Source organism: Methylobacterium sp. P3_A11 (assembly GCF_056403155.1).
Genome location: NZ_JBFUGA010000002.1, coordinates 1 through 115,343, shown reverse-complemented (window position 1 = coordinate 115,343; position 115,343 = coordinate 1). Strand labels below are relative to the sequence as shown.

Here is a 115,343-nt window from a genome sequence, read left to right as displayed (position 1 = left end):
CCGCCTCCGAGCCCGAGGTCATCATCGGCGAACTCGACGGACCCGTCGGCACCGCCCTCGCGACGCTGACCGGCGACCAGGTCGTCGGCCACAGCCGCGTCTTCGCGCTGCTCAACACCGACATCATGGTCCGCCCGGTGACGCTGTGCGTCTCCAAGGTCAGCGTGACCGAGAGCAAGTACACCTCGATCCTGATGGGCACCGTGCAGTTCGCCATCGCCAACGGCGTCCTCGACGCCGTGCGGGCGGGCTACATCCCGAAGGAGAAGGCCAACGACCTCGGCATCATCTGCTCGGTCTGGCTGAGCCCCGGGGTGATCGAGGCGCAGAACGTCGACCACAAGGCGCTGTTCGACATCCAGCGCAAGGGCATGACCGAGGCGATCCGCAAGGCCATGACCAACGAGCCGTCGATCGACTGGCTGCTGGAGAACCAGGACAAGATCGTTCACAAGTATTACCAGATGGGCCTCGACGGAAAGATCTGAGGCGCCCGACCGCGCTCAGCCGGCGGCCACGGCGCCTGTCCGGCGGACGTGTCTGCGTGACCCGTCTGGCCGGCTTCCTGCAGGGTCGCGTCCCAGGCCGTGCCGGTGGAGAGACGCCACGCGATGATCAGTGCGTTCGATCTGTTCAAGATCGGGATCGGCCCGTCGAGTTCGCACACGATCGGCCCGATGGTCGCCGCGCGCCGCTTCCGCGACCGCGTCGCCGGCCGTCCCGGCATCGCGCGGGTGAGCGCGGAACTCTTCGGCTCCCTCGCCTGGACCGGGCGTGGCCACGGCACCGACGTGGCGATCTTCCTGGGGCTGCTCGGTCACGCGCCCGCCACCGTCGATCCCGACGCCGTGGCCGGCTACACCCAGGCCCTGGCCGAGACCGGCGCCCTCGGCCTGCCCGGCCTCGCCTTCGACTGCACCCGGGATCTCCTGTTCAACTTCGCCGAGGTGCTGCCGCGCCACACCAACGGCATGCGCTTCCGTGCCTACGACGCGGCGGGCGCCCGTCTGGACGAGATGGTCTGCTACTCGGTCGGGGGCGGCTTCGTGGAAGAGGAGGGCGCGGCGACGCCGGCCGACCTGGGTGCCGCGGCACTCCCCTATCCCTTCGAGAGCGGGGCCGATCTGCTGCGGATCTGCGCCGAGACCGGCCTGACGATCCCGCAGGTGCAGATGGCCAACGAGCGGACCCTGCGCCCCGAGGTCGCGATCGCGGCCGGCCTCGATGCCATCCGCGACGCCATGCTCGCCTGCATCGCCCGGGGCCTTCGGATGGACGGCGAACTGCCGGGCGGCCTCAAGGTCCGGCGCCGTGCCAAGCGGCTGCACGCGACGCTCGAGGCGAACCGGCTCTCCAACAGCCGTCCGGCCCACGAGATCATGGACTGGATCAGCCTGTTCGCCCTGGCGGTGAACGAGGAGAACGCCGCGGGCGGGCGTGTCGTCACGGCACCGACCAACGGCGCGGCCGGCATCGTGCCGGCGGTGCTGCGCTACGGCATCGATTTCTGCCCCGGCTGGAGCGAGGCGCGCGGGCGCGACTACCTCCTCGCCGCCGCCGCGATCGGCGGCCTGATCAAGCGCCGGGCCTCGATCTCAGGGGCCGAGGTCGGATGCCAGGGGGAGGTCGGCTCCGCGGCGGCCATGGCGGCGGCGGGGCTCGCCGCTGTTCTGGGTGGCGACGCCCGGCAGGTCGCCAACGCCGCCGAGATCGCCATGGAGCACCATCTCGGCATGACCTGCGACCCGATCGGCGGCCTCGTCCAGATCCCCTGCATCGAGCGCAACGCCTTCGGCGCCAACAAGGCGGTGGCCGCCGCCTCCCTGGCGCTGCACGGCGACGGGGTGCACTTCGTCAGCCTCGATCAGGTCATCGAGACCATGCGCCAGACCGGCCACGACATGCAGGACAAGTACAAGGAAACCTCCCTCGGCGGCCTCGCGGTCAACGTCGCCGCCTGCTGAGCGCGACGGCCCCGGCGCGTCCCGCGCACGATCCCGCGGGCGGGTCGGTTCCGCCTGTCGCGACCCAGGCGCTTAGGCTAGCATGGCGGCATGATCAGACGCGCTGATTCCCGCCCGTTCCGCCGCCTCGCGGCCGGTCTCGTGCTCGGCGCCGGCTGCCTCCCGCCGGGTCCCGCCGCCGCCCAGGCGCTGTTCTGGCCGTCCGTGGGCTTCGCGCCGCTGCCATCCTTCGCGTGGCCGCAGATGCCCGAGGATGCGTACGGCCGCTGGACCGGGTCCTACGCGCGTCTCTCGACCGGCTACGCGGTCAGTTCATCCCGGCATGGCGGCGGCTTTTCGGGTCCCACCCTCGGCCTCGAGGCCGGCCGGATGTGGCAGGAGGGTCCGATCCTCTACGGCATCAGCGGCGGCTTCGACTATCTGGCCGGCCTCGACGGGACCCTGACCCCGGGCTTCGGGCGCCTCGCCTACACCCGCGATTTCGCCGGCGCCCTGGAGGTGAAGGTGGGGACCCTCGTCGCGCCGGACGTCCTGCTCTACGCCAAGGGGGGTGTCGTGGCCGCGCACGAGACGCTGCGCATCGGGCCGACGCCGTCGACCCTGCCGATCACCCGCCAGGACATCGCGGTGCGGCCGGTGGCGGGCGTCGGCGTCGAGTGGGCGGTCACCGACCGCCTCTCCCTGGCGGTCGAGGCGGGGGTGGTGGGACGCGGTATCCGCTGAGGCGCGGGCGGCCCGTGTCCGCCCTGCCGGTCACCCGTCGTCGCGCGTCCGCGTCTTCGCGCTCCGTCCGCCGCGCCCCCGTCGGCGGCCTCGATCCCCCGCCGCCGCGAGCGGAGCGAGATCGCGCCAGCCATAGGCGACCTCCGCGAGGCGGCCCTGTCCCCGGACCGCGGCCTCGACCCGCGTCCCGCCGAGGACTTCGCAGTACCGTCGCCCCAGGGCGTTACCCTGCAGCACCCACGATCCGGCGGCGGCATACCCGGCCTTCTGCAGCTGCGTCGCAAGGGCTGTCGTCAGGGCGCTCCCGACCCCCTGCCCCTGGGCGGCGCGCAGGACGTAGAGGCCGCTGATCTCGCCGTCGTAGCCGGCGGCTGCCAGCAGGTCTGAGCGCTGGGCGTTGCAGGTGCCGAAGCCGACGGCCTCGCCCCCGCGTTCGGCCAGGAAGGCCGCCCCGCCGGGGGTGGCGGGCGGAGAGCTGAGGATCTGCGCCCACCAGGCGAGCCGGGCCTCGTAGGTGAGGGCCGTGATCATCTCGGGCGGCAGGAGCCCGGTATAGGTCTCGTGCCACGCGGCGACGTGGATCGCGGCCACGGCGGGGGCGTCCTCCGGGCGCGCCCGCCGCACCGTCACGGGGCGCGCCTTCGGGATGCGGGTCGCCGCCATGGCGTGCGGCGGCGCGCGCCGGAGCCTGCGGGCTACTTCGGCACGAACGCCCAGTAGTCCAGGTCGAGGATCACCGCCGGGTCGTAGCCCTCGCCGGCGCGATCCGGAAAGGCGTCGCAGGGCTGGTTCTTGGTGGCGACCGTGCGCAGGCGCAGGAGGCCGACATCGGCGCGGCCGACATCGGCGGTCGCCAGCACCTCGCTCCAGGCATAGACCGTATCGCCGGCAAACAGCGGCGCCACGTGCCGGCCGGCATTGATCCCGGCGATCGCGAACACGTTGGCCAGACCGTTGAAGCTCAGCGCGCGCGCCAGCGAGATCACGTGGCCGCCGTAGATCAGGCGCCGGCCGAAGCGGGTGTCCTTGGCTGCCAGCCCGTCGAAATGGACCTTGGCGGTGTTCTGGAACAGGCGCGTGGCGATCTGGTGCTCGGCCTCCTCGACGGTCATGCCGTCGACGTGGTCGATCTTCTCGCCCACGGCGTAATCCGCGAAGCGGTGGGGGCTGCCGGCCAGCTCCGTGTCGTAGGCGGCGGCCGAGAGCGTCGGCAGGACGCCCGCGAGGTCCTTGGGATCGACCACCTTGGCGAGGTTCGGCACATGCTCCTCGGCCACCGTCGCCTCCGGATCGCGCTTGCGCACGAGGACCCAGCGGCAATAGCTGAGGACGGGCTCGCCCTGCTCGTCGGAGCCCACCGAGCGGACGTAGACCACGCCGGTCTGGCGGTTCGAACTCTCCTTGAGGCCGATCACTTCCGACACGGTGGAGAGCGTCTCGCCCGGATAGACCGGCCGGCGGAATCCGCCCTCGGCGTAGCCGAGATTGGCGAGCGCGTTGAGGGAGACGTCCGGCACGGTCTTGCCGAACACCATGTGGAAGGTGAGCAGGTCGTCCAGCGGGCTCTTCGGATAGCCGAAGGCGCGGGCGAACGCGTCCGAGGATTGCACGGCGAAGCGGGGACCGTAGAGGCCCGTGTAGAGCGCCACGTCGCCCACCGTCACGGTGCGCGGGGTGGCGTGGCGGATGGTCTCGCCGAGGCGGAAATCCTCGAAGAAGCGGCCGGGATTCGTCTTCACGGGCGTTCGACCCTACTGCGTGTAAACATAGGCTGCGGGCACAGCGTATTCATGCAGCAGACGACTGATGAACAGCAGCAGCAGGATGAGGATGATCGGCGAGATGTCGACGCCGCCGAGATTGGGCAGCAGGTTGCGGATCGGCCGCAGCACCGGCTCGGTGAGCCGATAGAGCACCTCGCCGATCTGCGCGACGATGGGATTGCGCACGTTCACCACGTTGAACGCCACGAGCCAGCTGAGAACCGCGCTTGCGATGAGGACGTAGATGAAAAGCTGGACGACCGTGTCGAAGAGCCAGATCAGGGCATTCATGCGGGTTCGCGTGCTATCCTCGGGGCGCCCGCACCCCAGCGCCGGAGCGGCGCGCGGCGGGCGACGTTGAAACAGGGAATTGACAGGCTGAGCCGCCCGCGCCTACAAGGCCGGCGCCTCGACGGGGCTGTAGCTCAGATGGGAGAGCGCCGCAATCGCACTGCGGAGGTCAGGGGTTCGAATCCCCTCAGCTCCACCACTTATCTTTCGCCGAAAATAAGTGAGTGGCATCAGCGGCTTCGATTAGCCGCGAACTTGGATAAATCCCAATAAATCCCGAGCGCCGGGTCTAATTAATCCCGCGCTCTGCCCGCCAATCGGATCTTTCCACGGCAAGGCTCACCGCAAGCCGATAGGCCAATCGCGGAGCCTCGACCCGCCGCCTCAAAGATGTTCTTTGTTTGTTCCGAGGATCGAGGGCATGCTATCGCGCGAAGGCCCGGCGGTCGTCGTAAGCTTCGCCTTAGCGGGCGCGGATGGGTTCGAGTTCGACAAAAAAGGAAGCCACCGCGAATCCGGCGAAGTAGCGCTCGCGAACGGCAACCGAGAAGGCCACCTCCCCCGAGCCGCCGCCCTGTCACCGGGCTTTCTACACGGGTACGGCTTCGGCCGCGGAGATCCCGCGCGCCCGCTTCATCGCGAAACGTTGCTGCCGCTAATTGCGGTCGGAAGCCGCTAATCGGAGGCGTTGTGCCGGGACCTGACCTGGGTCGTGTTCCCGGATTTGGTCGTGCGCGCGTCGCTGAAGCGCGTGAACGGCACGAAGCAGCTCGATGCCGATGTCGAAAGATTCGATGAGGACGGCGAGCCGGCGGGCGTCGTCGCGGCGAGGTGCTATCGACGGATCGAGGCGTGGGATTTCCGCCTGTGGCTGGACGTCTTTGGCCGGCACCCGGACGATCGTTGGGCCGGCTGGCGGATGCGGTACTTCCTCCTCGCCATCACGCACGAGTAGCGACGATGCCATGAACGAGACGGCGCGCCCTGACGAGGGGGCTTGGGCGGCGCGGCATCAAGTTCCGACTTTGGAACGCGGAGGAAATCTCGCGATACCTGAGGCGCGATCCAAGCCTCGTCGACCGGTACTTACATCCCTCATGGCGCGGCGCGGTCTCCGCGATTCCCGCCGCCGGTGCACCGGCAGCCCAGATGCCGGCCGCCCTGGCTCCGCCGGTCGCGAAGGGTAACGCCGGCTTCCTCCAACAGGCCCTCGTCCAGTTCGAGGATCGCGTCAGCAGCGGGTCGGTTCCACCGCGGCGCTCGCACTCGATGCCGTGGTCAGCGAGGTTTCCCGGATCCGTTGCCGCCTCGTCGTCGAGCAGGCGTGCCAGGCGGGCGGCCAACCTGGCATGACCCTGCGGCACGACATGGCCACGCTCCAGCAGGATGGCGCGGATCTGGTCCATCAGGGCCGCCCGCTCGCCGACGAGCTGATCGCGGACCCGGTGCAGGATCTGCATGTCGAGTTGCGCTTCCGACTTGAGGGTCACGAAGCGCATGGTCGGCCACGTCGCCGCATCGGCAATCGCCTCGGCATCACGGTCGTCGTACTGCACACCGAAGTCGATCACGCTCTCACGCCGCATGCGCCGAGGGCCGCCTAAAATGGCTGCTCGGGTGGGAGCGGCGATGGCGGCAGTTGCGGTGACGGCGGAGGTCACTGAGAACAGGACGACTGCAGGCGGGCACCTGAGGCGAGCGAGGTGCTCAGCTCAGCAGCATCGGGGTTAGGTCACTCTGTGGCGGATGCRGGTCATACCGAGCCATCCGTCACGGAGAGCGTCACCGCGTCGCTGCCGACCTCGGACCCGCCGTAGCCGAGCATCCGCACGATCTGCTCCCGAGCGCGCCAGACGCGGCTCTTCACCGTGCCGACTTGGCAGCCCATGATCGCGGCGGCTTCCTCGTAGGTCAGATTCTCGACCGTCACGAGGACCAAAGCCTCCCGCATCGTCGGTGTGAGCCGGTCGAGGGCTACGCGCATATCCCCGAGGTCGAGGCGGCCATCCTGTTCCGGGATGCTGACCAACCGCTCGGCGTGGATACCATCACCGTCGGATATTTCGCGGCTCCTCTTGCGCTGCGTGGTATAGAACACGTTCCGCAGGATCGTGAACAGCCACGCCTCGAAGTTGGTGCCCATTGCGAAGCTCGACTGCTTATCCCAGGCGCGCAGGAGCGTTTCCTGCACGAGGTCGTCGGCTGCCGCTGAGTCACGAGTCAGCGAGATCGCGAACCGACGCAGCCCAGGGGTCATAGCGAGTAACCGGTCGCGAAACTCAGCTGCATCACGGCGGCTTGCCTCATCCAGTGTAGCCCCAAGTCGCGTCAGGAGATCGGCGAAGCGCTCGATCCCGTAAGGCTCGGGTTTCACCTCCACATAAGCCGCGGCCAGCAAGCGGCCGAGGTGTTGACGGATCTCGTCGGAGAGGGTTGGAGCTTCCTCGTCAGCATTCTGAGCATGGTGCTGCGGGTCGTCCGCGCTCATGCTCGGGTCTCCTTTAAAGTCTTCGCCATGAGTCGAGCTGGGTCCTTTCGGTAAACGCTCGCCTACATATCCTCACTGCATGGCTCGCCAAGTCCCACCACCCGTAAGAATTGTCATTCGACCTGATCGGTCCAGATCACACGCTGCCTTCAGCAATCTCGATCCAGCCACACCTCGCCAAGACGTAGCGACCAAATCACGTGCCCGGTGGGGTCGAGCAGGTAGATCGAGTTCGTGCCTGTGCCGATCATATCGACATGGATGCGCTTGGCTGCCTCAATGGCCTCGTCGGCATTCCTGGCCATAATGCTTTCCTCGCGCGCGGGCTCGTCGACTGCTCCGTCAAGGTGCCGGAGCGCCACGCAAAAGCGGTACTTCACCATCGTGCTGGGTCACTGGCGTTGGCAGGATACCAGTACAGAAATACCGGTTTTTGCCTCGCAGCCCAATGCGGCCAAAACCGCATCTTGCCTGTCCGCATCGGTCAAGGCCGCCCGCTGTCCCTCGGCGGCCCTTCAACGATGCGGATGGATGCCGGGTGGTGCTAGACTGCTCGCCAGAGCAGCTGGGCCGGAACGGTCTACGTCAGCCGGGGCGCACGGTTAAGTCAATGTTGAGGATCGCTGCGGCCTGACAGCCATGAGCCGGTCAGCGTATGCTCTCAGAAACACGTCACCTGGATCGGAGCCGGATCGAAGTATGAGCGCTGCCCTTCGCCGAGCTGCAACCTTTTGCTCTCGGTTCGGCCTGCAGGCGCCAATCCTGTTGGCACCTATGGCGGGCGCCTGTCCTCCGGCGCTTTCAGTCGCCGTGGCAAAAGCCGGGGGCCTCGGTGCCTGCGGCGCCCTCCTGATGCGGCCTGATGAGATCCTGGCGTGGGCGGAAGCGGCTCGCGGTGGCTCAAACGGCGCTTTCCAGATCAACACGTGGATCCCTGATCCTGCGCCGGCCCGCGATCCATCGCATGAGGCGCGGGTGCGCGACTTCCTGGGCCGCTGGGGGCCTGAAGTTCCGCCCGAGGCTGCGGATGCCGTACCGTTCGCTTTTGAGGCGCAGTGCAGGGCGATCTTGGAGGCGGGACCTCCCATCGTCTCCTCGATCATGGGTCTATATCCAGCACCGTTCGTCGCCGAGCTGAAGGTGCGCGGGATCGCATGGTTTGCGACCGTGACGACGGTTGCCGAAGCGCGAGCGGCCGAGCGTGCCGGGGCGGATGCAGTCGTCGCTCAGGGTTCGGAGGCAGGTGGGCATCGCGGCAGCTTCGACGCGGCTGAGGCCGAGCGGCAGCAGGTCGGATTGTTCGCGCTGCTGCCCGCAGTCGCGGATGCCGTCTCGATCCCGGTGATCGCCGCGGGCGGCATCGCCGACGCCCGCGGCATCGCGGCAGCCCTGATTTTAGGTGCGAGCGCGGTACAGATCGGCACCGGCTTCCTGCGCTGCCCGGAAGCTGGCATCCACCCAGCCTGGGCCGACGCACTGGCGCTCACTGCTCCCGAAGACACCTCTGTCACCCGCGCTTTCAGCGGCCGGGCGGGTCGAAGCCTCACGAACGGCTATGTGAGAGCCGCTGCCGCGGCGGATGCGCCGGTACCCGCGCCTTATCCAGTCCAGCGTGCCCTTACGGCCGCGATGCGTGCTACGGCTCAGAAGGCGGGCGACGTACAGCGCATGCAAGCTTGGGCAGGCCAGTCAGCTCGTCTGGCCTCTGCTGAGCCGGCCGAGCAGGTCGTGCGGCGCTGCTGGGAGGAGGCGAAGGCGCTGCTCTCGTGAGCGGATCGCGTTATCACGACGGCGCCAAGCGGATACGAATCGCCGGCTCGGCGGCACGGTTAACCCAATGTTGGGCGCGATCGGCGGTGAGATTGTGGGCGCGCCGTTCCGTCTGTGATCAAGATCCACATCGACTCCTTCTGTAGGGCAATTGGCCGCGGAACGACACCGAATGCCGTCCCGTTCTGATGCCAGTCAGAACTGGAGATAATCCTTGCTCAAGAAGCTTGTCGTGGCAGTCTCGTTGCTGGTCCTCGCCGCTGTGCCCGTCTCCGCGGCGACGCCTAAGCACGGCAGTAAAGAGCTTCAGCGGTACTGTTCGGGTGACGCGGCTACGTTCTGCGGCGACGTGGACCCAAGCAGCCCTAAAATGAACGCCTGCTTCAAGAAACACATGAGCCAGCTTTCTGAGAACTGTCGCCGCGCGATCACGGCCTACAAGCGCAGCGGGCGGTGAGTGAGGCTGCGGGCGAGCGACTAACCGAAGGGTGTGCGCATGTTTAACGCCGCCCTGGCGATCTTCACCGTCATCGCGGTCCTGGTGGTCACGGCGCTGGCGAGGCTTCTGCTCTTCCCCTTCCGCCCTGCCCACCGCCTAGTGCGTAGATCGGGCCGGCAGTGAGCAATCCACTCGCAACGTACTGGAATGTGCGAAGAGGGTTCGCAGGAACAGCTAATCCGTCGCAGAGACGGACCTGAGCGCCGAACCTAGGTTGGGCAGGTCGGCGTCGGCTGCCGCCCCGCTGACCTTTCATGCCTGCCCCCGACCTTTCCGACCTGACGGGTTGGGGGCGGGCGTGGATGCTGAGATCCGGCGCGGCAAGACGAAGATCGTTCCGTCAGGCGAAATATTTTGTCTTGTGGCGCTTGTGAGTAAGGATGCCGGTGTTGGCGGCGGGATGGGTCGCTGACCTTCCACGCCCGCCTGGTGTTTCTCCAAAGCTGAGGGCGGGCGTGGATGCTCTACCTAGCGCCGCCCACCATTACTACCCGGCTTAATGGCCCGCTCCACTGCCTTCACGCGTTCGAACAGACGGTAGCAGAAGTCGATGGCGGCTTCCCGAACCGCGGTCCAGTGGGCTGGGGGCAGATACCGGCACGGTGAAGCGTGCGCGGATAGGTCCTTTATGGCGATGCGCCACACGGCGGCGCCGAAAAGCGTGAGAGAGCGAAGTCGGAGGTCATAAGGCCGAGCTACGGCAGTTGTGGCGCGGTAGCCATGCGGCGAGAAGCGAACTTGCTCACGTGGTTTGGTACAGCCTCACTGCTCAACCAAGTCACCGACTGGCGCCAACCACACCGGCAAAGCATACCGCAGGCCTGCTGAAACCCGAGCGCTACATCCTGCGTAATGAACATCCGCGAGGCGCTGCGCGCAGGCCGCTTGCCAATGCGTGCTGCATTACGAGGACCGGAACCGCGTTACAACCTGACCCTGTTGTTGGCAACATCTAACTACTTGATAGTTGTTATCCGAGTGATATCGCTATATTTGGAAAACGCGTCCGAATATTTCCGGTCTAGTCATGTAAAAAATGGAAATCATATGTAAACAGTTTTAAAAACAACATTTGGATACGGCGTATTGCGCGTATCCGAGCATGGGAGCAAGCGCAGTGACGGCAGAAAGCTTAGACCATACACGCGACTCAATAACGCTGGCTGGCGAAATTGTCGCCGCTTACGTCTCGAACAATCCATTGCCGGCGGCCGAGCTGCCGGGTTTGATCGAGCGGGTTCATCGCGCCGTCGCCGGTCTCGCATCTGGTGATGGGGCGATGAAGATCGATGGCGTCCCACACGGCGACGTCGAGAAGCCGAGCGCGGCCCAGATCCGCAAGTCGGTTCAGCATAACGGTATCGTCAGCTTCATCGACGGTAAGACCTACAAGACGCTTAAGCGCCACCTGTACGCCCACGGCCTCGACCCGCGCAGCTACCGCGACCGCTTCGGCCTGTCCCGAGACTACCCGATGGTCGCCCCGGAATATGCCGAGCGTCGCTCTGCCTTGGCCAAATCGATTGGTCTTGGCGTGCCTGGAGCGCGTGCTGACCGGCGCAGGACCGGCACTGGCGATTGATGTGCGGCCGAGCGTGAGCAACGCGCCGTCGTGTTCAGAACGGCAGCAGCGGAACCATGACTCCGGCGAGTTGAAGGAGGCGAGCCGGCGCGCTACGGGATGGTCGACCGAAGGTGTCTGCCCAGCTTAGACGAATGATTTGGGCGGTAGGCGCCGTCGGCTCTCCCACTGCTTTCCGGGCTCGGCGCTTGGCGGCTCCGATCCAGCGCAGGATCCAGGGTCCATGTCCGCGCTGCGAAACCTGCGGCTGTTCGGACTTGCGCCGGCACCGGCTCGTGCGGCTGGCATTACGCTTTGCTGGAGACATCGGTGAAGCGCCCTGTCGGAACTTCGGGGCTTGAATATTAGCGCCGCCGTAAGCTAGGCGACATCACCCGTTCAGAGGACGGCAAAAGGCTTATCTGTGCTCCGGGATGATGACACGCTCGACTGGAGGTGTGCTGATCAACCTGGGAAGCGCCGGACCGCCCCTGCTGCACGGGGCTGGACGCGATGGTTGGCCTGAACTCGCGCAAGAGCATCTGGGCGAAGCTCAGGAGTGAGCGGAACGGTGGTGTGACGCCAAGGCGCTGGCGACGCTCGCTAAAGCATGACAAATCCGAGCTATGCCGACCACTGATCCGCAGACCTGTGAAGTGAAGATCGGGGGCATATGGCGCGCCGTCAGCCTGGATGAGGCCTCGGCTCACCACACCATGGCTGCGAAGCGCTGCTCCGCATGCCACGGGCGCGTGGCGCTCAACGGGACGTACAGTGGACCGAACGTTCGCCGACGCCTCTATCACCGAAGGCCACACGGCGGCTGCCCGCTGAGGCCTGAGACGTACTGCGGCACGCCCTCGCTGCATCCACAGGCGCTCACGTAGTCCTGGATCGCCCCGCCGTCCTATGCGCTTGCGGGCTGGTGAGGCTTGATGCCGCTCTCATGACCGTGGCGGGGTACGCAACGTGACCCGGAAAGCACGATGGTTGGGGCGATTACCCGCGGCTCACCAATTGCCTGTGCCTAGGCCCTGGATCGAGAATGGCAGCCGGTAATGGCTGCGATTGTAGACAAAGAAACGGGCCGCTCTCGGGGGGATGAGAGCAGCCCGTTCGCCTGGGATCACGCGATGACCTTCACGCGCTGACCGGTAAACCCGGCAGCCAGAGCCCTGTTCCAGTACGGAGTCGAAAACTGGTAGGCCGTATGTGCCGCGGCGATACGCGCATTGAGGCGTTAGACCGGCATCAGCCGCCGCAGTGCGAACCCTGCTCCCGACGGCGACTACTGATCTCCGATGCATTTCGAATGCTAACGCTTCGAGCTGTTCAGCAAAGCAGCTCATGTCTTCGGCGGCGTTGCATACAGCGCCCGCAGGGGGACTTACCGAGTGCCGTTCAACTGGCTGTTATTTTTCGGCGGTCGCAGCCGTGCTGCTGTCAGCCTGCTGCTGCTGTGCAGGTTGTGCCACCATGGACTCGGGCTGATCCGTGCGAACGTCGTTCGTGTGATCGGGAAGCGGGAACAACCGCTTCAACCCCGCCGCCACTCCCAACACGATGCCGTCGCGCTCGGAGAGGCGATCACCAAAGAAGTGGGGCGACACTGGCATGGACGCACACAAGATAACGCAGGCGAGAGGGTTCGCAGCGGCTCAACGTCGGCATTGTCACGCTTGGTTCCATGTCGCTCACGGTGGCGTGAGGTCGCAGACCAAAGTACGATTGCTCGGTTTTGGATAGCCGGCTTTTTGCGTGCGGCGCGCCAGTTTGGCGGGCCCAATGTTTGAGACAGCCTTGTGGGCGTGCCACCTCTGCGGAGCACGCCCATTTTTAGATAATCGGCGCGATGAGCAATCTAGATGGGGCGCAGAGGAACGCTCGGATAGCACCCAATTACCGGCTACTCTACATCAGCACGTCCAATGAGGTCATCAGGGTTGAGCGACTGAACGCCAGCGACGATGATGTTGCCATCGCCGTGGCACAGGAGTTGGCGGTGACCCACTTTGTCGAACTCTGGGACGGCATGCGCTTCATCGAGCGGTTTGAGCCCCAGTAGCGGCTGGGGCGGTCCTTACGCGACGTGCGAGCCATCATTGAGGGCAGCTCAGTCGTGCATCAAGCAAGTCGACACGGTGTGCCGAAGGGATCGTGACGGAGCAGATGCTGGCGCGAAAGCCGCGCATGCTGGTGACGGTGGCGGTGGCCAACAAGATGGCCCGCATCGTCCGGGCCTTTCTGGCGAAGGTCGGGAGTTGCCGAGCTTCGGTGGCGGCTGCGGCGTAAAGGTCTTCTCGCAGCGCTACGAGCGTGGCTCGACCGTGGTGACCTCGAAGCTCCCGTTTGAGGACTGGACCTCGGTGCTGGGCTCGGAACGGCTCACGGGCGCGCTGCTGGACCCGCTGACGCACCACGTCAGCATCCTAAGCGTAAATAGCGACAGCTACCGCCTCAGAGCCTCCCGCAGCCGGCGCGGCCGCCCCGGCGCGGCGGAGCAAAACCAGGCCTGCGCCGATCCCTATGATACCGAGATTGGTGAGGTCCTACCGACCTGACCCTGACGATCAATTACGAAGGCTGATGGGGCTCGCCCAGGCGTCTTCAGCGTTCAGCCCACCTACCGCCAGTGGCCTGGTTTTGCTCCGCTACAGCGGCCTGGAATTGAGCCGCCCTTTACAGCCGCGTTCGTTTTGTCGACATATTCGCGGGCAGGCGGAGCGTGAGAGTTGCGGCCAATGCGCCGCTGTGGATTGTGAGGGCGCTTCTGACTGTGGCTAGCTGTATGATCGAACGTAATGAGCCCACAGCCTCGGTGTTGCTGCTCCGTAAAGAGTTGAACTTTTTGCTTCTAGTAATTCCGTGGGTCTGGGGCTTCGAAACAATTACCGCAGCTCTCGATGTCACGAGCAAACCTGAAGCCTCTTTCGAGAACGAGCCGACTCGCAAGCTCGGCGTCACGCAGCTCCAGCGCTTCGATAATGGCCCTGTACGCGGCCCTCAGATATGCGAGGTCGATGCTCTGGCGAAATATCGTCTCGTGAACGCTCCGCAAATGCAGCAGGAGGTGGTTAAGCATAGACAGGATCTCCGCGCATTGCGCGAGCGTGGCGGCATGGCGGCAGAACTGCCAACGAGCCTCGAAATAGCGGTGATATTCACCTGTCGGATCTGCCTCATAGAGGGCGCGGAAGCTCGCACGAAGCGCGCCGAGCTGCGCCTCCGTCGCTTTGGCACATGCCAACCGGACCGCCATGCTCTCCAGTGCAGCACAGGCATAAACCATCTCGATGATCTCACGCCTGGTTTTCTTGACAACGAACACACCGTGTCGCGGCCGCCGACGTACGAATCCCTGGTGTTCCAGGATCGTCAGTGCCTCTCGGATGGGCGTGCGGCTGACCCTAAGATCCCCGGAAAGTTTGCACTCATCGAGCTGCAGCTCGCCGGGATGATCATAGATGCGCAATTCGGCGATCACACCCAGTATAGCTTTATAGGCGAGCGCGCGCAGGCCCGATTCGGAACAGGCCGGGACCGCATCGGCTAAGAAGCTATCCAATGTGGACACCAGCCCAACTCCAAAGCGAGATCATGATCGATCCGTGTTTGGCCAGACGCCGTCTTCTGTCACGATGATGTCCATAGGAACGTCGTGTGCCTGCGGGTAAATCGTCGCGAGCCGCGCAAGGGCAAAGCCGACGCCGATGACCAGCGGCTTCGTCGGCCTGGACGCGATGGTCCTATCATAGAAGCCGCCACCATAGCCGAGGCGGTATCTGGCCGAATCGAATCCGACGAGCGGTGCGATCAGAACGTCAGGATCGACGGCCTCGCCCTCGGCGGGAACGGGGATGTTCCAGACGCCGCGGGTCATGCGGTCACCTGGCGACCAAGCTCGGAACTGGAGGGGGCGCCCCTTCTCCACGACAATGGGAAGCGCCAGTCGTGCTCCCTCTTCACGCATCCCTGTCAGGAGGGGTCTGGCATCGTACTCGCCTTTGAAGGGCCAGTAGAGGCCGATCAACATGCCTGATGCCGAGGGTAGAGCGGCTCGGAGAGCTTGCCCGATGCGCGCGCTCCAAGCAGCGCGATCCTGGGCAGAGATGCTGACCCGCCGCTCGATGAGGGCGGTGCGGGTCTCCTTTCGCCACCGCCGCACGCTCGGCCAGTCGGATGCTGAGACTGCAGAGGCGCACGGTTCAGAAGGTTGCCTCTCCATCTTCGGTCTGACGAAGTCGGGATCGAGCTCATGCATAAAACAGGGTGGAGAGCTGTACTCGCCGAACTCAGGGAGTTCGGGAGCCGCAGAATTCGACGGCATCTCAGGCGGTTTGGTTGAACGCCCAGCCATGATGCGCTCCCTCGCTATGGTGTGCCCGCGTGCCGCTCGGTGAGCTTGGCCAAGCGCTCTCTCAAAACCTTCAGTTCGGTGAAGCGGATCGTGACATCCCGCATCACCGCGACCACGCCGGTCATCGCCCCCTGCTCATCTCTGAGCGGCACGATGGTGAACTCCAGCGAGATCTGCCGCCCATCCTTGCGGACGCCTGGGACGGATAGGAGAGCACCCTCACCATAGCGGCTCTCCCCGGTCGCCATGGTCTTGCGGTACCCCTCCCAGTGGCGCTTGCGCAGCCGCTCGGGCGTGATGATGTCGAGCGATCGGCCGACTGCCTCGTCGGCCGTGTAGCCGAAGATGCGCTCGGCTCCCGGGTTCCAGATGCGGATGATCCCCTCGCTGTCCGAGGCAATCACCGCATCTGCGGCGGAAGACAGGATCGCGTCAGCCACTTTACGCGCGTAGTCCACGCAGGCGCTCCCCCGGTTGTAGCGCCGCTCACCTGAAGGAGCGGCGCCATCGTGCTCAGGCGGCCTGCCGCGGCTCTTCGATCAGCTCATCTGCCGGACCGAAGAACTCGAACCGGATGCGCTCGGCCGGAATGCCTTGACGCTGAAGCCCATTCACAAGCGCGCTGAGGAACGGCTTGGGACCGCAGAGATAGTAGGTCGCCTCCTCGCGGGGGGTCTGAGCCACGAGCCAGTCAGCGCTGATCAGGCCGGCCGCATCGTAGTGCTCGCCCTGCCGATCCTGCGCTTCCGGCTCCGCGTAGAACGTGTGCAACCGGACGTTCTCGTTGCCGGCGGTCAGCGCCTTCGCGTGATCACGCATCGCGTGCACACGACCGTTGAGCGCCCCGTGAACGTACCAGGTTGGTCGCTCAGGTGTCGCCGCTGTGATCGTCTCCAGCATGCTCATCATTGGCGTCAGCCCGACGCCTCCGCTGACGAGCACGACGGGGGCGTTCGAGGTCTGGTCGAGGAAGAAGTCACCGGCAGGCGGTGCCGCGCGCAGCACCGTCCCGTATCGGGCATGATCGTGCAGCCAGTTCGAGACGATCCCGGCGGGCTCGTCTGCCCGGCCCTCGCGCTTGACGGTGATGCGGTAGGCCCGGTCGTTCGGCGCACAGGAGATCGAGTAATTCCGCTTCAACACGCCGTGGCCCGGCAGGTTGAACAGGAAGCCCAGGTACTGCCCCGGCCGGTGGCGCAGGACCGGGCCACCGTCAACCGGAGCTAGGACGAAGGAGCGGATCATCTCGCTGTCCTGCGCGACGCTCTCGACCACGAAGTCGCGCCAGCCGTTCCAGCCCCCCGGCTTGGCCGACAGATCGCGGTAGATCGTGGCCTCGCGGCCGATCAGCAGCTCCGCCAGGAACCAGTACGCCTCACCCCAGGCCGCGCAGATCTCCGGCGTGGCGGCTTCGCCGAGCACGTCGCCGATGGCGCCGAGCAGCGCGTCGGCCACATAGGGATAGTGCTCCGGCAGGATGTTCAGCGCGACATGCTTCTGCGCGATGCGCTCCACCGCTCCGGCCAAGACGCCGAGATTGTCGATGTTGCGGGCATAGGCCAGCACCGCCTGAGCCAGGGCCTTCGGCTGCGAGCCGGTCTCGCCGTGGTGGGACTGGTTGAAGAGGTCGCGGATCTCTGCGTTCTGGAAGAGGCGCTCGTACATGCGCTTCGTGATCGTCAGGCCGTGCGCCTCGAGGGCGGGGACGGTCGCCTTGATGATGGCGACGGTGGCGGGAGAGAGTGGGGTGGGCATCGGCAACTCTCAAAGGTGCATTAATGCTGCATCTTATGGCGCCCTGGCCTAAAAGATGCAAGAATTATATACCTTCAGCTCAGACAAGGCATGCGATGCGTCTGACCCGCTACACAGACTATGCCCTGCGCACGCTGATCTATCTCGGCTTGCATGAACCGCGGCAGAGTTCGATCGCCGAGATCGCGCGCGCTTACGGCATCTCGGAAAACCATCTGACGAAGGTGGTGCATCAACTCGGCCGCGTGGGGCTGATCCGCACCACTCGCGGCCGCGGCGGCGGGCTGCGGCTTGGCAGGCCAGCTACCGAGATCATCATCGGTGCCGTTGTGCGGCAGACCGAGGACGATCTCGCACTGGTGGAGTGCTTTGCAAGTGGAGTATGCGCGATCACAGCATCGTGCCGCCTGAAGCGTGCACTCGCAGAGGCTTTGGCAGCTTTCCTGGCGGTTCTTGACGGTTACACATTGGCGGACCTGCTCGCAGATGAGGCAGGACCGGAGATCTCGCGGCTTCTGGGTCTACAGCTAGAACTCGCCCCATGATACGAGATCGGGATCGCGTTGCTTGTCACGGTGCACCCTCCTGCCCACCGTGCAAGCCGTATTTCAGGAAGTAAGAACGACATTCACAGCGTGACCGAGAAGCTCATCGGTGCTGTTCTCGCGTGGGTGGGGTCTGCGGGGGCCCGTTCTCGCCCTGGCGCTTCCGGCCGGTGCCCTCAACGGTCCCACGCGTTTTCAAGGCCGGCCCTCCGCTGCAAGCTCTGTCCTGGATCTGGATCGTATCCTGGTCTCCAGCCGGGCTTACGGCCCTTGGCTGCGCTCGGCAAGGGAGTGGCATTCGACTTTCCAGCCGGGGAGCCGACAACCCCATCCTGCGCGACCAACATGGCGGCGGCGAAGAGGATCAACCAGGCGGTGGTGGCCGCAAGGACCGGCGTCAGGTCCCGCGCGTGCTCGCGCCACTGGCGGATCGCCGGGCACCCGAAGGTGAAAGACGCCGCCAGCAGGATCTGGAACGCGTGCTCGTTCATGACGTATCCGGCTGTCTCACGGGCCCCGATCCGTTCACGCGAGCGCATGCGTGAACGGGCCATCGCCCGGCCCCACAGGTGTCCGATCCCCCAGAACGCTTCGCCCTGATGCGATGATCTGGATGGTCTGGCGCCGATCACAGACGGTACGTGCCATCGTCTCTAGGTCGCGCAGGTATAAAATCATCAGATTCCTCGAAGCGCCGTCCGTGTTGAGAGCGGTGCCCACCTTGAAGAAGACGTTGCGCTCAAGCTCGGTCCAGAACTCGGTCGAGAATAATTCTTGCTGTGCCACGGGATGAGCCCTCAGTGAGATGCCTAATTCTACAGGTACACTCAATAACGTCATCGCTCGAATGGTAAAGGCGCGCGAACATGTAGCTGTCCGTGAACGTACCGTCTTCGTCAGAGTGCCCGGCTCGACTCCTTCATCGTAGGCCCGCGCACTCACCGGAGGCTTCGGGTTCCAGCAAGCCGATGCCGGCCGGCCTTCAGTGCAGCCGATTGATGGTCATGGCGAAGCCCGCGAGATCACCCCGTCACGCTGCATATACCCTTCGGAGCTATCCGAACATCGGCCGCCTACAGAACGCAAGAACAGTTCGCGTACAGTTTTGTTGAACGCTCCCCTTCGGACCCGGTTACGCGGCCCCGAGAAGCTGGAGATCATGTGGCTCATCGTGCAAGGCATCTGCCGGTACACGCTCCACTGGAGATGCTCGGCATTCCACGTGCCGCCTTCTACCATTGACCACGTCTGGCACGCATGCACCTCGCACACTTCTCGGTTATAACGGCACGAATGTTGGTAGCTACGATGCAATACTCGCAGTCATGGGATCAGCTATCCGAAGTATTCTGCTCCCACCCTTGCACGCTCAAACCTATACCTGGACACAAAGGCGAGCTACCTGACTGAAGTCGGCGGCCACGTGATCTGGACGGTGCACCTGGGCAGTGTCTGGGCCGCACGCAGAAGCCAAGTTCCATGGGCACGCTTGCGGAGCCTATTCTGGGGCACCGGGGTCCGCGAGCCGCTCGCCGGTCCAACCCTGAGCCTCGTCGAGGTCGGCGAAGGTAGGTAGAATGACTTCACTAACTGGGCCAGACCCCGCTTCCAAAAACCACATCCCACCCTGCTCCCGTGCTCATCCGAGAGCTGCACCAGGACGGCGACGAGATAGCCGTCGGCAAAGATAAGCTGGCTGTACTTGCTGCCGGTCCGCACATGCGCGGGCTGCGAGCGAACGCTCATCCAGAAGCTCGCCTCTTCAAGTGCGGGTCGAACTTCGCCGCTTTGCTCAAAGCTCTCCAATCCAGGATGATGAGCGTGCGGCCTCTCAAGTCAGTGAGGTCTAGGCGCCGCAGGGCCTGCAGCACTCGATTGAAATAGATCGGTGACAGACCAAGTGCGTCGCTGAGTGCTTGTGACGGTCAGGGAATCGCAGAGATCATCCTCCCAAAGTGCTCCGAGATGGTGAACTGCGGGGATCAGGAGTGCGGTGAGCAGGCCACCCAGAGTCTCGTCGCTGCGCAGAAGAACGGCGACTTCCGCGTCGAGATCGACAGTGACTGGGGCGAGCAGCAGAGCGTGGAGGCGCTCAGTCTCGCCTCCGGTCGGCTGTCCCGTCGTAGAGCGGATGCGGCTTGGCTGCCGGTGAAGCGGCCGTAGACGCGGCAGAATCTCTCCCTCAACGACACGCGCAAGAGCGTTCGTTACCGCCGCGTCGGGGTCAGACGCGCGCTCGGGATGCGGCGGGCACCCCTTCGAGCCCGTGCGGGTGAGACGTCGGCTCGCGTTTTGGCTTGTCAGATCTTCAGACACGCTTCTTCTCGCGTCTTTCGAACGGCCGGATCACTGGCCTGCCTCATGGCCAAGGTGCCCGAGTTGGAACCATTTCGAGACCGAAGTTCAGGGCCGTGTGTTGGATTACTGGTCCGCTGCCGGACTGTTCCCGGTGGCAATCTGAGCCGCGCTGCCGCGTTGGTCCCTTAGATCAGACCACGTCAGCTGGAACGTGCAATGAGCGGCCGATCAGCCGCACAACGTTCACCTGGTGTCGCATAGTGAGGAGGGGGCGTGTGAGCTTAGGGGCAAGCCGGCAGCAGCCCGATGCCGAGATCAGGCAAGTGGTATGGCCGATCCCGCCTGAGCCCATCCGCCAGCCTTTCGGTCGCCTGCTGACCACGGCCTACGAACACCGTTGCTGTGAACCCTTTTTCTCGCGGTGCGGCTGGCGTTGTCGAGGTCGGGGCTGCCAGTCGAGCGCATCTGCATTCGATAACTGTTCTCGCATCACGCGATGCAGAGCGGCCCGGACACCGGCCGCCTGCCACTCGCCCAGCCTCCGCCAGCACGCCTTGCCGCTGCAGCCCGCTTCGGTCCGCGGCAGGTGCTTCCAGCGCATGCTGGTACGCACCACCAGGATGATGCCCTTCAGCGCGGTTCGATCCAAAGTGCACGGCCGCTCACCTTTTAACTTCTCAGGTTCGGGCGGTAGCAACGACTCGACCAACGCCCAGAGCTCGTCGACGACGAGCGCGTTCATGTACTCTCCGCCCGATCGAGCACGCCATGTCCCTCGCCTAAAGATTTCAAAGCATCGTTATAATTTATATGCAGAGAACTAATCTCGATAAGAAGTCCTGGTCATCCATTTGGCGGCGCCGATATTTGCCGGTTTGTGTCGCAATTTACAAAGAAAGGTGATGATCCATGGTTTACGGAGACACCAAAAACGGGCGGCCGACCGTCGTCATTACGGGCGCCAGCGCGGGAGTCGGACGCGCGATTGCGCACGAGTTCGCCCGGCATCGCTGGAATGTCTCGGTTCTCGCCCGCGGCGAAGCAGGGCTGAAGGGGACCGTGCGGGACATCGAGCAGGCCGGCGGCCGCGCAATGGCGCACCGGGTTGACGTGGCCGACGCCGAGGCAGTGATGCGAGCAGCGGACGAGACCGTAAAGGAGTTCGGAGCCATCGACGTCTGGATCAACGTCGCGATGGTCACTATCTACTCGCCCGTGCAGCAGACAAAACCTGAAGAGTACAGGCGGGCGACCGAGGTGACGTATCTCGGTCAGGTCTACGGCACGCTTGCCGCACTCAAGCACATGACCGCACGCGATGCAGGCAGCATCATCTGCATCGGCTCAGCCCTGGCCTACCGCTCGATCCCGCTGCAGTCGAGCTACTGCGCCGCCAAGGCCGCGGTGCGCGGCTTCCTCGATAGCTTGCGCAGCGAACTCTTGCACGACGGCAGCCGCGTGCGGCTGACGATGGTGCAACTTCCCGCCGTTAACACGCCGCAATTCGACTGGGCGCGCTCGCGCATGCCGCGGCGTCTGGAGCCGGTGCCGCCGATCTATCAGCCGGAGGCGATCGCCCGCCATGTCTATCGCGTCGCGCACGACATGCCGCGCGAGCTGTGGATCGGCGCCCCAACCTGGAAAGCGATACTGGGCAATATAATCGTACCCGGCTGGATCGACGGCTACCTTGCCCGGAACGGCTACCGCGGCGAGATGACGAGCCAAGCTGCGATAGAGAACCGCCCGGACAACCTCTACAACCCGGTCGATACGGATCCCGGCGCCCATGGTCGCTTCGACCGACGCGCCGTTCCTACGGTGCCGGCGGCGGATCCGCGTTGGCTGAAGCTCGGCATCGCGACGATGCTCGGCGCCTTCGCCGTCGGGGCGCTCACCGCGGCATGGATAGCCGACGCCCCCCGGCGCCTGCAGGGTCGCTGAATCGGATCCCGGCCGGCCCGCGGCGCCCATTGCACGCCGCGGGCCGGCTACATCATGCGCATGCGTTCATTGAACAGAACGACGAGGCTGCCGCCCACCATCACGGCGATGATCAGCGTCGAGAACAGGATCAGCTGGAGATCATCGCGCGCCGACCGCGTCAGATCGATGTGCAGAAAACAGCGGAAGTGGACAATCGCTTGGATCAGCGCCAAGCCAAAAATGACGCCCAATGCGGTCGTGCCGGTCGTCCAATGCCAGTGGACGAGGGCAAAAGCCGCACAGGTCAGCAGGAGAGCCAGCGCGTAGCCGACGCCGTACGTGACGAGGTCGCTGCGCTCGGAATGCGATCCGTCGTCGTTAAGCTTGCGGTTGCGGTTGCGGTTGCGGTGCGCGCCGCGCTGGGGCTGCTCTCCCGGCACTCGGGCGCCACCGAACAGGAGCCTAGAGGCGCTGAGCACGGCGGCGGCACCCGCAGCCTTCAGCAGGACTCTCGCCCGCGATTGACCATGCCCAGACATCAGATTTTGCCCTGTAGATAGACCACGGAGAAGATCGCGATCCAGATGATGTCGAGGAAGTGCCAGAATAGACCGAGCTTCAGCAAGTTTAGCTTGACTCGGGCATCTGTGCCGAAGGTCGCGATCTGCACGAGCATCACCACGATCCAGATGCAGCCGGCCGTGACGTGAAGGCCGTGCGTGGGCACTAGCGCGAAGAAGACTGACAAGAAGCCACTCCGGTCCGGACTTGCCTTGTCGGACAGCATGGTGGCGAAATCATTCAACTCGAAGCCCAGGAAGGTCATCCCGAGCGCCAGCGTCAGGAAGAGCAGCACGGCGAGCCTCACGCGGCCGCGGTCGTACTTCAACGCAATCGAGGCCAGCCCGAAGGTCAGGCTGCTCGTGAGCAGGATCAACGTCTCGATGAACGCACTGCCGAGCTTGAACTCGGCCTGCGGCCCCGGCGCGCCCGCGGTGGCCGCGACTTGCGTGCCGTAAACCGCGAAGAGCAGCGCGAACAGCACCGCGTCACTCATCAGGAAGATCCAGAACCCGTAGAGGCCGATCTCGGCCTCGCCCGGTTCGAGTTCGTCGCCGCTCTGGAGGTTGAGGCCGATGTGCCGGAGCTGTGGTCCGGTCATGCCGCGACCTCAGCGGGGTTGATCTTGGCGAGTCCGCGATTGGCCTGGCTCTCTTCGAGTTGACGGGGCACGGGGCGCGCCGCGTGAGCCAGGTCGAGCCAGCGGCGGTCCTCGGCCTCGACTTCGGAGGCTGGGATCCACCGGTGGGTCTCGCGCACGAAGCTGCGCGCGATCACAGGGAGCCAAGTCGCCGCGAGGCCGAAGACCGCCATCCACCAGATGTGCCAGACGAGGGCGAAGGTGCAGACCGCACTCCCTAATCCGACGAGCGGCCCGACCCAGCTGTTCTTCGGCATCTTCATGCCGCGGTAATGGTCGGCCGGCTTGTAGGCGCCGCTATGGGCCTTGCGCAGATAGAACGTGTCGCGGCCGCTGACATGTGGGATCGTCGCGAAGTTGTACTCCGGCGGGGGCGCCGCGACCGACCATTCGAGGCTGCGCGCATCCCAGGGATCGCCGACCGGAACACGGTTGCTCTCACGATCCCGCACGCTGACCCAAAGCTGCACGAACAACGTCACGAGGCCGGCGAGCAAGATGAGGGCCCCGAACTCAGCCACGATGAGCCAGGGCCGGTAGTCGGGCTCGAACAGAGCTTGGCTGCGGCGCGGCATGCCCCCGAGACCGAGCACGTACAGGGGCATGAAGGCGAGGTAGAAGCCGACGACCCAACAGCCGAAGGAAATCTTGCCCCAGCCTTCCGAGAGGCGGAACCCGAACGCCTTCGGGAACCAGTACTGGTAGCCGGCGATCAGGCCGTAGAGCGTCCCCGGGATGAGCACGTTGTGGAAGTGTGCGACCAGGAAAACGGTGTTGTGGACCATGAAGTCCACGGGCGGGATCGCGAGAAGGATGCCGGACAGGCCGCCGAGCACGAAGGTTATGATGAAGGCGACCGAGAACAGCATCGGCGGCGTGAAGCGCAACTTGCCACGGAACATCGTCCAGATCCAGTCATAGACCTTCACGCCGGTGGGCACCCCGATCATCATCGTAGCGATCCCGAAGAAAGAATTGATGTTCGCGTTCTGGCCCATTGTGAAGAAGTGGTGCAGCCATACCGTGAACGATAGCACCCCAATCGCCATAGTCGCGATGACGAGCGACGTGTACCCGTACAGTTCCTTGGACGAAAAAGCTGACACGACCTCCGAGTAGATGCCAAAAGCCGGGAGGATGACGATGTAAACCTCCGGATGGCCGAACAGCCAGAAGAGATTCACATAGTTCATCATGTTGCCGCCGAGATCGTTCGTGAAGAAGTGGTAGCCGAGGTAGCGATCGAGGGCGAGCAGAGTGGTCGCGACGGTCAGCGGCGGCATCGCGAAGATCATCAGGATCGCGGTGCACAGCGCCGTCCAGCAGAAGAGCGGCATGCGCATCAGATGCATGCCGGGGCAACGCTTTTTGTAGATCGTCGTCGCGAAGTTGAGGCCGGAAAGGGTCGTGCCGATCGACGATAGGGTGATGGCCCAGATCCAGTAGTCGGGGCCGACGCCAGGCTGATACGCAACCTCTGTGTAAGGCGGGTAGCCCGACCAGCCACCGGTGGAGAACTTGCCGACCGCGAGCGAGATCATCACGAGTCCTGCCCCACCCCCGGTCAGCATCAAGCTGATCGAGTTCAGCAGTGGGAAAGCCACGTCGCGCGCACCGATCTGGAGCGGCACCACATAGTTGATGAGGCCTGTCAGGAACGGCATTGCCATGAAGAAGATCATGATGCTGCCGTGCGTGCTGAACAGCTGAGCGAAATGCTCGGGCGCCACGATGCCGGGAGCATTCACGGCGAGCGCCTGCTGCGTTCGCATCAGCACCGCCTCGATCAGGGCGCGCGAGAACATCACGCCGGCAAGCACGATGTACATGATGCCGATCTTCTTGTGATCGAGGCTGGTCAGCCAGTCGAAGAACAGAGGCCGCCACCAGCGTTTCCAGGTCAGCAGCGCCACGAGGGCGACCGCGCCGACGACGACCAGCGCGCCCGCGAAGGCACCGATAATCTCGCTCACGTTGGGGTCGTCCCATGCCCGCACGAAGGGGAACGACTTGGCGTCGAGCCGGCCGAAAAGGACGTGCCAGAGGTTGACGCCGCTCATCAATGATCCCCCTCGTGGGCGGAATGGATGCCAGGATGTTTCAGGGCGAGGATCGCCTTGAAGAGTCCGGGCGCGACCGATCCAAACAGCACCGGTGTGGCCTGGGTCGAGGGCGTGGACAGTGTCTGGAAGGCATTCATGTCGAGGGTCTTGCCGCCCGCCCGCGCACGGGCCAGCCAGGCGGCGTAGTCGTCGGGCGATTGCGCCAGGACGGGGAACTTCTGATTCTGGAACCCCGTCCCGTTGAACTGCGTGTTCTCGCCGCGGTAACGGCCCGGATCGCTGGCGGCGAAGTTCAACTGGGTGGTCATGCCGGCCATCGCGTAGATCTGGCCGGCCAAGTTGGGCACGAAGAACGACTGCATGACCGTATCGCTGGTCAGGCTGAGATGGACCGGCCGGTCCACCGGGAACGCGAGTTCGTTCACGCTCGCGACCCCCTGCTCGGGATATATGAACAACCACTTCCAATCGAGCGCCACCACCTGCACCTCGACCGGTGGGTTAGGGGAAGCCAGCGGCTTGTAGGGATCGAGCGCGTGCGTGTCGCGCCACAGGAATACCGCCAGCACGGTCACGATGATGACGGGCGGGATCCAGATCAAACCTTCGAGGGGCCAGTTGAAGCCCCATCGTGGTCGGTAGRCGCTCTCGGTGTTCGAGAGCCGGTAATGCCACGCGACGATCGGCGTCAGCAGCAGCACGGGCCCGACGACGAAGAGCAGGATGAAACAGGCGATCAAGAACAGGCCGCGCGTTCGGTCGGCGACAGGGCCTGCGGCATTCAGAAAGCCGTGATCGAGCACACCGCAGCCGCCGAGCTCGGCCAGTGTCGCGCCAACGCAGAGCCGAGCCAGATTGGCGGCCGCTGTGCAAAGTGTGCAGCCTTGTCCGTCATGTCCGCGCATCCGGATCGGGTCAGCCACATCCATTTCCGGGCTTCCTGGCGGATGCTTCGGTGCGACCGGCTGTGCGCGGCGTAATGTTTCGGATGGCGAATGACCGATCCGCCTCCACATCGGACGATAGAGATTTGTCCTTAACAACGTTTGGATCACACCATTCACTCTGGCTGTAAAACGCATGTCGCCTAATGGCCATATTGAGTAAGAGTGCCGTAATTCAGGCGCTGATCAGTTGCTGATCACAATCCGTCATCTCGCCTCAATCGCGCTGTACATCTGCGTTAAAGAGGTGAGCGTAAAACAAATCGTTGTTACATTCGCGTTATATACTTATCCGCCGCCTTCGCAGGCTCATTTTTTAACGGGTATCGCGGAAACTGGCGGCGATAATGAGCCTTTCAAGTCTAGGCCTTAGGATGCACACGTCGGTTTCGGTACCCTGGCGTACAGGTTGGCTCCCGCCACGCAGTGCCCGTCCTCGGACTCTGTGCGGGGCTTGTGCCTGCCCTGTGGGTCGGCTGGTCGACGGGCCAACCTGGGTCGGCGCAGCCGGTCGACCGGCAAAGCCTCGGCTGAACCTCTCCTCGGACCCGAGTCGACGATCCAGACCCTCGCGTGCTCTGATCGTGCTGTGGCAGCGCGTCCAGGTCCCGACACGGATCTGTGACTTGGCCGACGAAATCGACAGCTGGGGTTTGGTACAGCCGCGGTATATCTCGTCGCCCTTGCCGCAGCGAAGACTAAGCGTAACCGCCAGGCGCAAGATCCGCATCCTGGTCGCACCGGCGCAGCTAACCGATGAGGTCGAGTGCGTAGAGATGCGCGCCTGAGGTGATAAACAAGCGCGTCTCACCGGGAGCGAAGCAGAGGTTGGAGCAAGTTTGAGGCGTCGGGATCAGACCCAGCCGATGCCCGTCGCTCGAGAAGACCTGCACGCCGGCCTCGGAACTCGTCCAGACCCAGCCGCGCCTGTCGACACGCAGGCCGTCTGGGATCCCAGGCTCGATCTCGGCAAACACGCGCTGGTTCTCCAGCCCTGGCGTTGCGGTCACATCGTAGGCGAAGATCGTGTGTCGGTTGCCACCGAAGGACCGTGAGGTGTCGGTGACGTAGAGCGTTCGGCCATCTGGGGTAAAGGCAAGTCCATTCGGCTGTTCGAGATCCGCCATCCGCTCCGCCTCGCCCGTCGCCGGATCGACGCGGTAGACACTCCGGTGGCCGAGTTCGGGTTCGGCGAGCGCACCCTGCTTGGGCAGCGCGAGCCCGTAGCTCGGGTCGGTGAACCAAAGCGCGCCGTCAGCGGCGCAGACGACATCGTCCGGCGAATTGAACCGCCGTCCCCGGTAGGTCCCGACCAGAGGCTCGTAGCGTCCATCCGGGGTCGTACGCGACAGGCGCCGGTTCCCGTGCTCGCAATGCACGAGATTGCCCGCATCGTCGATCGTGTGGCCGTTGATGAAGGGCGTCGCATCGACGACCACCTCGACGCACCCGTCCTCGCGCCAGCCGAGCACGCGCCGGCCCTCGACATCGGACCAGACAAGCATGCGGCGGGCAGGCCACCAGACCGGCCCCTCGCTGAACACCGCATCGTCGTAGAGCGAGACGAGCCGCGTGCCATGCGGCACGACATCGGTAAAGCGCGGGTCCCGCGCCCGAGGTAGATCGACGCTGGAGACAGGTTGCGGTGGTCCCGCGCGACGAACGACGTCCGGCATCATTGACCTCCGAGCACTCGGAGCCGCGCAAGCCTAGGTTTCTGCCGACGGCAGGAAGGGCCGCCCGAGTTCCACGGACAGGCCGGCGTTCTGCGGTCTCGCGCCATCAGGCCGCTCCATCAGGTAGCGCGGCGCCGCTCAACCGCCATCTTACCCGCATCCTGAGGCTGGCGGGGTGGAGAGAAACGGCACTCGCACAGAGCAGAGTCCACAAGTGGGACAAGATGTACGCTGCAGCTATCTCTTGTCGTTCGAGCCTGGCTTCTGATCCAGAGCCTGGTTCGCTTTGCTGACATGATCGAGGCAAGATCTTTCGTTGTTTTTCATGTCTTCTTCCCGCGCGAGACGCAGTTCCGCGGACGCCATCTCGGCGGGGCCCGCGTTGACCTGAGATGGCATTCTCGTTTGCACCTTGTCGATCTCTGGTCCGCAGTGGGAGGTGCCGGCCCAAGCAGACGTCTGGCCGAGGGATACACCCAGAAGAGCAGCCGCCGCACAGGGCAGGAAAAGAGCTTTCAACACGCGATGCATAGTGCCTCCGACATTGTACGTGAGTGCTGAAAGAACGACTTCGCCGCGGCGTAGTTTCTCCGCATAAGGCAGAACACGAGCGGACTAGTACGGGCGCGTACTGGTTCTTGCGCGAAACAGCCGCCGGGGTCAGATCGAGAAGCACGTCGGCGCCGCGCCGATCATAGCCAAGCTCAGCGCCAACAGCGTCACCTCTGCGCCGCTTTCCGCTCTTGCCCGCCCATTTTTGATAGCGCGTTCAGGGGCACTCGTCCGCGGCGCCGAAAGGCTGCCGTACCAGCCTCGCCCCGGCACTGCGCAGGATCTCAATGCAGGTCTCCGCGCCGCCGCGGAACATGCGCAGATCAGCCGTCCGCTGCCCTATGCTGAAATTGACCAGAGCGAGTTCCGGCAGCCAATCCGGCAAGTGCGGATCGGCCAGGATCGTGCGAGATCTGGCGTCACTCCGGATACCGGGCAGGGCATGCAGCAGGCTGAACATCGGGTCCGCGTCCCAAGCCTGCGGGACGTTGGCCCCGAGATACTGCACCGGGAAAGGCGCGGCGGGCCGGCCCGTCCCGGCGAAAACCTCCGGCAGGCGGTGAATCATGAAGCGGTCGGCCGCCGCGATCAGGCCGGCGGCGATGCGGGCACCTCGGCACGGAAGCCATACTGGACCAGCCCGACCGCGACCGGGCCGGTGTCATGCGGCCAGACTGGTGACCGCGGCAATCGCCGCGAGCGCGCCCACAAGCTTTCCGTGAAGGAAGGGGGATTGGTCCGCGTTCCGCTAAACGCCTCATGGCTAGAGTCCTATGCCCCCAAATCGATCGCCAGCAGGTAATTGGTGGCCGCGATGAAAACGCGGCGCATGCCGGGCCCAGCAAAGGCGCAGTTCGAGGGCGTGGCGGGTGTGGGGAAGAAGCCGAGTCGAACGCCATCGGCAGCGTAGATGTGAATACCGTCGCCGGCGGTGGTCCATATCCAGCCCCGTCGGTCGACGGCGAAGCCGTCCGGGTAACCATGGTCGGTCCGGCAGAACAGGCGCCTCTTCGTGAGCGCCCCATCGGAGCCCACATCGAACGCCTGAATCTCGTGGGTGTCCCGCTCGTGCCCCCCGATGATCTCACCCAGCGAGCGGGCCGTGTCGGAGACGTAGAGCGTGCGACCATCAGGCGAGAAGAACAGACCGTTCGGTTGCTCGAAATCCGCCATACGGTCGAGGGCGCCGCTGCGCGGATCGAACCGATAGACGCTGCGATGATCGAGTTCAGGGTCAACGAGGCTGCCCTGGTTGGGCATCAGGGTTCCGAAGGTCGGGTCCGTGAACCAGATTGTCCCATCAGCCGCTACGGTGACGTCGTTGGGTGAGTTTAGGCGCTTGCCTTCGTAATGCGTGACGATCGGCTCAGGATCACCGTCGTCGACGGAGCGGCTGATGCAACGTCGGCCATGCTCGCAATGGACGAGGTAGCCGTCACCGTGCAGAGCGTTGCCGTTCATGAACTGCGTGTTGTCGATGGCCACCTCGACACGACCGTCGGGGTACCAGGCGAGCAATCGGCGGTTGGGCACGTCGGACCAGACCAAGCGGTTGCGCGGCGTATCCCAAACCGTGCCCTCACCATGCAGCGTGAACTGATGCAGGATCAGCAACTCGGCGCCTGCCGACAGCACGCGTTCTAAACGCGCGTCATGCACCTCCACGCCGCTGAAGCCTTGTACGGGCTTCGGAGGTCCCGCCCGCCGCAGTAGGCGCCCTGGAAGCAGGGATGGATCATCCGACATACAGGCCACCTCTCACGGATGGATCTTCGGATCGGCGGTGCAAGTCTGACGCTTGGAACCGCTCCTGATGCAGGAACGCCAGCGCCTTGGCGGGCCGGCGAACGGGCCAACATGTTTGGGTTGGATCGCCCACACGTAGCTCCGCTCGAGGCACAGGCGAGCTGCTCGAAGCACCGCGGAACGGATCGGTCAGTATGCTGGCCGTGCGGCAACTCATGGGTGGTCGCTGTAGGGGTGAGTGGAGCCGAAGGGGTGGTGAATGAGCGCTTCCAGGCCGGTGCCATTCGGGCCCACGACCAGCAGCAGGAAGCCGGCGCCGAGCGAGAGGTTCTTGAGGAAGTCCCAGAATAAGGTCCGCCCCTTTCCACTCGGATCCGACCAGAAGTCGCCGGCCGCCCAGAATCGCTTGAAAAGGATTGCGGTCGCGGCGCAGTAGCCCGCGATCACGAACGCACAGGCTCGATCTGCCTCACCGGTCACGACGCCGAGTGAGCAGAAGATTTCGACAGCCAACCCGGTCAGCAGAACCGCTACTGCGAGCGCCCGGGTCTGGAACACGGTCTCGGCCTGCTTCACCGCGTTGCCGAAACCGACCACCTTGTCGAGCGCGCTGAACGGCAGGAACAGGAGCACCATGCCGTATCGCACCAAGAGGGCGACGATCGCAGCCCCGCTCACAGCCGGTCCTTCAGGATATCGGCGACCCGCAGCGCATTGGCGATGATGGTCAGCGTGGGATTGACTGCACCGATCGACGGAAAGAAGCTGGCATCCGTCACGTAGAGGTTCTCAACTTCGTGGGCGCGGCAGTCGAGGTTGAGCACTGACGTGTTCGGATCGGTTCCGAACCGGCAAGTACCGGCCTGATGAGCCGTTCCGGACAAGGGAATGTCCTTGCCGAAATAAAGAGGCCGCTCAATCAGAACAGCAGGCCAGCTGATCTTGGTGAGCACCTCCTCCAGCTTCGCCTTCAACCGCTTCAGCGCTTCCGGGTTCGTCTCGACAAGATCGAGGTGAACCTTGCCGTCCTTGTAGTAGACGCGATTGTTGGGACTTGGCAGATCCTCACTCTGGAGCCAGAAATCCATCGAATGGCTCGCCAGCTTTTCGAAGGGCATATCGGGCAGCCATTCGAGCGAGGTCGGCAGGGTCTCGCCCTTTATCTGGTCGGCATGGCTCGTCGCGCACATCTGGACCAAGCCGAGCGGGTAATCCCAGTCATCGCTGCCGAAGTAGAAGTCGCTGAAGGCGAGTGTCTTCTGAAAGACGGTCTCGTTCTTTTCCTTCATCACGGCCATCACAACCGACATGTCGTGGCGCATGTAGTTGCGGCCGACCTGATCCGAGCCGTTGGCGAGACCGTTCGGGTGCTTCGCGTTGGCGGAACGCAGCAGGAGCAGCGCCGAGGACAGCGATCCGCACGCCACCACCACCGTTCCAGCCCTGTAGATCTCCTCCTGTCCGTGACGCGTGACGTGAACCGTTTCCACCCGCTGCCCGCTGGCATCGGTGTCGAGGCGAGAGACATACGCCTCAGTCAGCAGCGTGACGTTGTCGTGCACGGCCAGCATCGGATCTATGCACATGACCTGCGCGTCCGCCTTGCCGTTCAGCAGACAGGGGAAGCCGTCGAAGTAGGAGCACCTCATGCACACGCTCGTTGCCGTCGCAAAACCGTCTTCCTTCTGATCGAGGCGGATGCCGAGCGGCAGGTGAAACGGATGGAGGCCGATCCCGGCGAGCCGATCCGACAGCTCCTGGATCTTGGGCTCGTGCTTTACTGGCGCAAACGGATACGGCACGGCCGTCGGCGGTTCGAGGGGATCCTCACCCCGACGGCCGTGGACGTGGAAGAGTGCCTCGGCTTCGTCGTAGTAGGGCGCGAACGCGTCGTATTTCAGCGGCCATGCCTGCGAGATTCCAGCCTTGTGAACGACCTCGTCGAAGTCGCGTTCACGCAGGCGGAACAGCGCGGCTCCGTAAACCTTCGAGTTGCCGCCGACGTAATAGTGGAGCGCTGGGCTGAAGGTTTCACCGCTCCTGTTCGTCCACGTCTCGTGAGCCTGGTAGCGTCCGTCCACGAAGACGGCCTCAGCGCTCCAGTTTGCTTCCTCGCGCGGAAGGTAGCCGCCGCGTTCCAGGATCAGAATCCGCTTGCCGGTCGGGGCCAAGCGGTGCGCCAGCGAGGCTCCGCCGGGTCCGCTCCCGATCACGATCAGATCGTATGTTTCAGCCATCTCACCATCCGGCATCATCACCAGCACAGAAGGCGGATCCCTGCGGGCAAGTTCACGCACTCAAGCCCGGGATCTGTACGCGAACGGACCACCTAAACGACGGCCCCATAATCGCCGAATCTGCGCCCGTCGAACGTCGCGGGCCGATGCCGCCCGGGGGCTCTGGCCCACTTTCAAGCCGGCTCGGCCCGCGTGGGCCCACTCGCCGCGGTGGCAGTCCCCACCGCGCCGGCACGCGCGCCAAAAGCCTGCTCCGGGGGTGTTCAACGCGATCCTCGGAACGCTGCGGGTTCAAACGTTGCGTGAACCGTCACCTTCGATCCCGCCGCGTCTCAACACCGACCCCGAAAGATGCAGTGCGGTCTGAACCAAGGCGAGATGGCTCAGTGCCTGCGGGAAATTACCCGCGAGGTGGCGACCTGGGACGTTGTACTCCTCGGCCAAGAGCCCCAGATCGTTCCGGACCGACAGCACGCGCTCAAACGTGTTGTGCGCCGCTTCACGCCTCCCCTGCATGAGTTGGCAGTCCGCAAGCCAGCAGCTGCAGGCCAGGAAGGCTCCTTCCGGATTTGTCCCGCGAGCCTGCTTGCGCCGCACGAGCCCCTCCTCGACGAGATCCCGCTCGATCGCTTCGATGGTTCGGGCGATCCGCTCGTCGTCAACCGGCAGAAAACCCACGAGCGGTAAAAGGAGAAGGCTCGCGTCGAGTTCCTGGCCGCCGAAATAGTTGACGAAAGTCCTCAGGCCGGCGTCGTAGCCGTCCCGGCAGATCTCCGCGTGCATGCTGTCGCGCAGGTTTGCCATGCGCGCCAGCATCTTCGGATCGGTCTTGGCCATCTTGGCCCGACTATCGACAAACCGGTCGACCGCGACCCAGCACATGACCTTCGAGTACACGTAGTGCCGCGGTTCACCGCGCGCCTCCCACAGACCCTGGTCGGGATCACGCCAGATAGCCGCGACATGGCGCACGATGGCGTCTTCGACTTTCAATCCGTGCTCTGGCCGCTCCATGCCGGCTTTGGCGGCGAGGTGGAGCGTGTCGAGCACCTCCCCGTAGATGTCGAGCTGGCGCTGACCGGCAGCCGCGTTCCCGACGCGAACAGGGGCGGCCCAGCGGTAGCCTGGTAGCCACGGAACGATCCATTCCTCCAGGCGGCGGCTGCCGTCGATGCGGTACATGATCCGCATCTTGTCCGGATCCCCGGCGACAGCGCGGAGAAGCCAGTCGCGCCAGGCCTCCGCCTCCTGCTCAAAGCCGGCATTCAGCAGGGCGGACAACGTGAAGGTGGAGTCCCGGAGCCAACTAAAGCGGTAGTCCCAGTTCAAGGCACCTGCGGGTGCCTCGGGAAGCGAGGTGGTCGGAGCCGCGACGATGCCGCCGGTCGGCTGATAGATCAGCGCCTTCAGCGTCAGGAGCGAGCGGCGCACCGCCTCCGACCATGGCGTCGGCCTCTCGAACCGGCCGATCCAGTCGCGCCAGTAGGTCTGGGTCCTGGTCAGCGCTGCGTGAACGTCGATGTTGGCCGGGGCGGGCTCAGCGGAGGCACCGTACATCAGCGCGAACGGGCGCTCGTCGCCCGCGCTCACCTCGAACTCTGCCTCGATTACCTGATCGCTGCCTCCGAGAGGCACCGGCGCGTGCAGGACGACGAGATCCGGCCCGACCCGGGCCAGTGCCCGCTTGCCCTGCCGTTCGACCCACGGCGAGAGCGAGCCGAAGTCGAACCGCAGATTCAGCGTGGTGCGGAACCGCACCGTGCCACTCAGGCCGATGACGAGCCGGACCAGGACCGATGCACCGTCGCGGATCGGCATGAAATCCGTGACTCGGACGGCGCCATCCTCCGTGTGGAAGTCGGTCTCCAGCACGAGAGTATCGGCCTGATACCGGCGCTGGACCTGTGCCGCTCCGCAGGGATGGAGCTGCCAGCAGCCATGCTCTTCCCTTCCGAGCAGAGCCGCAAAGCAGGCATCCGAGTCGAAGCGTGGCCAGCACAGCCAATCGACCGAGCCGTCCCCGGCGACGAGTGCTGCTGTCTCACCGTCGCCGATCAGGCCGTAATCCTCGATGCGCTTGCTCATGCGACGGCTCGCCTGGGATGGGAGGCCGTCAGGCCGGTCAGTTCCCCACGCGAGGCCATTGCGCTGATGCGGTCGGCCGTGCGCAACGCGATGGCCTGGATGGTGAGCGACGGGTTCACGCCGCCCACCGTGGGAAAAACCGAGCCGTCGCAGATGTACAGGTTCGGGATGTCCCAGGACTGACAATCGGCATTCACCACGGAGGTGCGCGGGTCGGCGCCCATGCGGGCCGTGCCGTTGAGGTGGCAGGTGTCGTCGGTCTGGTCCCAGACCTCGCGGCCACCCGCTGCCACCAAGGCCTCGCGCATGAACTTCAGGGCATGGCGGTTCAGCGCCTTGTCGTTGTCGCACCAGGAATAGGTGATGCGCGCCACCGGCAGCCCGTACTGATCTTTCACGTCCGCGAGCGTCACCCGGTTGCGCTCCTGCGGCATGTACTCGGAGACGACCTTCAGCCCGGCGACGTGGTTGTACCGCTGCATCTCGGCCACCAGCGCCTCGCCCCAGAGGCCGTGCGCCGAGGCCTGGGTGTTGGCCCAGAGTTGCGGCAGCGGCCCCTGGCTCATGTAGGAATAGCCGCCGAAGAAGTCCTTGGCGAAGGGGCCGTAACCCGTGTCGTCGTAGTTCCAGTGCTCGCTGATCGCCAGCGAGGGCGGGCCCTTGTAGCTGCGGATCTCCTCGTCAAAGACGCCCCAGACCGCTTGGTTGCCCTGGACCATCAGGTTCTTGCCGACGAGGCCCGAGGAGTTGGCGAGCCCGTCCGGAAATTCCTGGTTGGCCGAGTTCAGCAGCAGCCGCGGCGTCTCGATGGCGTAGCCCGCCACCACGACGTTCTTCGCTCGCTGGAAGCGCCATTTGCCTTCGCGGTGATAGTGGACGCCGGTGGCTCGCCCGTTCTTGGTCTCGATCCGCCCGACCATGGCGAGGTCGCGGATCTCTGCGCCAGCCTTCAGGGCGCGGGGCAGGTAGCTCACCAGCACGCTCTGCTTGGCATTGGTGGAGCAGCCGAGCGTGCAGAAGCCGCGGTAGACACAGGGCGGCGCGTCGCCGTGCGGGGCCGAGACCGTGGCGAGCGGCGTCGGCGTCCAGCCGATGCCCATCGCCTCGGCGCCCCGAACCAGAACCTTGGCGGCGCCGTTGATCTCGTGCGCGCGGCGGTGATAGCGGCGCCGGTGCGGGCCCCAGGGATAGGAGACCGGGCCGGAGATCTTCAGGTCGTCCTCGACCTGATCGTAGTAGTGCCACATCTCCCGCCAGTCGATCGGCCAGTCGGCGCCGTAGCCCATCAGGGTGCGCGCCTTGAACCACTCCGGCCGGAAGCGCAGGGCCACCATGGCGTAGTGGACTGTGGAGCCGCCCACTGCCCTGCCGGAATTGTTCGAGCCCATCTGCAGCGGGTTTTCGCCGTCGACGATGCGCTCGTCCGTCCAGTAGAGCTTGGACTGGTGGCTCTCATCCGAGGCGAAATCCTCGAGCGGCCGGAAATACGGGCCGGCATCGAAGGCGACCACCGAGAAGCCCCGCTCGGCGAGCCGGCAGGCCAGGGTGCCGCCGCCCGCGCCGGTGCCGACGATGGCGAAATCGACCTCCTCGTCGTCCCGGTGCTGGCGCATCGGCACCCATTCGCCGATCCGCATGACGTTGGGGGCGCGGCCGTCGCGGGCGCGGGGATGGTGCTCCGGATCGTCACCGGGGGTGGCGTGCTTCGGGTTGTCGGCGGCTTTGCCGAGGCCGGGGATGCGCATGTCGAAGGGGAATCCTTATCGGCCGACCAGGAGATTCTCTTCGTAGGCCTCGTCCTCGCGACCGGGCTTGGCCTCGGCCGCCTCCCAGGGGTCGCGGCGGTCGAAATCCATGCGGACGTAGCCGCGCGGGCTCGCCGGGCCACCCCAGCCGATCTCGTTCCAGGCGGTGGGGTGGGCGTAGTAGGCCTTCACCACGTCGGACAGGACGCGCTTGTGGAAGAACAGCTTGGACGGCATGCCCGCCCAGGCGGCGTCGGTCAGCTCGCCCGCCTCGGCGCGCTTCAGCAACGCGTCCTGCGCCCAGGTGCCGAGTTCATGGAAGCGGGCACCGAACCGCGCCCGCGCCTCGGAGTCGATGGCCTTCAGCCCCAGGCGCCACGACGCGCGCTCCTCGGGCAGTTCGGGGTTGCGGTAGCCGTCACGGGTGTCGGTGGCGAGCTTGTGGTCCACCAGCGCCGCCACCGGGACCGGATCCGCACGGTCCGCCGGCTGCGGCACGATCCGGTCGGCGATCGCCTTTATCGTCGGCCATTCGGACTCGTCGAAGAAGCGGCGCGTCTCGGGGCCGATCGCCAGCCGCTCGTCCAGGACCGCGCGGGTCTTGGCGTTCCACGAGGGGCTGTCGCGCTTCGCCAGCACGTCGTAGCCCGGGAAGAGGTCTCGTCTCGGCAGCATGGGACACCCGGCTCAGAAGCGGAAGGGTCGGTGTTCGAGCAGTTCGAGGGCGGCGAGCCCTCCGAGCGCGACGCCGGAGAAGGACGGCGGGGCCGGCAGCGGCGGCCCGTCGATGAGGTTCTGGCGCCAGTTGTCCCAGCCGCCCATCATCCGGGCGACGCCGTAGGCGTGGAAGGCGACGCCGCCGATCCCAATCGCCGAAACCGCCCACATTCCCCACTTGGCCCCGACCTGGCTCGCACCTGCCGGCTTGGCGGCGGCGCGGACGAGGAGGGCGGCGGCGAGCGGCGGCAGGCTCACGGGGATGTACATGGCCGGGTTCTGGAAGGCGCCGCGGAAGTGCAGCAGCCCGGCCTCCAGGGTCGTGCCGGCGAGCATGCCCGCGGTGGCGAGCGCCAGGGCCGGCCCAGCCGGCAGGCCGCCGAGCCGGGGTGCCTCGGGATCGGCGTCGCGCACCCGCTCGGCGACGACGCCGAGGATGCCGGCCAGCGTCAGCGCCATCGGCGCGCCGATGGGGGCGGAATAGAACAGGTTCTGGAAGGAGTAGCCGCCCTCGCGCTTGCCGACGTTGTAGGCGTGGAAGCCGAAGCCGATCAGGCCGGTTAGCCCGGCCAGCGCCTGCACCCCGTGCCGTACGCGGGAGCTGCCGGGATCGGTATCGCCGGCCCCGTGCAGGGACGCCGCCAGGGTGACGCTGGACACGATGATCGGCGTGTACATCGCCCGGTTGAAGAACTGGCCGCGGTAATGCTCCAGGCCGGAATCGAACAGCACCGAGGCGGCGAGCATCGTCGAGGCGTGGTTGAGGCGCTGCGCCGCGCTCGCCGTCACCTCGTCGCCTCGCTTACGGAAGCGCCGCTCGCCCTGCGGCTCCACCTGCCGTCCGCCGTGCGGTGCCGGCCCGAGGCGCTTTGAGCGGCCGGAAGCGAACCACGTCAGCAGGCAGGCCCCGGCCGCCACGGCGGCGAGGACCACCACTGGATGCACCGCGGCCTCCACCCGCACAGGGGCGACGCGCCGCTTCAGGGCGGGCCTGGACGATCCCGGCGCGCCGCGGCGCCGCTCCGGCGGGCGGGGTCCGCGGTCAGACAGCGTAGGCATCGGCGTCCCGGGTCTTGAGGGTGAGGCCATGGCCTGGGCACGTCAGGTCGGGGGCGATCGCCCCGTCCCGGGCTACGGGCGCGCCGTCGAACAGCATCCGCTCGATGCGGACGTGGTCGTGGAACCATTCGAGGTGCCGGAAGCGCGGCACCGCCACAGCGACAGGCAGGTGCAGGGCCGGCGCGCAATGGCCGGACAGGTCGATATGGGCCGCCTCGCAGAGGGCCGCGATCTTCAGGAAGCCGCTGTAGCCGCCGCAGCGGGTCACGTCGGCCTGCGCGACATCGACGGCGCCGACCGCGAGCAGCCCGCGCGCATCGTCCAGCGTGTAGGCGTACTCACCCGCCGCAATTTCCATCCCGGCGGGGGCCGCCGCGCGAACGGAGGCCATCCCGGCGGTGTCGTCGCTCGTGACCGGCTCCTCGAACCACGCCACTTCGAACTGCTCGGCGGCGCGCGCAACTGCAAGGGCACGCTTCAGTGTGAAGGCACCGTTGGCGTCAATGAACAGGTGCGCGGCGCCGATCGCCGCCTTGGCGGCGGCCATGCGGGCCGGATCGCGCTCGGGCTGGCTGCCGATCTTCATCTTCACGGCGCGGCAGCCGTCGCGCTCCACCCAGCCGGCGAGCTGTTCGCGCAGCTGGCGGTCGTCGTAGCTCGTGAAGCCGCCGCTACCGTAGATCTCGGCGCGGTCCCGCGCCCGCCCGAACAGGTGCGCCAGCGGCAGGCCGAGGAGGCGCGCCTTCAGGTCCCACAGCGCCGTGTCGAGGGCCGAGATCGCGGTGGCGGCGAGCCCCGAGCGGCCGAGGTTGCGCACCGCCCCCTGCAGCACCGCGTTCGCCCGCGGGATGTCGAGGGCCGGGAGCCCGGAGAGGCACGCCGCCAGCGTCTTGGTGATGAGCGGCACGACGCCGGCATCGGTGTAGCTGTAGCCGAGGCCGGTCTCACCCCCCGCCTCGATCTCGGCGACCACGAGTGTGGTCTTGTCCCAAGCGAAGGTGCCGTCCGCCTCGGGAGCGTCAGTGGGAACGGTGAAGGCCCAAGCCCGCACCGTCCCGATCTTCGGATCCTCGCGCATGATCGGCGACCTCGAGCCCTACTTCTTGTCGCCCGGTAGGACCGAGCTGAGCACCTGCCGGGCCGTGTCGGCGAGCAGGTGGCGCTCCTTCGGGTCGCCCTTGCCGAGCATCGACATGAAGTTCTGCACCTGCTGGAGGGTGAAGAACGGCGGCAGCGGCGGCACCTCGGGATCGGTCTTCACCTCCAGCACCACCGGCACCTGGCTCGCCAGCGCCTCGTCCCAGGCCGGGCCGACCTTGGCGGGGTCGTCCACGTAAAGGCCCTTCAGGCCGATCAGCTCGGCGAACTTGTGGTAGGGCACGTTCGGGATGGTTTGGCTCGCCTCGAACTTCGGGTTGCCCTCCATCACCCGCTGTTCCCAGGTGACCTGGTTCAGGTCCTCGTTGTTGAACACGCAGCAGATCCAGGTCTTATTCGACCAGCGGTGCATGTACTTCGCGACCGTGATCAGCTCGGCCATGTTGTTCATCTGCATGGCGCCGTCGCCGACCAGCGCGATCACCGGCCGGTCGGGATGGGCGACCTTGGCGGCGATGGCGTAGGGCACCGCCGCGCCCATGGAGGCGAGCCCGCCCGACAGCGAGCACATCTGGCCCCGGCGCATCTTCAGGTCGCGGGCGTACCAGTTGGCGCAGGAGCCCGAATCCGACGTGATGATCGCCCGTTCGGGCATGCGCGGGGAGAGCTCCCAGGTCACGCGCTGCGGGTTGACCGGGTTGGCCTTGGCCATCGCCCGGTCCTCCGCCTCCTTCCACCAGGAGGCGACGCCCTTCTCGATGCCGGTTCGCCAGGAGCCGCCCTCCTTCTTCTGATCGAGCAGCGGCAGCAAGGCGCGCAGGGTCTCGGCGGACTCGCCGCAGAGCGGCACCTCCATGGGATAGCGCAACGACAGCATCTCGGGGGCGATGTCGATCTGCACGCCCCTGGCTTGGCCCTCTTCCGGCAGGAACTCGGCCCAGGGGAAGCCCGAGCCGACCATCAGCAGGGTGTCGCACTCGGCCATCATGTCGGAGGACGGCTTGGACCCGAGGAGGCCGATCGTGCCGGTGACGAAGGGCAGGTCGTCCGGCAGCGCGGCCTTGCCGAGCAGCGCCTTGGCGACGCCGGCCTGCAGCTTGTTGGCCACCGCGATTACCTCGTCGGTGGCGTGGAGCGCGCCGGCGCCCACCAAGATTGCGACCTTCTGGCCGGCATTCAGCACGTCGGCCGCCCGGCGCAGGTCTGCGTCGAAGGGCACGACCTTCGGGGCGGTGTAGCCGACGCCCGAGAAGGTGTTGCCGTGCTTGCGCACCGGCCCCTCGTAGGGGATGTCCTGCAGGTCGTTGGGCAGGATGATCGCCGTGACCTTCCGCTCGGCCTTGGCGATGCGCATGGCGCGGTCGACGATGTGGCGAACCTGCGCGGGCGAGGAGGCCTGCTGCACGTAGGCCGAAACGTCCTTGTAGACGCTCGTGAGGTCGAATTCCTGCTGGTAGTGCGCGCCGTTGACGTTGCGCGCCTGCTGGCCGGCGATGGCCAGGATCGGCACGTGGTCGAGATGGGCGTCGTACATGCCGGTGAGCAGGTGCGTCGCGCCGGGACCGGAGGTGGCGAGGCAGACGCCGACCTCGCCGGTGAACTTGGCGTAGGCCGAGGCCATGAAGGCCGCCATCTCCTCGTGGCGGACCTGGATGAACTCGAAGGGCAGGTCGTTGCGCTGAAGGCCACCGAGCAGGCCGTTGATCCCGTCACCGGGGTAGCCGAAGATCGTCTTCACGCCCCATTCGGCCAGACGCTTCCAGAAGAAATCAGCGACTGATTCAGCCATGGACTTTAGCTCCTGCGAGTGCTCGACACGGCATAAGCCGTAACAGGGCCTAGAAGTTGGTCGGCAAGGAAGAAAGATCCATAGAATGCGCTTCTACTCGCCTGTTTGAGGACGAGTTAGTTCTAAATTAGGGGTGATAATTTGCGTCTGCGCCCCTCGATACGTCGAAGGGCAGACAAAATCGCTTCACGACGTGCATCATCTGAGCGCCGGCGGACAGATGCGGAGACAAATCTAGTGTCCTCCCTCGCTGAACGCTGACGTATTTGGCCGCTCCAGTGCGCAGAACGCAGCATTTCGGTTCAAGACCGGAGCTTGCATCGCACGCTTGCATGATCCTGACTCGCTGTCTTTAAGCAGTAAGCCAGGAGTGATGCGCTATTCTTTCGAAACGAGACCTGACCACGTGCGCTGGAAGTACTCGGAACATCGTCAGTCGGCCAAGGCGGGGCTGCAATACGCACCCAACTCAACTGGTTTATTGATTTGAGCTCGGCTGAGAAGCCGAGTTGCCTGACTTATTTTGTCCTGTCGCGGTAGACCCGACCGTGTTAGCGCTGCTGGCAGGGATGGCTTCGACCGCCTCAAATCCGCCAGGCCCGATTGTCATGACGATCGGATCGCCATTCTTCGATTTCGCTCTCACAATGAACGCCTCGTTGAGAATGGCTACATCCGTGAATCCGGCATTCTGAAGGTCCTGCTTCAACTTCTGTGCTGTCACAAGAGTCTGTTGGCTTGGCGACGCCGCGCTGGATTGCTGATTTGGCTGCGCGGGCTGGCTTTGGCTACTTGCTGCAAGTGCAGATCCGGAGCTGATAAAACAACACATCACGATAGCAGGAGCAAGACGAAGCATGTTGATCTCCTGTAATACAGATTCAGAGTTCTGACGTTTGCGAAATGATTGGTCGCAGAGCAGTCCTTCCTCGAAACGATCGGTTATGCCGGGGGTTCCGGAGGTGCGTGAACAAAACGATGCTCCTTGCCCATACATAGTCATATCTCTGCAAGGTCACCGCGCATTACATTCTGAAACTTGTACGCGAGCGTACCGGATGCAATCCGTTTTTCTTGTATCTGGTGCCACACGGAGTGCGCTTGCCTCAGAAAAGTGGTTCTTCTTCATTTGGTGAGGCTTGCGGATTGAGGGGGACACGCCGTCGCTAGAGAGGGAAGCCGGCCCGTCCGTGTTTCGTCCGGTCAGATTCAGCTTCGTTGCCGGATCCGGACCAATGCATTGCTCCAGGCCATGGCCGCCGTCGAACACGCTCACTTGCCTAACGAGGTCGAGTGCCTTGAGAGGGTCTTCGAGGTGGTAAAAGCTCGCTCCACCGGAGGCGAAGCAGAGACTGTTACGGGCCTGGGGCGTCTGAATAAGACCAAGTCGGTGCGCCTGGCCCGGGAAGTACCGCACAACGGCCTCGGAACTCCTCCTCACCTCGCCGCGGCTGTCGAAGCGGGCCGTCAGGACTGCCGGGTTGGATCTAGACCTGCAACAGACGCTGAAGGCTGATGCGGTCTCGCTTGTGGACGACCGCCGCCTTGTCACACCCGTTCCGTCCCGCCGTGCCTCCCGCGAGGACCGTCAGGGCCGCTGCTTAAGCACCGATCCTGCCCCGGAGACCAACCTCCCTCATGGCCTTTACAGTTCTCCTTGCCTTCATCCCGATTTCGGCCGCGCTCAAATACGTGCTTGGCGCTTCGCCGCTTCTGGTGTTCGGCTCCAGCGCGCTCGCCATCGCCGTGCTGGCGGAATGGGTCCGGCGCGCCACCGACCAGCTCGCTGATCGGGTGGGACCAGCCATCGGCGGCCTGCTGACGGTGAGCTTCGGTAGCATTGCTGAACTCGTCCTGGCGCTGTTCGTGCTCATGCGCGGCGAGGCCGCCGTCGTGCAAGCCCAAATCGCAGGCTCAATCATGGGGACCAGCCTATTCGGGCTGGGTCTCGCCGTCATCGTGGGCGGGGCGACCCGGGAGCGACAGCGGTTCAGCCCGGAGCGGGCCAGCCTGCTGTCGACCCTGCTGATTCTCGTTGTCATCGCCCTGCTGCTGCCGGCCGTGTTCGACCTGAGCGGGCGGATGTCTGGCCGAGGCATGACGCTGGGCATCACGGACGAGGAGCTCAGCCTCGGCGTCTCCGTTGTGCTGCTGCTGCTCTACCTCGCCAACCTCGCCTTCACGCTCGTCACACACCGGGACATCTTCGCGAAGGACACGGGCGGCGCTGAGGCCGAATGGAGCTTGCCGTTCGCCTTGGCGGTTCTGATTGGCGCGACAGTAGCCATTGCATTCGAGTCGGAGATGCTCTCGGGCACGGTCACGCAGGCGGCGAGCAGTCTCGGCCTCTCACCCATGTTTCTCGGCGTTATTGTACTGGCGCTAGTGGGCACGGCCGGTGACTTGTTCGCGGCGTCCTGGTTCGCCCACGAGGATAGGATGGGACTCGCCTTCAGCATCTGCATCGGATCGGCCGTCCAGGTGGCGCTGGTGCTCGCGCCTCTGCTGGTCCTTATTTCCTGGGCGCTCGGCCACCCGATGACGCTCGTTTTCTCCAATCCACTGCACCTCTTTGCGATTGCGGGCACTGCCCTCATCGTGAACGCCATCGCCCGAGACGGCGAGACGACGTGGTTCGAGGGGCTCCTCCTGGTCGGAGTCTACGCCCTTTTCGGCTTGGCCTTCTTCTTCGTGAACCCGGCCTGACCCGCCACCGGGATGTTACTCTATTCTTCTCCCTCCTCAAACCTGTGACGCCTGCGGCGTCACGCACGACCGTGGCGTAAACGCGTCACACAACGTCTTGGCCGCGGGGCACGCGGTCAGGGCCGGGTTCGATCCTCGGCGAAGGCCTGTGGAGGGGACGTCAGACGCGCCGGGCTTTGCCCAGTGCGCAGCCCCAGTGAAACAGGAACTCGTGGCGTAAACCCCAAGGGATCCTCGTCCTTCAGGGCGAGGAGGCTCTGTCAAATGCTACACGCAAGCTCACATTTTCTGACGCGTCGGCAATTGTTTAGCCAGGCGCTTCTGCACGATCCGTCCGCATCCTTGCGCTTAAACCCTGTATCTCCCAGCACGCGCGTCGAGCGCGAGTTCAGAATGCCGATCGTGCCGCGCAGCTTGATGGCAGCCTCCGCAACAGCGTTGCCCTCGCTCGCGAAACCACGCCGACCAAGCGCACCGGCGAGCTCGTCCAACGCCTCCGCGAGCTGGCGCGTCAGGACATGTTCGCCCAAGCTGGAGAGGGCTCGGTTCGCCACGTCGGCGAGCCGCTCGGCGGCCGGTTGCGAAACGTGGTCGAGGAGGATTGCGAGGGTGCGCAGGGCGGACGACAGAGTCTGGGCCTGCATCGATTCCGAAGCCGCAACGATAATCGCCTCCAGCGCATCGGTCGCCTCGCCGAACGTTCGGTCGACGTAGACCAGCGGCGACTCTGGATCCTCCGGCGGCTCCACCTCGATAGAGTTCCAGCGCGAGATGATGTCCCGCAGTGCGTGGATGACCGATTACCCGGGATGAGGATTGGACTTGGCCGTCGACGTCGATGACCATGCGATGGTCGCGAGTTGGTAAAGCCCGTAGCTGGCGTCACGCCTAAGGTCGCGCTCGTCGTCGAACGTGAGGGCCCTCACCGCAGCCCCAGCAATCCGCTCGCGATCCTGTGGGCCGAGCAAGGCGTGTGGGTCGACACGCAACGCAAATAGCGGGTCGCCGACGGCGACTCGGCTACCCACGGGAACGAGCAGCTCAAGCTCTGCAGTTCCGGGACGGCATGCCTCGACGGCCACACGGATCTGGTCGACCTTGATCGCCGCGATGTGTCCACTCTCCGGCGAGCGGATGGTCGTTGCCAAGAGCCAGTGGCGCCGGGGCTTCCGGCGCGTGCGACCGAGAAGCCGCTCTTCGTACTCACGGGCACGTAGAACGTGCTGGTGAATGAATACGACGATCTGCGCCGGACGCATTTGATCGATCGTGTTGTAAATCATGACGACGATCATGCAGGGGCAACGGTCGTCATCGCGAGGGCGAGCGCCGTTCCGAACACCGGCCTGTGAAATTGGCTGTTCGTGAGCAGCGTCAGCAGAACGAAAACCGAGAGGCCGACGAAGTACCCGAAGTAGAACTGATTAGCTCGGCGCATCATGAACTGGTCAATGACCTGAGCCGTGAGCGCAGCGGAGCCCTGCTGGACGGCGATTAGCAGCAGGGAGAACGTTATCGACGTGATCGTGATGACACCCGATGCGACCGTCGCGAGAAGGCTGCCGAGAGCTTGACGCTCGCCGACGAGTTCAGCGAGCCAGGCCAGCCCCGCTGGCGCCCCGTCAGACCAGACCCGGTCGGCAACGTAGACGGGTGCGTTCAGCCCGATGAAGCCGACCACGGTCGCGAGCGGCAGCGCCAGGAACTCACCGAAGGCACGCCGGAACGCGGCCAGGATACGCTTTCGCATGGGTTCGACGGGTCCAGCCGGCATGTTCATAGACCCGCTCGGCCGCCTGCGCATTCAAGACGTGACGACAAGAGTGCGCAGCGCCGCAATGGTAGCCGTGCATTCAGAGTGTAATCGCCAACCAGGAAGAGGCGTCCCGCGGTTGTGGCGCAAAGAGCGTGGCGTTGTGCGCTTCTTAGGCCTCGCGAAATGCTCAGCGTCCATCCTCCGCACCGATGGTGCGGTGGCAGCCGCACGCTTTGCGCTCCAGGCCAGCTTGGTTCCGGATCAACAGTAGTCCACGTCCTGATTGGATCAAGCCAGCCGTTTCGATCTATCCCATCGCGGCTGCCGCCTGGAGGCGAAGCACGCTGAGATCCCGACACGAAGATCAAACGATAGCATCGGTTTCTTTGCCGAAATACGCGAGATACCCTGCCGGTCCTAAAACATAGCGTGGCCGGCGGAACTGGTTGGGCACGGGCAGCTGGCCAAGCGGTGAAGGCTGGTACGAAGGGCTAACATCAATGTTTGACTTGGCACCTTGTAATTCACATTGGCACAAGTTGATGTCAGAGAGGTACCCCTGCGCCTCTCTCCTCAGATTTGGTCGACGCCGTAAGAGCCAATATGGGTGCGATCCCCTCAGGCCCAGTGGACAATGAGGTTCTCTGCCCTTTCAACGAGCGTCAGCTTAGGACGTCTGCCGCCGATCAAGAACATGGCCTCGACTGTGGCTGCAACACCACCGAAACGTCTGGAATGTATTCGTCCCGAAGACGATGCGCGCGGTGCGCCTACGGAGCCGAATCCGCCTGATCTTCGCACTCGGCGCCTGCAAGTGAGCTAGTGCTCTGACGCCGACAAAGCGTACACCAGATAGTGAATTTTTCGAAGTGGTAGCAGCAAGTTAGCGGACAAGCACGTGATGCGTTCGTCGGCGTCTGTGCACTAGCGGCCGTGAACACATCGCTTCCGGCCGCTCTGATCGGAGACGCTCAAGCGCCTCTTGCGGCATGTGCTGGAGGATCAAAGCCGTTTCGAGGATACCCTGTCCGCTGCCGGACAATTCGTGGCCAGGATCTAAGCTGCTCCTCGGTATCACCGCGTTGGTCGCTCAGGGCGAGCTATGCCGGGAGCGTGTATCAGTGAGCGGTCTATCAGGCGGACAAGGATCATCCGAGGCTTCACCTCCGGGAGGGGCGGCGTGAGCAAAGGAGCAGACTGGCAGCAACCTGAAACCGAGGCCGTACAGGGGGTATGGCCCGCGTTAACCGACGAAATCCGGCAGCATCTCGGCTGCCTGCTGGCTGCGGCCTACGAACGTGTAGGCGACGGACCGAGTGCGGGCGAGCGCTTCGCCAATCTTCTGGCGAAGCTTGAGACCGCAATGGATGAGGCGGACCGCCGCGATGCGGCAGAGTTTCAGACTCATTTGCTGGCAGTGGCACCGGCCCTGCGCCGGTATGCTCTCTCGCTGACCCACGACTCCGAAGCCGCCGATGACCTCCTGCAGGATACCCTGATGCGGGCGTGGCGCGGACGCTCTCGTTTCCAGATCGGCACCAACTTCGAGGGATGGACCTTCACGATCCTGCGAAACCGCTTCTACACAGGCCAGAGTAAGCTGCGTGAATTTCGAGATGAGGACGGTGCGCAAGCGGCGCGCCTATCCTCCTTGCCCGAGCAGAATGGACGTCTGGATCTGGCCGACCTGCAGGCCGCGCTCGCACAACTACCGCCGCCGATGCGAGAGGCGCTGGTTCTCGTGACGCTTGAGGATCTGCCCTACGATGAGGCCGCCGCTCTGCTGGATTGCCGCGTCGGCACGGTGAAGAGCCGAGTATGGCGCGCCCGCTCGCAACTCGCCCAGATGCTGGGCTACGACGGCACCGCGGTCTGCAGCGACGGCATTCTGCTCTCCGCGATGGAGGCCCCGGCCTGACTTAGCAGACCGCGCGCCGGTCCCTCTTTCTCTAGGGAGAGGATGTAGGCGCGCGCGCGGCGACAGCCGCGCTCCACGCGCTTAGTTCTCGCTTCGTTCACGATTATGGTCGCGCCGTGAGCGATTTCGTCCTCAATACCTTTTCTAACCGGGTCAAAGACGCCACGAATGGCGAGCGGCTCACCGCACTCGCCCATGCGGTCAACACGGTCTGGAACTACGTGAACGCGATCAGCGCTCGGTCGGCTGAGCGCGGCCTGATGTCCTTTCTCACACGGATCTCGCGGCTGCCTAAGCTGCTGTCGCCCGTGGTGCGGCGCTGGCGCTCAAGGCTTGTCCAGCGAACGCAGGCACGTCGCTGTCGAGTTGGCGCGCCAAGCGCGCGCTGAGCACAGCGGCATCCCGCAGGCCTCGGAGAATCGGCACCGGTCGGGACAGGTCAAGCCCACGTACGTGCGGCCACAGCTTGCTGTAGCCGATCGAGCCACCCTCGCGCACGGTGAGTGCCACCTCCCCCGTCCCGTCCTCGTGGACGCGCACCGCGACGCTGCGTAACGCCCGCAGGGGTATGTCCACCGTGCCCGGTAGGGCAATGCCGTGGTGGATGACGCCCCAAGCTCGCTGACGCCGCAGACTGTTAAGCAGATCCGGCACTGCGCGATCAGGCTGGCGCAGCCCCAAGCGCGAGCGCAGCTGCCGGTCGACCTCTTTGGATGAACCGCACGGTGTGCTGCTTACGCCGGGAAATCGTGGCGCGCGAGCGGCGCGACCCCGGTGCGAAGGATCCGGAGGACGTGCGGACGCCGAAAGTATCGGCGAGCGACAGGGTTCAAACGGCGGAATACCTCAACGCGGTGGTTCCCCTGGCATGTCGGCGATCATCCGAGGCCAGATCCGGTGGATCACGCACTCTGCTCCAGCAATATTGCCGCCCTGCCACACTTGTGGTTCATGATCCCTGATGCGCCGGCATCGAGCAGCGATGCAGTCCGATCAGCCGCCCGGTGCTGCCGGATGGAGCCGTTCGACCCACCACTTCGGTACAAATAATTAGAATTTTTCCAATCCATTCCAACCCATGTTGGTGGCCTGGCCGCCGGGTTCTGCAGAGAGATGTCCATTGTTAGCTGCTCAACCAGCATCGGCGTGACAGGTGGCTGCTCCTCACAATCTGCTCCTGTCGGCGCTTCCCGCGCAAGACTGGGCCGAACTTGAGCCGCTGCTGGAGCACGTTTCCCTGCGGCGACGACAGGTGCTAGAGGAGCCCCGCACGGACATCCCGTACGTCTACTTCATCGAGCGCGGGCTTGCCGCGGTGCAGGCGCGAACTCAGGCTGACGGCGCGCATGGCGTAGGACTCCTCGGCCGCTTTGGTATGACCGGCTTGCCTCTCGTGCTCGGAACCAAGCGCTCGCCCCTGCGTGTCACCGTCCAGACGGCGGGCGAGGGCTACCGGCTGAGGGCAGTGGACGCGGAGGCACTCTTCAGCCAGGACACCGCGATACGGCGCCTAGCGCTGAGCTATGTCCAGGTCCGTATGGTCCATGCCGCGCATGTGGGACTGTGCAACGCTCACCATCCGGTGGAGCACCGGGTCAGGCGCTGGCTGCTGCTGGCCCAGAGCCTCCTGGATGACGGCGAGATCTGCGTCAGCCACGCCACCATCGCCGCCCATCTCGGGATGCGGCGGCCCAGCGTGAGTGAGCACGTCAAGCGGCTGGAGCAGGCCGGTCTCGTGAGCCAGAATTTTGCCTGTATCACGGTGCGGGATCGCGCTGGCCTGGAGGGGGGCGCATGTGAATGCCATCGGCTGGTTTGGGCCGAGTACCGCAGGTTGCAACAGCTCTGAGGGCGGGGCGGCTCGTCCGTCCGCCACGATGACTTCAGCCTCGGACCTGCGCCGGTTGGCCTCTCCGATGTCCGATACGTCAACGACAGCGTCCTGCTCTCGGCGATGGAAGCGCCGGCCGGAGGCGCAGCGTCTGCGGCTCCGGGGAACCCTCAAAGCCATTGTCACCAGAGTGCGCGCTTCCGATAATGGGGGGTCGCACTGCGGCCAGGGCCGCGCCCATCGCGTCTCTCGTTCGCGTCCGGCCTGATCCAACCGGCCGATCCCAGATCCTAAGGTGTCGGCACGCATGATACTGCCAGTCCGCTCCAAGACAGGCCCCCTACCTTCGTTCAGAACTGCCCATTCCTTGTGCAGCAAGCGCAGGCTCGGCTCGGCCGCCATTTCCGAGGTACGTTCCTTCGCCTAGTCTCGGCGCAGCGGCCAATTCGAGCCGCGGGAGGAGGAACGCGCGGTGCCGACCTGGGCGGTGCTCGCCTTTACGGCAGCTTACGTCGCCGGATTGTTCGCGCTGGCATGGTGGGGAGACCGCCGGGCTGCGGACGGGCGCGGCGCTGCGCTAGGCGGGCGCGCGGGGACCGTAGTCTACGCACTTTCTCTCGCTGTCTATAACACCTCCTGGAGCTTCTATGGTTCTGTCGGGCGTGCGGCGACGAGCGGCTGGGACTTCCTGCCAATCTATCTCGGGCCTGCAATTGTCCTGATCCTTGCTCATCCCGTCCTTGCCAAGACGATAACCCTGGCCAAGACGCACAACGTCACCTCCGTCGCCGACTTTATCGCGGCCCGTTATGGCAAGAGCCGGACTGTTGCGGCGGCTGTAACCCTGACATCTCTCCTTAGCGTGCTTCCCTACATCGCGCTGCAGTTGAAGGCGGTCGGTACAAGCTTCGACGTTCTCACCGCGGCGTCCGGACCACCAGCTCCGTGGTGGACCGCCTTATGGGGGGATACGGCACTCGCGACCACGCTGGCGATGGCCGCGTTCGCCATCCTGTTCGGCGTGCGCCACATCCATGCCAGCGAGCACCACAGGGGCCTGATGCTCGCCGTCGCGTTTGAGAGCGTCGCCAAGCTCGCTTGCTTCCTCGCGGTTGGGTTTTTCATCGTATTCGGGCTGTTCGACGGGTTAGGCGATATCCTCGCGCGCGCAGCTTCGGATGAGCGTCTCGCGGGACTCCTCGCGCCCGACCCCTCTGCTCCGGGCTGGATCCCCCATACGGTGATCTCGGTCGTAGCCTTCCTGTGTCTACCTCAGGCTTTCCACGTAGCTGTTGTCGAGAACGACAGCCCGGCACAGCTTCGTACCGCGCGGTGGCTGTATCCCACCTACCTGATCGCGCTCTCCGCGCTGATGGTGCCCGTTGCGTGCGCGGGTCGCCTGACCTTCGGGACGTCCATCAATCCCGACACATACATGATCACGCTCCCGGTCGTTGCAGGAGCTGGACCTATAAGTCTGATCGCCTTTCTAGGTGGCCTTTCGGCGGCAGCGGGCATGGTGATCGTCGCAGTGGTCGCGCTGTCAACGATGCTCTGCAACGACGTCGCGGTACCGCTTCTTCTCAGATCGCGTGGCCGTACGGGCGTAGTTCCTACTTCTGACCTGACACGCACGCTTCTGCGGCTGCGCCGCGCCGGCGTCATCACGATCCTAGGGCTCGCCTACGCCATGGAGCGCTCCGTGGATCAGCGCTATCCGCTGACCCAGATCGGGCTGATGTCGTTCGTCGCGGTCGCTCAGTTCGGCCCCGCTTTCCTCGGTGGCCTTTACTGGCGCCGGGCGAGCCGGATGGGCGTACTCGCTGGGCTCGCCTGCGGTTTCGCCGTCTGGGGCTGGAGCCTGCTCCTGCCGGCGACTGGGCAGGTCCTCTCGGGCACCGCAAGCATGGGGATGGATGAAACGTCCCGTTGGCCCGGATCGCTTCCATCGGGGCTCTTTGGGGCCGAGATACTCGACCCGATCTCACAGGCGACGGTCTGGAGCCTCGCGGCGAACACGTGCGCCTTCGTGCTCGTCTCGCTGCTCAGCCGGCCGAGCGCCGTCGAGCGCTCGCAGGCGGCGATCTTCGTGGACGGCATCGCTCCACGCATGCCGACTGGCGCCTGGCAGGCGATACTGCGCTTGAGCCACCTGCGCGATCTCTCCGTTCGTCTTGTCGGCCCCGAGCGCGGAGGAGGAGCGTTCGATGCCTATGTCGCGGAGCGTCGCCGGAATGGTGGTCCCGCGTTGTCGGAGGCTGGCTTTGCAGATCGGGACGCGGTTCGCTTCACAGAAAACCTGGTCGCGGGCGCGATCGGTGCTCCCTCCGCTCGCGTGGTCATGGCTGCCTCGCTCGAGGGTCGGTCGCTCTCGCGTGAAGCGGCGCTCGCCATGCTCGACGAGGCGTCCGACGCCCTTCGCTTCAGCCGCCATCTCCTTGAGCGCACGCTCGAGAACGTCAGCCAGGGCATCGTCGTGGTCGACGGGGAGCTCCGCGTCATGGCTTGGAACTCGCGTTTCCTGGCACTCCTCAGCCTGCCCTCCGAGCTCGTCCGGGTCGGCCTGCCGCTCTCGGAGGTCATCGCCTACAACGCCGCCCGTGGGGAATACGGTGCTGAGGAGTGGCCAGCCCTCATAGTCAACCGCGACATCGGATTCGAAACCTGGCCCTACAACCATGTGCGCCGCCGTCCAGACGGTACGGCCTTGGAAGCGTCCTGGAACCGCCTGCCGGACGGCGGCTTCGTCGCGACTTACGCGGACGTGACGGATCGAGAACAGACAGCCGACGCCTTGCGGGAGTCCAACGAACGCCTGGAGGAACGCATTCGAGAGCGGACGCGCGAGCTCCAGGCCGCAAAGGCCGCAGCCGACGCGGCCAATGCGTCAAAGACCCTCTTTCTCGCCGCGGCGGGCCACGACCTCCTGCAGCCACTCAACGCGGCGCGCCTTTTCGCTGCAGCACTCGAAGAGGACCTCGATGAGGATGGGCGCCTTCCCACACTCGCGCGAAATGTCAGCCGGTCACTCGCGTCGGCGGAGAGGCTCATCGCGACGATCCTCGACATCTCCGCCCTCGACGCCGGCGCCGTAACGACTTCACCTCGCACGTTCCTCGCCGAGCAGGTCTTGTCCGAGTTGCGAACTGAGTTCGAGGCCCTCGCGGCCGCAAAAGGGCTTTCCTTGCGGGTCGTCCGGTCGCGGCTTGCGGTGCGGAGCGATCCGGATCTTTTGCGGCGCATCCTGCAGAACTTCCTGTCCAATGCGGTCCGGCACACGAGTTCGGGCGGCGTGGTGCTTGGATGTCGGCGGCGAGAGGCGGAGGTGGTGTTCGAGGTATGGGACAGTGGCCCAGGAATACCTTCGGAGCGGCATCGAGAGATCTTTGCGGAGTTCCGGCGCCTCGATCCCGACGCGGGACCTGGACTGGGCCTCGGCCTCGCCATCGTCGAGCGCATCGCCCGCCTTCTAGGCCACCGCGTCGCGTTGCAGTCCACGGTCGGCCGAGGCAGCCGATTTGCGGTCTCGGTACCGCGCGAGTTCAAGGTCGCTTTGGAAGCCTCGCCAACGGTCCTCAAGCCGACGGCGCCCCTGGGACGCGTGCTGGCGCTCTGCATAGACGATGACGTCCAAGTCCTCTCGGGCATGACGTCCCTGCTCGAGAGTTGGGGGGCACGCTGCGTGCCAGCCAGGAACTTGACGGAGGCTCTCGAAGCGCTCGCGGGCGCCAAGCCACAGGTCGTGTTGGCTGACCGTCACCTGCGGGACGGTGCGGACGGCCTGGCGGCGCTCGCTACACTGCGGGAGCGCTGGGGCGTACGGGTTCCGGCGGCGCTAGTCACCGCGGATCGCTCGGAATCGACCCGCGCGGTAGCCCAGGCCGCATGTTGCGAGGTCCTCTATAAGCCACTGCGTCCCGCGGCGTTGAGGCGCTACCTGTCTGGAATTGCTCTAGCCCGCACTGCCGCGGGAGTGACGGAGGAGGGCGCGTGAGCCGCGTCGTCATCGGCGATGATCATCCACTCGTTCAGGCAGCCCTCGCCGACGCGGTCGGCCGGGCGCTTCCCGCCGTCAAGGTGGAGTGCGGCGAAAGCCTGGATGCTGTCCTGAGTGCCGTCGAGCGTGAGCCGGAAAGCGTAGAACTCGTCCTGTTGGACCTCAACATGCCGGGGACGTTCGGCTTCGCCGGTCTCTTCCTGCTGGCTGCCCAATTCCCGACCGTGCCGGTCGCGATCGTGTCAGCTGTCGAGGACGCCTCGGTCATCCGGCGGGCCCTTAGGTTCGGCGCGGTCGGTTACCTGCCGAAGTCGCTGTCGCTGTCCATGTTCGGAGTAGCCGTGCGCGCCATCGTCGCGGGGGAGGTATGGTCCCCTCCGGGCGTGGCGGCTCTCACCGGAACGGATGACGCTGACGACGATCTTGCCCAACGCCTTGCAAGCCTATCTCCGCAACAGCTTCGCATCCTCACGATGATCGTGGCAGGCAAGCTCAACAAGCAGATCGCTGGCGATCTGGGGATCGCCGAGCAGACCGTGAAGGTCCATGTGTCCGCCATTCTCAGAAAGCTCGGTGTCATCAGCCGCACCCGCGCGGCCGTACTCGCCGATCGTCTGCTGCCGAAGTAAGTCCGGGGACCGCATTACCTTGCAGCCGCAACACGGCTCAGGCTGCGTTTTGCCGGAATCCTTATAATTTCCTCGTCCTGAAATCTGAGGATTTAAGTCACCGTGGAGCGTGGCGGTTGTAGAAGCGGGATCCTGCTGACAGCCTGCGAGCCTACGGCACCACGAGATTTCATCAGGTTGGCACCCCCTAAACTGAAGAAGGGCCGCGCTATTTCAAGCGCGGCCAGTCTAGAGAAGCGAAGCGCGCCAGCTCGCAGGGGTAGATGCAGGTGTGCCCGGCACTGCTTCCAGAAATTGCTAGCACATCGTTCACAGATGCCTTGCCCCTACTTCCGCACTAGGCGGCGTCCGAGCACGATGAAATTGCTGATGGGGCGATCAGCCGATTGAAACGTCGCGCTGACATCCTCAGTTCGCTCCGTTAATCGGCGCGATCGTGCTGTCAACGCCGTTGATATTCACTCTTCTTAAATCCTGGCCGCGCTCCGCGCCGAACTGCGAGAGACGGCGCTCGCTGGCTGCCAGGATTGATCGCTCATCGCCGGTTAAATCTGGATGGCCGTGCCGTAACATTGTGGTCCTCTCCGGTGGCATCGTGGCGGTCGCGTCTCCAATCCCGCCCCTTTTCGTCGGCAGGCGTTTCCCCATTCCGCGGAGGCGCCGTGATTGATCCGTCCGTCGAACTGTACGCGCTTCGCCAAGCTGATCCTGCGCCTTAGAAATGGTCAAGCGGGCCGATGGCGGTGATCGTCACCGCAATCGCGCGGACGCTGCAAGCCGGTAAGTACGATCAGCATTGAGCAGAGTACTCCTGATCCTTCCTCCGGCTACGCCGCATTCCGCGCGCGCGGGACGCGGCGTGGCTGCGGAAGTGTGCCATTTCCCGCCCAAGAATTGTGCAGGTCGGAGCCAAAGTAGGGGGGGGGCGAAGTCGATCGCCTCGTCCATCATCCCTCACGCCAAAGATCCGCCTCGGCGGACGCAGCCAGGGGAGGAGGCCATCATGGACGAATGTCCGTCCGATCGAATCATGACGAGCATTGATCGTACAGCCTGCGGAGCCCGCGCGATGGCGCGGCTGTCGCGGCCGTGTGCCTGACCGTCCCATCACGAGAACCGAGCTGAACTATTACGGATGTGCCACGAATGAACACGACGACCACCGAACAAAGGCCTCGCGCCGCTCGCTTCTGGCTCCTGCTGCTGCCCTTCCTGGGGCTCTTGTGGGTGCCGTTCTACAACCAGCACGATCCGGTGTTGCTCGGTTTCCCGTTCTTCTACTGGTACCAGCTGGCCTGGGTGCCGCTGACCTCGCTGATCCTCTACGTCGTCTACCGGGCCGTGCGCGATGACCGCTGATCTCGATATTCCAGCGCTGTCGGTCTTCGTCTTCTTCTTCCTGCTCGTGACCGTGATGGGCTTCGTGGCCGCCCGCTGGCGCCGGCCCGAGACGCTCGCCCATCTCGACGAGTGGGGCCTGGGCGGGCGCAAGTTCGGCACGTGGATCACGTGGTTCCTGATCGGCGGCGACTTCTACACTGCCTACACGGTCATCGCGGTGCCGGCTCTGGTCTACGCCGTGGGCGCCTACGGCTTCTTCGCCCTACCGTACACGATCATCGTCTATCCGTTCGTCTTCGCGGTGATGCCGGTCCTGTGGCAGGCCGCCAAGGACAAGGGCTACGTCACGGCGGGCGACGTCGTGTACGGCACCTATGGCTCGCGCACGCTGGAACTCGCGGTCGCCGTCACCGGCGTGATCGCCACCATGCCCTACATCGCGCTCCAGCTCATCGGCATGGAGGTGGCGATCAAGGCGCTGGGGCTTCACGGCGAGATCCCGCTGATCCTCGCCTTCCTGGTGCTGGCCTTCTACACCTACTCGTCCGGCCTCCGGGCGCCGGCACTGATCGCCTTCGTCAAGGACATCATGATCTACGTCGTGGTGCTGGTGGCGATCGCGATCGTGCCGTCGAAGCTCGGCGGCTACGGCGCGGTGTTCGACGCGGCCGACGCCGCCTTCAAGGCCAAGGGCTCGGGCGGCATCCTGCTGAGCCCGGCGCAGATCCTGCCCTACGCCTCGTTGGCGCTGGGTTCGGCGCTCGCGGCCTTCATGTACCCGCACACGCTGACCGGCATCTTCGCCTCCTCGGGCGGCAACACGATCCGCAAGAACGCCGTGATGCTGCCAGCCTACACGCTGCTCCTCGGCCTGCTGGCCATGCTCGGCTACATGGGCCACGCCGCCGGTCTGAAGGTGGCGAGCAACAACGACATCGTCCCGGCCCTGTTCAAGACCCTGTTCCCGAGCTGGTTCGCGGGCTTCGCCTTCGCGGCGATCGCCATCGGCGCGCTGGTGCCGGCGGCGGTGATGTCGATCGGCGCGGCCAACCTGTTCTCGCGCAACGTCTGGAAGGCCTACGTCAACCCGAACGTGACCTCGGCTGGCGAGGCGCAGGTCGCCAAGATCACCTCGATGCTGGTCAAGATCGGCGCGCTGGTGGCGATCCTGGTCCTGCCGACGCAGTTCGCCCTCGACCTGCAGCTGCTGGGCGGCCTGTGGATCCTGCAGACCCTGCCGGCGCTGGTCTTCGGCCTTTACGTATCGTGGTTCCGCGCGCCGGCCCTGCTGGCCGGCTGGGCGGTGGGCTTCATTGCCGGCAGCGCCATCGCGTGGTCGGACGGGCTGAAGCCCCTGCACACCCTGACGTTCGGCGACGCGAAACTCACCCTCTATACCGGGCTGCTGGCGCTCGCCGTGAACATCGTCGTGGCGGTGGTGGTGAACGCAGTCCTGGTCACGCTCAGGCCTGGACCTGTTTTCATACGAGGTGAGTCGCAAGGCATCTGAGCCCTCGCCCATCGACAAGCAACCCTGTGACCGTTGGAGGCGTGCAGACCTCCAACGGTCGATGCTTCCAGGCCTGCTTGACCGCAACCCTCTCCGACAGCGAGGCCACTTCGGTGGTATGAGCCTGCATGCAATAGGTGTCGCAGAAGCGCGTGATCGAGGGCTCGTGATGTCGCGGTACGTCTTCAGTATCCGCGACCATGGAAGGCCGTTGTCGCCCGCGTCGTTCACGATAGGCCGCTCGAGCTATCCTTCTGTCAGCCCATCTCCAGCGGAATGTCGAGCGTGCAGACGACGCCCTGCGGCTCGTAGAGGACGCGAGCCTCACCCCCAAGTTCGTTGGCCAACCCACGCTCGATCAGCCGTGAGCCGAAACCCCTGCGCGTCGGCGGCTCGACCGGCGGACCACTGTTCTCCTGCCAACAAAAGCGCAGTCGTAGCTCTTCGCTTAACCCAGCCGCCTCTTCGGTTGTCCAGGTCACCAGCACGGTGCCGGTCGTGTTCGAGAGCGCCCCGTACTTGATCGCGTTCGTGGCGAGCTCATGCAGCATCATCGACAGTGCCAAGGCGATTCGCGGCGCCACGCGCAATGCATTGCCCTGCCACCTGCATCGCTCGCCGTCACCGCCGTGCAGCCGCAGCGCATCGGCCACGATCTGCGCGATGTCGGCACCCTGCCAATCTTCGGCCGTCAGCACATCGTGCGCCTGCGCCAATGCGATCAGCCGGGCGGTGATCGCCTCTCGTGCTTCAGCCAAGGAGGAGGCCGTGCGCAGCGTCTGAGTAGTGAACGCCTGCACGGTGGCCAGGGTGTTTTTCACCCGGTGCTTGAGTTCATGCAGCAGCAGCGCCTCATGCTCGGCAGAGCGCTTCTGCTGCGTGCGGTCACGTAGGATCTTGAGAAAGCCCGCAAGGCCGCCCTCCTCGTCACGCAGCGGCATCATCAGGCCGTTCGCCCAGAAGCGCGTGCCATCCCTCCTGAGATGCCAGCGATCGTCCTCTCCCCGACCCTCAGTCACCGCGAGCCGCATCTCGGTCTCGGCGATGGCGTCCCGATCGTCCTCGGAGGTGAAGATCAGGTTCGCTGGCGCGCCGACTGCTTCCTCCTGGGTCCAGCCCATCAGGTTCTGCGCGCCCGCGTTCCAGGTTGTGATGCGGCCCGTGAGGTCGGTGGTGAATATGGCGTAGTCGCTGGCACTCTCGACGGCGAGGCGGTAGCGCGCCTCGCTGGCGGCCAGCACGGCATGGCTGGCGGTGAGTTCGGCGTTGGCCTGCTCCAACTCTGTCATGCGCGCCTGCGCGAGCGCCAGTGCCGAGCGGGTATCGGCGATCTCACGCTCATGGTCCGCGCTGGCGGTGGGGACTTCGGCTGTCGTGCGGCGGACAGCTTCGTCAAGGGCACGCCTTAAGCGGCCGATTTCCGCCTCAAGCTCAGCCTCGCGCACGCCCTCCAGCGATACGACTTCGACCCCTACACTCACCCCAACCCCCAGAGAGTCTGCTCAGGCGGAGCATCGGTCGCATCGACCGCCATCGCCGCTGAAGGGCCCTGGCCGAAGACTGAGTTGAGATTGCGACATTCGGGAGAGGGGCACCGGACGATTCTCAATCGCGTCGCACCCGACCCAGCCATGCACCCCGCGCGCGCAGAGGGAGGCAGCGCTCGGGCGGCCGTAACTCTGCTCAGCTTGGCGCCAAATTCGACCGGCTGCCGCGGGCCGCGGAAATCGAGATTGTCGGGAACGGCTCGACGCTCTGGCCGTTTTCCGCCGACATCCACGATGGGAAAGAGCCGATGCAGCCGAGTGATCCTGAAGCTTTCCGCGCGAGTTTCACGAAGTCCTCACTGGTTCTGGCAACCGTAGGCTTCGCAATTTCAACTACAGCTTTAGTAGGTGTGATGGTCGGCTTCAGTATCTTAGCCTAAGAATTATCAGAAAAGTATATCTCAAATTCACCAATTATTACGGCTGCGTATCGTGGTTTTGCTGCCGATCAGAGGCGGCCTGTATGATCGTATTCATGCGGTGTTTCGCCGCTCCGCCGTGTGTGAGTCTAAACTGTACCTCGTCGCGCGCGATGCTACCTCCGCCCCATGATTGAGCGAAGAGCCCTCAGCCTGTCGCTGAGCCCCATATTGCACACCGGCTTCGGCAGCAGGGCGAGGTCCAGAAGCTCCGGATCCTGCGGCGAGAGATCGAGTGCTGCCCTGCGCACGCTTCAGAACCGAGCCTAGCTTCATGGTGGCTAATCAGCCCTTGCCGTCTTCGGATCGGCAGAGCTTCCTGCTCGCCCTGTCTGATCGCTTGCGCAGGATCTCTGACCCCTACGACTTGATGCGCGCGGCCACGGAAATGGTCGGCCGCCAGATGGTGGTGAACCGTGTCGGCTTCTGCGATGTCGAGGAGGCTGACGGGACCATGTTCTATCCAGTCGGCTGGAGTGACGGCGTCCTGGAGCCACTCAGCGGCCGGGCGCCGATCCACAGCCTCTTGGGTGGCGCCTCCATCGCCCGCTTCCGCGCCGGGCAGACCGCCTCGATCGCCGATGTCGAGCAGGACGACGATCTTGACCAGGATCGTTTCGCCGCGAGAGGGACCCGCGCGCTCCTCGCCGTGCCACTTGTCCGCGACGGCGACTGGGTGGCGAGCCTGTTCGTCAATCACGCGACGGTGCGAGACTGGACCGAGGAGGATGCCGAACTCCTCGAAGGCGTCCTCGTGCGCACATGGGAGGCGATCGAGCGCGCACGAGCCGAGACCATGCTGCGACGTACCCAGGCCCGGCAAGCCTTCCTGTACGATCTCATCGCACAGCAGCGGCAGGCGACGGACATCGAAGAGGTCCTGCGAACCGCAGCGATGGCCTTGGGGCAATTCCTGGGCGTCGATCGGGCCGGGTTCTTCGATCTGTCCGGGCGGAAGACACTGGTGTTCACCCAGGGCTGGTGCGGCGGCCGATTGCCCACGCTCTCAGGTACGTTCGACATTCGTCGCGTCGGCGCCTCCATCCTCAAGGCGATCACGTCGGCGCAGGTCTTGGCCTGGGCGGACAGCCGTGCCGATCCGCTGGTTTCCGACACGCCGCTCGGTGAGATCGGTTCGGGCGCAGGCATCTGCACGTTGATCGCCCGCTACGGGGTGTGGCGAAGCGTCCTCTTTGTCGATACGGCCGAGCCCCGGCGTTGGCTGACTGACGAGGTCAGCCTCGTCCGCGAGGTGAGCGACATCACCTGGGACGCGGTCGAGCGCCTGAGAGCGCGCAATTCGCTGGCGGAAGCGAACGCTGCTCTGGAAGCTGCCAACGTGAACCTAGAGGGACGGGTCGCAACGGCGCTTGCCAAGCAAGCGGAAACCGAGGAGGCGCTGCGGCAGGCGCAGAAGCTCGAAGCCGTAGGGCAACTCACCGGAGGCGTCGCCCACGACTTCAACAACCTGCTCACGGTGATCCGCTCCTCCTGTGATCTGCTGAAGCGGCCCAACCTCGATGCGGAGCGCCGTGCTCGCTACGTCGCGGCGATCTCTGACACGGTGGATCGCGCCGCCAAGCTCACCGGCCAACTCCTCGCCTTCGCCCGGCGTCAGGCGCTGCGGCCGGAGGTATTCGATGCCGGTGAGAGCGTGCGGACGATCAGCGATATGGTGGGCACGCTGATGGGCTCGCGCATCTCGGTCATCACCGAGCTTCCGGACGCGCCGTGCTTCATCAACGCCGACCCGAGCCAGTTCGACACGGCCCTGGTCAACATGGCGATCAACGCCCGCGACGCCATGAATGGCGAAGGCCAGCTTACCGTGCGCGTGCGGGCGGTCGAGGGCATGCCCGCGATCCGTGAGCATCCGGCCGCGAGCGGTCCGTTCGTGGCAGTGTCGCTCACCGATACAGGCGCGGGCATCCCGCCTGAGCGTCTGGAGACAATCTTCGAGCCATTCTTTACCACCAAGGTCGTTGGCCAGGGCACGGGTCTCGGCCTGTCACAGGTCTATGGGTTCTCCAAGCAGTCCGGCGGCGAGATCATGGTGAGCAGCGCGGTCGAGCGCGGCAGCACGTTCACGCTCTACCTTCCCCGCGTGGAGGGGGAAGTCCGGACGATCGATCGCGGCGAGCCGGAGCCGCTGGCGGACGGCCATGGCACGCGCGTACTGCTCGTGGAGGACAACATCGAAGTCGGGGCGTTCGCCACCCAGACGTTGTCCGAACTCGGCTACGTGACCGTCTGGGCTGCGAACGCGAACGAGGCGCTGGCCGAACTCGCCGCAGACCATCGCAGCTTCGACGTGGTGTTCACGGACGTGATCATGCCGGGCATGAGTGGGATCGAGTTCGCGCAACAGGTACGGGACAAGCACGGCGATCTGCCGGTGGTGCTGACCTCGGGTTACAGCCACGTGCTGGCACAGCACGGGACCCACGGCTTCGAGTTGCTCAGCAAGCCCTACTCGGTGGAGCAACTCTCGCGCGTGCTGCGCAAGGTCGTGATCCGGGAGCGCCGAAAGCGCCTGATGATCAAGTAGGCTCACGGGATCGACGATCGAGACTTCTTCCCGTAAATCCGAGGCGCGAGATGTGGGCCAGCAATTATCACGGGGCGATTCGATAACCTCTTGCGCAGATAATCTGCAATCGACTTGGTCAGCCGGAGACGCCGTGTGTCCTATTCAGAGATGGCGCACAGTCGCTCTCATCGAGAGACGGTCCTCAATGAATGAATCTTGTCGCGGCGCAGTTGGACGGACGTCGGCCGAGAGGGAGGACAGAAGCCGATAGTGCATTGTCTATAAATCTGCGCGTGATTCTGGTGAATGTTCACCATCGATGAGGGCTCTCGACCCGGCGGGTCGTCCGTCCTGGAAGTCTGATAGCGATGCATAGTCCCGTCCATTTAGCCGTCACGATCGCCGACGAGGGTGTGTCCTTGCGGAACCGAGCCCGCTTGAACCTCCGAACGAACTGGTGAGCCCGCGACTCGACTTTGCCGTCGTGCCGAGCGCTTCGTTGTCGATCAAGCCGCCTTCTGCGCCGAACCGCGCAGCGCGAAAGCCAGCGCGTCGGCAGCAGCAAGCGGTCGGCTGAACAGGAAGCCCTGCACCTCCGTGCAACCTTTCCGCCTCACAAGCCCCAGTTGCTCCTGTTTGATCCCAGGGTTTGATGGTGCAGTTTTCTCACGCGAGTGTAAGGACGCGCTATGGGCCAGGTTCAGCACGGTAGCGCCACGACGACAGCCGCAGTCCGTCGAGCCCCGGGGCGTCATCCACGGCTCTTCCGGTCCAAGCTGATTCCCTCAATCAGTCCGATCCAGAGCTAGCCGCTAAGGTCGACGACAGACCGGAGACACGAAGATGTCCACTCAGCGAAGCCATCAGTGCCGGGACGCCTCCAGCAACTTTGGGTCGAGGGCTGAAAGGGCCAACAACGGACCCGGCATGACGACGCCGGCCCGCCGCATCTTCTGAGCCGCGCCCCTGCAGCCCAGTAGGTCGTTGCCGGCGGCCGCAGCCTCGACCTGCTGAACGTCCTCCGGCGACGGTTTGTGCGCCTCCAGCGCAGAGGGAGCCGTAGAGTCTAAAGGTGAGGAGTTTTTAGGCGGGCCTAAAGCTGTTGCTGTCGGTCCGGAGGGAGTTCCCTTGTTCTGCGCTTCCCCCTGCGGGCCGGCTGCTCCTGGACCTGACGAGGTGATTTGGCCGCTCTGGCCGGAGGTCTGTTGCGCTGCGCCCCCTGCGGCACTCGGCTTGGCGGAAAGGTCGCCCGGCTTCCTAGCCGATACCGCCGTGGCGAGCTGTGGAGGCTTCGCCTCGGACCCGGTCGCTGTGTCCGGCTGGTGAACGAAGGCTACAAGCTCGTGGCATAGGTTGGCGGGCGTACCGCTCGACCGCTCATTGGCTGGCTGTGACGGCATCGATCGCGGCGGGGCAGCCTGCGCGAATGCGGTGCATGGCAGCAGGATGGCAGTAATCATTGTTGAGGTGAGGGTTTGTGCCATGAGCATTTCCGCACATTGGTACTCGGCTAACCGACGGGTGAACGTCTAGTTTTCCAATGTAGCGCCTACTGACTCCGCTCCCGAAGCCGAGCGCCGAGATCAATCCTTGTGGCCAGGAGCCTTTCAGTTGCCGAGAGTGCCCGCCAGCCTGTCGGGGTGATCGTCCACTCCACCCGGTTGGCCTCATCCGTTCGCCCGGTCGACGCGACGAGACCACGTCGCGCGAGGCTGCGCAGACTTGGGTCGGCCATGTAGAAGCGGGTGTGGTTCACTAAGAGCCGGAGCTTGTAACGATCCCGTGCGCTCAGCGAAGTTCGGCGGGCAGCCACGTTACAATGGCCTTCGTTTCCGGAAGCGCAGCCTGTCCGCTGTTCATCGGCAATGAACACCAACCCAGAAATCATGACAAGCGATCAATCGCCATTATAATGCCCGTTGCGGTGATTTCAGCTATGACACAGTTTAATATAGCGTATTCGCGATGCGTGGCCTCAAGAAGTAGAGCAGCACCCACGACCACAAGAGTCGCGCCGACTGCCATTAAACCGCTCCTGACCGTGTTCATTCGTCTTGTTCCAAACGAGGATCGGCCTCTCCGATGCCGGGCTATTCCAGCCGAACGGTTCAGTGCCGATAAGTGGCAGCCGAGGCCATTCCAGATTGGCTCAATTGCCCCACATACGCCGATGGTGGCGCTGGCGCCGAGTTCTGTGATGGCGCATGCCTCGATGCATCATCCAGCGCCCTCGCGGGGCCGTCTGTATGGTGGTCACAAGGTGACCCGGTGCAGCAAGGCTCGTGGCGACAGTGGTAGGAAAAGCTGAGGCCGGGCTGGCGAATGGGGCCGCTCCGAGAGCCACAAACAGAGCTGCAGCGAGCACGGGCTTGGGTAATTTGTACATGACATTTCCACTATCGCGTATGGACGTTAGATAAACCGCTTTGTCATGGTTCAGTTTTACTGCCTTAAAACAATTTTCTGAAACCAGTACGGCACCGTACTGATCGTGATCAGGATAGCCGCTAGATGTTTGGTCCCGCTGTGCGGTGGTACGACTGATGCCGCATGGAGGGACGCGCTATGGGCAGGTTGTCCACGGCAGCCTCACGACGACTGAGCGGCTGTGTTGAGGGTCAAGCGGTGAGTGGCCGCCAGGGCGTGCGGTCGCGGACGATGGCGTTCAGCATCACCAGGAGCTTTCGCAACGCCGCCACGAGGGCAACCTTCCTCGGTCGGCCACGCTCCGTGAGCTGCTCGTAGATGGGCCGAAAGGGAGAGCCTCGCCGGATCGCGTTCAGGGCTGCCATGTACAGCACGCCCCACACCAACGTTCGCCCGCCCGCGATGGCGCGCCGGCCCCGCATCAGGCCCGAGTCGCGGCTGATCAGAGCAATGCCGACGAGAGCTGCGAGCTGGTGGCGGCCGATGGTGCCGAGTTGCTGAACGTGCGCCAGATGCCGGAGCGCTGGTTGGTCGGCGCTCATGCCTGCCTGCGCGCCCTTTCCGTCTCCTCCGGCTCGCCGGCTCCCGTTCCTGATCACGCCCGCGACCACGCCTTCCCGCGCAGCCGCACGGACCAAGTGGCCGCGCAGGAGGCGCAACGTCGGAGGGCCGTGCGTCATGCAAAGGTGCAGCGCCGCCGCGCGGCCGGCGAGTCGATCATGGCGGTTGCGCGCGCCATCCCTCTGGCACCAGCAACGGTGCGGCGCTACGCCTCCGTGGATAGGACCCCGGAACGCAGCGAATGGCGGATCGGACCGAGCCAACTCGACTCCTGGCTCGCCTATCTCGAGCGCCGCCGTGCCGAGGGATGCGAGAACGGATTGCAACTCTTGCGAGAACTGCGCGAACGCGGTTACGCGGGCGGCTCGCGGCAGATCCACAAATGGCTGCAGAGTCGACGGACGAAGCTCGCGATCACCACGCCGCGACGCTGGCGCGACGCCGTTCCCGTCGTGACGGGCCCCGGCTCGGCTGAGCTGCCGGCGCGGCGAGCGCGATTGCCGGGATCGAAGGTCCTCGCCTGGATCATGACGGCGGCGCCGGACCGGCTGAGCCCGATCGATGGCGCGCTTCTCGCGCGCATCTTGCAGGATCCCGACGCGGCCACGCTTCACGGGCTGGTCCAGCGCTTCGTCGCGCTCGTGCGCGAGGCTGGGGCGAAGGGGAACGGATCGTCCGCACACGGCATCCGACGGCTGAAGGCCTTCGAGGCCTGGATCGTCGAGGCGAAGGCGAGCGACATCCGAGCCGCGCAGACGTTCGCCAGCGGGCTCGTCGTTGATGCGGCCGCGGTGAGGGCGGCGTTGACGATGCCGTGGAGCAACGCCCAGTCCAAGGCCAGATCACGAAACTGAAGTTGATCAAGCGGCTGATGTATGGCTGGGCCGGCTTCGACCTCCTGCGCCGACGCGTGCTCCTGGCTCCTTGTCCCACACGAAATGATGAAGAGCCACTAAAGCGAGGCAAGTCCAATCACGGCCCGCCTGATCGCGCTGGCTCAGGCGCACGATGTGCTGACGGCCGAGAACTGGCAAGGCGCGGACCTCGCTCAGATCGTGGCCGACGCGCTGCGGTCGCACGGCGGCGATGAGCATCGCTGTCGCTGGCAGGGCAACGCGGTGCGAGTCTCGCCCCGCATCGCACTCGCGCTCTCGATGATGCTGCACGAGCTTGCCACGAACGCCATCAAGTATGGTGCGCTCTCGAAAGCGACCGGAACCGTTACTGTCGCGTGGACCGTGCGAGACGGCGCGAACCGTGGCGAGCTCGGGCTTCGCCTGCACCTGTGCTGGGAGGAGAGGGGTGGTCCAGCTGTGACGCGGCCGACCCACAAAGGCTTTGGCTCGCGCATGATCGAGCGAGGGCTCGCCAATGAACTCGGCGGCGAGGTGCAGACCCGCTATGACCCTGGGGGCGTGGTCTGTACCCTCGACATCCCGCTGGAGATGGGCTGAGCGAGGCGCGGTGGACGGCCCGTTCGCGATAAGCGGAAGGTGTTTCGGCCTTCGGTCTTCGCGCAGTACAGGGCCTTCGCCGGCAGCGGCCTCGTCCGTCACTCGGATCGCGAGTCGCAGGAGGTTAGCCTCCGCTACATCGAACGCGTGGCCGTGGCAGGCATCGAACCATTCGTCGGAATTGTTGGCGACAGCTACGATTAACGCTCTCATTGAGACGGCGATCGGCCTGTTTAAGGCCGAGGTCGACCATCGGCGCGGGCCATGACGGTCCTTCGCGGCTTTCGCGTACACCACGCTCGAATGGGTCGATTGGTTAATCACCGTCGGCTGCTCGAAACAATCGTCCACATTCCTCCCGTCGAGACGGGGGCACGCTCCTATGCTCAGGCCTAGGTTGAAGCCTTGGCGGCTTGACCGAACCAACCGGCCGCCTGAAAACCCGCGGCGGTTCAGTCACCAAGGGACCGAAAGGTGCGGAGAAAATTCTTTGCGCAGGCGTTGCGGTATCCTCTCGTGGAGGCGCTGACCTACATGTTGCCAGACGGGAGGCGCCGGAAGAACGATGACGAGATCCAGGCATGGAGTCCTGTTCGGGGCGGCTGTTTTAGCGAGCCTGGTCGCGGCTGCACCCGCGGCGCAGGCCGGCGAGCCCGCGACCTGCCGGCCGACGCTTGCCGACTTTAGGACCCTCCGAAAGGGTATGAGTTACGCCGAGAGTGTAGAGCAACTCGGCTGCCCAGGGCGCAAGGTCACGGACCTCGCCGTTGGGCATAACCACCGGGCGATCTACTCCTGGCAGGGTCGCGGCTCCTATGGGGCAAATCTCAACCTCACGTTCCGCAATGGCCGCCTCACCGGCCGCTCGCAACTGGGCTTGCGCTGAGGACGCCCCGGAAAGTCCTTCACTCGGCCGGAGTCGGTACAGCATCGGGTCGTCTCTTTGCGCCCCCCGTCGTGTTCCCAGTCTTGCGACCGCGCGCCGCCCAGCGCTCGATGCTGATGTAGAAGAGCGGTGTGATGAACAGGGTGATCAGGGTCGCGGCGATCATGCCGCCGATCACCACCGTGCCCATCGAGATGCGAGCGTTCGCGCCCGCTCCCGAGGCGAGCGCCAGCGGCACCACCCCAAGGATGAAGGCAAAGGAGGTCATCAGGATCGGGCGCATGCGCATCCGCGCCCCGTCCATGGCCGCCCGCACGATGTCCTCGCCCGCGCGGCGCTTGTCCTCTGCGAAGGTGACGAGCAGAATCGCGTTCTTGGCGCCGAGCCCGACGAGCAGCAGCAGCCCGACCTGCCCGAACACGTCGAGCGGCAGGTCCCGCAGCGCCAGCGCGCCGATCGCGCCGAAGACCGCCACGGGTGTGGCGAGCAGGATCGCGAGTGGCAGGCGCACCGACTCGAACTGGCCCGCGAGCACCAGGAAGATCATCACCACGCCGAGGCTGAAGATCAGCGGCGCGTAGCCTCCCGCGATCTTCTGCTGGTAGGCCACGTCCGTCCACTCGATTGCGTACTCGTCGGGCAGGTCGGCGCGTGCTGCCTCCTCGACCAGCGCGATCAGCGTGCCGGAGCTGGCGCCGGCCGCGGGCGAGATCGCCACCTCGATCGCCGGATAGGTGTTGTAGGACAGGACCGCTGTCGGTCCGGCGACGAAGCGGGGCTCGACCAGCGAGCCGACCCGCACCGGCTCGCCGCGGCTGTTCAGAACGGTCAGGGCCTCAACGTCCTCCATGGTGCGCCGGCCGCGGTCGTCGCTCTGCACGTAGACCTGGTAGACGAAGCCGAAGCGGTTGAAGAGGTTGACGAACGAGGAGCCGACATATGTCCCCAGCGCGTCGAACAGGGATTTCAGCGGCACGCCGAGCTGCTCGGCCTTGGCACGATCGATGTCGAGATGGATCTGCGGCACGCCAAAATCGGTCGTGGGCGTGGCGCTGCCGATGTCGGGCCGCTGCTTCAGCTTGGCCAGAAAGGTGTCGACAGTTTGGGCGAGCTTGAGGCCGCCCGCGCCGCTGCGGTCTTGGATCTCCAGCGTCAAGCCGCCGCGGGAGCCGAGGCCGGGCAGCGGCGGCGGGTTTACCGGACGGGGCACGATGTCGGGATCGTCAGCATAGCGCTTCTCAAGATCCGTCACCATCGCGTCCACCGAGGTGGTGCGCTCGGCCCAAGGCTTTAGCACCGGGATGACGAAGCCGTAGAACGGCGCCACCGCATCGGCCAGGATCGAGCGCCCACTGATGCCGAGCGTGTGGTCCACGGCATCGTTCTCGCGCAGGTCCGCCGACACGCGCTCCACCGCCTGTTTTGTGCGTGTCACTGAGGCGCCCTTGGGCAGCGTCATGTCGAAGTAGAAGTAGCCCTGGTCCTCGGCCGGCACGAAGGCGGTTGGGCGCTGCCAGAACAGAACCGCGGTGGCACCGGCAAACAGCAGGAAGGCGAGGCCGGCCGCCACGAGGTGGCGGCTCAGCCGGCCGATGGTGCTGGCGACAAACCCGGCGCTCGCCCGCAAGGCTCGGTTGAACCAGCGCAGGGGTGCGCGCCAGCGGGACCGGCTCTCGCCCTCCTCCTTGGGCTTCAGAATCAGGCCGCAGAGCGCCGGGGTTAGGGTCAGGGAGACCACCGCCGAGATCAGGATGGAGATTGCGATGGTCAGGGCGAATTGGTTGTAAAGCTGGCCGGTGATGCCCGGGATGAAGGCGACCGGCACGAACAGGGCCGAGAGCACCAGCGTGGTGGCGATGACGGGCCCGACCACCTCAGAGACCGCCTCGCGCGCCGCAGCTTTTGGCTCGGCACCCTCCTCCATCAATCGCTCGGTGTTCTCGACCACGATGATGGCATCGTCCACGACGAGGCCGACCGCCAGCACCATGCCGAGCAGGCTCAACGTGTTGAACGAGAAACCGAGTGCGGCCATCGGCCCAAAAGTGCCGATCAACGCTACCGGGACCGCGATGGTGGGGATCAGCGTCGCGCGCCAGTTCTGCAGGAACAGATAGGTGACGACGACGACGATAACGATCGCCTCGACTAGGGTGTGCACCACCTCCTCGATCGCCGCCTTCACGAACTCCGTGCGGTCGAGCGCAATCTCGTACTTCAGGCCGACGGGGAAGCGCCGGCTGAGCTCGTCCATGGTCTTGCGGGCGCCCGCCATCACCGTGACGGCGTTGGCCTCGGGGCTCTGGTAAAGGCCCAGCGTCGCCGAGGGTCGACCGTTAAAGGTCGAGCCTACTCCGTACTGCTCGGAGCCGAGCTCGACGCGGCCGACATCGCGCACCCGCACCACCGAGCCGTCCGGGTTGGCGCGCAGCAGGATGTCGGCGAACTCCTCGGGCTGGCGCAGGCGCCCGGTGGTGACGAGCTGCAGCTCGAAAGGCGTCGCCTTCTCTAACGGTGGCTTGCCGAGCGTCCCGGTTGTGATCTGCTCGTTCTGCGCGCCGATCGCATTAATCACCGCCTCGGGGCCGATCGCCAGCGCCTCCATTTTCATGGGATCGAGCCAGACACGCATGGCGTAGCGCTTGTTCGAGAAGTTGATGATGCGGCCCATCCCTTCGACTCGCCTGAGCGGCTTGATCACCTGGGTCTCGGCCCAGTTCGAGAGGAAGAGTTCGTCGTAGGCGGTGCCCTTCTCTGCGTAGAGCACGATGTTGCCGAGCTGCTGCCGCGTCGCCTTGGTGATTTCCAGGCCCTGGTCCCGCACCGCCTGGGGCAGGCGGGCCTCGGCGCGGTTGGCGCGGGTCAGAACCTCTGCGGCGGCGGCGTTGAGGTCGGAGCCGACCGCGAAGGTCGCGTCGAGGCTGACGCTGCCGTTGGCGCTGCTCGTCGTCTGAATGTAGATCAGGTTCTGAGCACCATTGATCTCCTGCTCGAGCGGGACCGCGATGGCGTCGTGGGCCTGCTGGGCGCTGGCGCCCGGATACGTCGCCTGCACGTTGATCACCGGCGGCGCGATCTGCGGGTACTGCGCGATCGGTAGCGTCAGGCCCGCGACGGCGCCAACCAGGACGATCAGTACCGAGATGACGCAGGCCAGGACCGGACGATCCACGAAGCGGGCAAACATCAAACGGGGTCCTCCATCGCGGTGTCCAACGAGCCCCTGCACCGTTCGGGTCGAGCGTGATCTCGCTTCGTTCAGCCGGCAGGACGTTCACTCGATCACAGTACGACCGTCCCGCTTCATCTGTTGGCCCGGTAAAGATGCAGCATCGCCGGTCGATTGCTTGGCTTTGATCGTGATGCCGTCGTGCATGCGCTGGATATGGTCGGTGACCACTCGCTCGCCGACCTTGAGACCGCTCAGGATCGCGGTGTGCTCGCCATAGTCGAGCCCGGTCTCCACCGGACGCTGCCGCACCCGGCCGCCGTCCTCCACCACATAGACCACTCGCTGCGCGAGTTGCGAGGATAGGGCGATGGTGGGCACGAGCAGGCGCTCCTGCGTGCCGACTTGGATGCGGGCGCGCATAAACTGGCCGGGCAGGAGGCGTTCGTCCGCGTTCTCGACCCGGGCGCGCACGAGGCGGCGCGCGGTTCGCGGGTCGAAGCGGTTGTCGAGCTGGTAGATCGTGGCCTCGCGAACGGGATTATTGCGCTCGTCCAGGAGCATGACCGTCACGGCCGCGTCCTTGAGTGCCACGCGGATCGCCTCCGAATCCTCGGCCGAGAGCGCCATCTGCAGGTCGATCGGATCGGTCTGCACAACCGAGACGAGCTCGGTCTTATTTTCGGTGACGAGATCGCCGATATTGACGTTCGACAGGCTGGCCCGGCCATCGAACGGAGCGGTGATTACCGAATAAGCGATGTTCAGTTCCTGCCGAGCGATGGCAGCCTCGGCCTCCTGCAGCCGCGCGGCGGCGCTGGCGCGCTGGCTCTCCTGCTGTTGCGCGCGCTGCTCGCTCGCGTATCCCTTGCTGGCGAGTTCGCTGGTGCGGGCGACCTCGGCCTGGGCGAATTCCAGCTGCGCTTTTGCCTGCTCCTGCTGGGCCTTGGCGGTCTCCAGCGCCACCTCGAAGGGCCGCTTGTCGATGCGGAAAAGGACATCGCCCTTTTTAACATGGGAGCCCGGCTCGAAGGGCCGCTCCGTGACGACGCCTGTCGCCCGGGCCTGGAGCAGGGCGTCCTTCTGCGAGATCACCGTACCGGTATAGTTAAAGCCCACCGGCACTTGCTCAGTGCGCGCCTCGGTCACGGCGACGGCGAGCTGCCCCTCCGGCTTCGCCGCCTCCTGCCGGCCGGGATGAGCGGCGAGGAAGCCCGGTACAGGCTTGCCCGCCGCGACCCAACCKCCACCCGCTGCCGTCAGAACCGCGAGCCCGATCAGCCCGTTCCTCAATCCGGAGCGCACGTCAGACCTCCTAGAAGCATCACACCGCGTACGCACGAACTGGCCGACGATCCGGCCGAGCCCACCGAGACTCGGAGTCGCAGAATGGGTCGGAGGCTGCCCAGCCGTGCCCCAGTTTGACAAGGGCGTTCCCGGCTGGCGTCCTTCGGCATGGGGCCTCGTGCCGACCGTCGGCTTGCCGTTATCATTTCCAGCTGCCTCAGCCACCGAGCTTTGACAGCACGAAGGCGCAGAGGAAGCCCAAGACAGTGATCAGGCCGGCATACTCATGCGCCGACTCGAATGCCTCAGGGATCATGGTGTCGGCTAGCATAGCTAGGATCGCACCGGCTGCGACCGCCGTGGTGGCTGCGATCAAATCCGGGCTGGCGCTTGCCAGAGCCACGTTGCCGACCAGCGCCGCGAGACCGGACAGGAACGCGATGACACCCCACACGCCGAAGATGTAGCCGGCAGAGCGGCCAGCCTTGCGCATACCGGCCGCGCTCGAGAGCCCTTCCGGCACGTTGGACAAGAACACGGCTGCGACCGTCACGAGGCTGACACCGGCCCCGCTCAGCAGGCTGACACCGATGACCACGGACTCGGGGATGCCATCCAGCAGGGCGCCGACCGCGATCGACAGTCCGCTGCCTTCCGAGGCGTCCTGCTGGCTCTGGTTCGGGTTGCTGCCGGAGCGCTTCCGGTGCTTGGCGCCGCGCCGCGAGATGAAGATGTTGGCAGCGGTGTAGACCGCCGCGCCGCCCAGAAAGCCGATCGAGGTCGAGCCGAACCCGCCTTTGGCATAAGCCTCATCCATCAGGTCGAAGGCCACAGCTGAGATGAGGACGCCCGAGCCGGCAGCCATAACGGCAGCGATGAGGCGCTGGGGCAGAGACACGAAGTAGGCCACCGCCGCACCGAGCAGCAGCGCGGAACCGCCGAGAAGCCCCCACAGCCCCGCTTGCATGTAGATCGGCATCTTTTCTCTCGGTACAAGTCAACAAAGCAATCATCGGCGGAACCCTGCGTGCGGTGACCCGCCGCGCGATAAGGCCGAATTTCTGCTTGGGGTCACCTTGGCCCCTTCTCCTGACAGGCACCGAATGTCCGCTCTCCAACTTCCGCGCCTTCGAAGCAGACGAGCCGCGTTCGCCAGATTTTACTGCGTCAGATGGCCTGCGTGGAGGTCTAAGCGGGGTACATTTCTGATGAGTTCCCTCTTGCTCACGATGCGGAGAAGCAGACCTTTGTTCGGCGACTCGCCATCGACTTCAGACCGGAGCAGGCACGCGCGTCCCTCGCGAGTTCAACAAGCCGATGCTTCCTGCCAGCTTGCCGGTCGCCTCCCGGATTTCATCAGCAACATGCGGTTCGCCTCTGCTCTGTAAGGCGCGCCGACATCGGCTCAGTTCCTGTTCCAGATCGGACGTGAGCACGTGATCCCCGAGGGAGGACAGCAACCGACGGACCGTGTCCGTCAGGGCTGGCAACCGCTCGGCTGGCACGTCGTCGATCAGAATCGCCAGGGTTCGCCAGACCTCGGCGGCGAGCATGTTCTGCATGCTCTCCGACGCGACGACACCGATGGCGGTGATCGCGAGAATGGCATCGTCCACCGCCCGGTCGGCATAGACAACCCGCGACGAGGCGCGTTCCAGGATCGGGTCTGCGCAGCTCCAGCGCGCGATGATGTCCCGCAAGCAGTGGCAGACGAGTATCGCCGGCTGCGGGTTTTGTTTCGAGGTCGAAGCGGTGGTCCAGGCGATCGAGTAGAGTTGCTCGATGCCAGAACCGGCGTCCCCGTCGATGGTTCGGCGAGGCTCGATCGTGACGGCTTTGCCGATCGCCTCGTCGAGGGTGGCCAGGGCACCCGCCGTCAGGGGGCGGGCGGCATACAGACGGTAAATTGGATCCCGGAAGGCCACGTTGGTTCCGACCCGTGCGATAATCTCGACGTCGATGTCGTGCTCCGACGCGGATCGCTCTACGGCCGCCAGATCCACGCCACAGATCACGCCATAGGCGTCCGCGCGGACGGTTTGCGACCAGAGTAGGCTCTCGCGCGGCACCCGGCGCGTGCCCTCGATCTTGGTTCGATCCGCCGAGCGAGCCTTGATCGTGTGATCATGGATCGCGGTGATGACCGAGTGCGGGCGCATCTGATCGATGGTGCTGTAGATCAGGATCACCACCATAGACAGCGCAGCCCCGGCCATCCCGAGCGATAGTAGGGCTCCGACGATCGGTTTGTGTGCGGGGTTGGCGCTGCCCAGCGTCAACAGCACGAACACGCTGAGCCCGACAAAGAAGCCGAAAGTGAACTTGTTCGAGCGCCGCTGGATGAACTGATCGTAGACCTGGGTCGAGAGGGTCGACGCCGTCTGCTGCACGGCGATTAGCAGGAGCGAGAAGGTGATCGACGTCACCGTGATCATGCCGGACGCAACCGTACTCAGCAGGCTGGCGATCGCGGAGGTGTCACCGAGTAGATGAGCTAGCCAGGGGAGCGGGGCGGGGCCTGACCGATCCCAGAGCGCATCGTCGAGAAGATAAGTCAGCGTGAAGAGACCAAGGAACGCTGCTACGACGATGAGCGGAAGGCCGATGAACTCCCTCAATGACCGCCGGATCAGCGCCAAGATACGATCGAGGGCGCGGCTCGCGATTCTCATCGGGCTAACACCAGTCAGGGTCCGAGGTTCGTGCATCACCCCAGCATCTTGCTTTCCATATTCGAAGGCCGGCGGGTGCTGACGACCACCGCTGAGCCGTTGTCTCTGGCATGGGCACACGATTAGCGCTGCATACCCTTGGGCAGATGCTGGACCGGATTGACCTTGCCGCTGCTATCGTTGCCCTGTACGGGCGCTCCCTTCATGACGTCGGTGGACGCACTGATGGCGCTTGGCGGCGCGACTTGTCCCGTCGGCTGATTGGCCGGTGAGACCGGAGAGTCGGCATGATGAGTCCCCGGAGGCAAGGTCGCGGGTGTCGGTTGATCGATGCGGCTGTTGACCGACTGCGCTTGCGCGGCACCGGACACGGCAAAGATCATTAGGCCGAGACCACCGGCAGCGCCAAGAACAGTCGGTAAGTCAGTCATGTGTCGCATCGACAATCGAGCTTTCCTTGATCGGGTGGACTGTTGATCAGCCCCGCCCGACCCGCTGCGCACGGCTACGGCGATGAGGGGTGGAGTGACGAAGAGCGGAGCGGTTGACTCATCGCATTTGGCCGGCGTGCTCTATTTGACCCCGCTCGGCTGTCCGGTCGGTCCCATACCGATCCCTCGGCCGTTTGGCGCTGACGATGAGGCTGTCCCTGCACCCTTGTTCCTCATGGTCCGCCGGTGCACCTTCGTGCGGTGGCGGGTCATTCTCACCCAGCTCGTCGGAGCACCGTTTAAGCCCGCAGCCTGTTCACTGGCGGCTGCGGAAGCCGGTGTGGTGAGGCTCATTGCAGCGAGCACAAGGCCTGTCGCCAAACTCATGGACTGCAGTGACATGATCGATATACCCCTTAAGCTACAATAATACCCTGGAAGCAAATACTGAACTCAAAGTGGTCAGTTTAGTTCCACGTTAGGTGATGTGCTAATCTTATCGTCCGAAAGCCGCCATCCGCTGGGTCGTCTTCGGTCTGAGAGTGAGATATCGAGCCTCGACCGACGCCGCTCTCCGGGTTGTCCAGCGATGTATGGCGCTGACGTCCAATGCGCAGTCGGGAAAAGCCGCACTCCTGTAAGGGCAAACCTGACATTGCCTAACCTAAGCCGAAGGCCGGTTTGCCCTTGTCACAGCGACTTACGTAGGCTCAAGCATGGACCTGAGTCCGGATTGGGCTCCTGTGGGGGGCACGGTCAAGCGGTAGTTTTGACGGTATGCTGGGCGTGTTGCTCCTCGAACTGCACGAGGCTCAGGTAACCCGGTACAGAGTGTAAGCGAGCAGCATCGTAAACCTCGTCGATGAAACGTGGCAGCTCGGCCGCAACATCGGCGAATGTCCCAAACGCCATTAGATACATGCCTCCAACATCAGGCGTCTACTTCTAGAAATTGGTCCCCGTGCAGATCAGAGTGGTGGAGCCGTCGGATGAGACCGGCCGCTGTGCTGACATGACCACAGGCGGACCAGAAGGGCGTCCCTGCGTGCCGAGGAACACTTGAGGCAGGCTCGTTATCCAGCCGCGGAGCCGAAAGTCGAGTCCTGCCCAGTCGCTCGACGCGCAGCTAGCTGAACAAAATGAGAGCTTTTGACAGCGTCGTCCAGACTCCCCACGCGATCGGGATACCGACAGCTGCCCAGGCAGAAGCCGCGAGTGGTGTCAGTCCTCCGCGCCCGATGCCCTGGGCGCCTGAACGCACGCTCGTCGCCACACCCTTCGTGTCGAGCATCGCAACTTCGGCGTCGCTCATGAACCAGCGCTTCGCAACGGGCCGTACCAAAAGGTTGCAGACGAAGCCCGCGGCCAGGAAGGCGGCCAGAATGTACATCGTCTGCGTGTAGAGTTGCGCCCCCTGGACGCCCGCATCGACCTGCGCCTGCCGGATCGCAGTGACGACGAAGGGGCCGACCACGCCGGCGGTTGACCAAGCCGTCAAGATGCGGCCATGAATTGCCCCGACGAACTGCGTGCCGAATACGTCGGCGAGATAGGCGGGAATCGTGGAGAACCCGCCGCCATACATTGATAAAATCACGCAGAAGAACAGCACGAACAGGGACTTGGAGCCGACGCCGGCTGCCCAGGGTGCTGACGCATAGAGCGCGAGCCCGAGGGCGAAGAAAGTCGCGTAGGTGAGCTTGCGCCCGACCTTGTCCGACAGCGAGGCCCAGAAGAACCGGCCTAGAATGTTGAACAGCGACAGCAGTCCGACGAAGCCGGCGGCAATCGCGGCGATCTGTGCCTTCTGAGCCCCGTCGAGCTGACCGAAGCCGAGTTCGGGGCGGCCAATCAGAGCGCCGCCAAAGATCTCCTGCAGCATTGGGGAGGCAAGCGCCAGCACCCCGATACCCGCCGAGACGTTCAGGCACAGTGCGGTCCACAGCAGCCAGAATTGCGGGGTCTTGTGAGCGTTGTCGAGATGAACGTGCCCCGCGGTGATCATGGCATTGCGGGAGGTCGGCGGCGTCCAGCCCTCCGGCTGCCAACCGGCCGGAGGCACGCGATAGCCGAACGCGCCGCACAGCATCGCCAAGATGTAGAGCACACCCATTACGGCGAGTGTCTCCGAGACGCCGGCCGAATTCGGCGTCTTGAAGGTGTTGATCAAGATGTTGGCGAGCGGTGAGCCGATCATTGCGCCGCCGCCGAAGCCCATGATCGCCATCCCGGTGGCCATGCCACGCCGGTCAGGAAACCACTTCACCAGAGTCGAAACCGGCGAGATGTAGCCGAGGCCGAGCCCGATGCCGCCGATCGGTCCCATGCCAAGCCAGATCAGCCAAAGCTGGTGGATGTAGACGCCGAGTGCGCCGATCAGGAATCCGCCGCCCCAGCACAGCGCGGCCGCGATGCCGGCCTTGCGCGGCCCAGCACGCTCCAGCCAGCCGCCGAAGACCGCCGCCGCTAGCCCCAGCATGACGATGCCGATCGAGAAAACGGTCACCAGATCACTGACCCGCCAATCGCAGGTCGTGGTGACGAGCGCCGTCGCGATGCTCATCTCGGGGCAGGCAACCGCCGCGGGTTTGCCGACGCTCAAGGCGCGAGTGAGCGGCAACCAGAAGACGGAGAGCCCGTAAGACATGCCGATGCAGAGATGGACCGCGAGGGCTGCTGGGGGCACGAGCCAGCGATTGAAACCGGGCTGGGCGACTGTGTTCTCGCGAGATAACCAGCCGTGGGGACGCGTATGCACCTCCGGTGCATCGGTGACGCTAACACTCATGGATAATCTCACTCCCCTTTAGATCGTACTGCGACTCTTTGTTAGTGGCGCGAGATCGCAGCGGACTGACGTTGATGCAGGAGCTTGTGACCGGGTTTCCCTGACGAGAGCGCGTGGCACGCAAGGTGTCGAGCGCGTGCCGTTCCCTATAAAGGGCGGTTTAGGAGGTTTAGCGGCGGCAAATGCCGCCCGCTCAGAGATCATGTCGTCGAGACCGGAGGCGTCAGCCTCCGCGGATTCAGCCGCCGGACTGAAACATGGCTTGAAAGGCATCCTGGTGCCCGACCAAGAGTGTGGGCGCACGCGGTAGACTGATGCGCAGCACCGGCTCGAAGCCGTAGTAGGCAGCTAGGAAATCAGGCTCGGGTACGCCGATGCAGAGTCGGTGGCGTCCATCACCCAGAGGGGCTTCCACCATCATCATGTCACGCGGACGACCCAGATTCACGAACTGGTCCTCGAACGTCGCTTGGATATCCGCCCAGTTCGTGTCCTCGAAAAGACGCACGACCCAGAGCATCGCAATCTCCGATCAAGGATGAGACGCTTTGCCATCCAGCTGAGCAGTATGCTGCTCAGCTGCCCCTATGTACCGCTTCCTCACGCCTCGGATGGTGCGATGGCTGAGAAAGGCTCGGCGCTCCCGTTCGGACTGCATGACCGTCGCTCGAACCTGCAACAGGTCCTTGCGCGTCAGGAGACCGACAAGAGCACCGCTTGCTGGATCGGTGACGGGTATGCGCCCCTGACCAGTCGCCATCATGATGTCGAGGGCGCGAGCAACAACGTCATCTGGGTGAACGATGGCCAGCGAAGCGTCAGAGACCCACTCCTCCAGGCTTTCTCCTGCGTGTCGGCCCTCGGTCTTCCAGCGCAACGCATCGCCGCGGCTGACCATGCCTACAGGCCGGCGCGCCGCATCGACAACGGGATAGGCGTGGTGTTGGCCCATTTCGATGGCTCTGATAGCCTCATCAACGCTTTGTCCCGCATCCATCGCATCCACCTCGCGGGCCATGACCTCGCCGACGCGCGCCAGCTCATATGGGTCGACGCCGTACTCGCGGGTGATGTGCTGCCCGCGCCGCGCAATCTTCTCCGTCAGGATTGAGCGCTTCAGGAGCAGCACCGTTACGGCATAGGCGGCAACTGTGGCGGCGAGCAGCGGCGCCAGACTGTGGACGTCACCTGTGAGCTCGACGGCGAAAAGTGCACCGGTGAGGGGCGCGCGCATGGTGCCGCCCAACATTCCGGCCATGCCCAGCAGAGCCCAGAACCCTGGTGTCCCGGGTAGCCCCAGACCCACGAGCCATCCCATGGCGCCGCCGAGAATGAGCAGCGGCGCCAGAACGCCACCTGACGTGCCAGAGGCTAGGGCTACGAGCCATATTGCCGCCTTGACCAGAAGGATTGCGAATACCGCTTTAGCGACCAGGTGACCGGTTAGGAGATCGGCGATGACGTCGTAGCCGACACCGAGCGCGCGCGGCTCTATCAGGCCACCAAGACCGACAAAGACACCGCCGATTGCCGGCCACCACATCCAGTGGATCGGCAAGTGCTCAAATGCGTCCTCCAGGGTGTAGAGTAGCTTCGTCAGGAGGCCTGACTGCAATCCAGCCAGAACACCGACCCCAGCGCAGGCGAGCAATCCCCACCAAGGCAAATCCGGATCATTGGCGAAGGGGAAGAGTGGCCCGGCACCGAAGAACAGCGGCCGCCAGCATGTCGCTGTCATTGCCGCCGCCGCCACCGGGATGAAGCTGCGCGGCCGCCACTCGAACAGCAGCAGCTCGACAGCCAGCAGCACGGCCGCGATCGGTGTCCCGAAGATCGCCGTCATGCCGGCCGACGCACCGGCGACGAGGAGCGTCTTTCGCTCGGCCGCGCTCAGGTGGAAGAACTGGGCGAACAAGGAGCCGATCGCTCCGCCCGTCATGATGATCGGACCTTCTGCGCCGAATGGGCCGCCGGTACCGATCGAGACGGCCGAAGAAATCGGTTTAAGCACAGCGACCTTGACCGACATGCGGCTGCCGCCAATCAGAATGGCTTCGATCGCCTCGGGTATGCCGTGACCGCGGATCTTTTCCGATCCGAAGCGGGCCATTGCCCCGATGATAAGGCCGCCCACAACAGGGACAAGGACCATCCATGGCGTGCGTGCTGCATTTGCCAGGGAGGTGGGCGCGACGTCGAACCGACCGAACCAGGCCAGGTTCGTGACCAGGGCAATCAACTGGATGAGGAACCAAGCCGCGACTGTGCCGGCCGAGCCGATGACGAGCGACATCACAAGAAGGACCAGGACCCGACGGTCGGTCGTGAAATCACCCAAGGGACGCCGAGAGGTCGCTCCGGCGGTTCCTCTATGGTCGGCGGCGTTGGCGTTCGACAAGTCGTGCTGCATGGCGGTCCCACTAGACATGGGCGCCTATATACGTCGTGGTACGATACAGTCCAGAGCGAAGCCGCAGGGATGTGCCGAGATGACCGCGAACCAGCCTGTGCAGGAGGGCCTGTCGCGTGAGCAATATGCGGCTATCGCCGCCTTCCGCTTCCAGCTTCGGCGCTTTCTTGTCTTCAGCGAGGCAGCGGCACTTGCGGCTGGCCTCCCGCCCCAACAGCACCAAGCCCTGCTTTCGGTTGCGGGCTACATGGGATCAGAGTTCCCAACCGTCGGCATGCTCGCCGAGCAGCTTCTGGTGGCTCCTCACACAGCTGCCGAGTTGGTCTCACGCATGGTCGAGGCTGGCCTATTGACGAAGACGCGTGGCACGCAAGACCGACGGCGCATGGAGCTTGCCCTGACGCCGAAGGCTGAGATCCTTTTGAGCGAGCTCACTGCGGCCCACCTTGAGGAGTTGCGGACAATGGAGCCGGCACTCATTCGCGTCCTCGGACGGCTAAGTCGATCCGCGACGTCGGCTTGAAATCAGTAGAAGTGCCCGGTTCGACCCGGCTCGCGACCGACCGTTTCCCGCGTTCGAGCCTGTCTCGCGAGCATCATAATCTCGGCGCGGCGGGATATCCGGAACACCTGTCGCGTAAGCCGACGTCAGGAATGCCTTCAGATCTGGACGTTTGCCGTCTAAGGCGAGCGAGGCGGCTTCGGGTCTGCGTGGGACGACCACCTGAATCGAATCGCGTGTCTTGTGTGGAGTTCGTATGCCACGGCGGTTACCTGGTGTTTGATCCCGCGGTGTGGTGGGCGTCCTGCAGGACGTCTTCGGCCAAGCCTCGGTCTCTCTGGATACGCAGGATGACGCCGAAGAGTTTCGAGCTGGTCAAGTCGTAGAGTTGTGCGAGCGCTGCGGCATCGCCGCGGCTGACCTGAGCGAGCAGCCCTCGCAGTGCATCGTCGTCGGCCAATCCCGGAACTCAGCTTCTATGCGCGGCTGCTCAGGATGCCCCGTACCGTTCCGCGTCCTATTTTCAAGCCGTCCCTGGGCCCGGTCGCGCGTTGAGCGGCCTCTGAAACTAAAGAGCCGACGCCTCCGTTCTTCGCAGGCGTGGCCAACTCCGGCGGCGCAACCGTCGGAGCTGTAAGTGGTACGTACCTCCCTCCTGATCCTTGTTGCCGGCCTGACGGCAGGCGCTCTAATCCCGGCAGATGCTGCGACGAAGAAGGTACGCGTGCCGAACCGATACGACGGCTCCTGGACCATCGTCGCCACCACAGCCGAGGGGCCTTGCTCGGCCAGCATGCGCTATCACGTGCAGATCAGAGACAGCGACGCCTCGATCCCTGGAGAGGAAGTCGACATCGACGGCGGTGTGTCGGCGGATGGCGCCGTGCGGGCCACGATCACCAAGGGCTCGAACAAGGTGCCGATCGTCGGCAGCCTGACTGCGGTGGGTAGCGGCAGCGGCACATGGCGCACGTCTGGAGGACTGGTCGAGTGTACCGGCCGCTGGAGTGCTAGGCGGTCGCGCCCAAGCACCTAGATGCGGCAGCTCGGCTCAGGGTTGAAATATGGAAGAAACGATCAAGGCTTTCACCGTCTGGCTGGCTGTCGGCACAGAGGCGGCGGCCGCTCTGATCATTGGCCTTGCCACCGTCGAGGCGGTCCTGTCTGCTCTGCTCCTGTTCCTGCCCGGCGCCGCCGCGCGCAACTCTGGCGGAGACCCACAAGCGGCCAAGGAGCAGGTGCGTCTCAAGCTCGGACGCTGGCTCGCCGTGGCGTTGGAATTCGAGTTGGGCGCCGACATCCTGCGCACGGCCATAGCCCCGACCTGGTCGGAAATCGGCCAGCTCGCCGCCATCGCGACGATCCGCACGATTCTGAACTACTTCCTCCAGCAGGAGATCGATAAGGCCGAGCGACGCTCACCCGAGGATCGTCCGGCCGACGCGGCAATAGACCCACACTGAGGAACCGCGTCTATGCCGCTGCTCGACCAGTGGATCCGCATCATGGCGACGCTGATCGAGTTCGGCGGCGGTCTCCTGGTCGTGTCCGGATGCGCCCGCGGCCTGCTGCAGCTCGTGGTGGGTCTCGGAAATCGCGACCGCATCGTTGCGGCTCGCCTTGTGGTCGCCGATAGCATCGTGGCTGCCCTTGGCTTCAAGACGGCCGCAACTCTCCTGAAGACGATTGAGCTGCGCAGTTGGGACGCCATTCTGATGTTCGTGGTGGTGTTCGCCCTGCGCATCCTCATCAAGCGGGCTCTGGTGCGTGACGAGGTTGCTCTGCGAGCGAGAAGATCGGTGATGGGGAGCCGGCCTATGCCATGAACCAGAAATCTCCAGATCATTTCAGCGAAAGCGACTGCGGGCAACTTACTGAAGGGGATCCATGATCTGGGCGCGCATCCAGGCCCATTCATTCTTGGTCATGTTGAACAGGTCATCCCGGTTTTCGGCAGTGAGATCAGTCCCAAACAGCTCCGAACCCTTTGCATTTTGAATGACCTGATCGAGATTCCCGACAACCGTTTTGACATCAGTCGCGTGCTCGGCACTGAGGACTGCAAATAAGCGAACGGTTAGCTGCTCCAGAATGGTCACGCGGGCGCGCAGCCGAAGGGTGGTGTCATCCATCTGTTTGTCCTCGATCGCGGGAGGCCCGATGCAGCGAGCACCTGCTCAGAAACAGGCAGACGCCTTCGGAGTTCGCTGACGTCAGCGTGATTGTTGTGGGGACAAGGTTAGATCGCAGCGGCTCCCAACCCGTGAGGTGTTCCGGCAGCTCCCAGCGGCCAATGGTTCGCGGTCTAGGTGGAGAGGGCGCTGAGACGCCTGCCGGATCGATATGAACCGCCCCGAGTTTCCCGGAGGCCGTTTGGGTTGGCTCAAGCGGGCAAGGCTTGCACCTCGGCTTGAGCAAAGTAGCGCCCCTCAGCCTCGGCGAGAGGCACGTTGCCGATCGGTTCGAGCAGGCGGCGGGTGTTGAACCAATCGACCCATTCGAGGGTGGCGAACTCGACCGTCTCGAAGGATGGCCACGGCCCACGGCGATGGATCACTTCGGCTTTGAAGAGACCGTTGATCGTCTCGGCCACGGCGTTGTCGTAAGCGCCCCCAACGCTGCCGACTGAGGGCTCGACGCCCGCCTCCGCCAGCCGTTCCGTGTAGCGCAGAGCGGGGTATTGCGAGCCTCTGTCGCTATGGTGCGCGAGCCCGCCTCCCTGGAGGGGCCAACGCTCGTGCGGGGCCTGCTCTCCAAAGCATCGAGCACGAAGGTGGTGTGAGCCGTGCGGGAGACCCGCCAGCCGACGATGCGCCGGGCATATGCGTCGATCACGAACACTACGTCGATGAAGCCGGCTCAGGTCGCGACGAGGTGAAGTCACTGACCCACAAGGCGTGCGGGCGCAGCGCCTTGAACTGGCGGTTCACCCGGTCGAGCGGGTAGGCCGCCGCTGGATCGGGGACCCGCAGCGGGCATTGAGGTGAGTAGCTCTCTTGTCGATCTCGCCTCAGCAGCCGTCGTCCTTGTTCGCTCGGTCGCCGAGCTTTTGGTTCGCCCCGGCATTGTTCAGGGCGCCGATGGTGCCAGGCGAGGCAGGCTGCGAACCGCCTGCGAGGTTTTTGCTAGACGTGCCCACGCCCGCACCCTGGTTGATGTTGGCCTCCGAGCCGGGCTTCTCGCCGAGTTTTTGGTTGGCGCCAGCAGCGTTCATCGCTCCTACGGTACCAGGAGAGGCGGGCTGCTGGCCGCCGGCCAGATTCTTGCTCGACTGGTCGACGTCGGAACTCTTCGGGTTCACGTGCTGAGGCGTCGGGTCCTTGGCCTTGGTGGTTCCCGTGCTGCAGGGCGCAGCGAGGCCCGGTGCGACTGTCGCCAAGAGAAATGGGATGGTGAGCTTTAGAGCTTTCATAGATCTGCTCCCGGTCTGATATCGTCGAAAGTCATTCGGTGAAATTGCTTCGCACGGCTTGGATGCCGCGCTGTTCCCGCTCGGGACTCGCTGTCCTTGCCGGCAACGCCGAACCGGTCACCTGCCGACCGGTTCCATCAGGACGAACTGGCGAGGCTTCGGACCACGCCCATCGGTACGAACAGCTCAGCGCGATCCGTCGGAGGCCGTCTCCTCTTCGAAGCGCAGCATTCCGGCCTTGTCGATGACCAGCTTACCGTCGGGGCCTGGCTGCCTGCCGTAACCCGAGCCGACCACGCGGAAGCCGCAGCGTTCCGGGCAATCGGCCCGTAGCGTGTCACCGGAGGATATCTTCTGGTCGCTTTCCGTAGCGCCGCGGTCGACCGTGACCGTGTGCTCCTTGGTGTCCTGATTGGTGATGGACACGGCGAGGGCTGGCGTCGCCAAGACGATCAACATCATCCCTGCGGCGAGGCCGGACTTGAAGCCGAGGTTTTGCGTGGTTGCTGCGTATGGCATGGATCGGTTCTCCTATCGATTGCTGGGAAGGTCGAAGAAAGCAGCGGCGTCCATCGCGACTGCCTCCCCTTCCCAGGTGCAAAAGGTCCGGCGCCCAGGAATCCTGACGCTTGCCGAGGCCGCGACCTCAGGCGTATGGGTGCCACATGAGGGCCAAGAGCGAAGGTTTCAGTGCTGAACCTTCGCCCGAGTCGCGGTCAGCTGGCGGAGCTAATTTGGATTGTCTTGCCGGGATCGAGTTCGGTCTGCTGCTGGCCCTTCGTCCATTCCGGCATGGCCTTGATCTGCTCGTCACTGAGATCGCGGGTAACGAGGCGGTCGCCGCGCATCACGACGTTGCTGAGCGGGATCGCGACCTGCTTCTCGCCGAGGCCAAGGAAGCCGCCCTTGCCGATCACGATGCTGTTGCGGCCCTGAGCGTCCGACACGACGTGTTCGACGTCGCCAAGCATGTCACCGTTGGCGTTGTACAGGTTCATGTCCTTGAGCCGCGACACCGCGAGCGCATGATGGTCGCCTTGTGCCGCCTTGCTGCCTGCCGCGTCGACGACCTCGAATGCGGAAAAGCCATGCGGCCCCAGCGTCATGACGACCGGGTTACCGTCCTTTGTCTTGGCTTGAACCACGTAAGCTTGGGCGACCACCTTCACGTTGGTGAAGCCGGCGTTCTGCAGGTCCTGCATCAGCTTCTTGGCGGTGAGCAAACTATCCGCCGACGCCTGCTGGTCGTTGGCGGTTCCCTTAGCGGGCATCGAACTGGACGATGTGTTGGCCGGGTTGGAAGAGCTATTGGTTGACTGTGCCGACGCAGCGCCTGGGAAAACGAGTGCACTGGCGCAGAGGGCGACGAGATGCAGCTTCATGGTCAACTCCTTCTGAAATCGCATCCGCAGGCGAAGGGAAATCCCCCTTTGGATGCCAAGCGGCTTTGCTCGAGCGGCGCTGATGACGGCGGACCGGAGATCCGCATGGTTCACGAGCGGAAGGTGGCTGTTGGGCCGCCGAACAGGAGTCGGGGCACTCCGCAGGCCAGTGTCAGGATGATCCTGACAGCGATATCCACCAGCCGGACTGAGTACTTGAGAGTGCCTCGTGCATCTGTCGGCTCTCATGGCTTACCGGCCACTTCGACATTCGGCAGCGCGAGCAGACAGTATGAGACTGGCAATCAGGCTCTCTCGCCAGCGTCTTGTGTCGGAATGGCGCGACCGCGGGTACCGCGGCCTCAGCGTACCGGCATGCCCCCATTGTCACGCGCGAACCGAGAAGACTTGGAGCGAGTTGGGCGCCCATAGCGACGACGACATCGGTGATATCGCGCTTAGGCTTCGGTGCAGGACCTGTGGGACTCCGCCTGTCGGGGTAGCGGTTCATACCTACGCCAAACCGAGAGCAACGGACGAACAGCCTCTCGCTCCATCAGGTCTCCCGCAGTAAACCGGCTTACTGAAAAGCGGACGGCTCCATCTTCAGCCGCACCTCTCGGCAACGGATCTTCCGGGCGCGCAAGCCTCTGCGAACGTGTCATCGTGTCCGGCAGTCTCCCAGTCCGGCGAGTTCTCGATACTAACCGAGCGCCGGCCGTCGACAACTCGAACAGGAGTCGCGCGGCCGCGCATGAGCATTGTCTGGATACGGAATTACCGGCTCGTTCGCCTTAGCTTGCAGGTTACGGCCTAGTTGTCTGCACACCCATGACGTATCGCGGCCTTCACCAGGGCATTTGCAATATTGTCGAGTGCCATAGCCTCACGAATGAGAGTTGTAAGGCATTCTGGCATAACTCCTCAATCCGTGTCCGAGACGCATGCGCGGCGCGTGGACTTCTTACGCATCAGCCGTTTGCTTTCTGCCGATTTCGTTGAAAAACTCGGGACCGGGTCGAAGCAGCATCACGGACCGCTCCAGATGTAGAAGGTCCTACTATCGCGCTGCCTGGAATTCGCTCCGGTAGTGGGATTGGACCGTTACTGAGAGACGGACATTCTCCGGGGTGCCACCTTGGATGACGCCTAGAGTGCTGCCTCCGAGTTTTCCAACGAAATCTGCCAGGAGCAGAACGGCGATTGCAGGCATCAGCGCAGAGTGAGTGCGTCGAGCCAGCCGTGCGAGGCGCCGTAACGGATGATCTCGGCGCGCGTGCGCAGCCCGATCTTCTCGGCGGCCCGCGCCTTGTATGTCTCGACGGACTTCACGCTGAGATCGATGCGCCGCGCGATTTCTTTGTTACTGAAGCCCTGCGCGATCAGCCGTAGCACCTCCGTCTCTCGCGGGCTCAGCGCTTCCCCAGTGTCGCCTGGCCCGGTGCCAGCGATTGCAACGGATTGGTCTCCTAAGGCCTGACCGGCAATCGATGGGTCGAGATAGACGCCGCCGGCGGCCACAGCCCGAACCGCACGGAGAAGGTCATCCGCGGCCGAGCGCTTCAAAAGGTAGCCTTTGGCACCGGCCTTGAGCAGCGGCTGGACGTAGGCCGCGTCCTCGTGGACCGTGAGTACGAGCACCCGCGTGCCCGGGCACTCGTTCGCCACCCGCTCCGTCAACTCAAAGCCGTTGAGGCCGGGCATCGACACATCGACGACGGCCACGTCGGCGCCCGACAAACAGATCATTGGAAGCGCGTCACTGCCGCTGGTCGCCTCGCCGACCAGCTCGATCTCCGGATCGGCGTTCAGGAGCGCCCGGATTCCCGCGAGAACGACAGGGTGGTCGTCGGCGAGGACGACGCGGATGCGTCCCATTGTCTAATCCTTCCTCGACATCAGGCGATCTGCTGTGGGTACGGTATACGGACGAACAGCGTGGTCCCGGAGCCCGGCGACGTCTCAAGCGTGAGGCTGCCTTGCAACAGGGACAAACGCTCACGGATGCCGGAAAGACCCAGCCGCGGCTTGGCGGGTGAGCCGTTCGTGGATGGCACAGGTGTCGCCTCGACGTCGAAGCCGAGGCCGTCATCCTCGATGATCACGCGCACCTCCTCCGTGCGCTGCTCAAGCGACAGGCTGACCGTGGAGGCCTGCGCGTGTTTGAGCACATTGGTGAGCGCCTCCTGCACGATCCGGTAGATGGCGGTCTCGACCGCTGCCGGAAGGCGGACACTCTCACCAAGAATCTGGAAGTCCGACCGGATGTCGTGACGCAGCGCCCACTGGCGCAGCAGGGTGGCGAGCGCCTCCCGCAAGCCGAGATCGTCGAGTGCGGTCGGCCGGAGATCCACGGCCGCACGATGGATGTCGCGCCCGATCTCGCCGGCAAGTGCCTGCAGCCAGTGCACCTGACGGCAGGCATCGGATGGCGCACGCGCGTCCTTTAGCAGTGCCTCCAGACTTTTCAGGCCGAGGGATAGGCCAGTAACCGTCTGGCCGACCTGGTCGTGCAACTCGCGCGCGATGCGGCGCTGCTCGTCTTCCTGTGCCTCACCGAGACGGCGGAGCAGGTCGGCGCGCTCGGCCTCGGTGCGTTTGCGCGGCTCGATGTCCGCCACGATGCCGTAGATCAGGCCGGCAGGTGTTTCTATCTGCAGTTGCGGCACGCGACCGGTCATACGAACCCAGCGCGGTTCGGATCCAGCAGCGACGACCCGGAATTCGACGTCAAGAGGCTTGCCGTCCGCAAGACTCTGCCGAAGGGCGTCGGCCAGCCGCTCCCGGTCGTCGGCGTGGATCGCGTCCAGAACCTCCCGGGCCTGCGCCTCGCTCTCCTTGCCGTTCGCGCCCGACGACCGCCATCCGAGGAGTTGGGCCGCCCGGGCCGAGCCTATCACCCGGCTCCGGACAGTGTCCCACCGCAGGGTGCCGAGTTCCGCGGCCTCGACGGCTACGGCACCCTGCTCTTCGCTGGACCTCAGCGCCAGAGCGAACCGCGCCTGCTCGCCGGCCCGGCGCTGCGCCATGTCGCGGCCCACCAGTCCGACCAGCGCGAGGCCGAGGCCGATGCTGAGCACGCTTCCGCCTGCCAGCACGAAATAAGATCGCGAGACGGGAGCGTTCAACGTGGCGGCCGGCATGCCAAAATGCACCGACCAGCCGCCGGTGTCTTCCAAGGTGCGGTAGACAACCTCGACGTTCGAGCCCTCCAGCGTCGAGCCGGTGTAGAAGCCTTGCGGAGCGCGCCGGATGGCCTCCTGCAGGGCGGCATTGGCTGGGTGGCCAAGCTCTTCTGCTTCGGCGCGGGTACGGGCTATCGTGTTGCCGTCCGCGTCGACGATGGTGCCGACCCATCCTTCCGGCGCGCCTGCATCCCGCAGGATCGAACTCACCGCGTTGGTGGCGAGCCCGACCGAGAGGACGTAGCGGAGCGTTCCGTCCCGGATGACCGGCACCCGCAATGCGACGAGGCGCTTGCCGGAAAGCGATCCCACCGGTCCGATGCCGCCCACAACGGGACGCAATGTCCGCACGACCGCGTCGAAACTCTTGCGGTCCGCGGTCGGGCCGAGTTCCTCGTCGAGGGAGCGAAGCAGGTTGACGACCTGCACGCCGTCGGGATTGGAGAGCTCGACGGTCGCCCACAAGGGATGCGCCTGCTTGAGCCGCTCGGCCTCGGCGTAGAAGGCGGCGAGGTCCGGTCGGTCGAGACTGGCCGAGGCTGCCTCGGCGCCGAGCACCGAGATCTGTGCGGCGATGTCGGAGGCGACGCGCTCCGCCACGCGGGTTGCACCGGCAACGGCAGCGTCCCGCGTGAGGTCACGCTGCTGCTGCGCCATCAAGGTGGCGACCCAGCCGCTGAGGAGCAGCACCGGGATGGCAGCCGCGAACGCCAGGGCGACGAAGGTGCGGCCACTGCCGCGGTTCAGCCGATCTCCGGTGGGCTGAGAGCCATCACCTAAGCCCGATTCTGTCATTGCGTCGCTCACGCAGGCCCGGCCTTAATGTGTTAGGCAGCATACGAGGTCCTGTATGTCCGGCCGCCTCGGATATGTCTTGGCTCTGGGACCAGTGGCGGGGGCTCAGTTTCCTCATATTGCGGTCACGGCTCGTCCAAGTGAACGTCCTGCGCTGAAGATCAGGCGAGTTCAGACGAGGCGAGCACGTCTGTATCACCCAGGAGGCGGCGCGCCGACTCGATGACCTGAAGGGTTTGCGGATCGCCTCCGTCCTCGCGCACGCCACGTTCCATGCGCCGCAGCCGGCCGATCAGGTCCGGCGGTGCCGCTCCGCGCGTCAGCTGCGCCTCCACCAGAACAGTCACGCCTCGCTCTAGGCGACTGAAGGAACGGTTCTTCAAAGTGTTGAGAGATTTTCGCGGCATAGGTTCGACCTCTCCAATTTCTCGCCCGGTCTTAAAGAACTCGGCCAACCTGCAGCCGGATCACGCCATCGCGGCAACCGGTGACATGTGTGCGAGTAAGGTGTAGCCGCTGCTGCTCCAATGAGCATGTCGGGAGAAGCACCGACAGCATCCGGCTCGGCAGCAAGGCGGCTTAGGAGTTGTTTTGACCCTCGCCGTGCCGACCTCGGGCTCTGGTCGAAGCCCCCGGCGCGGGCTAGGACCTCATGCCGTCACCGACCTCAGCGGCGCCGATGTCCGGGAGCAGCCGTGCCGGATGAGGCATGCGGGACGCCATCTCCCAAGAGGAGCTGTCGTAGCCCTCGGACCAAGCCCGACGTTCACGGGAGTCGCCTGGATATGGACAAGCATCCCGCGGCCGACCGGCAGCCCTTGCGCGGGCACCTAGCTTGATAATGTCCAAGAGCATGTGCGCTAAGCTTTCATGCGACTTAAATTTCTGCCAAGCCATACCGAGTAGTGCCGAAATTTCAATTTCGGGCAAGTATTTTGTACGGACATGTTGCTTTCATAGCTTAGCTTAACCGTTGCACCGGCACGCGACTGAGCCCATCATTCGGGAGTAGCGATATCGAACGGAGGGCTTGGCCCTAGACGACCAAGTCCTCGCCCTGAGGTGGTCAGGTGTTTTTCTTGTCGTACTTAAACTCAGGCGCGTTCTTGATCGTATCCTTGTTAGCGTCGACTATAGCCTTGAGAGTACCGTTGGTCCGGTGGAGGAAGATGGTCGAAGGGTCGACCAGCACGTAACGCTCGCCCATGCCTAGGAAACCACCGACGCTGACCACGACACCGGTTACCGTCTTGCCGTTCTCGATGACGAGGTCCTCAATCTCGCCAACCGTCTCGTTCTGCTTGTTGTAGAGGTTCTTGCCCACGAGCTTCGAGGAGGTCACCTCGGCTGGCTTGGCAGTGACGAACCGGATCTTGACGGCCGCGGTATCAGCCATCGTCATGCCTCCTGCACCGTTAGAGCCCGCGCTGGCACTGCTCGGGGCCGCCGGCATCGCGGCTCCCGGCGGAGTTTTCATCGGCGCTGTCTGCGTGTTCGACGGTTGGGCCTGCTTATCCTGGGCGAATGCGGGAGCCGCGAGTATAGCACTGGCGGCGAGGGTGCTGATAATGATGATCTTCATGGTGCTGCCGTGACTTTCCTGTGGAGGGATCAATACTGGCAGGGAGAGGGAGGACTTTCTGTTAGTTAGGCCCATTCGATGGGGGAACCCGCACCGCATCCGCGACGGGGCGTCACCTGTTGATGCTCGCCTCAGTAGCCGCAGCCGTAGTACGGCCGGCTCAGGCCGTAGCCGAAGCGGTAGTCGACCGGGGCGTAGGAGTAACCGTAGCCGTATGATGGACCGTAGTAGGCAGGCCTGATGGCCGCTGCGGCTAAGCCGAGGCCCAGGCCGGCAGCGAGATTGAACCCGCGATAGCCGCGGCGGTAGGCGTAGCGGCCGTAGTGGCGCCCATAGCCGTAACGCGCCGGTCCGAAGCCGATGCCTCGATAGCCACGGTAATGGTGCCGGAAGCCCACGGTGCGGAAATTGCGGAAGCCGTGTTGGTCACCCCGGAAGCCATGGAAGCCGGCGTGGTGCCCAGCGAAGCCGGGTCCCCAGCCGAAGGGCCGCGCCTCGCTTGTCGGCGAGAACAGGACGATGCCGGATACCGCTGTGAGGGCGACTGCAATGGGTTTCATCATCTCGACTCCATGGTTGCCGTGAATGAGCGGCGTGCGGCGCGAGGAACGACCGCAGGGCGCCCTCAACTGTTTGAATGGCCGATACAGGGCCCAAATTGCAGGCGCTCGCGAGGGCGTGCCGTGTGGGATGGATCCGCATCAGCGGCGGCCCGCTCACCGCTGTCACCGTCTTGGACCGGATGAACTGCTAGACTCATCCAGCAGTCCCTATCCCGCTCGATGGATGATCTGGGTCGCGAGGCACCGTGCAGCAGTCGGAGAAAACCGCACGCGTGTCAGGGAAACCCTGGCACCGCACAGGCGCGCCCTCGTGATGGCTGTGGCGCAGCGGCTGCCGTTTCTTAAGTCGTCAAGCAGGATCTCAGAACCTTCGCTCAGCGCTCGCGGCGATGCCCAGAACCTACGCAGCAGTGAGGGTCGAGGACGGCGCCCACATACAGGCAGCCGGCAGGCACCTCGACGCGACCGCGCAGACCTTCCCTGCGGCGGTCGGACCGACAAGGAGCGGCATGAGAGCATAGCATTGGCCAGGACGGCACGGCTCGCGCGTGCATGGCGCGGTCGGCGGGAAAATCGCCTAGGAGCGCGGGTAATTGCCGATCACCTGATGGCCGTCGCCCATGCGCGCCGTGTTCATGGTCGATGTTCGACCTCCGGCACGCCCAACTTCGCTGTCCACAGCTGCTATGATCGCTGTCCTGAGTGAAACGTCATTTGAGACCAGTTCTGTCGCTTTCTGACCGACGAGATAACACTTTGCCCATTATGTACGTACCGAGAAAACTTCTGCGGAGCGCCTCCTGGCTTGCAGACGCGAACTTCGCAAGCTGGTACACGATCGGCTCCGGTTGGTCCGGATCGAGGACTCCATTTGCGGCGATGACCTCTTCTGCCGGGTTGAGCTGCGTCGGCTCCAGTGGGACGAGCGTTCTTGCCCCCGCAGTGCGCAGACGGTCGATGGCCGGGATGAGGGAGCCCGCGCCCAGTTCCGCGCGCGCGACTTCGTCCGAGGTCACGCCTAGATGCTCAGCCAATAGGCGATGCCGGACCGAGCGGATCTGAGAGACGAGCACATCGTCCGCAGCTTGACCGTGAGCGTCTAAAGCGAGATCGCATTCGGTGTCGAGCCCCATCGAGCGGTTGTTCATGTTCGCGGAGCCAATCTTCAGGAAGCGGTCGTCGACAATCATGAGCTTGGCGTGAACGTAGATGGGGGTACCGCCGGCCGCGACGGGGTGGTAGATCCCGAAGCGGTCTCCACCGTTGATGTCCCCCAGCAGATCGATGATCCGGGCGCGGGCTGATCCCATGACTTTGTCCTCCAGCCAGCCTTCGGTGGACAGGGGATTGACCACGATCACCTCCGGGCCACTCGTCTCACCGAGGCGCTGCGCTAAGGCTTCGGCAATACGGTGGGACGCCAAGTACTGGCTTTCCACATAGATGAAACGGCGTGCTCCTGAGATCGCTGCAAGGGTCAGYGCCTCGATCTCGCGCACCTCTGGTTGACCGTCTTGTTTTGGCTGGGTGCGGGCAATGCCGATGGTCACGTCGTGGAAGGTGGCCTGAAGCGTTCTAGGCCAGATCGTGTGCTGTTCGGTAAGCGACGGCAATCTCTCGCCGGTCGCGCTCTCCCAGCGCTCACGGGCAAGTTCAGCCAAGGCTTGCGCCGCCTCGCCGTCTACCGCCGCCGTCGCATCGTGCCATGGTGACTGCGCGAACCCCCAGGGGCTGTTGCGGCGCAGGTCTTCGTCACGGTGTTCGGGCGTGTCCCACCGGCCGACGGTGAGGTCGATGCCACCGCAGAAGGCGATGGTGTCGTCGATCACGGCAATCTTCTGGTGATGGCATGCGCCAAGCGGATGCGTGCTGTCGAGCCGCAGGCGGACACGCTTGCTCGTCATCCAGTTGAGAATGAACAGAGGAGTCGCGCCGCGCCCGAGCGTCTGCAGAACGCCAAGGTCCCACTTGAGCACATGTACCTGCAATTCCGGGCGGCGCTGTACGAGCGTGCTGATGAACGAACCGAGCTTGTCTGGCCAGGCACCGGGCTCGCCTTCAGGATCGAGCCGCACGCGGGTGTCGAAATCCCACCCGATCAGCATGACCCGCTGGCGAGCACGCACCATGGCCGCCTTGAGCTGAGCGAAGTAATCGGCAGCGTCCACAATCAGAGCGAAGCGATCCGCATGGACGCGGCGCCAGCACGTGCATCTCGACTGAAGAAAGCTCGCGGTGGAAATCTGCTCGATCACCAATTCTCAAGCCAATTGTAGGTCCCAATGCGCGCCTAGACAGAACAGCCGGGGGGACTGTCCTGCCGCAATGCGCCTGCTTTCGGAGATGATGACATGAAAACTGCCAGGCCTCGATGGCCACCACGCCTCATGCAAAGGACGAAATATTCGATGCGTTACGCGCAGCGGCACTGGAGACAGCCAAGAGCGGAAGCAGTCTGCCTGCGCCCACGTTGCCCCGTTGCGATCATTTGTCTGTAGCTGGAGCGAATTGGGAATGACGATGCGGCACGCACCCGAACGCCGCAATTGGCTACGACGGCGAGGCGGCAGCACAAATGTTCACAGAGCGGCATCGTTGAAGCGATCCGGATCGACCTTCAGTCCGGCCGAGTCCGCTTGATGGTCGGTCACGAAAGGCAAGCCGTAGTAGCTCAGGCCTGGATCCCATGGTCCCTGGGTTCCGAGGAACGGAAAGGCTATCGTTCGTCCACCCGAAGCTGCGTCCCGGCTCACGAGCACGGCCCTCAGCTGGCCATCCTGCGTAAAGATGGCGTCGGTCACGATCCCATAGCCATAGCCAGTCTGCAACCGGGCATAGTCGCCGAGGATCTCGCTCAGTCGGAACTCGCGCGGCAGCGTGTCGACGCTCTCGCTTCCCGGGAAGAGCCCAAAGCGATGAAGATCTCGACTCGGCGGATCAATCACGACGCCGGACCTGTAGGGCGTCAAGTCGACGTCCTTCCAGCGAATCCGGTAGATGGCCTGCGGCACATACTCCGTCCCACTGTTCTCAATGACCAATGCCGCCGCTTGTCCGTTTGCATCGACAAGAATATCGCGCACCGTCCCGATCTGCTGATCAGCATGTCGATCCATGACCGGCTGCCCGAAGAGCAGCCGCGCCCGCCATCCTTTGTAGATCAGACCCGGATCGAGCGGATTGGTTTGGGTATCTGCCCGCTGCCGGGTCACAGGTGGGGCCGCGACCCTGGCTTGATTTTGCGCTAATCCATCACCGACAGCGAAGCCATAGAGCCCGAGAGCGCATGTCGCAACTTTGGCCAATTCTTTGTATCGCATACGAAAACCTTGCCACGCAGGCCACGGGAAGCCCAAAGTACTTTAGCATTCCAAAGCGGAGATCGCAGAATACGTTCCGTCAGATCCGGCGAAAATTGGTGCGCTAACGAACATAAAGTTTTATTATTGGCAGCGATGCCGCTATAGCACTTCAAACCCTGTTCCACTCGGACAGTTCTAGAGCCGGTCCCGGGCGGCTTGCGACGAGTTATCGGGTGGCGCGTTGACGGGGGAAGGAGCAATCCGAAGCCCTCACCTCTGCCCGTCGACTTACGCGAGCGTGTCGTTGCCGCCGTGGCGGCGGGTGTCTCATGCCATCGCGCCGCAGCCCGCTTCGGGGTCAGCGTGTCGAGGCCAGCCGCTGGTCGCAGCGCTCCCACCAAAAGGGCCAACTCGCCTCCAAGCCGATGGGCGGCGATCACACCTCGAAGCGCATCGAGGCGCATGCCGAGTTGATCCTGGCCGCCTCCGAGCAGGAGCCGCGCCTGTTCCTGCGCGAGTTGCGCAACCGGTTGGCTGAGCAGGGCGTGCCGACCAGCACGAGCGGCCTGTCGCGTTTCTTTGCCCGCCACGGGATCAGCTGGAAAAAGGGGTGCCGCTCGCAGCTGAGCAGGAGCGTGCGGACGTAAGAGCGGCGCGCGAGGCGTGGTTTGAGGCCCAGCCCGAGCTCGATCCGGACCGGCTGGTGTTCCTGGACGAGACGGCGGCTGCCACCAACATGGCGCGGCGCTCCGGCTGGGCCCCACGCGGCGAGCGCTGCCGGCTTGCAGCTCCGTTGGGCCACGACAAAACACGACCATCACTGCCGCCCTGCGCACCCGCGGGCTGTGCGGGACCGCGCTGCTGGACGGCCCCACGAACGGCACGCGCTTTTGCAGCTATGTCACCGACACCTCGGTCCCGGTGCTGCAGCCGGGCGACATCGTCGTCATGGACAACCTGCCTGCCCACAAGGTCGCTGGCGTGCAGGATGCGATCGAGGCCGCAGGAGCGCGGCTGCTCGACCTTCCGTCCTACAGCCCTGATTTCAACCCGATCAGGGGATGCCCCAATCGACTGGTCGATTGGGGCATCCCCTCAGCAGGTCTTCGCGAAGCTGAAGGATCTGCTACGCACCGCGGCAGCCCGCACGATCCCGGATCTGTGGGCGGCGATCCGCCAGGCCTTCACGCGCTTCACTCCGCAGGAGTGCCGCAACGACCTCGCCGCAGCCGGCTACGAGAACGACTTGGTCGTCGCTACCTGACCGGGAACAGCTCTAGGGGCCAGCCGTAAGCCCCTAACCGCTCGGATCTCCTGCGTAGCCAGCAAGCGTAAGCACGGGTTCAGGCACGGCCACGGGGTTCGAGCGCGAGCCAGGTCGCAACGCTAGGTCCGTCAGACGCAATCGGCCGCACGGCACCATAGGCTGCCTTTCCGCCACGAGAATGTCATGGCCCAGCAATCGTGGCTGTCAGGTTTTATGACTGCCTGGGTCAGGTTTTCTCTGACAGACTCGCCGTCAGGCCTGAGTGGGATCAGTCCAGCCGCTGCGCGATGATGATAGGAGATGTCCCCCTTCCATCGTCCGCGTCCGGCCCCGCCCACCGTTCCGAGCCAGGATTCACATGATGACCGATGCGCGTCGCGCTGAGATCGACCCGGATGAGTTCCCGATGAATCCGTCACGGCCCCCGCGGGTCGGAACCGGATCTCCGCGCCCCCCGGCCGGACTCCGCGAGGGAGCAAGGCCCCGCAACACCCTGCTCGCCTCTCTACCCGACCGTGACTTCGCTGCGATCCGGCATCAACTGGAGCGGGTAGCACTTCGACGGCGGCAGGTGCTGCACGAGCGCAACGCTGCGGCCGCGTACGTGTACTTCATCGAGCGCGGGACGGTCTCCCTTCTCCGCCGCAGGGCCGGACTCGACAGCCTGGAGGTGGGCACGCTCGGCCGCGACCACCTTGTCGGCGTGTCCGCGGTACTCGGGACCGCTCGCGCGCCGCACCGCTGCGTTGTCCAGGTGCCAGGCGAGGCGTTGCGCATCCGAACAGAGGATCTTCGGTGCGCGATGGGCGGTCACTCGGACCTGCGCTCGCTCCTCTTGGCACACGTGCAAGCACTCTTGATCCAGAGCGAGCAACTCGTGGTTTGTCAAACCGACCATAGCCTGAACGAGCGCCTTGCCAACTCGCTTCTGCTGACGCTCGGGCACCTGGACGGCGACGAGGTTCCCCTCACGCATAGCTCGCTAAGTCGTACACTCGGGGTGCGCCGGGCCGGTGTGACGACGGCGCTGGGCGAGATGGAATCCGCCGGGCTCATACGACGCGGCCGCGGCTGGATCAGGGTGCTCGATCGCCCGCAGTTGGAGCATGCTGCCTGCGAGTGCCACCGGATCATCCGGACGGAGCGCAAGCTCGTGCTCTGCCGGAGCGAAGAGGAACCGTGCAGCGCGCGGAGGCTCGGTGTGGCCCGGTCCGCGCCGGCGCCGCAGCCGACCACCGCGCTCCGGCGCTCTAAAGTCGCGATGCTCGGCCATGCATATGCTCGCTGAGATCAGACACCCCAAGGCGAGATTGCGGAGTTGGAGGCCGTTTCGCCATAGACGTGGCTAAGCATGGGTGACAGGGTCCGGAACGGCTGGCTTGTCCTGATCGCGGTCCCGCTCGTGATGCTGGCCTTGCGGGCGTCCTACGCCGTGACGATGCCGATCGCGGTCGCGGCCGTGGTCATCGCGGCGGTCTGGCCTGTCAAGGTGTGGCTCCGCCGCGTGCTGCCGGAACGCGTCAGCAGCCTCGTCACGATCGTGGTGCTGCTCGTCATCACGCTGGGGTTCATCGCGGCCGTCTACTTCTCGGCCGCCCAAGTCGTGCGGGCGTTCGCGCAGCATTGGGCGGAGTTCGAGAACGCCTACGAATCCGCCACGGCCTGGGCCGACCATTGGGGCCTACCGCTCGGCGGCAAGGAAGGCTACGCCCGCCTCATCGCTGTCGGGCAAGACTTGCTGGGCAACGCCTATACGATCTCGGTCTACCTCGCCTTCATCGCTCTTCTGGTCGTCCTCGGGCTGCCCGAAATTCCCACTCTGCGGCGAAAGCTTCAAGAGGCGTTCGGGACCGATAAGCGGAGCGAGGTGACACAGACCACGGATGAGATTGCCAGTAAGATCCGCGACTATCTCGCCACCACGACGTTGACCAGCCTTATCACGGGCGTGGCCTCGGCCCTGTGGGCACTCGCAATGGGGCTCGACCTGGCCCTGGTCTGGGGCACGCTGAACTTCCTGCTGAACTACATCCCCGTCGTCGGCAATCTCGTTGGCATCATCCCCCCAAGCCTCTACGCGATGGTTCAGTTTCCAGATTCGGTCCTGCCGATCGTCATCCTCGCCGGCTTCGGCGCAATCCAGACCACGATCAGCAATGTCATATATCCCATTCTGCAGGGACGCAGCCTTTCGCTCTCGCCCGTGGCTGTCGTCGTGGCCCTCTCGGTCTGGGGCTGGGTCTGGGGCATCGCAGGCATGCTGGTTGCGATCCCGTTGACGGTGGCGATCCTCATCGTCTGCGCGCACTTCCCCAGCACCCGCTGGATCGCGATATTGCTCTCAGGCTCGCGATGAGGACGGGCGCGCGGGGTTCAATGGCCATGATCTTCGTGGCGAGGGGCAGCGACGTCAGAGTGGTCGCCGGAACGCGATAGCCCGCGCCCCAGTTCGCCCGGGCCAGCCGCCGCAGATCATCGGCACTGAAGTCCTCTCGCACCGGCACAGCCGCGGACATGGTAATTCTTCTATCCGCCTCATCGAATCGCAACTGCCGCGCTGGGAATACCCCGTGGGTCTTCATGATCGCCAGTTGGTATGGGGCAAATCGATCGAACGTCCGAACCCCGATACGGATAGCTGACGTGAACTTGGTACACTAGCGAGCCATCTTTGCAGAATCGGAACGCCATTGCTGGAACGCAGGCACCTGCACATCGTTCGACAATCACTTTTAGCAACTTGAACGTATAGCTTCGACATGCAGGTATTCTAGCTCTTGCTCTCCTGACGGGCGCCCTGGCTGGCTTTATCGCTCCTGCGCAAGCAGCCAACAAGGATTGTGCGAGCAAGATGAAGAGGGTGGATGCGATGATTTCAGCCAACCAGTACGCAGTCAAAGCCGCGATGGCGATAGCCGAGTTGAGAATTTCCGAGGAGAAGTCCGCGAAAAAGGACGAGCAAAACTGCATGATACATGCCGGCAATGCTGACAGGGCAATAAAATAAACTGAAATTCTATCGTGTTTCTATGATTCGATCAGCTGCTGCGGCCTTTTCCTGCCACAATAGCTGTGGCGGAGTCGCTCGAAGCGAGGAAGCCGACGCAAAGCATCGCGATGTGTGAGCGTCGGCCCGAAGGTTCTTTGATGTAGAGGTTTTCATGCGTTTGACACCGTTCGCCGTGGCGACCTTGGCCGCACTAAGCTTCGCAGGCACAGCCAATGCGCAGATGCCTGCTCACCCCGACGTTGCGAGGCCTTCAGGGCCGGTGGTCGCGCCGACCACTGGCACCACTGGCAACGACCGGAACTTGGCGATAGCGCCGGTACCAACCGGCGCATCCACGATCCATACGGATTCGGCGGCAGCCGGCAATGCAGCCCAGCCAGCACGCAGGGTGCCTCAGGGCAGCGGTGGTCGCTGAAGCTCCGCAGCCAAAGAACAAGGCCGGCTTCAATCAGCCCTTAGCTGTCCTAAAATAGTTTCGTACTTTAAAATTGGAGTCCCGCAGCATGGTGCGGTGGAATTGGGCGTTTTAGCGGCTGCTTCGGCGGGACGCACCGCGCGACCACGACAGCGGATAGATTTCGCGGGCGCCAGGAAGGCGAGATCGAGTGCTTGTCTTCTCGCCCCACCCATGCCAGGGCGCCGGAAAAATATCTCGGCTTTGCCAGGCCCACCACCACTGGAAGTGGGGAACATCATGAAGGTTCTCAAGCGTGCCCTACCACTTGGTCGGCGCCTTCGTACTGGCAGTCGGTCCGGCGTGGGCCGTTACCGTCGCCAGTCAATTCATGCAAGGGCAGATCCTGACTGTCGACCGGATCGAGAAGCAGAGCGAACATAAGATTGCGGCCGGAGACGCATTTCAGGTCGAGTGCCCGGACAGCTGTGTGCTGCGTACGCGTAGTGGGCCGGCGGGCTACGGCCGTATGGCAAAGGGCAGCGACAAGTTGGTGATCAGCCCGGAGGGCATGTTGGAATATGTCGACGAGGGCTTGGCGACCGGCTCCGTGCGAGCGACGCCTACCGGCAAATCTCAGAAGGGAGTTGCGCGGGAGAAGTAGGGTGATCCAGGTGTCGCTCAGCGACGCTGAGCCCGGCTTAGCACTCAACCCAACTGTGCGACTTACGCCCTGTGTGCCCAGGATCAGATGCGGACAGTGCATACGAAATCCGGTCAGCTCGCGGACTGAGCCGTATGGTCAACAGGACTGTTCGGACGATGCTCTCGGGCGTTGCATGATCTGGTACAGCCCATTCAAGATGATGCGGCTGGCGGACTGAGTTCGGTTCCTCGGAACCTTGCGCGCTCCGCTGACGGCGGCTGACCTGCGGCAGCCTTCGTTAGAGAAACCGAGTGGGGCAAAATGTCTTCGCGACAAGGCCCCGAACGGACCGCTCCACGCTCAACACGGAAATGAATCTCACGATGAAACCGCAAGACGAGCGCGCAACCCGTGTTCAGGTGCTCCGAGACAAGCTTGACGAGGCGATCCCCTATGATCTCCGGCCTCTGTGGCGGGAGTTTCTGGTGGCCTTGGATGCCGAGGCCGAGGCGATTGAAAACTGCGAAGCGTGTGCAGGCGATCAAGAGCGCGCGCCAGCGGCTGACGAGGCGAGACAGGACGCGCGTGCCTCCGCGCGTGGGACGTGATGCGGGCGAGCGACACTCGCACGTCGCTCGACCGTTCAGCGGGAAGTTGCGGCCCCCGCGCTCACTGCGTCGAGACCGTCTTCGGTAGACCGACCTGTACGGATGGCGCGCTCTCTGCCGCAGCCGACCGATACGAGGAGTGAGGTCATGAGCAGCGATACAGAGCTTCGCGGTGTCGTTGCCAACCGGTTGAGAGACATCGTCACGCAGGCCGGTCGCGATTGCCTGAACCGCGGCTTGGGGCCGGATGCAGCCCTGATCTTTCGCCTGAGGACCTACGAGCGTACGGCTCGGCAGGCCGACTTGGAACGTCAGACGATCCAACTGATTGCGTCCGGTCGACGCCTCTTAGGCGACCGTCGCGATATGACCGCGAGTCACCACGTACTCGGTCCGGCTACCCTGCGCCCTGCAGTAATTACGGTCGCATCACGATAGGACCGCGAGATTCACTTTATACGCGTTGAAGCGGTCGACTCGGAGCCGATGGCGTGAAGCGCGAATCCTACCCGGGCGCCCGTCTGCTGATCTCGTTGGCCCTCGCGGCGGCTATCCCCATCCTCCTCTTCAGCGGCTGGGTCGCCTACGTCACGGCGGAACAGGGCCGCGCTGCTGCCCGGCACGCCGCTCTGGAAGGCACCGCGCGCGTGGCCGACCGGGTTTCGGCGGACCTGGCCGCACAGGTGCAGATCCTGGATGTGCTGGCTGCCTCGCCGGCTCTCGACAGCCCACGCCTGGAACCATTCTACCAGGAGGCGCGGCGGCTCAAGGCCAGCCGTCCTTTATGGGAGACGGTCGAGTTGGCGGATGCGTCCGGCAATCAGGTCGTGAACCTGCTTCGCCCCTTGGGCAGCGCGCTCGGCCCCACAGCCGACCGCGACAGTTTCGACGAGGTCCTCCGACTCAAGCGAGGGGTTGTTGGCGGCATCGGCCCGGTCGGAATCCTTTCGGGGAAACGGCTCGTCTCGTTGCGGGTCCCCGTCATCCGCGACGGGCAACTCCGGTACGTCCTCACGGTCGCGCTCGCGACCAACGCGGTCAGCTCGATCCTGAGGGATGCAGGTGCCCCAACCGGATGGGTGGGCGAGATCGTCGACAGACGCGGAAACATCATCGCGCGCACCTCTGCCGAGGCGCTGGAGCTTGGCCGACCCGCGAGCCCGACTCTGCGGACGGCCATCGCCCGCGCGCCGGAGGGGTTTTACACGGGCCCTACGCTGGAGGGCAGCGATGTGGAGACTGTCTATCGGACTCTGCCCGACACGAGCGGTTGGTCGGTGCATTTCGGCGTGCCGAGCGCGGCGCTGAACGCGCCCGTATCCCGGTCGTTCTACGTCCTCGTGACCGGCGGCTTGGCGAGCCTCACTCTCGCGGCCGGACTGGCGGCCCTGACGGCGCGCGACATCGCGCAGCGACGGCGCGATGAAGAGACCCGGATGATGCTGGCGTTGCGGGTGAGCGAAGAGCGGGGAGCGCTGGCCGTGGAGGCTGCGGAACTCGGCACGGTGTGCTGGGATCTCGCTCGTCGGAAGGTAACCGGGTCGGAGCGCACGCGGGTTCTACTCGGCTTTCCTCGCGCTCCGGTGGAGACCGGCGAAGCGCATTGGTCGTTCGCGGCCTTTCTCGAGGCCGTCCACCCAGAAGACCGGGAGCGTCTGGAGCAAGCGCTGCGACGCTGCGTGACGGAGGATTCGCAACTCGACATCGAGTTCCGCTCCGTCCGGCCGAACGGCGGCGCGCGCTGGCGGCGGACGACGGGCCGTACTCCGTGTTTCCACGACGGTGATCGGCCGAGGGTAATCTACGGCGTTATCGCAGACGTCGAGCCGCGCAAACGGGCTGAGGCCGAACGGACGGACCTGCTGCGGCGCCTCTCGGATGCCCAGGAGAACGAGCAGCGCCGCATCGCGCGCGAACTCCATGACCAAGTGGGCCAGACGGTCACCGGGCTGTCGCTGGGCCTGAAGAGCCTAGAGACGCGGCTCGGAAGTGCGGCGACGGAACCTGACGCGGTGAACCAGGTGCGGTGGCTGCAGGCGCTTGCTGCCGAGATTGGGCGCGACATTCATCGCGCGGCACTCGACCTTCGGCCGACCGCGCTCGACGACCTCGGGCTTCAGAAGGCGCTCGCCGCTTACGCGGAGGAGTGGCGCCACCGCCACGGCATTGATCTAGACTTTCAAGTGCTGGGCAGCGAGGCGCGTCTTGCTGCGGATGTGGAGACGGCTGCCTATCGCATCGTCCAGGAGGCCCTGACCAATATCCTGAAGCATGCCCGCGCCCGCGGCGTCAGCCTCGTGCTGGATCGCCGCGCCGACGGGCTGCGAGTGATCGTCGAGGACGACGGCGCAGGCTTCGATCCGGAAGCGGTCAACGGTTCCAAAACCTGCGGCTCTGCCGCTGACGGCAAAATCGGGCGCCGCCTTGGCCTGTCCGGCATCCGGGAGCGCCTCGCCCTGCTGGGGGGCACGCTGGCGGTCGAATCGGCACCCGGATCGGGCACGACCCTGTTCGCCGAAATTCCGTTGCCCCCGAAGGAGCCGAGCCGTGAACCCGATCCGCGTCGCAGTTGCCGACGACCATCCCATCGTGCTGGCGGGCATCAAGGCCCTGCTCCAGGCCGCGCCCGATATCACGCTCGTCGGCGAGGCGACGACCGGGACAGCAGCACTCGACACGATCTGTCAGACCTCGCCAGACGTCGCGGTCATCGACATCTCGATGCCTGACCTCAACGGCATAGACCTGGCGCGTCACCTCGCCGAGCGCTGCCCGCAGGTCCGGCTTCTGGCCCTCACCGTTCACGAGGACCGAGCCTACGTTCAGCCCTTGCTGCAGACCGGAGCGCGAGGCTACCTGCTCAAGCGGTCGGCGGCGGAAGATCTCCTGCGAGCCGTGAGAGCGATTGCGGAAGGCGGCATCTACCTCGACCCGGCCGTTGCCGGCAAAGCCCTGCCGGGTGCGAGCCGGCCGGCGACCGAGCCCGGTGCTGAGGAGGCGCTGAGCCCCCGCGAGGAGGAGGTGCTGCGGCTTACCGCCCAGGGCTTCAGCAACAAGGAGATCGCGGCGCGCCTCGGCGTCAGCGTGAAGACGGCCGAGACCCATAAGGCTCGCGCGACGGAGAAGCTCGGCCTGCGCACCCGGGCGGACATCGTCCGCCACGGCGCCTCGCATGGTTGGCTCGACGAGCTCGCGCGTCGTTAGGAGCGGCACAGAACATCGCTGCCCTTATCCATGACCAGAGCGCAGCGCGGCTCGTGTCAACGCCTCAGCCTCATCCGCGTGGCGGTGCGATACTGGGTGAGCAGAGAGCGAGCCGCTTTCCGCAGCGCTCAGCTCCGCCCCAACCAGCACAGCCACGGTTGTGAGCCAGAGCCAGACCATGAAGCCGATGACCGCAGTAAGGGAGCCGTAGATGGCGGTGAAGCGCTCGGCGTGCGCGGCGTAACAGGACAACAGGAGCGAGCCTGCGATCCAGAGCACGGCTGCCGCGAGGCCGCTCAGGAGGGCGACACGCCACGGCTTCGCATCTCGCGGCGCGGCACTACGATAGACGCCCGCGAGCAGCAAGGTTACGACCAACAGAAGCGCTGGCCAACGGAGCAGTCCGAGCGTGCGAGCTTGATCCGGCGCAAGGCCCACGGCACCGAACACAGCCGGAAGGACAAGGATCACGCCGATCGAGAACACCAGAAACGCGATTGCGCCGAAGGTGCAGGCGAGGGTGACCAGCGTGAACGCGATGAACCGGCGTGCCTCCTTGCGCCCATAGATCCGGTCCAGGGCTCGGAAGAATGCCTTGGTCCCCTTGTTGGCTGCCCAGATCAGCGCGACGAAGCCCAGGTAGGATGCGGGGGCATGAAGTCCCAGTTCAAGCCCCGTCCCTGAGGCGAAGCGGTCGATCTGCCGCGCTAACAAATCCACGGCCTCGGCCGGAAGGACGGCAGAGAGGGTGGAGAGGAGCATGTCCGCCCGCCCGGCCGCCGCAACGAAATCCAAGATCGAGGTGATGGCGGCGAGACCGGGGAACGCCGCGAGGAGGAGAAAGAATGCGACCCCCGCGGCGGCCGTGACGATCTCGTGCTCCGCGACAGCACGTGTCAAGCGACGGGTGGCCGCGACCCAACGCCGGGGGATCGAGATCCGGTCGTTTGAGCCGTCGTGCGGTGGATCCGACTCGCTCACCTCCACAGATGCGTCTCCCGATTAGGCCCAGCTTGCTGCCGGACGAGGACCGCCGAGCCTTCGGGCCCGACGGTCGCAGTCAGGTCAGCCGTGGTACACCGAGAACTCGGCCTGCCGGTTTCGGTCGGCATCGCGGTATCCGCGGGCGTTCCGGTCGAACTCCGGGATCGCCTTGATCTGATCGTCCGTCAGGCCCGATACGGTCAGCCGGCCGTCACGCACCTTGACGCGATCGAAGGGCAGCAGGACCTGTTTCTCGCCCAGGCCTAGGAACCCGCCGTGGCCGATGACGACGTACATCTTGTCGTCCGCCCCCACCAGGACGCGTTCGATGTCGCCGAGTTGCTGGCCCTGAACGTTGTAGATGTCCTTCCGGAGCAGATTCGAGACCTGGAAGCTGCGCGTCGTGGCGTTGCCAGTCGTCCCGGTGATCGCGGCCGCATCGACGTTCGGCGCCGGCGCCACCGCGGTGACCGTCAGGGGTGCCAGCGCCGATGCCTCGACCTCGGTGTACTTGCCGGCCTTCGCGTCGTAGCCCGGCATCGCCTTGATTTGCTCATCCGTGAGGCCGACGATCATCAGGCGCCCGTCGTGCATCATGAGGCGGTCGATCGGCAGCACGATTTCCTTCTCGCCCAAGCCGAAGGCGCCGCCGTGGCCCACGACCGCGTAGAGTTTCTTGTCCTCGCCGCGCACGAGGCGCTCGACATCGCCGACCTGTTGGCCGCGCCCGTTCATGACGTCCATGTCGGTGAACTCGGAGGCGGAGACCTGACGCACCTGCCGCTGCGGTGCGTCCGTGTTCGCCTGGTGCTGTGTCATCGGCTCGATACGGACCTGCGGCTGACCCTGCGCGCGGTTCACGACGACCTTAGGCTCCGCGCTCTCGTAGTGGATCACGGGCTGCTGATTGGCACGCTGCACCTGCACCTGAGGCTGCGCCGATTGCACGACCTGAACCTGCGGCTGCCCGCGCGCGACGTTCACGTCCGGCTGCGGCATGCGGATGGTGATCTCAGGCTGCGGAATGGTGACACTGACGACCGGCTGCGGCTGGCGTACCGTAATCTCCGGCCTCTGCTGCTGCACCGTCACGCTCGGCGTGCCTGGCTGGACCAAGATGTCGGCACCGTCTGCTGTGCGTTGGCCCGTGCTCGGTACTTTGACAACAGCGAGGAGCGCCGCGGGCAGCGTGATGCCCGCCTGCTGGATGCGCATGGCACCGTCGCGGCAGGCCACGATATTGTTATCGCGCTGGTACGCCTTGGCTTGGTCGGCCGAGACCGGCGAGGCCGGCTTGGCGTCGCCGCGCCGCTCCAGGAAGCTTACGAGGTCGCGGCAGAGGTCAACTTGGCTCGCGCCCGGCGCAGGCGGGTTCGTCTGCGCAAGCACTGTTCCGGGGCTGACGGTGAAGAACAGTACAGTGGCCACTGACCCAAGACGAGAGGATGTCATGCTTCTTCTCCATTTTGCTTTGTGCGACGCGGGGCTGACCACGCGCTCAGTCGACCAAGCTGTCTGGCAGACCATGGTTCGGGTTTGTGTCCACCGCTGTACCGACTTTTTGCCCATCAAGGGCTGATCCCGCGGACACGTCGGGCAATGGTGTTGTCTTATGCGGGTATGAACCGCACCGGGTTTCCTAGAGACCCCACTTCTTGCGAGAATGGAGCCATGACGAAGCGAACCCCACCGTTTTCTCCTGAGGTCCGTGACCGTACGGTGCGAATAGTGCTGGAGCACCAAGGCGAGCACGACTCGTAAGTCAGGCGCGATCCGCTCGATCGCGGCCAAGACCGGATGCTCGGGCGAGACGCTGCGCAGCTGGGTGAGACAAGCCGAACGTGACCGGGGCGTGCGGGCCGGGCCGAGTACGGACGAGCGCGAGCGGATCAGGGCGCTGGAGCAGAAAGTTCGCGAGCTCCGGCAAGCCCATGAGATCCTGAGGCAGGCGTCAGCTTATTTTGCCCAGGCGGAGTTCGACCGCCGGTTCCGGTCATGATCGCCTTCATCGACGGGCATCGTCAGACCTACGGGGTCGAGCCGATCTGCAGGGTGTTGCCGATCGCCCCGTCGACGTTTCACGCCATGCCGCGCGGCGGGCCGATCCCGGCAAGCTGCCGGCCCGGCCCAAGCGGGACGCGGCACTGATGGCCGAGATCCGGCGCGTGCATGCGGCCAACTTCGGCGTCTACGGGGTCCGAAAAGATTGGCGGCAACTCGCCCGCGAGGGGTTTGTAGCCGCTCGGTGTACGGTCGCGCGGCTGATGCGGATGATGAGCTTGGCTGGCGTCGTCCGAAGGGCGCAGGATCCGCGCGATCGTTCCCGATCCGGCGGCGGTCTGCCTCCTCGACCGCGTCAACCGGCAGTTCAGGGCCGAGTGCCCGAACCGGCTATGGGTAGCGGATTTTACCTACGTCGCCACTTGGGCCGGCTTCGTCTACGCGGCCTTCATGATCGACGTCTTCGCCCGCCGGATCGTGGGCTGGCGTGTCTCACGCTCGGCCCGGGCGGACTTCGTGCTTGATGCTCTGGAGCAGGCCCTGCACGATCGCCGCCCCTTCGCCGGCAGCGGCCTCGTGTTTTACTCCGACCGCGGATCACAAGACGTGAGCATCCGCTACGCCGAGCGCCTCGCCGAGGCGGGCATCGAGCGAGCCCTCTGTCGGCAGTGTTGGCGATAGCTACGATAACGCTCTTGTCGAGACGGCGATCGGCGCGGACCGTGGCGAGGCCGGCTCGTATAGAGCAGCATCCAGCCGTAGACGGGTGATCGCCGTGATGCGGGCGCGGCGCATCGCGTCGAGGAACAGCAAGGCCGAGAAGCCGCTGTCGCCCACCACGACGAGGTCGCGCCCCGGCAGCCAGCGTCGGGCCTAGAGGGCCAGTTGGTCGCCGACGTTGAGCGACGGCTTGTGCCGACGGCCCCGTTCACGACAGGCGCACTCGGACGAAACCAGCGCGGTCAGAAACGGCAACGCTCAGACGCGCCTCGCCCACGGGATCGGGGCGAGCACCATCAGGTTCATCCAGCGTAGCCCGCTCGCCTTAACGAAGTGGCTGTCGGAGGAGCAAACTGGATCACGGTAGATGCCCTTGGCCGCAATCCGCTTGCCGCGACGGTGCTCGATCATGTCGTCCAGTCCCAGGACCACGGGGCCACGTCGCGCGAACGCATCGACGAGGAGCCCGAGCAAGATACGGCTGCCGGAGCGCGGGCACCACGCAGCGCGGTTGAGGATGCGGTGGACGTTCACGAACCGCCGCTCCTGCGCGCGGCCGATGATGCGCAGGACGCTCGTCACCGTGCGCCGCCCCGGCGTGAGGATCGCGCCGACCAGCAGGTTCTGGGCGTGTCGCCACGCGCGGTGGACGAACAGCGGCGCGAACGCCAGGGTGATCCCGGCGAAGCGGGTGGGCAGGGGCAGCATGGCGGTGTCTCTTGGAGGCGATGCCACCAGCCTATCCGTCACGCCCGCTTCGTCACCTCCGCCGACTCGACGCGCCGCAGATGGCCAAAGTCGAGCTTAGCGCGTCAGCGGCTGAGACGACGACCAACGCACATCGGCTGGCGCGAACGAGCGGCTTCGATCAACTCTTGGCAACCCGGGGCAGGTTGAATGGGTGCTCCCGACGCCAATGACGGCTGGATCTTTACACCGAGATCCGGAGAATCGTCATAAAGTTGGTACACTAGCGAGCCGTTTCGGCGGGTCTTAGCCAGCGAGACTGGAACGCGAGCATTTGCTCTCTGTTCAACGAACGGTCCAGCAACATGAACGGAGATCTCGGTCATGACAAACGTGTCGGCATTTGCTCTGACGGCGGCCCTCCTCGCATTCGGCGCCGTACCCTCGCAGGCAGCCGAGAGGAACTGCGCCAGCGAGATGAAGAGAGTGGACGCGATGATGCCGGCCAACCAAGACGCCGGCAAGGCCGCGATGGCTAGGGCCGAGCTGAAGATCGCCTCGGAGAAGGCCGCGAAGAAGGATGAGCAGGGGTGCATGATGCACGTGGGAAACGCTGAGAAGTCGATCAAATAGTGACCTGGAATTGCCCGAGGCCGGATCAGATCTGAGGGTGTAATACTTTTATTGTTGAAAGCGCCTTAGTATCACCCTCAAGCAGCCGTGGTTAATCTGTTCCCTGAGGCTGCAGTTGCCCCTAGGCCTTCCCTTCCGGAGGAGTAGGATTGGCCCTAATCACCAACACAGGATGGCATTGCATGCGAAAGTTCGCACTTGTCTCGTCGACGGTTCTAAGCCTTGGCCTTCTCACAGCGGTTCCGGCCGAGGCGGGGCCATTCGGAGGCTACCACAGAGGTCATGCGCATTTTGGCGGCTACGGCTTTCGCCATGCCGGTTGGCGTGGCGGTTACGGTCATGGCGTCCGCTATGGCTATCGTACGATTGGCTGGCGCGGAGGGTACGGCTATCGCCACGTTGGATGGCGCGGCTATGGGTATGGCTACAGGCGGCGTGGCGTTGGCCTGGGCCTTCTCGCAGGAATTACCGGGCTGGCGGTTGGATCGGCGCTTGCGGCCAACAGCTATGGTTATGGCTACCCGGCCTACAGTTATCCAGCCTACAGCTACCCCGCTTACGGCGGGTATTCGTGGGGCGGCCCGGTCAATGTGGGTTACCGTTACCTGCCGTCCTACGGTTACGGCTACTACGGATACGGGTACTGAGCTTGAGGGGCCGTCGCGGGCGGCCCCCTTTTGTGCTGACCTTGTACGCCCGTCACTCCCGTGACGGTGCTCCAGTCGAGACCTCGTCGCAGCGCCGACCGCCTGACCCTGCGGAAACGCCGACAAAGCGTCATGCGACCCACCGAACCGGGGCGGATGGCAAATCGGCAGCGGGAGCTTCGCCGCCGCCGTTGAGACGCCGAGCCATCTCTCGCCCCGGCTTAAAGACGATATGGGACCTCTCCTCCACCAGGACGGTCGCGCCGGTACGCGGATTGCGCGCCCGTCGCAGCGCACGAGTCTTCGCGGACAAAATGCCGAAGCCCCGCAGTTCGACCCGGTCCCCGTCCGCGACAGCGCCCGCGATCCTGTTGGGGATCGCAGTCACGACAGCCTCGACCTTTCGCTCGTAGAGATTGGGGATTCTGCGCGGCGATGCGGGAAACAAGCTCAAGTTTCAGCATGACCACGCAGAAAACCGACGCGGGCGCGTTCTGCAACCCTCGTGCGGCCTTTCGCAATCTGCCGGGCATCGAGGAGATCCGGATCGCAAGCGGCGACGCTTTGACCACGATCCCGATCAGTGTGGCTGTTAAGTGAAGTGCTAACCCTTGAGGGGAGCGCGTGACGGCTCGCATCCGACCTGCCCTGCCTCATGGCTCAGTCAGGTCCCGTGACCGCTTCTGCGATGTCACGGGTGCGCCACGGCTTGAGAACGAAGGCCATGTCGTCCGGCAACTCCTCCGGGCCGAGATAGCCGGAGGTGAGCACCACCTTGAGATCGGGCCACCGACGCCGAGCGGCCTCAGCCACGATCTCGACCGGATCGAGCTTCCGAAGCCCGGCAACGTACAACGACCGGACGTCTCGTCGGTCGTCCGGAAATATGGTCCTGTAGCGCGTTCGGGCAGTAGCAAGGGGCTTTTCGTCAGCGAGCGCGGAAGGTCGCGGCTGACCCCTATGGCCACGTGTCCACGATCCGCTAACAGACCTCAGTGCCCGCCTTGATAATCATCGCTTAATCGCCGCAAATCTTGAACAAAATATCTCATAAATACCGTCTAAGACGAAGTATTTTTGGTCTTTTTAACAATATATTTATAATATCTGCCACGTATTCTACGGGAGCGTAACCCAATCATAGGGAGAAAAGTCTTGAACGAGAAAACACAAGAGGTCAGCTTCAACTTCACCGAGTTGGCTGCCGAAATCGTCTCAGCCTACGTCGCGAACAATCCCGTTCCGCCGGCCGAGCTGCCGGCTCTGATCAAGAGGGTTCACGAGGCGGTTTTCGGCCTGAGCGCCACAGGCAGTTCTGGGTCTGCGACCCCACACGTCGAGGTCGATAAGCCGAGCGCCGCCCAGATCCGCAAGTCGGTCCGGCATGAGGGGATCGTCAGCTTCATCGACGGCAAGAGCTACAAGACGCTCAAGCGCCATCTGAGCGCCAATGGTCTCGACCCGCATAGCTACCGGAAGCGCTACGGTCTGCCGGCTGACTACCCGATGATCGCTCCGAGCTACACCGAGCGGCGCTCCGCCATCGCCAAGGCCATTGGGCTGGGCCGGCCGGGTGCCATGGCCGAGCGCCAGAATGCCGGACGAAAGGCCTCTTGATCGCCGCGTTGCATGTAGTGCCCACAGCGTCGGACGACCGTAGGTTTGGACCATTCAGTGTGCCGACGTGACCGGCACCTTTCTGGTCCGCATCGTCCCCAAGGAGGTGGGCCGTGTGCTCCAGGACGCTCTCAGCCGCCTCGATGGTGGCCTGAACCTCTTAGATCTGACGATCAGCCGCGCGTCGTAGCCGATCGGCCTGCGCCGCCAACTCGCGTCCGCGCGCGATCACCGCCTCGGGATCGGCTGAGGCGAGGGCGTCGAGAACGAAATCGTCGAATTTGTTGACCATCCTTTCTCTCTCGTGCGTTGCACTCGAAGAGTTGAGTCCTGGTGCGTACAAGAGGCTATGCAGTGCAAGGCGAAGAGACTGCTGTCCTGGCGGTGGAAGACATTCCGGCTGTTCGCCATACCGCCGTTCAGATCCTGAAAAGCGTGGGTTATCGAGTATTTGACGTTTACAATGGGCTGGAGGCGCTCGAGCTCCTCCAAACCCATCCGGATATCCGGGTCCTGTTCACGGATGTGCGCATGCCTGAATGGACGGCTTGGTCGTGGACAGTCGGCGGCGGAAGGTTTCGGGGCGCACTTCGTCATGCTGCTGGCCGGCTTCGCCCTGGGGTATGCCATCGAAGTCTCCGAAGCAGGCATCGCCGCCCTGACGGCGTTCCTCGGAGGCGGGGTGATCCTCAACGTCCTCAAGGAGGAGGTGCCGAGCGAGCGTCATAGCCGGTTCTGGGCCTTCGCGGCGGGGGCAGCAGGGTACGCTGCGCTCCTCTTCGCGGTTTGAGTCGAACGAAGGCCGGGTGCGTGAACCAGTGCCATTGCACCGTCGACCGGATCGAGCGTCGGAGCTCGGAGCCCGGTCAGACCATCCATCCGGATGGGTGCGACACCTGCGCCGCCCCTGCACGGGACACGATTGCGTAAAGGACCGGGTGCTCCCCATGTCAGGTGCCGGCGTACCAGGCGTAGCCTTGGTCCTCCCAATAGCCGCCCTTGCCCTCGCCGATGTCGGCGAAGCTCTCCAAGACCTCAACGCGCATAACGTACTTGGCCTGCTTGTAGCCGAGGTTGCGCTCAACCCGCAGTCGCAGCGGGGCGCCGTTGGCGACGGGCAGCACCTTTCCGTTCAGCTCGTAGGCGAGGATGGTCTGGGGATGGAACGCGTCCACCAGATCGATGCTCTCGTAGTAGCGGACGGGCTCGGTCGCCGGCTCGGCATCCGCGGCCTGCTGTCCGCTGGAGTCCCGCTTGTCCTCACCCCCGCCCGCTTGCTTGGTCATCGCGGGATTAGCGTTGCCGCCGGACGGCGCCTCGTCCGTTCCGTCAGCGTCTTCGTCCTCACCCTGGTGCATGGTGTCGGCGCAGCGGAACACGACGTAGCGCGCCTCGGGCTTGAGCCTGGCCTGGTTCAGGAGTTCCGACAGCGGCACCCCGGTCCACCGGCCGATAGCGCTCCAGCCCTCGACGCAGTCGTGCCGGGTGATCTGGGTGCGTGACGAGAGCTTGCGCAACTCAGCCAGGGACAGCTTCAGCGGCGTCTCGACGAGGCCCAAGACCTCCAGGCGGTACTCGGTGAACTTGCGCTTCGCGAGGGCCTTGTAGGCCTTGTCAGGCGGATCCTAGGTGCCGTTCGGCTTAAACCACGGAGATGTCGGCCTCGGCGTACTCGGGCGCGAGCGTCCTCCCGGTCAGGAGGAGGCGCTGGACGAACAGGTTGGCGTCCTCGCCGGTCTTGAGCGTGCGCCGGAACCAGTCGGCCTCGCCCAGGCGGTCGCAGCCGCCGAGCATGGCGGTTCCGGCCACGGGGGTGGCGCCGAGCGGAAGGGAACGTCGGCTTGGCGGGAGGCTCAAGCGGAGAGGCAAGGGTGGGTTCGGGTGCTGTCTACGCGGCGGCCTCGTTTGCCATCGGCCCCCCGGACCGTCGGATCGCACGAGCAACTGCAACCGCGAGTTCACTCTGGCGAAACGGTTTGGAGAGACGCGGCCAATCCTCGGCATGCTCCTCCTCCGCTAGATCCGCGTAGCCGCTTGCCAGGAGCACAGGCAGAAGCGGGTAAGCCTCCCTCAGAAGGCAGATCAACTCCGAGCCGCTCATGCCTGGCATGGCATGGTCGGTGATCACGAGGTCGACCCCGCCGTCACGCGTCCGAAGCCATTCCAAAGCATGGACCCCCGATTCCGCCTCGACCACCGTATGGCCGAGATCTTCCAGCATCTCGGCAGTGCCCCCTCGCACCAACGCGTCGTCGTCGACCAGAACGATCATCAGGCGGTCTGTCGGGTGATCCACCTGGCCGGGGCCTGGCCCCTCCGGGGCAACGCCCAGGAGAGCATCGGGCTCTCGCCCCGACTTCGGTAGCCAGAGTCGAACCGTCGTCCCATGGCCGACTTGGCTCGACACCGTCATGGCRCCCCCTGACTGCGAGGCCAGTCCGTGGATCATGGACAGGCCAAGCCCCGTGCCTTTCCCGAGCCCCTTCGTCGTGAAGAACGGTTCGGTCGCTCGCGCGAGCGTGGCCTCGTCCATCCCGCTGCCGGTATCGGTGACCGTGATGCAGACGTACTCGCCCGGGACCAGCGCTGGCGGCTCGCTGGCCTGTCTCTCTTCGTGCACGACCTCCTGAGCGGCGATGGACAGGGTGCCACCTGCTGGCATGGCGTCTCGCGCGTTGACCGCCAGGTTCAGAAGGGCGAGTTCAAGCTGGTTCGCGTCGACCTCGGCGGCTGCGAGATTGTCGGGAACGCTGACCTGGATCTCGACGTCAGTGCCGACTGCGCGCTCCAGCAGGTCCTGCATGCCCTGAAATAGCTCTGGGAGGCTGACTGCCTGCGGCTTGAGCTCCTGGCGCCGCGCAAACGCCAGTAGGCGCTGGGTCAGCGCCGCACCGCGCTCCGCTCCTTGCGCCGCGTTGTCCAAGAGGCGGTGCGAGCGCTCATCCTCGGCCGGAAGGCGCTTCTTCAGGAGCTCCAGGCTGCCCAGCACGGCCATGAGCAGGTTGTTGAAGTCATGGGCGACCCCGCCGGTCAGGTGACCGATGGTCTCGACCTTCTGCGCCTCGAACAGCTGAGCCAGAGCCGCCTCTCGCTCCCGAGTGCGCTCCTCAACCAGGTGCTCCAAGACCTCGTTGCGGTGCTGGAGGTTCTCCTCCGCGCGCTTGCGCCCGGTGATGTCGTGAATCACGCCGCTCAGGCGAACCGGCGTACCGGAATCGTCGCGGGTCACCGCTCCGCCCGCGACGCACCATCGGAGCTCCCCGTCAGGGCGGATGATGCGGAACTCGGCGTGGTAGGCTTGCCCGGTTCGGGACGCTGTCTTGCCATCCGCGCGGACACGGTCGAGGTCCTCGGGATGGATGAGGGGCGCGACGTTCTCTGGTGTTGGGTGGAAGTAATCAGGGTCGACGCCGAAGATCCGGCAGTGCCCCCTGTCCCAGCGGTATTCGCCGGTGAGCAGATCCCACTCCCAGGAGCCCATCTCTCCGGCAGCCATGGCAAGACTGCGGCCGCGCTCGCTCTCTTGAAGCCGCTGGGCCGTGGCTTGCAGCGCAGCGGTTCGTTCCTGGACACGCCGTTCGAGTTCGGCGTTCAGGCTTTCGAGCTGACGCGTCTTTCGGTGCAACTCGACGAAGACCCTAACCTTGGCCCGCAGCACCTGCGGCTCGACGGGCACCGGCACGTAGTCGACGGCACCAGCCTCGTAGCCGCGCAGGCTGTCGAGTTCGGATACCTGCAAAGCGGAGACGAAGATCAGTGGCGTCTTGCGATAGCGCGGGTGCTCCCGGATGAGCTTCGCGAGCTCGAAACCGTCGAGGTCGGGCATGCAAACGTCGATGAGGACGAGCGCGACGTCGGTGGAGAGCAGGCAGCGGAGTGCCTCTCGGCCGGAGCCGACCTTGATCAGGTTCTCCCCGAGATCCCCCAACATGGCCTCGTAGGTGAGCAGCTTGGCCGGTTGGTCGTCGACGAGCAGGATGTTGACCTGACCAGAGGACGTGGGGACCACGGATACGGTTCTCCGCTTGGTTTCTTCCGGTCGCTTGTATGCCAAACGTGCGGGAAATGCTCGTGGGTGTCAGGCTGGTTCCGGACTGAGGCGACGAGCCGCCAACCGATTGGCTGCCTGAGCGACTACTCGGGGCTGAAGGCGGTCGGTACCGTCCCGAAGTCGGCCGGGTCACTGAGAACCCGTCGGGCGGACATGATCCTCGGCGATGCCTGCCGGCTCGCACGATTATGCGAGTGGCGGCGTCCCTGCAGAAGCACGAGGGCGAGCGGCGCGCCGAACTCGACAGGAGCCACCTGCTGCAGGAACGGCAGACGCTGATGCTCCACGAGTTGAACCATCGCGTGCGCAACACCCTGACGGCCGTGCAGTCGCTGGCCAGGCAGTCGCGCCGCGTCGACCGGCTGGAAGGCGGCATCCTCGCGCTCTCTAAGACGCACGACCTGCTGTCCGCGACGAGTGGGGCGGCGCCTCCCTGCGCGCGATGCTGGAGAACGGGCTAGCCCCCTTCCGGGACGAACAGGCGCACCGCTTCAGCCTGGACGGTCCCGTCACCACCAGGATGGCGCCGAACACGGCTGCCGGTCCCCAGAGCATCCCCCGATGAGGTGCGCGGCGAGCGTGCCCAGCACGAAGTTGATGGGACGCGCGATGGCCGTGAGCCTGATCACGCCCTGGCCGGCGGCGCGCAACTCACGGAAGTTGAGCACCAGCCCCCCCCTCGAACACCACGATGGCCACTGCAAGCCCGATCAGCGGACGCAGGTTCGGCCCGAACGCCCGGGACGGATGAAGCAGGCCCAGGATAGGGTCGACCAGGAAGCCGAGCCCCAGCAGGAGGATGATGGCTGGGATGCGGAGGCGCGCGGCGAGCACCTGAGCGGCCCCGTCGCCGGCGACGGGGCAGAGGACCGCCGTCGCGACACCTTGTTCCTTACGCTGTGAGAAGGTGCCTGCAGCCTGTGGGGCCTGACCMGTCCTTACGATTGACCGCGTGTCATGGCATTGATCTTTCGGCCCTCCAGGCTGCACCCGGGGCGTCACGAGACGTGACCTGATAGGAGCTTGAGGG

Annotated in this window: 96 protein-coding genes, 1 tRNA gene, 17 pseudogenes and 1 other annotated feature (1 of these 115 running past the window's edge); of the genes and pseudogenes, 48 read left to right on the top strand and 66 right to left on the bottom strand. The window is 64.7% G+C overall.

Features of this window, described 5'->3' with window-relative positions; genetic code table 11:
• From AC1DXK_RS01305 to AC1DXK_RS01295, 3 genes are all read left to right on the top strand, one after another.
• A protein-coding gene (locus tag AC1DXK_RS01305; protein ID WP_457107625.1) for a formaldehyde-activating enzyme crosses the window boundary here: on the top strand, window positions 1–488 show its 3' portion. Its footprint begins 61 nt before the window's first position; the window shows 488 of its 549 coding nt (coding positions 62–549); its start codon lies beyond the left edge, outside the window; its stop codon occupies window positions 486–488.
• A 123-nt stretch (window positions 489–611) separates the two neighbouring features.
• A complete protein-coding gene (locus tag AC1DXK_RS01300; protein WP_457107624.1) occupies window positions 612–1,964 on the top strand; it encodes an L-serine ammonia-lyase in 1,353 nt (450 codons plus the stop codon).
• Window positions 1,965–2,054: 90 nt separating this feature from the next.
• Window positions 2,055–2,687, top strand: coding sequence for an outer membrane protein (locus AC1DXK_RS01295; protein ID WP_457107623.1), 633 nt, complete (start codon window positions 2,055–2,057; stop codon window positions 2,685–2,687).
• A 30-nt stretch (window positions 2,688–2,717) separates the two neighbouring features.
• Here the strand turns inward: AC1DXK_RS01295 and AC1DXK_RS01290 are convergent, their stop codons facing one another.
• Genes AC1DXK_RS01290 through AC1DXK_RS01280 form a run of 3 tightly spaced genes read right to left on the bottom strand, consistent with a single transcriptional unit; the run spans window position 2,718 to window position 4,741 of the window.
• Window positions 2,718–3,350, bottom strand: a complete 633-nt coding sequence (locus tag AC1DXK_RS01290; RefSeq protein WP_457107622.1) for a GNAT family N-acetyltransferase — start codon at window positions 3,348–3,350, stop codon at window positions 2,718–2,720.
• Window positions 3,351–3,382: 32 nt separating this feature from the next.
• Window positions 3,383–4,426, bottom strand: coding sequence for a MaoC family dehydratase (locus AC1DXK_RS01285; RefSeq protein WP_457107621.1), 1,044 nt, complete (start codon window positions 4,424–4,426; stop codon window positions 3,383–3,385).
• A gap of 12 nt (window positions 4,427–4,438) precedes the next feature.
• The gene (locus AC1DXK_RS01280) at window positions 4,439–4,741 is read right to left on the bottom strand and encodes a YggT family protein (RefSeq protein ID WP_020091350.1); all 303 of its coding nucleotides are present in this window, start codon (window positions 4,739–4,741) and stop codon (window positions 4,439–4,441) included.
• A 123-nt stretch (window positions 4,742–4,864) separates the two neighbouring features.
• On the opposite strand from AC1DXK_RS01280, the gene AC1DXK_RS01275 reads away from it, so the two are divergent.
• Together AC1DXK_RS01275 and AC1DXK_RS01270 are read left to right on the top strand one after the other, a co-directional pair.
• Window positions 4,865–4,940 (top strand) — tRNA-Ala (locus tag AC1DXK_RS01275).
• Window positions 4,941–5,471: 531 nt separating this feature from the next.
• Window positions 5,472–5,696, top strand: coding sequence for a hypothetical protein (locus tag AC1DXK_RS01270; RefSeq protein WP_477296556.1), 225 nt, complete (start codon window positions 5,472–5,474; stop codon window positions 5,694–5,696).
• 343 nt (window positions 5,697–6,039) lie between these two features.
• Here the strand turns inward: AC1DXK_RS01270 and AC1DXK_RS01265 are convergent.
• From AC1DXK_RS01265 to AC1DXK_RS01255, 3 genes and pseudogenes are all read right to left on the bottom strand, one after another.
• Window positions 6,040–6,288: pseudogene (locus AC1DXK_RS01265) on the bottom strand (IS110 family transposase); the annotation flags it as partial.
• A gap of 206 nt (window positions 6,289–6,494) precedes the next feature.
• Entirely contained in the window at window positions 6,495–7,229 is a 735-nt protein-coding gene (locus AC1DXK_RS01260) for a sigma-70 family RNA polymerase sigma factor (RefSeq protein ID WP_477296554.1), read from the bottom strand.
• A gap of 149 nt (window positions 7,230–7,378) precedes the next feature.
• Window positions 7,379–7,612 carry a hypothetical protein gene (locus tag AC1DXK_RS01255; RefSeq protein ID WP_477296552.1) on the bottom strand — a complete coding sequence of 78 codons (234 nt, stop codon included), beginning with the start codon at window positions 7,610–7,612 and terminating at the stop codon, window positions 7,379–7,381.
• Between the two features lie 316 nt (window positions 7,613–7,928).
• On the opposite strand from AC1DXK_RS01255, the gene AC1DXK_RS01250 reads away from it, so the two are divergent.
• The 7 genes and pseudogenes from AC1DXK_RS01250 to AC1DXK_RS01220 all read left to right on the top strand — a co-directional run.
• Entirely contained in the window at window positions 7,929–8,999 is a 1,071-nt protein-coding gene (locus AC1DXK_RS01250) for an NAD(P)H-dependent flavin oxidoreductase (protein ID WP_477296550.1), read from the top strand.
• A gap of 214 nt (window positions 9,000–9,213) precedes the next feature.
• Window positions 9,214–9,456, top strand: coding sequence for a cysteine rich repeat-containing protein (locus AC1DXK_RS01245; protein ID WP_477296548.1), 243 nt, complete (start codon window positions 9,214–9,216; stop codon window positions 9,454–9,456).
• Window positions 9,457–9,495: 39 nt separating this feature from the next.
• The gene (locus AC1DXK_RS01240) at window positions 9,496–9,621 is read left to right on the top strand and encodes a hypothetical protein (protein WP_477296546.1); all 126 of its coding nucleotides are present in this window, start codon (window positions 9,496–9,498) and stop codon (window positions 9,619–9,621) included.
• 994 nt (window positions 9,622–10,615) lie between these two features.
• Entirely contained in the window at window positions 10,616–11,080 is a 465-nt protein-coding gene (locus AC1DXK_RS01235; protein WP_477296544.1) for a Ros/MucR family transcriptional regulator, read from the top strand.
• 1,831 nt (window positions 11,081–12,911) lie between these two features.
• Window positions 12,912–13,124 (top strand): hypothetical protein, encoded by a 213-nt coding sequence (locus AC1DXK_RS01230; RefSeq protein WP_477296542.1) that lies wholly within the window; start codon window positions 12,912–12,914, stop codon window positions 13,122–13,124.
• 104 nt (window positions 13,125–13,228) lie between these two features.
• Window positions 13,229–13,351, top strand: a pseudogene (locus AC1DXK_RS01225) (IS110 family transposase); the annotation flags it as partial.
• Window positions 13,351–13,620: pseudogene (locus AC1DXK_RS01220) on the top strand (ATP-binding protein); the annotation flags it as partial. The pseudogenes AC1DXK_RS01225 and AC1DXK_RS01220, both read left to right, overlap by 1 nt.
• Before the next feature lie 293 nt (window positions 13,621–13,913).
• Here the strand turns inward: AC1DXK_RS01220 and AC1DXK_RS01215 are convergent.
• The 4 genes from AC1DXK_RS01215 to hmpA are packed head-to-tail and all read right to left on the bottom strand — an operon-like array spanning window position 13,914 to window position 17,171.
• Entirely contained in the window at window positions 13,914–14,633 is a 720-nt protein-coding gene (locus AC1DXK_RS01215; protein WP_477296540.1) for a GntR family transcriptional regulator, read from the bottom strand.
• Window positions 14,634–14,654: 21 nt separating this feature from the next.
• A complete protein-coding gene (locus tag AC1DXK_RS01210; RefSeq protein WP_477296538.1) occupies window positions 14,655–15,416 on the bottom strand; it encodes a 5-formyltetrahydrofolate cyclo-ligase in 762 nt (253 codons plus the stop codon).
• A gap of 14 nt (window positions 15,417–15,430) precedes the next feature.
• Window positions 15,431–15,874: a PAS domain-containing protein gene (locus AC1DXK_RS01205; protein WP_477296536.1), complete on the bottom strand. Its 444-nt coding sequence runs from the start codon at window positions 15,872–15,874 to the stop codon at window positions 15,431–15,433.
• A gap of 55 nt (window positions 15,875–15,929) precedes the next feature.
• On the bottom strand, window positions 15,930–17,171 hold the full coding sequence (gene hmpA, locus AC1DXK_RS01200; protein ID WP_477296534.1) for an NO-inducible flavohemoprotein: 1,242 nt from the start codon (window positions 17,169–17,171) through the stop codon (window positions 15,930–15,932).
• Window positions 17,172–17,266: 95 nt separating this feature from the next.
• On the opposite strand from hmpA, the gene AC1DXK_RS01195 reads away from it, so the two are divergent.
• Window positions 17,267–17,716, top strand: coding sequence for an Rrf2 family transcriptional regulator (locus AC1DXK_RS01195; RefSeq protein ID WP_477296532.1), 450 nt, complete (start codon window positions 17,267–17,269; stop codon window positions 17,714–17,716).
• Window positions 17,717–17,892: 176 nt separating this feature from the next.
• On the opposite strand, the gene AC1DXK_RS01190 is transcribed toward AC1DXK_RS01195, so the two are convergent.
• From AC1DXK_RS01190 to AC1DXK_RS01180, 3 genes and pseudogenes are all read right to left on the bottom strand, one after another.
• Window positions 17,893–18,207: a hypothetical protein gene (locus tag AC1DXK_RS01190; RefSeq protein ID WP_477296531.1), complete on the bottom strand. Its 315-nt coding sequence runs from the start codon at window positions 18,205–18,207 to the stop codon at window positions 17,893–17,895.
• Between the two features lie 34 nt (window positions 18,208–18,241).
• Window positions 18,242–18,502: a hypothetical protein gene (locus tag AC1DXK_RS01185; protein ID WP_477296529.1), complete on the bottom strand. Its 261-nt coding sequence runs from the start codon at window positions 18,500–18,502 to the stop codon at window positions 18,242–18,244.
• A gap of 956 nt (window positions 18,503–19,458) precedes the next feature.
• Window positions 19,459–19,623: pseudogene (locus AC1DXK_RS01180) on the bottom strand (Crp/Fnr family transcriptional regulator); the annotation flags it as partial.
• 58 nt (window positions 19,624–19,681) lie between these two features.
• On the opposite strand from AC1DXK_RS01180, the gene AC1DXK_RS01175 reads away from it, so the two are divergent.
• Window positions 19,682–19,879, top strand: coding sequence for a hypothetical protein (locus tag AC1DXK_RS01175; protein ID WP_477296527.1), 198 nt, complete (start codon window positions 19,682–19,684; stop codon window positions 19,877–19,879).
• A gap of 528 nt (window positions 19,880–20,407) precedes the next feature.
• On the opposite strand, the pseudogene AC1DXK_RS01170 reads toward AC1DXK_RS01175, so the two are convergent.
• Window positions 20,408–20,756: pseudogene (locus AC1DXK_RS01170) on the bottom strand (transposase); the annotation flags it as partial.
• A gap of 167 nt (window positions 20,757–20,923) precedes the next feature.
• On the opposite strand from AC1DXK_RS01170, the gene AC1DXK_RS01165 reads away from it, so the two are divergent.
• Window positions 20,924–21,958: an SDR family oxidoreductase gene (locus AC1DXK_RS01165; RefSeq protein ID WP_477296525.1), complete on the top strand. Its 1,035-nt coding sequence runs from the start codon at window positions 20,924–20,926 to the stop codon at window positions 21,956–21,958.
• A 47-nt stretch (window positions 21,959–22,005) separates the two neighbouring features.
• On the opposite strand, the gene AC1DXK_RS01160 is transcribed toward AC1DXK_RS01165, so the two are convergent.
• From AC1DXK_RS01160 to AC1DXK_RS01080, 17 genes are all read right to left on the bottom strand, one after another.
• Window positions 22,006–22,419, bottom strand: a complete 414-nt coding sequence (locus tag AC1DXK_RS01160) for a cytochrome o ubiquinol oxidase subunit IV (protein ID WP_477296523.1) — start codon at window positions 22,417–22,419, stop codon at window positions 22,006–22,008.
• A 59-nt stretch (window positions 22,420–22,478) separates the two neighbouring features.
• A complete protein-coding gene (locus tag AC1DXK_RS01155; protein ID WP_477296521.1) occupies window positions 22,479–23,102 on the bottom strand; it encodes a cytochrome c oxidase subunit 3 in 624 nt (207 codons plus the stop codon).
• Window positions 23,099–25,201: a cbb3-type cytochrome c oxidase subunit I gene (locus AC1DXK_RS01150; protein WP_477296519.1), complete on the bottom strand. Its 2,103-nt coding sequence runs from the start codon at window positions 25,199–25,201 to the stop codon at window positions 23,099–23,101. Before AC1DXK_RS01150 ends, AC1DXK_RS01155 begins: the two co-directional genes overlap by 4 nt.
• The gene (locus AC1DXK_RS01145) at window positions 25,201–26,133 is read right to left on the bottom strand and encodes a COX aromatic rich motif-containing protein (protein ID WP_477296517.1); all 933 of its coding nucleotides are present in this window, start codon (window positions 26,131–26,133) and stop codon (window positions 25,201–25,203) included. The genes AC1DXK_RS01150 and AC1DXK_RS01145 overlap by 1 nt, the downstream gene beginning before the upstream one ends.
• A gap of 764 nt (window positions 26,134–26,897) precedes the next feature.
• Window positions 26,898–27,734 carry an SMP-30/gluconolactonase/LRE family protein gene (locus tag AC1DXK_RS01140; protein WP_477296515.1) on the bottom strand — a complete coding sequence of 279 codons (837 nt, stop codon included), beginning with the start codon at window positions 27,732–27,734 and terminating at the stop codon, window positions 26,898–26,900.
• Between the two features lie 327 nt (window positions 27,735–28,061).
• Window positions 28,062–28,355, bottom strand: a complete 294-nt coding sequence (locus tag AC1DXK_RS01135) for a hypothetical protein (RefSeq protein WP_477296513.1) — start codon at window positions 28,353–28,355, stop codon at window positions 28,062–28,064.
• 238 nt (window positions 28,356–28,593) lie between these two features.
• The gene (locus tag AC1DXK_RS01130) at window positions 28,594–28,836 is read right to left on the bottom strand and encodes a hypothetical protein (protein ID WP_477296511.1); all 243 of its coding nucleotides are present in this window, start codon (window positions 28,834–28,836) and stop codon (window positions 28,594–28,596) included.
• 311 nt (window positions 28,837–29,147) lie between these two features.
• Window positions 29,148–30,041, bottom strand: coding sequence for an SMP-30/gluconolactonase/LRE family protein (locus AC1DXK_RS01125; protein WP_477296510.1), 894 nt, complete (start codon window positions 30,039–30,041; stop codon window positions 29,148–29,150).
• Between the two features lie 294 nt (window positions 30,042–30,335).
• Window positions 30,336–30,758, bottom strand: coding sequence for a DoxX family protein (locus tag AC1DXK_RS01120; protein WP_477296508.1), 423 nt, complete (start codon window positions 30,756–30,758; stop codon window positions 30,336–30,338).
• A gap of 38 nt (window positions 30,759–30,796) precedes the next feature.
• Window positions 30,797–32,377, bottom strand: coding sequence for a GMC oxidoreductase (locus tag AC1DXK_RS01115; RefSeq protein ID WP_477296578.1), 1,581 nt, complete (start codon window positions 32,375–32,377; stop codon window positions 30,797–30,799).
• Window positions 32,378–32,650: 273 nt separating this feature from the next.
• On the bottom strand, window positions 32,651–34,444 hold the full coding sequence (locus AC1DXK_RS01110) for a glycoside hydrolase family 15 protein (protein WP_477296506.1): 1,794 nt from the start codon (window positions 34,442–34,444) through the stop codon (window positions 32,651–32,653).
• Window positions 34,441–36,189, bottom strand: coding sequence for a GMC family oxidoreductase (locus AC1DXK_RS01105; protein ID WP_477296504.1), 1,749 nt, complete (start codon window positions 36,187–36,189; stop codon window positions 34,441–34,443). Before AC1DXK_RS01105 ends, AC1DXK_RS01110 begins: the two co-directional genes overlap by 4 nt.
• A 15-nt stretch (window positions 36,190–36,204) precedes the next feature.
• The gene (locus tag AC1DXK_RS01100; RefSeq protein ID WP_477296502.1) at window positions 36,205–36,864 is read right to left on the bottom strand and encodes a gluconate 2-dehydrogenase subunit 3 family protein; all 660 of its coding nucleotides are present in this window, start codon (window positions 36,862–36,864) and stop codon (window positions 36,205–36,207) included.
• Between the two features lie 12 nt (window positions 36,865–36,876).
• Window positions 36,877–37,965 carry a hypothetical protein gene (locus AC1DXK_RS01095; protein WP_477296500.1) on the bottom strand — a complete coding sequence of 363 codons (1,089 nt, stop codon included), beginning with the start codon at window positions 37,963–37,965 and terminating at the stop codon, window positions 36,877–36,879.
• Window positions 37,949–39,043 carry an enolase C-terminal domain-like protein gene (locus AC1DXK_RS01090; protein ID WP_477296498.1) on the bottom strand — a complete coding sequence of 365 codons (1,095 nt, stop codon included), beginning with the start codon at window positions 39,041–39,043 and terminating at the stop codon, window positions 37,949–37,951. The genes AC1DXK_RS01095 and AC1DXK_RS01090 overlap by 17 nt, the downstream gene beginning before the upstream one ends.
• Window positions 39,044–39,061: 18 nt before the next feature.
• A complete protein-coding gene (locus tag AC1DXK_RS01085; protein WP_477296496.1) occupies window positions 39,062–40,852 on the bottom strand; it encodes a thiamine pyrophosphate-requiring protein in 1,791 nt (596 codons plus the stop codon).
• 478 nt (window positions 40,853–41,330) lie between these two features.
• The gene (locus tag AC1DXK_RS01080; RefSeq protein ID WP_477296494.1) at window positions 41,331–41,849 is read right to left on the bottom strand and encodes a hypothetical protein; all 519 of its coding nucleotides are present in this window, start codon (window positions 41,847–41,849) and stop codon (window positions 41,331–41,333) included.
• Window positions 41,850–42,490: 641 nt separating this feature from the next.
• On the opposite strand from AC1DXK_RS01080, the gene cax reads away from it, so the two are divergent.
• Window positions 42,491–43,558, top strand: coding sequence for a calcium/proton exchanger (cax, locus tag AC1DXK_RS01075; protein ID WP_477296492.1), 1,068 nt, complete (start codon window positions 42,491–42,493; stop codon window positions 43,556–43,558).
• 260 nt (window positions 43,559–43,818) lie between these two features.
• Here cax and AC1DXK_RS01070 read toward each other — a convergent pair whose 3' ends face one another.
• Genes AC1DXK_RS01070 through AC1DXK_RS01060 form a run of 3 tightly spaced genes read right to left on the bottom strand, consistent with a single transcriptional unit; the run spans window position 43,819 to window position 45,308 of the window.
• Window positions 43,819–44,307 (bottom strand): hypothetical protein, encoded by a 489-nt coding sequence (locus AC1DXK_RS01070; protein WP_477296491.1) that lies wholly within the window; start codon window positions 44,305–44,307, stop codon window positions 43,819–43,821.
• A 51-nt stretch (window positions 44,308–44,358) separates the two neighbouring features.
• Window positions 44,359–44,853: a DUF2254 family protein gene (locus AC1DXK_RS01065; protein WP_477296489.1), complete on the bottom strand. Its 495-nt coding sequence runs from the start codon at window positions 44,851–44,853 to the stop codon at window positions 44,359–44,361.
• Window positions 44,850–45,308, bottom strand: coding sequence for a DUF2254 family protein (locus AC1DXK_RS01060; RefSeq protein WP_477296487.1), 459 nt, complete (start codon window positions 45,306–45,308; stop codon window positions 44,850–44,852). Before AC1DXK_RS01060 ends, AC1DXK_RS01065 begins: the two co-directional genes overlap by 4 nt.
• Window positions 45,309–46,494: 1,186 nt before the next feature.
• Between AC1DXK_RS01060 and AC1DXK_RS01055 the strand changes: the two genes are divergently transcribed.
• The 7 genes from AC1DXK_RS01055 to mctP all read left to right on the top strand — a co-directional run bounded on the left by AC1DXK_RS01055 (window position 46,495) and on the right by mctP (window position 56,540).
• On the top strand, window positions 46,495–47,232 hold the full coding sequence (locus tag AC1DXK_RS01055; RefSeq protein WP_477296485.1) for a sigma-70 family RNA polymerase sigma factor: 738 nt from the start codon (window positions 46,495–46,497) through the stop codon (window positions 47,230–47,232).
• 116 nt (window positions 47,233–47,348) lie between these two features.
• Complete coding sequence (locus AC1DXK_RS01050; protein ID WP_477296483.1) at window positions 47,349–47,621, top strand: hypothetical protein; 273 nt, start codon at window positions 47,349–47,351, stop codon at window positions 47,619–47,621.
• Between the two features lie 764 nt (window positions 47,622–48,385).
• Window positions 48,386–49,081 carry a Crp/Fnr family transcriptional regulator gene (locus AC1DXK_RS01045; protein ID WP_477296481.1) on the top strand — a complete coding sequence of 232 codons (696 nt, stop codon included), beginning with the start codon at window positions 48,386–48,388 and terminating at the stop codon, window positions 49,079–49,081.
• A gap of 454 nt (window positions 49,082–49,535) precedes the next feature.
• Window positions 49,536–53,057, top strand: coding sequence for a hybrid sensor histidine kinase/response regulator (locus tag AC1DXK_RS01040; RefSeq protein ID WP_477296479.1), 3,522 nt, complete (start codon window positions 49,536–49,538; stop codon window positions 53,055–53,057).
• Entirely contained in the window at window positions 53,054–53,689 is a 636-nt protein-coding gene (locus AC1DXK_RS01035) for a LuxR C-terminal-related transcriptional regulator (RefSeq protein ID WP_477296477.1), read from the top strand. The genes AC1DXK_RS01040 and AC1DXK_RS01035 overlap by 4 nt, the downstream gene beginning before the upstream one ends.
• 1,146 nt (window positions 53,690–54,835) lie before the next feature.
• Entirely contained in the window at window positions 54,836–55,048 is a 213-nt protein-coding gene (locus AC1DXK_RS01030) for a DUF3311 domain-containing protein (protein WP_477296475.1), read from the top strand.
• Window positions 55,038–56,540: a monocarboxylate uptake permease MctP gene (mctP, locus tag AC1DXK_RS01025; RefSeq protein WP_477296473.1), complete on the top strand. Its 1,503-nt coding sequence runs from the start codon at window positions 55,038–55,040 to the stop codon at window positions 56,538–56,540. The genes AC1DXK_RS01030 and mctP overlap by 11 nt, the downstream gene beginning before the upstream one ends.
• 257 nt (window positions 56,541–56,797) lie before the next feature.
• Here mctP and AC1DXK_RS01020 read toward each other — a convergent pair whose 3' ends face one another.
• Entirely contained in the window at window positions 56,798–57,985 is a 1,188-nt protein-coding gene (locus AC1DXK_RS01020; RefSeq protein ID WP_477296471.1) for a sensor histidine kinase, read from the bottom strand.
• A gap of 756 nt (window positions 57,986–58,741) precedes the next feature.
• Between AC1DXK_RS01020 and AC1DXK_RS01015 the strand changes: the two genes are divergently transcribed.
• A complete protein-coding gene (locus tag AC1DXK_RS01015) occupies window positions 58,742–61,054 on the top strand; it encodes an ATP-binding protein (protein WP_477296469.1) in 2,313 nt (770 codons plus the stop codon).
• 2,600 nt (window positions 61,055–63,654) lie between these two features.
• Here the strand turns inward: AC1DXK_RS01015 and AC1DXK_RS01010 are convergent.
• Window positions 63,655–63,966: pseudogene (locus AC1DXK_RS01010) on the bottom strand (transposase); the annotation flags it as partial.
• Between AC1DXK_RS01010 and AC1DXK_RS01005 the strand changes: the two are divergent.
• The 4 genes and pseudogenes from AC1DXK_RS01005 to AC1DXK_RS00990 all read left to right on the top strand — a co-directional run.
• A pseudogene (locus AC1DXK_RS01005) lies at window positions 63,895–64,949 on the top strand (transposase); the annotation flags it as partial. The pseudogenes AC1DXK_RS01010 and AC1DXK_RS01005 sit on opposite strands and share 72 nt — an antisense overlap.
• A 46-nt stretch (window positions 64,950–64,995) precedes the next feature.
• Window positions 64,996–65,478, top strand: coding sequence for a sensor histidine kinase (locus AC1DXK_RS01000; protein WP_477296576.1), 483 nt, complete (start codon window positions 64,996–64,998; stop codon window positions 65,476–65,478).
• 81 nt (window positions 65,479–65,559) lie between these two features.
• Window positions 65,560–65,874: pseudogene (locus AC1DXK_RS00995) on the top strand (IS3 family transposase); the annotation flags it as partial.
• 169 nt (window positions 65,875–66,043) lie between these two features.
• Window positions 66,044–66,364 (top strand): hypothetical protein, encoded by a 321-nt coding sequence (locus AC1DXK_RS00990; protein WP_477296467.1) that lies wholly within the window; start codon window positions 66,044–66,046, stop codon window positions 66,362–66,364.
• 19 nt (window positions 66,365–66,383) lie between these two features.
• Here AC1DXK_RS00990 and AC1DXK_RS00985 read toward each other — a convergent pair whose 3' ends face one another.
• The 8 genes from AC1DXK_RS00985 to AC1DXK_RS00950 form a co-directional block, all read right to left on the bottom strand.
• Window positions 66,384–69,551: an efflux RND transporter permease subunit gene (locus AC1DXK_RS00985; protein ID WP_477296466.1), complete on the bottom strand. Its 3,168-nt coding sequence runs from the start codon at window positions 69,549–69,551 to the stop codon at window positions 66,384–66,386.
• Between the two features lie 87 nt (window positions 69,552–69,638).
• The gene (locus AC1DXK_RS00980; protein ID WP_477296574.1) at window positions 69,639–70,838 is read right to left on the bottom strand and encodes an efflux RND transporter periplasmic adaptor subunit; all 1,200 of its coding nucleotides are present in this window, start codon (window positions 70,836–70,838) and stop codon (window positions 69,639–69,641) included.
• 199 nt (window positions 70,839–71,037) lie between these two features.
• Complete coding sequence (locus tag AC1DXK_RS00975; protein WP_477296464.1) at window positions 71,038–71,799, bottom strand: ZIP family metal transporter; 762 nt, start codon at window positions 71,797–71,799, stop codon at window positions 71,038–71,040.
• Window positions 71,800–72,091: 292 nt separating this feature from the next.
• Window positions 72,092–73,492, bottom strand: coding sequence for a DUF2254 family protein (locus tag AC1DXK_RS00970; protein ID WP_477296462.1), 1,401 nt, complete (start codon window positions 73,490–73,492; stop codon window positions 72,092–72,094).
• A 122-nt stretch (window positions 73,493–73,614) separates the two neighbouring features.
• Window positions 73,615–73,923, bottom strand: a complete 309-nt coding sequence (locus AC1DXK_RS00965) for a hypothetical protein (protein WP_477296460.1) — start codon at window positions 73,921–73,923, stop codon at window positions 73,615–73,617.
• Between the two features lie 1,126 nt (window positions 73,924–75,049).
• A complete protein-coding gene (locus tag AC1DXK_RS00960; RefSeq protein WP_477296458.1) occupies window positions 75,050–76,711 on the bottom strand; it encodes an OFA family MFS transporter in 1,662 nt (553 codons plus the stop codon).
• A 238-nt stretch (window positions 76,712–76,949) separates the two neighbouring features.
• Entirely contained in the window at window positions 76,950–77,231 is a 282-nt protein-coding gene (locus AC1DXK_RS00955; protein ID WP_477296456.1) for a hypothetical protein, read from the bottom strand.
• 12 nt (window positions 77,232–77,243) lie between these two features.
• Window positions 77,244–79,121, bottom strand: a complete 1,878-nt coding sequence (locus AC1DXK_RS00950) for a chloride channel protein (protein WP_477296454.1) — start codon at window positions 79,119–79,121, stop codon at window positions 77,244–77,246.
• Between the two features lie 79 nt (window positions 79,122–79,200).
• On the opposite strand from AC1DXK_RS00950, the gene AC1DXK_RS00945 reads away from it, so the two are divergent.
• Window positions 79,201–79,644 (top strand): MarR family winged helix-turn-helix transcriptional regulator, encoded by a 444-nt coding sequence (locus AC1DXK_RS00945; protein ID WP_477296452.1) that lies wholly within the window; start codon window positions 79,201–79,203, stop codon window positions 79,642–79,644.
• Between the two features lie 274 nt (window positions 79,645–79,918).
• Here the strand turns inward: AC1DXK_RS00945 and AC1DXK_RS00940 are convergent.
• Window positions 79,919–80,083 (bottom strand): annotated as a pseudogene (locus AC1DXK_RS00940) (RNA polymerase subunit sigma-70); the annotation flags it as partial.
• 177 nt (window positions 80,084–80,260) lie between these two features.
• On the opposite strand from AC1DXK_RS00940, the gene AC1DXK_RS00935 reads away from it, so the two are divergent.
• From AC1DXK_RS00935 to AC1DXK_RS00925, 3 genes are read left to right on the top strand one after another with little or no spacing between them, the layout of a single operon-like run.
• Window positions 80,261–80,659: a heme utilization protein gene (locus AC1DXK_RS00935; RefSeq protein ID WP_477296450.1), complete on the top strand. Its 399-nt coding sequence runs from the start codon at window positions 80,261–80,263 to the stop codon at window positions 80,657–80,659.
• Window positions 80,660–80,687: 28 nt separating this feature from the next.
• Window positions 80,688–81,086, top strand: coding sequence for a DUF1622 domain-containing protein (locus tag AC1DXK_RS00930; protein WP_477296448.1), 399 nt, complete (start codon window positions 80,688–80,690; stop codon window positions 81,084–81,086).
• A 12-nt stretch (window positions 81,087–81,098) separates the two neighbouring features.
• Window positions 81,099–81,449, top strand: a complete 351-nt coding sequence (locus AC1DXK_RS00925; protein ID WP_477296447.1) for a hypothetical protein — start codon at window positions 81,099–81,101, stop codon at window positions 81,447–81,449.
• Between the two features lie 45 nt (window positions 81,450–81,494).
• Here the strand turns inward: AC1DXK_RS00925 and AC1DXK_RS00920 are convergent, their stop codons facing one another.
• The 13 genes and pseudogenes from AC1DXK_RS00920 to AC1DXK_RS00860 form a co-directional block, all read right to left on the bottom strand.
• On the bottom strand, window positions 81,495–81,755 hold the full coding sequence (locus tag AC1DXK_RS00920) for a hypothetical protein (protein WP_477296445.1): 261 nt from the start codon (window positions 81,753–81,755) through the stop codon (window positions 81,495–81,497).
• Between the two features lie 251 nt (window positions 81,756–82,006).
• Window positions 82,007–82,589: pseudogene (locus AC1DXK_RS00915) on the bottom strand (IS3 family transposase); the annotation flags it as partial.
• Between the two features lie 44 nt (window positions 82,590–82,633).
• Entirely contained in the window at window positions 82,634–83,035 is a 402-nt protein-coding gene (locus tag AC1DXK_RS00910) for an exopolysaccharide production protein YjbE (RefSeq protein WP_477296443.1), read from the bottom strand.
• Between the two features lie 186 nt (window positions 83,036–83,221).
• Window positions 83,222–83,554: a hypothetical protein gene (locus AC1DXK_RS00905; protein WP_477296442.1), complete on the bottom strand. Its 333-nt coding sequence runs from the start codon at window positions 83,552–83,554 to the stop codon at window positions 83,222–83,224.
• Window positions 83,555–83,751: 197 nt separating this feature from the next.
• Window positions 83,752–84,417, bottom strand: a complete 666-nt coding sequence (locus tag AC1DXK_RS00900) for a PRC-barrel domain-containing protein (RefSeq protein ID WP_477296440.1) — start codon at window positions 84,415–84,417, stop codon at window positions 83,752–83,754.
• Window positions 84,418–85,629: 1,212 nt separating this feature from the next.
• On the bottom strand, window positions 85,630–86,295 hold the full coding sequence (locus AC1DXK_RS00895; RefSeq protein ID WP_477296438.1) for a response regulator transcription factor: 666 nt from the start codon (window positions 86,293–86,295) through the stop codon (window positions 85,630–85,632).
• A 20-nt stretch (window positions 86,296–86,315) separates the two neighbouring features.
• The gene (locus AC1DXK_RS00890) at window positions 86,316–88,397 is read right to left on the bottom strand and encodes a sensor histidine kinase (RefSeq protein ID WP_477296436.1); all 2,082 of its coding nucleotides are present in this window, start codon (window positions 88,395–88,397) and stop codon (window positions 86,316–86,318) included.
• Between the two features lie 161 nt (window positions 88,398–88,558).
• Window positions 88,559–88,852, bottom strand: a complete 294-nt coding sequence (locus AC1DXK_RS00885; RefSeq protein ID WP_477296434.1) for a hypothetical protein — start codon at window positions 88,850–88,852, stop codon at window positions 88,559–88,561.
• 187 nt (window positions 88,853–89,039) lie between these two features.
• A complete protein-coding gene (locus tag AC1DXK_RS00880; RefSeq protein ID WP_477296573.1) occupies window positions 89,040–89,252 on the bottom strand; it encodes a ribosome modulation factor in 213 nt (70 codons plus the stop codon).
• Window positions 89,253–89,463: 211 nt separating this feature from the next.
• Window positions 89,464–89,979, bottom strand: a complete 516-nt coding sequence (locus AC1DXK_RS00875) for a PRC-barrel domain-containing protein (protein WP_477296432.1) — start codon at window positions 89,977–89,979, stop codon at window positions 89,464–89,466.
• 131 nt (window positions 89,980–90,110) lie between these two features.
• Entirely contained in the window at window positions 90,111–90,542 is a 432-nt protein-coding gene (locus tag AC1DXK_RS00870) for a hypothetical protein (RefSeq protein ID WP_477296430.1), read from the bottom strand.
• 710 nt (window positions 90,543–91,252) lie between these two features.
• Complete coding sequence (locus tag AC1DXK_RS00865) at window positions 91,253–92,797, bottom strand: phospholipase D-like domain-containing protein (RefSeq protein WP_477296428.1); 1,545 nt, start codon at window positions 92,795–92,797, stop codon at window positions 91,253–91,255.
• A gap of 324 nt (window positions 92,798–93,121) precedes the next feature.
• On the bottom strand, window positions 93,122–93,862 hold the full coding sequence (locus tag AC1DXK_RS00860; protein WP_477296426.1) for a PRC-barrel domain-containing protein: 741 nt from the start codon (window positions 93,860–93,862) through the stop codon (window positions 93,122–93,124).
• 210 nt (window positions 93,863–94,072) lie between these two features.
• On the opposite strand from AC1DXK_RS00860, the pseudogene AC1DXK_RS00855 reads away from it, so the two are divergent.
• From AC1DXK_RS00855 to AC1DXK_RS00825, 7 genes and pseudogenes are all read left to right on the top strand, one after another.
• Window positions 94,073–95,108 (top strand): annotated as a pseudogene (locus tag AC1DXK_RS00855) (IS630 family transposase).
• A gap of 361 nt (window positions 95,109–95,469) precedes the next feature.
• A complete protein-coding gene (locus AC1DXK_RS00850) occupies window positions 95,470–96,399 on the top strand; it encodes a Crp/Fnr family transcriptional regulator (RefSeq protein ID WP_477296424.1) in 930 nt (309 codons plus the stop codon).
• Window positions 96,400–96,462: 63 nt separating this feature from the next.
• On the top strand, window positions 96,463–97,467 hold the full coding sequence (locus tag AC1DXK_RS00845) for an AI-2E family transporter (protein ID WP_477296422.1): 1,005 nt from the start codon (window positions 96,463–96,465) through the stop codon (window positions 97,465–97,467).
• Window positions 97,468–98,831: 1,364 nt separating this feature from the next.
• The gene (locus tag AC1DXK_RS00840) at window positions 98,832–99,179 is read left to right on the top strand and encodes a hypothetical protein (protein ID WP_477296420.1); all 348 of its coding nucleotides are present in this window, start codon (window positions 98,832–98,834) and stop codon (window positions 99,177–99,179) included.
• A gap of 365 nt (window positions 99,180–99,544) precedes the next feature.
• On the top strand, window positions 99,545–99,769 hold the full coding sequence (locus AC1DXK_RS00835) for a hypothetical protein (protein ID WP_477296418.1): 225 nt from the start codon (window positions 99,545–99,547) through the stop codon (window positions 99,767–99,769).
• 1,436 nt (window positions 99,770–101,205) lie between these two features.
• Window positions 101,206–102,240, top strand: a pseudogene (locus AC1DXK_RS00830) (sensor histidine kinase); the annotation flags it as partial.
• Between the two features lie 76 nt (window positions 102,241–102,316).
• The gene (locus AC1DXK_RS00825) at window positions 102,317–102,973 is read left to right on the top strand and encodes a response regulator (RefSeq protein ID WP_477296417.1); all 657 of its coding nucleotides are present in this window, start codon (window positions 102,317–102,319) and stop codon (window positions 102,971–102,973) included.
• Between the two features lie 24 nt (window positions 102,974–102,997).
• Here AC1DXK_RS00825 and AC1DXK_RS00820 read toward each other — a convergent pair whose 3' ends face one another.
• A complete protein-coding gene (locus tag AC1DXK_RS00820; RefSeq protein ID WP_477296415.1) occupies window positions 102,998–103,954 on the bottom strand; it encodes a YihY/virulence factor BrkB family protein in 957 nt (318 codons plus the stop codon).
• An 84-nt stretch (window positions 103,955–104,038) separates the two neighbouring features.
• Window positions 104,039–105,526, bottom strand: coding sequence for a PRC-barrel domain-containing protein (locus AC1DXK_RS00815; RefSeq protein ID WP_477296413.1), 1,488 nt, complete (start codon window positions 105,524–105,526; stop codon window positions 104,039–104,041).
• A gap of 102 nt (window positions 105,527–105,628) precedes the next feature.
• Between AC1DXK_RS00815 and AC1DXK_RS00810 the strand changes: the two are divergent.
• A pseudogene (locus AC1DXK_RS00810) lies at window positions 105,629–106,688 on the top strand (IS3 family transposase); the annotation flags it as partial.
• Window positions 105,911–106,027, top strand: a sequence feature (AL1L pseudoknot). It overlaps the preceding pseudogene by 117 nt.
• 248 nt (window positions 106,689–106,936) lie before the next feature.
• Here AC1DXK_RS00810 and AC1DXK_RS00805 read toward each other — a convergent pair.
• Window positions 106,937–107,386 carry a transposase gene (locus AC1DXK_RS00805; RefSeq protein WP_477296411.1) on the bottom strand — a complete coding sequence of 150 codons (450 nt, stop codon included), beginning with the start codon at window positions 107,384–107,386 and terminating at the stop codon, window positions 106,937–106,939.
• 363 nt (window positions 107,387–107,749) lie between these two features.
• Between AC1DXK_RS00805 and AC1DXK_RS00800 the strand changes: the two genes are divergently transcribed.
• Both AC1DXK_RS00800 and AC1DXK_RS00795 read left to right on the top strand, forming a co-directional pair.
• The gene (locus tag AC1DXK_RS00800) at window positions 107,750–107,998 is read left to right on the top strand and encodes a hypothetical protein (protein ID WP_477296410.1); all 249 of its coding nucleotides are present in this window, start codon (window positions 107,750–107,752) and stop codon (window positions 107,996–107,998) included.
• 182 nt (window positions 107,999–108,180) lie between these two features.
• Entirely contained in the window at window positions 108,181–108,645 is a 465-nt protein-coding gene (locus tag AC1DXK_RS00795) for a hypothetical protein (RefSeq protein WP_477296408.1), read from the top strand.
• Window positions 108,646–108,775: 130 nt separating this feature from the next.
• Here the strand turns inward: AC1DXK_RS00795 and AC1DXK_RS00790 are convergent.
• A pseudogene (locus tag AC1DXK_RS00790) lies at window positions 108,776–109,109 on the bottom strand (HU family DNA-binding protein).
• On the opposite strand from AC1DXK_RS00790, the gene AC1DXK_RS00785 reads away from it, so the two are divergent.
• Window positions 109,108–109,245 carry a hypothetical protein gene (locus AC1DXK_RS00785; RefSeq protein WP_477296406.1) on the top strand — a complete coding sequence of 46 codons (138 nt, stop codon included), beginning with the start codon at window positions 109,108–109,110 and terminating at the stop codon, window positions 109,243–109,245. The pseudogene AC1DXK_RS00790 and the gene AC1DXK_RS00785 overlap by 2 nt on opposite strands.
• Before the next feature lie 60 nt (window positions 109,246–109,305).
• Here the strand turns inward: AC1DXK_RS00785 and AC1DXK_RS00780 are convergent, their stop codons facing one another.
• Entirely contained in the window at window positions 109,306–109,500 is a 195-nt protein-coding gene (locus AC1DXK_RS00780) for a hypothetical protein (RefSeq protein WP_477296404.1), read from the bottom strand.
• Between the two features lie 300 nt (window positions 109,501–109,800).
• Here AC1DXK_RS00780 and AC1DXK_RS00775 point away from each other — a divergent pair, with 300 nt between their 5' ends.
• Entirely contained in the window at window positions 109,801–110,262 is a 462-nt protein-coding gene (locus AC1DXK_RS00775) for a Ros/MucR family transcriptional regulator (RefSeq protein ID WP_477296402.1), read from the top strand.
• Between the two features lie 160 nt (window positions 110,263–110,422).
• Here the strand turns inward: AC1DXK_RS00775 and AC1DXK_RS00770 are convergent, their stop codons facing one another.
• Entirely contained in the window at window positions 110,423–110,554 is a 132-nt protein-coding gene (locus tag AC1DXK_RS00770; protein ID WP_477296400.1) for a hypothetical protein, read from the bottom strand.
• Window positions 110,555–110,595: 41 nt separating this feature from the next.
• Between AC1DXK_RS00770 and AC1DXK_RS00765 the strand changes: the two are divergent.
• A pseudogene (locus AC1DXK_RS00765) lies at window positions 110,596–110,790 on the top strand (response regulator); the annotation flags it as partial.
• A gap of 67 nt (window positions 110,791–110,857) precedes the next feature.
• Window positions 110,858–111,052: a hypothetical protein gene (locus AC1DXK_RS00760; RefSeq protein WP_477296580.1), complete on the top strand. Its 195-nt coding sequence runs from the start codon at window positions 110,858–110,860 to the stop codon at window positions 111,050–111,052.
• A 160-nt stretch (window positions 111,053–111,212) separates the two neighbouring features.
• Here AC1DXK_RS00760 and AC1DXK_RS00755 read toward each other — a convergent pair.
• Together AC1DXK_RS00755 and AC1DXK_RS00750 are read right to left on the bottom strand one after the other, a co-directional pair.
• Window positions 111,213–112,056: pseudogene (locus AC1DXK_RS00755) on the bottom strand (molybdopterin-dependent oxidoreductase).
• Between the two features lie 94 nt (window positions 112,057–112,150).
• Window positions 112,151–114,271 carry a response regulator gene (locus AC1DXK_RS00750; protein WP_477296398.1) on the bottom strand — a complete coding sequence of 707 codons (2,121 nt, stop codon included), beginning with the start codon at window positions 114,269–114,271 and terminating at the stop codon, window positions 112,151–112,153.
• Window positions 114,272–114,501: 230 nt separating this feature from the next.
• On the opposite strand from AC1DXK_RS00750, the pseudogene AC1DXK_RS00745 reads away from it, so the two are divergent.
• Window positions 114,502–114,878: pseudogene (locus AC1DXK_RS00745) on the top strand (HWE histidine kinase domain-containing protein).
• A gap of 14 nt (window positions 114,879–114,892) precedes the next feature.
• Window positions 114,893–115,216: a hypothetical protein gene (locus tag AC1DXK_RS00740; protein ID WP_477296396.1), complete on the top strand. Its 324-nt coding sequence runs from the start codon at window positions 114,893–114,895 to the stop codon at window positions 115,214–115,216.
• The last annotated feature ends 127 nt before the right edge of the window (window positions 115,217–115,343 follow it).

Bases quoted from the DNA above. Each gene is read 5' to 3' on its own strand.
- AC1DXK_RS01300 (WP_457107624.1), top strand. From the start codon at position 612: ATGATCAGTGCGTTCGATCTGTTCAAGATCGGGATCGGCCCGTCGAGT.
- AC1DXK_RS01295 (WP_457107623.1), top strand. From the start codon at position 2,055: ATGATCAGACGCGCTGATTCCCGCCCGTTCCGCCGCCTCGCGGCCGGT.
- AC1DXK_RS01290 (WP_457107622.1), bottom strand. From the start codon at position 3,350: ATGGCGGCGACCCGCATCCCGAAGGCGCGCCCCGTGACGGTGCGGCGG.
- AC1DXK_RS01280 (WP_020091350.1), bottom strand. From the start codon at position 4,741: ATGAATGCCCTGATCTGGCTCTTCGACACGGTCGTCCAGCTTTTCATC.
- AC1DXK_RS01260 (WP_477296554.1), bottom strand. From the start codon at position 7,229: ATGAGCGCGGACGACCCGCAGCACCATGCTCAGAATGCTGACGAGGAA.
- AC1DXK_RS01255 (WP_477296552.1), bottom strand. From the start codon at position 7,612: ATGGTGAAGTACCGCTTTTGCGTGGCGCTCCGGCACCTTGACGGAGCA.
- AC1DXK_RS01250 (WP_477296550.1), top strand. From the start codon at position 7,929: ATGAGCGCTGCCCTTCGCCGAGCTGCAACCTTTTGCTCTCGGTTCGGC.
- AC1DXK_RS01240 (WP_477296546.1), top strand. From the start codon at position 9,496: ATGTTTAACGCCGCCCTGGCGATCTTCACCGTCATCGCGGTCCTGGTG.
- AC1DXK_RS01230 (WP_477296542.1), top strand. From the start codon at position 12,912: ATGAGCAATCTAGATGGGGCGCAGAGGAACGCTCGGATAGCACCCAAT.
- AC1DXK_RS01210 (WP_477296538.1), bottom strand. From the start codon at position 15,416: ATGGCTGGGCGTTCAACCAAACCGCCTGAGATGCCGTCGAATTCTGCG.
- hmpA (WP_477296534.1), bottom strand. From the start codon at position 17,171: ATGCCCACCCCACTCTCTCCCGCCACCGTCGCCATCATCAAGGCGACC.
- AC1DXK_RS01195 (WP_477296532.1), top strand. From the start codon at position 17,267: ATGCGTCTGACCCGCTACACAGACTATGCCCTGCGCACGCTGATCTAT.
- AC1DXK_RS01190 (WP_477296531.1), bottom strand. From the start codon at position 18,207: ATGAACGAGCACGCGTTCCAGATCCTGCTGGCGGCGTCTTTCACCTTC.
- AC1DXK_RS01175 (WP_477296527.1), top strand. From the start codon at position 19,682: ATGGTGAACTGCGGGGATCAGGAGTGCGGTGAGCAGGCCACCCAGAGT.
- AC1DXK_RS01165 (WP_477296525.1), top strand. From the start codon at position 20,924: ATGGTTTACGGAGACACCAAAAACGGGCGGCCGACCGTCGTCATTACG.
- AC1DXK_RS01155 (WP_477296521.1), bottom strand. From the start codon at position 23,102: ATGACCGGACCACAGCTCCGGCACATCGGCCTCAACCTCCAGAGCGGC.
- AC1DXK_RS01150 (WP_477296519.1), bottom strand. From the start codon at position 25,201: ATGAGCGGCGTCAACCTCTGGCACGTCCTTTTCGGCCGGCTCGACGCC.
- AC1DXK_RS01135 (WP_477296513.1), bottom strand. From the start codon at position 28,355: ATGCATCGCGTGTTGAAAGCTCTTTTCCTGCCCTGTGCGGCGGCTGCT.
- AC1DXK_RS01130 (WP_477296511.1), bottom strand. From the start codon at position 28,836: ATGTTCAGCCTGCTGCATGCCCTGCCCGGTATCCGGAGTGACGCCAGA.
- AC1DXK_RS01120 (WP_477296508.1), bottom strand. From the start codon at position 30,758: ATGGTGCTCCTGTTCCTGCCGTTCAGCGCGCTCGACAAGGTGGTCGGT.
- AC1DXK_RS01115 (WP_477296578.1), bottom strand. From the start codon at position 32,377: ATGATGCCGGATGGTGAGATGGCTGAAACATACGATCTGATCGTGATC.
- AC1DXK_RS01110 (WP_477296506.1), bottom strand. From the start codon at position 34,444: ATGAGCAAGCGCATCGAGGATTACGGCCTGATCGGCGACGGTGAGACA.
- AC1DXK_RS01105 (WP_477296504.1), bottom strand. From the start codon at position 36,189: ATGCGCATCCCCGGCCTCGGCAAAGCCGCCGACAACCCGAAGCACGCC.
- AC1DXK_RS01100 (WP_477296502.1), bottom strand. From the start codon at position 36,864: ATGCTGCCGAGACGAGACCTCTTCCCGGGCTACGACGTGCTGGCGAAG.
- AC1DXK_RS01095 (WP_477296500.1), bottom strand. From the start codon at position 37,965: ATGCCTACGCTGTCTGACCGCGGACCCCGCCCGCCGGAGCGGCGCCGC.
- AC1DXK_RS01090 (WP_477296498.1), bottom strand. From the start codon at position 39,043: ATGCGCGAGGATCCGAAGATCGGGACGGTGCGGGCTTGGGCCTTCACC.
- AC1DXK_RS01085 (WP_477296496.1), bottom strand. From the start codon at position 40,852: ATGGCTGAATCAGTCGCTGATTTCTTCTGGAAGCGTCTGGCCGAATGG.
- AC1DXK_RS01080 (WP_477296494.1), bottom strand. From the start codon at position 41,849: ATGTATGGGCAAGGAGCATCGTTTTGTTCACGCACCTCCGGAACCCCC.
- cax (WP_477296492.1), top strand. From the start codon at position 42,491: ATGGCCTTTACAGTTCTCCTTGCCTTCATCCCGATTTCGGCCGCGCTC.
- AC1DXK_RS01065 (WP_477296489.1), bottom strand. From the start codon at position 44,853: ATGATCGTCGTCATGATTTACAACACGATCGATCAAATGCGTCCGGCG.
- AC1DXK_RS01060 (WP_477296487.1), bottom strand. From the start codon at position 45,308: ATGCGAAAGCGTATCCTGGCCGCGTTCCGGCGTGCCTTCGGTGAGTTC.
- AC1DXK_RS01030 (WP_477296475.1), top strand. From the start codon at position 54,836: ATGAACACGACGACCACCGAACAAAGGCCTCGCGCCGCTCGCTTCTGG.
- mctP (WP_477296473.1), top strand. From the start codon at position 55,038: ATGACCGCTGATCTCGATATTCCAGCGCTGTCGGTCTTCGTCTTCTTC.
- AC1DXK_RS00990 (WP_477296467.1), top strand. From the start codon at position 66,044: ATGACGAGATCCAGGCATGGAGTCCTGTTCGGGGCGGCTGTTTTAGCG.
- AC1DXK_RS00985 (WP_477296466.1), bottom strand. From the start codon at position 69,551: ATGTTTGCCCGCTTCGTGGATCGTCCGGTCCTGGCCTGCGTCATCTCG.
- AC1DXK_RS00975 (WP_477296464.1), bottom strand. From the start codon at position 71,799: ATGCCGATCTACATGCAAGCGGGGCTGTGGGGGCTTCTCGGCGGTTCC.
- AC1DXK_RS00970 (WP_477296462.1), bottom strand. From the start codon at position 73,492: ATGAGAATCGCGAGCCGCGCCCTCGATCGTATCTTGGCGCTGATCCGG.
- AC1DXK_RS00965 (WP_477296460.1), bottom strand. From the start codon at position 73,923: ATGACTGACTTACCGACTGTTCTTGGCGCTGCCGGTGGTCTCGGCCTA.
- AC1DXK_RS00960 (WP_477296458.1), bottom strand. From the start codon at position 76,711: ATGAGTGTTAGCGTCACCGATGCACCGGAGGTGCATACGCGTCCCCAC.
- AC1DXK_RS00955 (WP_477296456.1), bottom strand. From the start codon at position 77,231: ATGCTCTGGGTCGTGCGTCTTTTCGAGGACACGAACTGGGCGGATATC.
- AC1DXK_RS00950 (WP_477296454.1), bottom strand. From the start codon at position 79,121: ATGCAGCACGACTTGTCGAACGCCAACGCCGCCGACCATAGAGGAACC.
- AC1DXK_RS00945 (WP_477296452.1), top strand. From the start codon at position 79,201: ATGACCGCGAACCAGCCTGTGCAGGAGGGCCTGTCGCGTGAGCAATAT.
- AC1DXK_RS00930 (WP_477296448.1), top strand. From the start codon at position 80,688: ATGGAAGAAACGATCAAGGCTTTCACCGTCTGGCTGGCTGTCGGCACA.
- AC1DXK_RS00925 (WP_477296447.1), top strand. From the start codon at position 81,099: ATGCCGCTGCTCGACCAGTGGATCCGCATCATGGCGACGCTGATCGAG.
- AC1DXK_RS00920 (WP_477296445.1), bottom strand. From the start codon at position 81,755: ATGGATGACACCACCCTTCGGCTGCGCGCCCGCGTGACCATTCTGGAG.
- AC1DXK_RS00910 (WP_477296443.1), bottom strand. From the start codon at position 83,035: ATGAAAGCTCTAAAGCTCACCATCCCATTTCTCTTGGCGACAGTCGCA.
- AC1DXK_RS00905 (WP_477296442.1), bottom strand. From the start codon at position 83,554: ATGCCATACGCAGCAACCACGCAAAACCTCGGCTTCAAGTCCGGCCTC.
- AC1DXK_RS00900 (WP_477296440.1), bottom strand. From the start codon at position 84,417: ATGAAGCTGCATCTCGTCGCCCTCTGCGCCAGTGCACTCGTTTTCCCA.
- AC1DXK_RS00895 (WP_477296438.1), bottom strand. From the start codon at position 86,295: ATGGGACGCATCCGCGTCGTCCTCGCCGACGACCACCCTGTCGTTCTC.
- AC1DXK_RS00890 (WP_477296436.1), bottom strand. From the start codon at position 88,397: ATGACAGAATCGGGCTTAGGTGATGGCTCTCAGCCCACCGGAGATCGG.
- AC1DXK_RS00880 (WP_477296573.1), bottom strand. From the start codon at position 89,252: ATGCTCTTGGACATTATCAAGCTAGGTGCCCGCGCAAGGGCTGCCGGT.
- AC1DXK_RS00875 (WP_477296432.1), bottom strand. From the start codon at position 89,979: ATGAAGATCATCATTATCAGCACCCTCGCCGCCAGTGCTATACTCGCG.
- AC1DXK_RS00870 (WP_477296430.1), bottom strand. From the start codon at position 90,542: ATGATGAAACCCATTGCAGTCGCCCTCACAGCGGTATCCGGCATCGTC.
- AC1DXK_RS00860 (WP_477296426.1), bottom strand. From the start codon at position 93,862: ATGCGATACAAAGAATTGGCCAAAGTTGCGACATGCGCTCTCGGGCTC.
- AC1DXK_RS00850 (WP_477296424.1), top strand. From the start codon at position 95,470: ATGATGACCGATGCGCGTCGCGCTGAGATCGACCCGGATGAGTTCCCG.
- AC1DXK_RS00845 (WP_477296422.1), top strand. From the start codon at position 96,463: ATGGGTGACAGGGTCCGGAACGGCTGGCTTGTCCTGATCGCGGTCCCG.
- AC1DXK_RS00835 (WP_477296418.1), top strand. From the start codon at position 99,545: ATGAAACCGCAAGACGAGCGCGCAACCCGTGTTCAGGTGCTCCGAGAC.
- AC1DXK_RS00815 (WP_477296413.1), bottom strand. From the start codon at position 105,526: ATGGGCAAAAAGTCGGTACAGCGGTGGACACAAACCCGAACCATGGTC.
- AC1DXK_RS00805 (WP_477296411.1), bottom strand. From the start codon at position 107,386: ATGCTGCCCCTGCCCACCCGCTTCGCCGGGATCACCCTGGCGTTCGCG.
- AC1DXK_RS00800 (WP_477296410.1), top strand. From the start codon at position 107,750: ATGACAAACGTGTCGGCATTTGCTCTGACGGCGGCCCTCCTCGCATTC.
- AC1DXK_RS00795 (WP_477296408.1), top strand. From the start codon at position 108,181: ATGCGAAAGTTCGCACTTGTCTCGTCGACGGTTCTAAGCCTTGGCCTT.
- AC1DXK_RS00785 (WP_477296406.1), top strand. From the start codon at position 109,108: ATGACCACGCAGAAAACCGACGCGGGCGCGTTCTGCAACCCTCGTGCG.
- AC1DXK_RS00770 (WP_477296400.1), bottom strand. From the start codon at position 110,554: ATGGTCAACAAATTCGACGATTTCGTTCTCGACGCCCTCGCCTCAGCC.
- AC1DXK_RS00760 (WP_477296580.1), top strand. From the start codon at position 110,858: ATGCTGCTGGCCGGCTTCGCCCTGGGGTATGCCATCGAAGTCTCCGAA.